At 54.4% G+C, this 115,343-nt stretch carries 107 protein-coding genes (2 of these 107 only partly in view); 72 read left to right on the top strand and 35 right to left on the bottom strand.

The genetic code is table 11. The annotated features are described in order from the left end of the window. From R2K28_RS20015 to R2K28_RS19985, 7 genes are all read left to right on the top strand, one after another. Nucleotides 1-298, top strand: partial view of a CobW family GTP-binding protein gene (locus tag R2K28_RS20015; RefSeq protein WP_316367249.1) — the final stretch only. It extends 1,094 nt beyond the left edge of the window; 298 of the gene's 1,392 nt are visible here — the last part of the coding sequence; the start codon falls outside the window, past its left edge; the stop codon is at nucleotides 296-298. Beyond that, the gene (locus tag R2K28_RS20010; protein ID WP_316367248.1) at nucleotides 286-1,326 is read left to right on the top strand and encodes a WD40 repeat domain-containing protein; all 1,041 of its coding nucleotides are present in this window, start codon (nucleotides 286-288) and stop codon (nucleotides 1,324-1,326) included. Before R2K28_RS20015 ends, R2K28_RS20010 begins: the two co-directional genes overlap by 13 nt. Nucleotides 1,327-1,366: 40 nt before the next feature. Next, nucleotides 1,367-1,807 (top strand): cyanase, encoded by a 441-nt coding sequence (gene cynS, locus R2K28_RS20005; RefSeq protein ID WP_116447357.1) that lies wholly within the window; start codon nucleotides 1,367-1,369, stop codon nucleotides 1,805-1,807. Between the two features lie 71 nt (nucleotides 1,808-1,878). After that, the gene (locus tag R2K28_RS20000) at nucleotides 1,879-2,553 is read left to right on the top strand and encodes an energy-coupling factor ABC transporter permease (protein ID WP_316367246.1); all 675 of its coding nucleotides are present in this window, start codon (nucleotides 1,879-1,881) and stop codon (nucleotides 2,551-2,553) included. Nucleotides 2,554-2,758: 205 nt separating this feature from the next. Next, nucleotides 2,759-3,781, top strand: coding sequence for a glycosyltransferase family 2 protein (locus tag R2K28_RS19995; RefSeq protein WP_316367244.1), 1,023 nt, complete (start codon nucleotides 2,759-2,761; stop codon nucleotides 3,779-3,781). 18 nt (nucleotides 3,782-3,799) lie between these two features. Then, the gene (locus tag R2K28_RS19990; protein ID WP_316367242.1) at nucleotides 3,800-4,168 is read left to right on the top strand and encodes a GtrA family protein; all 369 of its coding nucleotides are present in this window, start codon (nucleotides 3,800-3,802) and stop codon (nucleotides 4,166-4,168) included. Nucleotides 4,169-4,229: 61 nt separating this feature from the next. Next, the gene (locus tag R2K28_RS19985) at nucleotides 4,230-6,116 is read left to right on the top strand and encodes a hypothetical protein (protein ID WP_316367241.1); all 1,887 of its coding nucleotides are present in this window, start codon (nucleotides 4,230-4,232) and stop codon (nucleotides 6,114-6,116) included. A 33-nt stretch (nucleotides 6,117-6,149) separates the two neighbouring features. Here the strand turns inward: R2K28_RS19985 and R2K28_RS19980 are convergent, their stop codons facing one another. The 6 genes from R2K28_RS19980 to R2K28_RS19955 form a co-directional block, all read right to left on the bottom strand. Next, the gene (locus tag R2K28_RS19980; RefSeq protein WP_316367239.1) at nucleotides 6,150-6,983 is read right to left on the bottom strand and encodes an OmpA family protein; all 834 of its coding nucleotides are present in this window, start codon (nucleotides 6,981-6,983) and stop codon (nucleotides 6,150-6,152) included. A gap of 36 nt (nucleotides 6,984-7,019) precedes the next feature. Beyond that, nucleotides 7,020-7,415, bottom strand: coding sequence for a DUF4398 domain-containing protein (locus R2K28_RS19975; RefSeq protein WP_116447429.1), 396 nt, complete (start codon nucleotides 7,413-7,415; stop codon nucleotides 7,020-7,022). 370 nt (nucleotides 7,416-7,785) lie between these two features. Further along, nucleotides 7,786-8,370 (bottom strand): DUF3501 family protein, encoded by a 585-nt coding sequence (locus R2K28_RS19970; protein WP_316367237.1) that lies wholly within the window; start codon nucleotides 8,368-8,370, stop codon nucleotides 7,786-7,788. A gap of 78 nt (nucleotides 8,371-8,448) precedes the next feature. Continuing rightward, a complete protein-coding gene (locus tag R2K28_RS19965) occupies nucleotides 8,449-8,736 on the bottom strand; it encodes an encapsulin-associated ferritin-like protein (RefSeq protein ID WP_116447427.1) in 288 nt (95 codons plus the stop codon). A gap of 20 nt (nucleotides 8,737-8,756) precedes the next feature. Then, nucleotides 8,757-10,100, bottom strand: a complete 1,344-nt coding sequence (locus R2K28_RS19960; protein ID WP_316367235.1) for a heterodisulfide reductase-related iron-sulfur binding cluster — start codon at nucleotides 10,098-10,100, stop codon at nucleotides 8,757-8,759. Between the two features lie 87 nt (nucleotides 10,101-10,187). Continuing rightward, nucleotides 10,188-10,604: a rubrerythrin family protein gene (locus R2K28_RS19955; protein ID WP_316367233.1), complete on the bottom strand. Its 417-nt coding sequence runs from the start codon at nucleotides 10,602-10,604 to the stop codon at nucleotides 10,188-10,190. A 311-nt stretch (nucleotides 10,605-10,915) separates the two neighbouring features. Between R2K28_RS19955 and R2K28_RS19950 the strand changes: the two genes are divergently transcribed. Both R2K28_RS19950 and R2K28_RS19945 read left to right on the top strand, forming a co-directional pair. After that, entirely contained in the window at nucleotides 10,916-11,353 is a 438-nt protein-coding gene (locus R2K28_RS19950; protein WP_316367231.1) for a Fur family transcriptional regulator, read from the top strand. A gap of 353 nt (nucleotides 11,354-11,706) precedes the next feature. Next, nucleotides 11,707-12,696, top strand: a complete 990-nt coding sequence (locus R2K28_RS19945; protein ID WP_316367230.1) for a cytochrome-c peroxidase — start codon at nucleotides 11,707-11,709, stop codon at nucleotides 12,694-12,696. A 156-nt stretch (nucleotides 12,697-12,852) separates the two neighbouring features. Here R2K28_RS19945 and glk read toward each other — a convergent pair whose 3' ends face one another. Continuing rightward, nucleotides 12,853-13,836 carry a glucokinase gene (glk, locus tag R2K28_RS19940; protein ID WP_316367228.1) on the bottom strand — a complete coding sequence of 328 codons (984 nt, stop codon included), beginning with the start codon at nucleotides 13,834-13,836 and terminating at the stop codon, nucleotides 12,853-12,855. Nucleotides 13,837-14,058: 222 nt separating this feature from the next. Between glk and R2K28_RS19935 the strand changes: the two genes are divergently transcribed. The 6 genes from R2K28_RS19935 (at nucleotide 14,059) to R2K28_RS19910 (ending at nucleotide 24,706) form a co-directional block, all read left to right on the top strand. Beyond that, nucleotides 14,059-16,299, top strand: a complete 2,241-nt coding sequence (locus R2K28_RS19935; protein ID WP_316367226.1) for a patatin-like phospholipase family protein — start codon at nucleotides 14,059-14,061, stop codon at nucleotides 16,297-16,299. A 128-nt stretch (nucleotides 16,300-16,427) separates the two neighbouring features. Further along, nucleotides 16,428-16,736 carry an antibiotic biosynthesis monooxygenase family protein gene (locus R2K28_RS19930; protein ID WP_116447420.1) on the top strand — a complete coding sequence of 103 codons (309 nt, stop codon included), beginning with the start codon at nucleotides 16,428-16,430 and terminating at the stop codon, nucleotides 16,734-16,736. 149 nt (nucleotides 16,737-16,885) lie between these two features. Beyond that, entirely contained in the window at nucleotides 16,886-19,048 is a 2,163-nt protein-coding gene (gene uvrD, locus R2K28_RS19925) for a DNA helicase II (RefSeq protein ID WP_316369788.1), read from the top strand. A gap of 350 nt (nucleotides 19,049-19,398) precedes the next feature. Further along, nucleotides 19,399-20,484: a TRAP transporter substrate-binding protein gene (locus R2K28_RS19920; RefSeq protein WP_316367223.1), complete on the top strand. Its 1,086-nt coding sequence runs from the start codon at nucleotides 19,399-19,401 to the stop codon at nucleotides 20,482-20,484. Between the two features lie 104 nt (nucleotides 20,485-20,588). Next, nucleotides 20,589-21,785 carry a radical SAM family heme chaperone HemW gene (gene hemW, locus R2K28_RS19915; RefSeq protein WP_316367222.1) on the top strand — a complete coding sequence of 399 codons (1,197 nt, stop codon included), beginning with the start codon at nucleotides 20,589-20,591 and terminating at the stop codon, nucleotides 21,783-21,785. 248 nt (nucleotides 21,786-22,033) lie between these two features. Further along, complete coding sequence (locus R2K28_RS19910; RefSeq protein ID WP_316367220.1) at nucleotides 22,034-24,706, top strand: EAL domain-containing protein; 2,673 nt, start codon at nucleotides 22,034-22,036, stop codon at nucleotides 24,704-24,706. 237 nt (nucleotides 24,707-24,943) lie between these two features. Here the strand turns inward: R2K28_RS19910 and R2K28_RS19905 are convergent, their stop codons facing one another. Then, entirely contained in the window at nucleotides 24,944-25,396 is a 453-nt protein-coding gene (locus tag R2K28_RS19905; protein ID WP_316367219.1) for a hypothetical protein, read from the bottom strand. A 113-nt stretch (nucleotides 25,397-25,509) separates the two neighbouring features. Between R2K28_RS19905 and R2K28_RS19900 the strand changes: the two genes are divergently transcribed. From R2K28_RS19900 to R2K28_RS19880, 5 genes are all read left to right on the top strand, one after another. Beyond that, nucleotides 25,510-25,776 carry a WYL domain-containing protein gene (locus tag R2K28_RS19900; protein WP_316367218.1) on the top strand — a complete coding sequence of 89 codons (267 nt, stop codon included), beginning with the start codon at nucleotides 25,510-25,512 and terminating at the stop codon, nucleotides 25,774-25,776. 171 nt (nucleotides 25,777-25,947) lie between these two features. Then, entirely contained in the window at nucleotides 25,948-26,298 is a 351-nt protein-coding gene (locus R2K28_RS19895; protein WP_316367216.1) for a DUF3135 domain-containing protein, read from the top strand. Nucleotides 26,299-26,396: 98 nt separating this feature from the next. Next, complete coding sequence (rpmE, locus tag R2K28_RS19890) at nucleotides 26,397-26,600, top strand: 50S ribosomal protein L31 (protein ID WP_316369787.1); 204 nt, start codon at nucleotides 26,397-26,399, stop codon at nucleotides 26,598-26,600. A gap of 26 nt (nucleotides 26,601-26,626) precedes the next feature. Next, a complete protein-coding gene (locus tag R2K28_RS19885; protein WP_316367215.1) occupies nucleotides 26,627-27,412 on the top strand; it encodes a thermonuclease family protein in 786 nt (261 codons plus the stop codon). A gap of 148 nt (nucleotides 27,413-27,560) precedes the next feature. Then, a complete protein-coding gene (locus tag R2K28_RS19880; protein ID WP_316367213.1) occupies nucleotides 27,561-28,685 on the top strand; it encodes a 6-phosphofructokinase in 1,125 nt (374 codons plus the stop codon). Between the two features lie 66 nt (nucleotides 28,686-28,751). Here the strand turns inward: R2K28_RS19880 and R2K28_RS19875 are convergent, their stop codons facing one another. The 3 genes from R2K28_RS19875 to R2K28_RS19865 all read right to left on the bottom strand — a co-directional run bounded on the left by R2K28_RS19875 (nucleotide 28,752) and on the right by R2K28_RS19865 (nucleotide 30,752). After that, nucleotides 28,752-29,546 carry a hypothetical protein gene (locus R2K28_RS19875; protein WP_316367211.1) on the bottom strand — a complete coding sequence of 265 codons (795 nt, stop codon included), beginning with the start codon at nucleotides 29,544-29,546 and terminating at the stop codon, nucleotides 28,752-28,754. A 92-nt stretch (nucleotides 29,547-29,638) separates the two neighbouring features. Beyond that, complete coding sequence (locus tag R2K28_RS19870; RefSeq protein WP_316367208.1) at nucleotides 29,639-30,013, bottom strand: TlpA family protein disulfide reductase; 375 nt, start codon at nucleotides 30,011-30,013, stop codon at nucleotides 29,639-29,641. After that, complete coding sequence (locus tag R2K28_RS19865; RefSeq protein WP_316367206.1) at nucleotides 29,994-30,752, bottom strand: hypothetical protein; 759 nt, start codon at nucleotides 30,750-30,752, stop codon at nucleotides 29,994-29,996. The genes R2K28_RS19870 and R2K28_RS19865 overlap by 20 nt, the downstream gene beginning before the upstream one ends. Before the next feature lie 89 nt (nucleotides 30,753-30,841). On the opposite strand from R2K28_RS19865, the gene R2K28_RS19860 reads away from it, so the two are divergent. Beyond that, entirely contained in the window at nucleotides 30,842-31,630 is a 789-nt protein-coding gene (locus R2K28_RS19860) for a dienelactone hydrolase family protein (protein ID WP_316367205.1), read from the top strand. 11 nt (nucleotides 31,631-31,641) lie between these two features. Here R2K28_RS19860 and R2K28_RS19855 read toward each other — a convergent pair whose 3' ends face one another. The 4 genes from R2K28_RS19855 to sucC are packed head-to-tail and all read right to left on the bottom strand — an operon-like array spanning nucleotide 31,642 to nucleotide 35,378. Then, nucleotides 31,642-32,421: a hypothetical protein gene (locus tag R2K28_RS19855; protein ID WP_316367203.1), complete on the bottom strand. Its 780-nt coding sequence runs from the start codon at nucleotides 32,419-32,421 to the stop codon at nucleotides 31,642-31,644. Between the two features lie 9 nt (nucleotides 32,422-32,430). After that, a complete protein-coding gene (locus R2K28_RS19850) occupies nucleotides 32,431-33,303 on the bottom strand; it encodes a PPK2 family polyphosphate kinase (RefSeq protein WP_316367201.1) in 873 nt (290 codons plus the stop codon). 22 nt (nucleotides 33,304-33,325) lie between these two features. Then, a complete protein-coding gene (sucD, locus tag R2K28_RS19845) occupies nucleotides 33,326-34,195 on the bottom strand; it encodes a succinate--CoA ligase subunit alpha (RefSeq protein WP_316367200.1) in 870 nt (289 codons plus the stop codon). Nucleotides 34,196-34,217: 22 nt separating this feature from the next. Further along, a complete protein-coding gene (gene sucC, locus R2K28_RS19840; RefSeq protein WP_316367198.1) occupies nucleotides 34,218-35,378 on the bottom strand; it encodes an ADP-forming succinate--CoA ligase subunit beta in 1,161 nt (386 codons plus the stop codon). 487 nt (nucleotides 35,379-35,865) lie between these two features. On the opposite strand from sucC, the gene R2K28_RS19835 reads away from it, so the two are divergent. Both R2K28_RS19835 and R2K28_RS19830 read left to right on the top strand, forming a co-directional pair. Next, a complete protein-coding gene (locus R2K28_RS19835) occupies nucleotides 35,866-37,215 on the top strand; it encodes a KamA family radical SAM protein (protein ID WP_316367197.1) in 1,350 nt (449 codons plus the stop codon). A 261-nt stretch (nucleotides 37,216-37,476) separates the two neighbouring features. Further along, nucleotides 37,477-38,781, top strand: coding sequence for a citrate synthase (locus tag R2K28_RS19830; RefSeq protein ID WP_316367195.1), 1,305 nt, complete (start codon nucleotides 37,477-37,479; stop codon nucleotides 38,779-38,781). A gap of 268 nt (nucleotides 38,782-39,049) precedes the next feature. Here the strand turns inward: R2K28_RS19830 and R2K28_RS19825 are convergent, their stop codons facing one another. Together R2K28_RS19825 and R2K28_RS19820 are read right to left on the bottom strand one after the other, a co-directional pair. Next, nucleotides 39,050-39,661, bottom strand: a complete 612-nt coding sequence (locus R2K28_RS19825; RefSeq protein WP_316367194.1) for a hypothetical protein — start codon at nucleotides 39,659-39,661, stop codon at nucleotides 39,050-39,052. A gap of 7 nt (nucleotides 39,662-39,668) precedes the next feature. Continuing rightward, the gene (locus tag R2K28_RS19820; RefSeq protein ID WP_316367192.1) at nucleotides 39,669-42,140 is read right to left on the bottom strand and encodes a penicillin-binding protein 1A; all 2,472 of its coding nucleotides are present in this window, start codon (nucleotides 42,138-42,140) and stop codon (nucleotides 39,669-39,671) included. A gap of 207 nt (nucleotides 42,141-42,347) precedes the next feature. Between R2K28_RS19820 and R2K28_RS19815 the strand changes: the two genes are divergently transcribed. The 16 genes from R2K28_RS19815 to R2K28_RS19740 all read left to right on the top strand — a co-directional run bounded on the left by R2K28_RS19815 (nucleotide 42,348) and on the right by R2K28_RS19740 (nucleotide 64,533). Continuing rightward, nucleotides 42,348-43,421, top strand: coding sequence for a pilus assembly protein PilM (locus R2K28_RS19815; RefSeq protein ID WP_116447244.1), 1,074 nt, complete (start codon nucleotides 42,348-42,350; stop codon nucleotides 43,419-43,421). After that, nucleotides 43,421-43,981: a PilN domain-containing protein gene (locus R2K28_RS19810; RefSeq protein WP_116447245.1), complete on the top strand. Its 561-nt coding sequence runs from the start codon at nucleotides 43,421-43,423 to the stop codon at nucleotides 43,979-43,981. Before R2K28_RS19815 ends, R2K28_RS19810 begins: the two co-directional genes overlap by 1 nt. Further along, nucleotides 43,978-44,580 (top strand): type 4a pilus biogenesis protein PilO, encoded by a 603-nt coding sequence (locus R2K28_RS19805; RefSeq protein ID WP_316367190.1) that lies wholly within the window; start codon nucleotides 43,978-43,980, stop codon nucleotides 44,578-44,580. Before R2K28_RS19810 ends, R2K28_RS19805 begins: the two co-directional genes overlap by 4 nt. Beyond that, nucleotides 44,577-45,116, top strand: a complete 540-nt coding sequence (locus tag R2K28_RS19800) for a pilus assembly protein PilP (protein WP_116447247.1) — start codon at nucleotides 44,577-44,579, stop codon at nucleotides 45,114-45,116. Before R2K28_RS19805 ends, R2K28_RS19800 begins: the two co-directional genes overlap by 4 nt. A gap of 85 nt (nucleotides 45,117-45,201) precedes the next feature. Then, nucleotides 45,202-47,310, top strand: coding sequence for a type IV pilus secretin PilQ (pilQ, locus tag R2K28_RS19795; protein ID WP_316367187.1), 2,109 nt, complete (start codon nucleotides 45,202-45,204; stop codon nucleotides 47,308-47,310). A gap of 164 nt (nucleotides 47,311-47,474) precedes the next feature. Then, entirely contained in the window at nucleotides 47,475-47,996 is a 522-nt protein-coding gene (gene aroK, locus R2K28_RS19790) for a shikimate kinase AroK (RefSeq protein WP_316367186.1), read from the top strand. A gap of 22 nt (nucleotides 47,997-48,018) precedes the next feature. Further along, nucleotides 48,019-49,110, top strand: coding sequence for a 3-dehydroquinate synthase (gene aroB, locus R2K28_RS19785; RefSeq protein WP_316367185.1), 1,092 nt, complete (start codon nucleotides 48,019-48,021; stop codon nucleotides 49,108-49,110). Between the two features lie 26 nt (nucleotides 49,111-49,136). After that, a complete protein-coding gene (locus tag R2K28_RS19780) occupies nucleotides 49,137-50,822 on the top strand; it encodes an AAA family ATPase (RefSeq protein WP_316367184.1) in 1,686 nt (561 codons plus the stop codon). A 426-nt stretch (nucleotides 50,823-51,248) separates the two neighbouring features. Continuing rightward, nucleotides 51,249-55,886 carry a glutamate synthase large subunit gene (gltB, locus tag R2K28_RS19775; RefSeq protein ID WP_316367183.1) on the top strand — a complete coding sequence of 1,546 codons (4,638 nt, stop codon included), beginning with the start codon at nucleotides 51,249-51,251 and terminating at the stop codon, nucleotides 55,884-55,886. 3 nt (nucleotides 55,887-55,889) lie between these two features. Continuing rightward, nucleotides 55,890-57,341 (top strand): glutamate synthase subunit beta, encoded by a 1,452-nt coding sequence (locus R2K28_RS19770; protein ID WP_316367181.1) that lies wholly within the window; start codon nucleotides 55,890-55,892, stop codon nucleotides 57,339-57,341. 96 nt (nucleotides 57,342-57,437) lie between these two features. Then, on the top strand, nucleotides 57,438-59,918 hold the full coding sequence (locus R2K28_RS19765) for a glycogen/starch/alpha-glucan phosphorylase (RefSeq protein WP_316369785.1): 2,481 nt from the start codon (nucleotides 57,438-57,440) through the stop codon (nucleotides 59,916-59,918). Next, nucleotides 59,915-60,187 (top strand): YcgL domain-containing protein, encoded by a 273-nt coding sequence (locus tag R2K28_RS19760; RefSeq protein ID WP_316367179.1) that lies wholly within the window; start codon nucleotides 59,915-59,917, stop codon nucleotides 60,185-60,187. The genes R2K28_RS19765 and R2K28_RS19760 overlap by 4 nt, the downstream gene beginning before the upstream one ends. A 114-nt stretch (nucleotides 60,188-60,301) precedes the next feature. Beyond that, nucleotides 60,302-61,030 carry a helix-turn-helix transcriptional regulator gene (locus tag R2K28_RS19755; protein WP_316367178.1) on the top strand — a complete coding sequence of 243 codons (729 nt, stop codon included), beginning with the start codon at nucleotides 60,302-60,304 and terminating at the stop codon, nucleotides 61,028-61,030. A gap of 99 nt (nucleotides 61,031-61,129) precedes the next feature. Continuing rightward, on the top strand, nucleotides 61,130-62,041 hold the full coding sequence (locus R2K28_RS19750; protein ID WP_316367176.1) for a hypothetical protein: 912 nt from the start codon (nucleotides 61,130-61,132) through the stop codon (nucleotides 62,039-62,041). A gap of 168 nt (nucleotides 62,042-62,209) precedes the next feature. After that, nucleotides 62,210-63,202, top strand: a complete 993-nt coding sequence (locus tag R2K28_RS19745; RefSeq protein ID WP_316367174.1) for a thioredoxin fold domain-containing protein — start codon at nucleotides 62,210-62,212, stop codon at nucleotides 63,200-63,202. A 209-nt stretch (nucleotides 63,203-63,411) separates the two neighbouring features. Then, nucleotides 63,412-64,533 (top strand): beta-ketoacyl-ACP synthase III, encoded by a 1,122-nt coding sequence (locus R2K28_RS19740; protein WP_316367172.1) that lies wholly within the window; start codon nucleotides 63,412-63,414, stop codon nucleotides 64,531-64,533. A gap of 39 nt (nucleotides 64,534-64,572) precedes the next feature. Here R2K28_RS19740 and R2K28_RS19735 read toward each other — a convergent pair whose 3' ends face one another. The 6 genes from R2K28_RS19735 to R2K28_RS19710 all read right to left on the bottom strand — a co-directional run bounded on the left by R2K28_RS19735 (nucleotide 64,573) and on the right by R2K28_RS19710 (nucleotide 70,437). Then, nucleotides 64,573-66,045, bottom strand: coding sequence for a phospholipase D family protein (locus R2K28_RS19735; RefSeq protein WP_316367171.1), 1,473 nt, complete (start codon nucleotides 66,043-66,045; stop codon nucleotides 64,573-64,575). Between the two features lie 110 nt (nucleotides 66,046-66,155). After that, nucleotides 66,156-66,359, bottom strand: a complete 204-nt coding sequence (locus tag R2K28_RS19730; RefSeq protein WP_316367170.1) for a SlyX family protein — start codon at nucleotides 66,357-66,359, stop codon at nucleotides 66,156-66,158. 18 nt (nucleotides 66,360-66,377) lie between these two features. Further along, entirely contained in the window at nucleotides 66,378-66,713 is a 336-nt protein-coding gene (locus R2K28_RS19725; RefSeq protein ID WP_116448733.1) for an ArsR/SmtB family transcription factor, read from the bottom strand. 4 nt (nucleotides 66,714-66,717) lie between these two features. Further along, the gene (locus tag R2K28_RS19720) at nucleotides 66,718-67,584 is read right to left on the bottom strand and encodes a response regulator (RefSeq protein ID WP_316367168.1); all 867 of its coding nucleotides are present in this window, start codon (nucleotides 67,582-67,584) and stop codon (nucleotides 66,718-66,720) included. Next, a complete protein-coding gene (locus tag R2K28_RS19715) occupies nucleotides 67,581-69,941 on the bottom strand; it encodes an ATP-binding protein (protein WP_316367167.1) in 2,361 nt (786 codons plus the stop codon). Before R2K28_RS19715 ends, R2K28_RS19720 begins: the two co-directional genes overlap by 4 nt. Nucleotides 69,942-69,969: 28 nt before the next feature. Beyond that, nucleotides 69,970-70,437: a peroxiredoxin gene (locus R2K28_RS19710; protein WP_316367165.1), complete on the bottom strand. Its 468-nt coding sequence runs from the start codon at nucleotides 70,435-70,437 to the stop codon at nucleotides 69,970-69,972. Nucleotides 70,438-70,932: 495 nt separating this feature from the next. On the opposite strand from R2K28_RS19710, the gene R2K28_RS19705 reads away from it, so the two are divergent. Beyond that, nucleotides 70,933-72,021: an XrtA/PEP-CTERM system-associated ATPase gene (locus R2K28_RS19705; RefSeq protein WP_316367164.1), complete on the top strand. Its 1,089-nt coding sequence runs from the start codon at nucleotides 70,933-70,935 to the stop codon at nucleotides 72,019-72,021. A 36-nt stretch (nucleotides 72,022-72,057) separates the two neighbouring features. Here the strand turns inward: R2K28_RS19705 and R2K28_RS19700 are convergent, their stop codons facing one another. The 4 genes from R2K28_RS19700 to R2K28_RS19685 form a co-directional block, all read right to left on the bottom strand. Beyond that, complete coding sequence (locus tag R2K28_RS19700) at nucleotides 72,058-72,282, bottom strand: hypothetical protein (RefSeq protein ID WP_116447469.1); 225 nt, start codon at nucleotides 72,280-72,282, stop codon at nucleotides 72,058-72,060. Nucleotides 72,283-72,532: 250 nt separating this feature from the next. Next, a complete protein-coding gene (locus R2K28_RS19695) occupies nucleotides 72,533-73,810 on the bottom strand; it encodes a hypothetical protein (RefSeq protein WP_316367162.1) in 1,278 nt (425 codons plus the stop codon). Beyond that, nucleotides 73,807-74,691, bottom strand: coding sequence for an AEC family transporter (locus tag R2K28_RS19690; RefSeq protein WP_116447471.1), 885 nt, complete (start codon nucleotides 74,689-74,691; stop codon nucleotides 73,807-73,809). The genes R2K28_RS19695 and R2K28_RS19690 overlap by 4 nt, the downstream gene beginning before the upstream one ends. 66 nt (nucleotides 74,692-74,757) lie before the next feature. Beyond that, nucleotides 74,758-76,422: a sigma 54-interacting transcriptional regulator gene (locus tag R2K28_RS19685; RefSeq protein WP_316367160.1), complete on the bottom strand. Its 1,665-nt coding sequence runs from the start codon at nucleotides 76,420-76,422 to the stop codon at nucleotides 74,758-74,760. 446 nt (nucleotides 76,423-76,868) lie between these two features. Between R2K28_RS19685 and R2K28_RS19680 the strand changes: the two genes are divergently transcribed. The 6 genes from R2K28_RS19680 to R2K28_RS19655 all read left to right on the top strand — a co-directional run bounded on the left by R2K28_RS19680 (nucleotide 76,869) and on the right by R2K28_RS19655 (nucleotide 81,484). Continuing rightward, entirely contained in the window at nucleotides 76,869-77,132 is a 264-nt protein-coding gene (locus R2K28_RS19680) for a phenol hydroxylase subunit (protein ID WP_316367159.1), read from the top strand. A gap of 22 nt (nucleotides 77,133-77,154) precedes the next feature. Then, complete coding sequence (locus R2K28_RS19675) at nucleotides 77,155-78,153, top strand: aromatic/alkene monooxygenase hydroxylase subunit beta (RefSeq protein WP_316367158.1); 999 nt, start codon at nucleotides 77,155-77,157, stop codon at nucleotides 78,151-78,153. A gap of 12 nt (nucleotides 78,154-78,165) precedes the next feature. Continuing rightward, the gene (locus R2K28_RS19670; RefSeq protein WP_116444500.1) at nucleotides 78,166-78,438 is read left to right on the top strand and encodes an MmoB/DmpM family protein; all 273 of its coding nucleotides are present in this window, start codon (nucleotides 78,166-78,168) and stop codon (nucleotides 78,436-78,438) included. A gap of 20 nt (nucleotides 78,439-78,458) precedes the next feature. Next, nucleotides 78,459-79,982: an aromatic/alkene/methane monooxygenase hydroxylase/oxygenase subunit alpha gene (locus tag R2K28_RS19665; protein WP_316367155.1), complete on the top strand. Its 1,524-nt coding sequence runs from the start codon at nucleotides 78,459-78,461 to the stop codon at nucleotides 79,980-79,982. A 126-nt stretch (nucleotides 79,983-80,108) separates the two neighbouring features. Next, complete coding sequence (locus R2K28_RS19660) at nucleotides 80,109-80,477, top strand: phenol hydroxylase subunit P4 (protein WP_316367154.1); 369 nt, start codon at nucleotides 80,109-80,111, stop codon at nucleotides 80,475-80,477. 86 nt (nucleotides 80,478-80,563) lie between these two features. Then, nucleotides 80,564-81,484, top strand: coding sequence for a catechol 2,3-dioxygenase (locus R2K28_RS19655; RefSeq protein WP_316367153.1), 921 nt, complete (start codon nucleotides 80,564-80,566; stop codon nucleotides 81,482-81,484). A gap of 103 nt (nucleotides 81,485-81,587) precedes the next feature. Here R2K28_RS19655 and R2K28_RS19650 read toward each other — a convergent pair whose 3' ends face one another. Together R2K28_RS19650 and R2K28_RS19645 are read right to left on the bottom strand one after the other, a co-directional pair. Further along, complete coding sequence (locus tag R2K28_RS19650) at nucleotides 81,588-83,897, bottom strand: efflux RND transporter permease subunit (RefSeq protein ID WP_316367152.1); 2,310 nt, start codon at nucleotides 83,895-83,897, stop codon at nucleotides 81,588-81,590. Nucleotides 83,898-84,015: 118 nt separating this feature from the next. After that, nucleotides 84,016-84,723, bottom strand: coding sequence for an FCD domain-containing protein (locus R2K28_RS19645; RefSeq protein WP_316367151.1), 708 nt, complete (start codon nucleotides 84,721-84,723; stop codon nucleotides 84,016-84,018). A gap of 190 nt (nucleotides 84,724-84,913) precedes the next feature. On the opposite strand from R2K28_RS19645, the gene R2K28_RS19640 reads away from it, so the two are divergent. From R2K28_RS19640 to R2K28_RS19565, 16 genes are all read left to right on the top strand, one after another. Continuing rightward, nucleotides 84,914-85,978: an NADH:ubiquinone reductase (Na(+)-transporting) subunit F gene (locus tag R2K28_RS19640; protein WP_316367149.1), complete on the top strand. Its 1,065-nt coding sequence runs from the start codon at nucleotides 84,914-84,916 to the stop codon at nucleotides 85,976-85,978. 2 nt (nucleotides 85,979-85,980) lie between these two features. Further along, complete coding sequence (locus R2K28_RS19635) at nucleotides 85,981-86,295, top strand: 2Fe-2S iron-sulfur cluster binding domain-containing protein (RefSeq protein ID WP_316367147.1); 315 nt, start codon at nucleotides 85,981-85,983, stop codon at nucleotides 86,293-86,295. Between the two features lie 68 nt (nucleotides 86,296-86,363). Continuing rightward, nucleotides 86,364-86,564, top strand: a complete 201-nt coding sequence (locus R2K28_RS19630) for a hypothetical protein (protein WP_316367145.1) — start codon at nucleotides 86,364-86,366, stop codon at nucleotides 86,562-86,564. A 100-nt stretch (nucleotides 86,565-86,664) separates the two neighbouring features. After that, nucleotides 86,665-88,125, top strand: a complete 1,461-nt coding sequence (locus R2K28_RS19625) for a 2-hydroxymuconic semialdehyde dehydrogenase (RefSeq protein WP_316367143.1) — start codon at nucleotides 86,665-86,667, stop codon at nucleotides 88,123-88,125. Between the two features lie 10 nt (nucleotides 88,126-88,135). Continuing rightward, nucleotides 88,136-88,924: a 2-oxopent-4-enoate hydratase gene (gene dmpE, locus R2K28_RS19620; RefSeq protein ID WP_442871410.1), complete on the top strand. Its 789-nt coding sequence runs from the start codon at nucleotides 88,136-88,138 to the stop codon at nucleotides 88,922-88,924. Between the two features lie 17 nt (nucleotides 88,925-88,941). Further along, nucleotides 88,942-89,535, top strand: coding sequence for a carboxymuconolactone decarboxylase family protein (locus tag R2K28_RS19615; RefSeq protein ID WP_316367142.1), 594 nt, complete (start codon nucleotides 88,942-88,944; stop codon nucleotides 89,533-89,535). 39 nt (nucleotides 89,536-89,574) lie between these two features. Beyond that, entirely contained in the window at nucleotides 89,575-90,492 is a 918-nt protein-coding gene (locus tag R2K28_RS19610) for an acetaldehyde dehydrogenase (acetylating) (protein WP_316367140.1), read from the top strand. 11 nt (nucleotides 90,493-90,503) lie between these two features. Further along, entirely contained in the window at nucleotides 90,504-91,544 is a 1,041-nt protein-coding gene (gene dmpG / locus R2K28_RS19605) for a 4-hydroxy-2-oxovalerate aldolase (RefSeq protein ID WP_316367138.1), read from the top strand. Beyond that, entirely contained in the window at nucleotides 91,544-92,335 is a 792-nt protein-coding gene (gene dmpH / locus R2K28_RS19600; protein WP_316367137.1) for a 2-oxo-3-hexenedioate decarboxylase, read from the top strand. Before dmpG ends, dmpH begins: the two co-directional genes overlap by 1 nt. A 144-nt stretch (nucleotides 92,336-92,479) precedes the next feature. Beyond that, nucleotides 92,480-93,466, top strand: a complete 987-nt coding sequence (locus tag R2K28_RS19595) for a sialidase family protein (RefSeq protein ID WP_316367135.1) — start codon at nucleotides 92,480-92,482, stop codon at nucleotides 93,464-93,466. After that, complete coding sequence (locus R2K28_RS19590) at nucleotides 93,463-95,856, top strand: efflux RND transporter permease subunit (RefSeq protein WP_316367133.1); 2,394 nt, start codon at nucleotides 93,463-93,465, stop codon at nucleotides 95,854-95,856. Before R2K28_RS19595 ends, R2K28_RS19590 begins: the two co-directional genes overlap by 4 nt. Before the next feature lie 320 nt (nucleotides 95,857-96,176). Next, nucleotides 96,177-98,105 (top strand): DUF1302 family protein, encoded by a 1,929-nt coding sequence (locus R2K28_RS19585; protein ID WP_316367131.1) that lies wholly within the window; start codon nucleotides 96,177-96,179, stop codon nucleotides 98,103-98,105. Between the two features lie 23 nt (nucleotides 98,106-98,128). Continuing rightward, nucleotides 98,129-99,439, top strand: coding sequence for a DUF1329 domain-containing protein (locus tag R2K28_RS19580; protein ID WP_316367128.1), 1,311 nt, complete (start codon nucleotides 98,129-98,131; stop codon nucleotides 99,437-99,439). Between the two features lie 64 nt (nucleotides 99,440-99,503). Then, nucleotides 99,504-100,100, top strand: a complete 597-nt coding sequence (locus R2K28_RS19575) for a 2-hydroxychromene-2-carboxylate isomerase (RefSeq protein WP_316367125.1) — start codon at nucleotides 99,504-99,506, stop codon at nucleotides 100,098-100,100. Then, a complete protein-coding gene (locus tag R2K28_RS19570; RefSeq protein ID WP_316367123.1) occupies nucleotides 100,097-100,741 on the top strand; it encodes a glutathione S-transferase family protein in 645 nt (214 codons plus the stop codon). Before R2K28_RS19575 ends, R2K28_RS19570 begins: the two co-directional genes overlap by 4 nt. A 12-nt stretch (nucleotides 100,742-100,753) precedes the next feature. Next, nucleotides 100,754-101,314 carry an antibiotic biosynthesis monooxygenase gene (locus R2K28_RS19565; RefSeq protein ID WP_316367121.1) on the top strand — a complete coding sequence of 187 codons (561 nt, stop codon included), beginning with the start codon at nucleotides 100,754-100,756 and terminating at the stop codon, nucleotides 101,312-101,314. On the opposite strand, the gene R2K28_RS19560 is transcribed toward R2K28_RS19565, so the two are convergent. The 4 genes from R2K28_RS19560 to R2K28_RS19545 all read right to left on the bottom strand — a co-directional run bounded on the left by R2K28_RS19560 (nucleotide 101,305) and on the right by R2K28_RS19545 (nucleotide 104,466). Then, a complete protein-coding gene (locus tag R2K28_RS19560; protein ID WP_116446337.1) occupies nucleotides 101,305-102,414 on the bottom strand; it encodes a PilT/PilU family type 4a pilus ATPase in 1,110 nt (369 codons plus the stop codon). The two genes, R2K28_RS19565 and R2K28_RS19560, sit on opposite strands and share 10 nt — an antisense overlap. A 412-nt stretch (nucleotides 102,415-102,826) precedes the next feature. Further along, nucleotides 102,827-102,997 (bottom strand): rubredoxin, encoded by a 171-nt coding sequence (locus tag R2K28_RS19555; protein ID WP_316367118.1) that lies wholly within the window; start codon nucleotides 102,995-102,997, stop codon nucleotides 102,827-102,829. 120 nt (nucleotides 102,998-103,117) lie between these two features. After that, on the bottom strand, nucleotides 103,118-103,477 hold the full coding sequence (locus tag R2K28_RS19550; RefSeq protein WP_116446335.1) for a nucleotide pyrophosphohydrolase: 360 nt from the start codon (nucleotides 103,475-103,477) through the stop codon (nucleotides 103,118-103,120). A 35-nt stretch (nucleotides 103,478-103,512) separates the two neighbouring features. Beyond that, entirely contained in the window at nucleotides 103,513-104,466 is a 954-nt protein-coding gene (locus R2K28_RS19545) for a zinc metalloprotease HtpX (protein ID WP_316367116.1), read from the bottom strand. A gap of 159 nt (nucleotides 104,467-104,625) precedes the next feature. On the opposite strand from R2K28_RS19545, the gene R2K28_RS19540 reads away from it, so the two are divergent. Continuing rightward, entirely contained in the window at nucleotides 104,626-104,961 is a 336-nt protein-coding gene (locus R2K28_RS19540; protein ID WP_316367114.1) for a hypothetical protein, read from the top strand. A gap of 47 nt (nucleotides 104,962-105,008) precedes the next feature. Here R2K28_RS19540 and R2K28_RS19535 read toward each other — a convergent pair whose 3' ends face one another. Beyond that, nucleotides 105,009-105,374: a VOC family protein gene (locus tag R2K28_RS19535; RefSeq protein WP_116446332.1), complete on the bottom strand. Its 366-nt coding sequence runs from the start codon at nucleotides 105,372-105,374 to the stop codon at nucleotides 105,009-105,011. 7 nt (nucleotides 105,375-105,381) lie between these two features. After that, nucleotides 105,382-106,776: an argininosuccinate lyase gene (argH, locus tag R2K28_RS19530; protein WP_316367111.1), complete on the bottom strand. Its 1,395-nt coding sequence runs from the start codon at nucleotides 106,774-106,776 to the stop codon at nucleotides 105,382-105,384. A gap of 244 nt (nucleotides 106,777-107,020) precedes the next feature. On the opposite strand from argH, the gene R2K28_RS19525 reads away from it, so the two are divergent. The 9 genes from R2K28_RS19525 to R2K28_RS19485 all read left to right on the top strand — a co-directional run. After that, a complete protein-coding gene (locus tag R2K28_RS19525; RefSeq protein WP_316367109.1) occupies nucleotides 107,021-108,409 on the top strand; it encodes an AAA family ATPase in 1,389 nt (462 codons plus the stop codon). Nucleotides 108,410-108,415: 6 nt separating this feature from the next. Continuing rightward, the gene (locus R2K28_RS19520) at nucleotides 108,416-109,246 is read left to right on the top strand and encodes a hypothetical protein (RefSeq protein WP_316367107.1); all 831 of its coding nucleotides are present in this window, start codon (nucleotides 108,416-108,418) and stop codon (nucleotides 109,244-109,246) included. Between the two features lie 205 nt (nucleotides 109,247-109,451). Further along, a complete protein-coding gene (locus R2K28_RS19515; protein ID WP_316367105.1) occupies nucleotides 109,452-110,531 on the top strand; it encodes a sensor histidine kinase in 1,080 nt (359 codons plus the stop codon). A 33-nt stretch (nucleotides 110,532-110,564) separates the two neighbouring features. Beyond that, nucleotides 110,565-111,296: a LytR/AlgR family response regulator transcription factor gene (locus R2K28_RS19510; protein ID WP_316367104.1), complete on the top strand. Its 732-nt coding sequence runs from the start codon at nucleotides 110,565-110,567 to the stop codon at nucleotides 111,294-111,296. A 92-nt stretch (nucleotides 111,297-111,388) separates the two neighbouring features. Further along, nucleotides 111,389-111,946, top strand: a complete 558-nt coding sequence (locus R2K28_RS19505) for a c-type cytochrome (protein WP_316367102.1) — start codon at nucleotides 111,389-111,391, stop codon at nucleotides 111,944-111,946. Between the two features lie 156 nt (nucleotides 111,947-112,102). Next, complete coding sequence (hemC, locus tag R2K28_RS19500) at nucleotides 112,103-113,032, top strand: hydroxymethylbilane synthase (RefSeq protein WP_316367100.1); 930 nt, start codon at nucleotides 112,103-112,105, stop codon at nucleotides 113,030-113,032. Between the two features lie 38 nt (nucleotides 113,033-113,070). After that, nucleotides 113,071-113,832 carry a uroporphyrinogen-III synthase gene (locus tag R2K28_RS19495; RefSeq protein WP_316367098.1) on the top strand — a complete coding sequence of 254 codons (762 nt, stop codon included), beginning with the start codon at nucleotides 113,071-113,073 and terminating at the stop codon, nucleotides 113,830-113,832. A gap of 75 nt (nucleotides 113,833-113,907) precedes the next feature. Beyond that, the gene (locus R2K28_RS19490) at nucleotides 113,908-115,077 is read left to right on the top strand and encodes a uroporphyrinogen-III C-methyltransferase (RefSeq protein ID WP_316367095.1); all 1,170 of its coding nucleotides are present in this window, start codon (nucleotides 113,908-113,910) and stop codon (nucleotides 115,075-115,077) included. Continuing rightward, nucleotides 115,074-115,343, top strand: partial view of a heme biosynthesis HemY N-terminal domain-containing protein gene (locus R2K28_RS19485; protein WP_316367093.1) — the start only. It continues 1,014 nt past the right edge of the window; 270 of the gene's 1,284 nt are visible here — the first part of the coding sequence; the start codon lies at nucleotides 115,074-115,076; its stop codon lies beyond the right edge, outside the window. The genes R2K28_RS19490 and R2K28_RS19485 overlap by 4 nt, the downstream gene beginning before the upstream one ends.

The raw sequence follows: 115,343 nt of genomic DNA, 5'->3' as shown, positions 1-115,343 counted from the left end.
CGATGAAACAGTGGGTTCCGTGGGTCTGCACCTGGCAGGGGATCTGGATCAGGAGAAGTTCGAGAGTTGGGTGGTCTCCCTGCTGCGAACCAAGGGCCCCGACATCTTTCGCTTCAAAGGGATTCTGGCCCTGGCGGGCAAGAGCGAACGTTTCGTTTTTCAGGGGGTTCACATGCTGTTCGACGGGAAATTCGGGCGTGCCTGGAGCGGCGAGGTACGACACAACCAGTTGGTTTTCATCGGACGGGCGCTGGATCGCGCGGAACTTGAGCGTGGATTGGCCTCATGCAGGGCTTGAGCATGGCAGCCCCTGTGGCGAATAGCGCGGAGCTTGCCTGGGCGACGGCCCTGGGAGAGAGCATTGCCACTATCGCCTGGTTGCCCTCCGGTGACCTGTTGCTTAGCGGTACCGCGGATGGTGAATTGTGCGCCTACCAGACAGATGCAGAGTGGAAATACCGTATCCAGGCCCACCAACGGGGCATCACCCGGGTCTCTCCCGATCCCACCGGCAAGTGTGTCGCTACCTCTGGGGAGGATGGGGGTCTTATGTTGTGGCAGGCGGATACGGGTGAACCCCAGGAGACCCTTGCACGGGATCACGATTGGGCCGAACACCTGGCCTGGTCCAGTGACGGCAAGATGCTGGCCGGTGCCGCCGGGTCCCGGCTCTATCTTCGCGATAGGCAAGGCCATACCAGTGAATGGAATGGACACCCGGGCAGTGTGGCCGCCCTGGCCTGGGCGCCCAAGGGGCGACAGCTTGCCAGCGCCACCAACAAGGGGGTCTATCTGTGGAATGTGGGCAGCTGGCAACCGACTCAGGTATTGAGTTTCCCCGGTGCCGCTGTCTCCCTTGCCTGGAGCCACAATGGACGCGCCCTGGCGGCGGGCACCCAGGATGGCTTTCTCTACATCCGTCTGCAACTGCCCGGGTCCTCACCCCGCCAACTCAGCATGAGTGGTTATCCAGGCAAGGTGACAGCGCTGAGCTGGCATCCCAAGCGACTGCGTATCGCCACCTGTGGTGGCAGTGATGTGGTGCTCTGGGACCTGGATGCCAAGAAGGGCAATCGACACGCCACCCCCTTGCGGCGTCACAGCCATACTATAACGACGCTTGCCTACAATCAGGATGGTCAGTTGCTGGCAAGCGCGGATCGTCACGGCAGGCTCTGCATATGGGATAAGGATGGCATGGTGGCCTTCGAGATGGAGCTGGGTCATGAGATCACGGCACTGGCTTGGCAGCCAGGCGCTCAATGTTTGGCTGTAGGCAGCATCGACGGCATGTTGCGCCTGTTTATTCTGGGGGAGAAGAGCTGAGCCCCCTCCCTATTAACTAATCTAACGAAGAGGCAAGACCATGAAAAAGATTGAGATGACGGAAGCTATCATGACCGCCAAGAGCGAGGCGGGACTTGGTTGGGAGGCGATTGCGGAGAAGGTGGGTCTGGACCCTGTGTTCGTCACCTCCGCCTGCCTGGGTATGAACACGCTGGAGGCGCCCTATGCCGAGAAGCTCTGTACTGCCCTGGGGCTTTCGGATGAGGTCTCCGCCACTCTGCAACAGTTTCCTACCAAGATTTGGGATCAGACAGTGCCGACCGATCCGGTCATCTACCGCTGGTACGAGATCGTCGGTGTCTATGGCGAGACCATCAAAGAGATCATCAATGAGAAGTTTGGCGACGGCATCATGTCCGCCATCGACTTCTCCATGAGTATCGACAAGGAGGAGAATCCGGCGGGGGACCGCGTGCTGGTCAGCATGAGCGGTAAGTTCCTGCCCTACAAGAGTTGGTGAGGATTGAATTTAGAAACGTCGCCGAACTTTGTTGGGTGACCCCTGTGAGACATGACTAAGAGGTAATAGATATGCACATAGAACCAGGCGTCGTAGCCGGCGCAAAAATGGCACTTGGCTATGCGACGGCCGCAGGGGTTTTCCTGTATGCGGCAAAGCTTTCCCTGAAAACGATGAACAAGGATGGTCTCACGGCACTTGGGGTCAGGACCCTCCTGACAACATTGCTGGTGTTCAGCTTTTTTCAAATACTGCCACACTATCCGGTAGGCGTCTCCGAGGTGCATTTCATCCTTGGTTCGACCCTGTTCCTGATGTTTGGCGCCGCCCCGGCCGCCATCGGACTGGCCATGGGTCTGCTGGCCCAGGGGATCCTGTTCGCCCCTGCCGACCTGCCCCAGTACGCCATGAATGTCACCACCCTGCTGGTACCCCTGTTCATGATCGATGCACTGGCGCGGCGCATCATTCCGGCTGATACCGCCTATAAAGATGTGACCTATACACAGGCGCTCAAATTGTCGACGGCATTTCAGGCCGGCGTGGTGGCCTGGGTGGGTTTCTGGGCGACTTATGGTCAAGGGTTCGGCGCCGAGAGCCTGGCCTCGGTTGCGACCTTTAGTGCTGCCTATATGCTGGTGATTGTGGTCGAGCCGTTGGTCGACCTGGCTGTCCTTGCCGCAGCTAAATCCCTGCATAGACTCGAAGACAGCGCCATCTTCCACTCGCGCCTCTATCAGGCGTAAGCGGAGAAACCCAGTATCTTGGTCTCTATACACTGCACCGGCGGCGGTTAACTCCCAACCACTGCCGGTGCAGTTTTGGGTACGAATAAAGAGTTGGCCGGGACGGAGGCCCACGGCCCTGCAAGCTGCATTTATCACCGACTTGAGGTATCGTTAGCGGACGAAGAGCAGTTATTGCACAGATAATGAAATGGATGAAAGGTAAATGGAATCACCAGCAAGGGATTCAGTTCTATCACCCGGAGCATACTACTACCGACAAACTGCTGATGCCGATCTCAGTCCGACTGATCTTCGGCTGGCGGTAATTCTCCCCTGTTACAATGAGGAAGCTGCGATCGCGACAGTCGTTGGCGATTTTCGCCTCTCCCTGCCGGCGGCCGTGGTCTATGTCTTCGACAACAGTTCGACGGATAGGACGGCTGAAGTGGCTGAGGCAGCTGGAGCGGTGGTTCGGCGGGTTGATCTGCCGGGCAAGGGCAATGTGGCAAGGCGCATGTTCGCCGATATAGATGCCGATATCTATGTGATGGCGGACGGTGATGCGACCTATCATGCACCGAGCGCACCGCTGATGATAAGAAAACTGTTGCGGGACAACCTCGATATGGTGGTCGGTATTCGCAATCACCATCAGAGCGAGGCCTATAGAAGAGGTCACCGCTCCGGCAATCGCCTGCTTACCCGCACCATGACCAGCATCTTCGGCAGCGGCTTTACCGACATGTTGTCTGGATACCGGATCTTTAGCCGCCGTTTCGTCAAGTCGTTTCCCGCGATGTCAAAGGGTTTTGAGATAGAGACAGAGCTCACCATCCATGCCCTCGAGTTGCGTATGCCTTGCGGTGAATTGAGTACCCCCTATGGTATCAGGCCGCTAGAGTCGGAAAGCAAGCTTCGCACCTATGCCGATGGTTTTCGTATTCTTAAAACCATTGTCAAGCTGTTCGCTGTAGAGCGTCCGTTTAGGTTTTACGGCCTGGCTGCGTTGATGTTTATTTTGACCTCAGTTGCCCTCGCCGTGCCGTTAGCGATCACTTATGCCGACTCCGGCTTGGTGCCTAGGTTTCCGACGGCCATTCTGAGTACCGGCCTGTCGGTAACAGGCGTGATCTGTTTGATTACCGGGATCATCCTGGAAACGGTCACCATAGGCAGGCGGGAGATAAAGCAGCTGCACTATCTCTCCATACCCTCTGTTTCCAGGTCGAAGCGAGATGAAAACTAGGCGATGAAGCAGATTGGCATGTTCGCAGTAGCCGGAAGCGTGGGCTATCTGGTCGATGTCGTCGTTCTGTTGCTGTCCAACCTTTTAGTGGGTCCCCATCTGGGGCGCCTCTTCTCCTTCAGTGCGGCGGTGGTCGCGACCTGGCTCATAAACAGGAAACACACCTTTACCAATTATAGGGAATTATCATTGATAACTGAGTTTTCACGCTACTTTACAACCGCCCTGGGTGGCGGGGTTGTCAATCTTTTGATCTACTTCACGCTGGTAAATCTACTCGACCTCACAACTTTGTGGCTGCCTGTCGCGGTGGCGGCCGGTGCCCTCGCAGGCATGCTTGTCAATTTCATGCTGGCGAAGCATTTCGTCTTTACCTACCCGAAATAGTGCTTGCATGCAAAGCCTGGCAAAAGTCGATTTCGGTAAAATAGATTCGGCAACAATCAAAATGATCACAATTGTTGTGGTTCTGTCTGCCGTAATGTTTGTCCTCTACGCCAGTTACCCAGGCTATTTGAATCCAGATTCCATCAATCAACTCACGCAAATTCATACAGGTAAATTCAGCGACTGGCATGCGCCTTTCTCCACTTTGGTGTGGTCATTGATTCATGCCCTGATTCCCGGTCCGTTCGGCTTTGTCATCTTGGTCAATGTGTTGATATGGGGGAGTATTGCTGTACTGACGACTCTCTACGCTCGGCGCATCGGTATTTTCTCGCTCGCTATCCTGGTTGTCCCGTTGCTGCCGGGCGCATTCAATATGCTGGGCAATGTGCACAAGGATGTACTGCTGGTAGGATGGCTGCTGGCGGCGGGGGTGTTCGGTTTTCTTGCAAACCGGGATAGCGTGACCCGCGGTAAAAAGATTATCTTTCTTGTTGTCTCCAATCTGTTGGTGCTGGCCGCCTTTCTGACCCGGTTAAATGCCGTTTTCGCCATCATACCCTTGCTGCTCTATATCAATCATGGATTGGGATGGCGGCGTAACATACTTGCCGGTGTAGTGGTGCTTCTGTTGATGCCAACGCTCAATTCCACGCTCTTGACATTGACCCGGGCCGATAGATTGCATCCAGGCGACAGTATCAAAACATATCAGTTGCTCGGTCTCTCCTATGTGGTGGGCAGAAATCTTCTTCCTGGCGAGTGGAGCGACGATCAGGCGAGAAGAATAGTCGAGTCGTGCTATACGCCGATACAGTGGGATACGGCCGCGCTTTGGGGTAAGTGCGGTTTTATACACAATGAGCTTTTGCGCCAGAAAATCTGGGGTTCAGCCAGCTTGACCAAGGTATGGATAAGCGAGGTGCTGGAAAACCCGCTCGCCCTGTTTTCTGTGGTCTCAGCCAGCTTCCACAAAAGTATCAGCGATCCAAACTCCCGCGCCATGTTCTATAAACCGGGAGAGAGCAAGCTGTTCCATTGGGAAGTCGAAACCGATCCTTCCAGGTTGGCAACGGTCATTGTGCAGAGTTATGTAACCTCAAAGATCAATGACCTGCTTGGCAGACCGCTGCTATTCGCGGTTATAGCTATATCTGGTCTTTCACTGTTGATATTCAGGCGCACGACAATAGACGGCAGCGGCCTCTTTGCAATGGCGCTATTGTGTTCCGGCCTGGTCAACATTCTAAGCTACTTCTTGGTGACGGTTTCTGCTGAGTATCGCTATTTCTACTGGTCAGGTTTCTCGATATACCTCGGTATGGTGATAGCTGTTTTTACTTTGGTTGTTGCAAATAGGGAAGGCCGTATCATCTCTATTGGCAACTGGACAACTAAAGCTGTAATTGCGTTGCTTGGTATAAGCGTCGGCCTGCTGGCGGCATCCAGCTCCTTGCCGCCGATCGATCGTCAACTGAGCTTGACTCCAATGGATGAAAAAATGGTCACAGTAAAGGGCCTGCAAAGCGCTTCGAAACCCCGCTGGATGGGAATCAATCTGGATGGCGAACTGTCGCCCCATGGTTGGCAAACGGACGGAGAGGGACGGCTCAAAGGGAATAGCAGTCATGGTGTGCTGATAGCTAGCGTGCCGACCCATGGTTTGGCGCTAGAGGTCGTGCTTGTCACGGGCGAAGATAAGGGCAGGGTGTTGATCGAGTCAGAGGGGTTCAGAGAGGTTGTGGATCTCTCATCAACCAGGGTGAAGGATAGCGTGGTGACAATCCGGCCAACCCAGGCTTATCGCTTAAAAAACAACCACTCCCTATGGTTCGCGCCGTTGATGGCGCTCTTCTATTGCCTTTTAACAATGGCGTTTCTGTTCTGGTTGGATTCCCGATACAGGCAAGATCCAAGGAGGACGGGTGCGGTTAAACCGCACCCGTAAATTGGATCACTGGCTGTGACAGGGTCGCTTCGCTCAATCGCGTATCACAATCTCCACCCGGCGATTCTTCAGTCGCCCCGCACTGGTACTGTTGTCGGTGATGGGATGGGTCTCGCCAAGCCCCATGGTATCGATGCGTGATCCGTCGACCCCGGCCTGCATCAAGGCGTTCTTCACCGAGAGTGCGCGCCGCTCGGACAGGTTCTGGTTATACTCATCCGTGCCCACATTGTCGGTGTGTCCCTCCACCAGCAGGGTCTTGTCCGGATATTCGGCAAGAAAAGAGGCGAGTTTGTCGATGGTGGTCATAGCCCCCGGCAGGAGTTCGGTCTTGCCGGTGGAGAAGAGCACGTCGCCCAGGGTCAGGACGATTCCGCGCTCGGTCTTCATCGCCTGCAGATCTTCGAGCTCCTTGCGCAGCGCTTCCGCTTTGGCCAGGGCGTTCTCCCGCTCCATGAGGGCGGCCTCCTTCTCCCGCAGCGCCTCGGTCTTTGCCTGCTGCTCGAGTTGAATCTCGATCTCCCTTGCCCGCAGCCGCTCCTTGTCTTTGATTTCACCCAGCTCGGTGAGTCTTGCGGAAGCGGCCTTGCGCGCGGCAACCGATTTGGCGATGTCGATGCGGGTCTTGCCCACGTAGGCCAGCGAGGTCATATCCTCTTCATTTTCCGCTGCCGCCGCCCGGGTAAGGGCCAGATTGGCCCGATCCAATTCTGCGGGTGCGTAGCGCAGCAGATGCTCCTTCTGCTTGGCGTCTGCATAGCTCTGCTCGGCATCGAGCAGGGCCTGGTTTTTCGGCAGGGTGCCGCAGGCGGTAAAGAGTAGTGCCAGAGATGTGGCGGTGAACAAGTTGATCATTGTTCGAGACATTGTAGATCTCCCCTAATCATTGGGTTTGCTTATGGTTTACCGGCTCCTGGCCCGCATGATCTCTTCACGCAACACCTGAATGCTGTTTTCCAGCTCTTTGACGGCCTTTTCCGCCTCACTCTTTGCCGCGACTGCCTGGGCCAGCTCTGCGTCGGCCTGGGCCTCCTCAGCCAGTCGTTTTGCCTCTTCGTACTCCTCCTTGGCAATCGCGGTTTCGGCACGCTTCAGCTTCTGTTTGGCCCGATCGATAGCAACCGGGGCGTGCCTCGTGGTCTCTTCATTTTCTGCCGCCACCAGGGATGTCTTGGCGGCCGCCATCTCCGCAACCGGCTCGGGGGTTGAACTGCAGCCAATGAGCGCGGTGAAGATGAGTGCGCTGAAAATGGGTAGTGTGGGTGTACGCCAAAGTCGGGAGGTGTGATCGATCATCATGACAATGTTCCTTTATTGGTATATGTGGCAGTCCAGCGTGCGAATATACATGTTGGATAGGGATGATTATTAAAGTGAATGACCGCTTCGTCAACCTATGTTGTGCGTGGCAGTGAGGGATGTGATGCTGTACTGCACACGATTCGGCAAGGTATGTGTCTTGGATCGATATCAGTCGTCTGCTATGGCCATAGGGGCTGACGGTGTAATAAGTCAGCGGAATAGTGGTTTTTTGGCTCTCTCGCCGAGATGCCGGTTGGCCTTTTTGGTTTAAAGATTTAACGAATATTAACGATGCGCTGGTGGAATAACCACGATGTCAGGGCGCCTATCAGGGGCCCTGACACGGGGTATGTACAATTCTAACCTGTCACTGAAGATCGTTTATCAACGACTCCCGGATACTGGCTTCAATGGTGTCGACCGAATAGTTGTAGTTGGGATGATCTATACCTGCGGCTAGGGCTGAACCACTCTTCAGGGCATTGATCATAGGCTGGGTCAGTTCAAAGCGGAGAAAATGCACTGCTGATGTTTTGTCTTCAGTGCTGCGTTCCAGGTCCTCGTTGGCGATGGGCCTGACCTTGCCAAAATCGGCGACCTGCACCCAGATGGCCTGCTCGATACCGATCAGCTTGGCCAGTGCCTCCTTGCGTTCGTCCACATCGTGATACTCCATCATGAAAGTCGCTTTCCAGTTCATACCGTCCGGAATCAGTGGGTTGTAGACGTCGAGCTCATCCTGGATGCCTTGCTGTTCAAATATCCGCTCGATCCGCAGCATCTCCTGAATCTGATACTGCATGGTCAGTTCATCCTCGAAATAGAGGGCGGCGTTCGGACCGATGGCAAGGCGTCGATTCTTCTTATGGTCTATCACCTTGGCCCTGAATTCCTGGCGAATCCGTGCGTACTCCTCGAGACTGTAGAGGTCGCTGTGTGAAAGGTGGGTCATTGATCTCTCCTAATATAATTCTCAATATCGCAACTGGCCATATTTCCAACGCTGGCGGGCTTTGATCGGTCTTTTCCCTTATTCGTGAGCAATGGGCTTGTCAGTGAAGAGGTAGTCTTTCAACTCTTTGTCGAAGCTGGGGTCTTTGCGTCTGATCCACTCCAGTACCATGGCAGCGTGCTCTTTCTCCTCATCTCTGTTATGGGCGAGGATGGCCCGAAGATTTGCATCGCTACAGGCATCCACCCGTTGGTTATACCAGTCGACCGCCTCGAGTTCCTCCATCAGTGAAACAATCGCCCGATGCATATCACGGGTATCGTCGCTCAGTTGTTCAATGGGTTCATGGTAGCCTTCGTTCGACATGTTCTGCTCCTTCTAAGCTTTTAAAGACCGTATGCGAGGCGTAACAGACTGATCGGATGTTCCGGAACACTACCGTCACGCAGGCCGTTTTCGATATGGTGGCCCGCCATCGGGCAGTCACTGCCGTAGTGGTCGGCCTCTGCCTGTTTGACCCGGTTGACCACCGGTTTGCCGATCTTCATCGCATGTTGATGAAACTCGCTCTTGACCGCATAGGTACCGTCGTGGCCTGAACAGCGCTCGATGGCGCTGACCTGCGTATCCGGGATCAGGCTGAGCAGTTCCTTGGTTTTTGCGCCGATATTCTGTACCCGCTGATGGCAGGCGGCATGATAGGCGACCTTGCCCAGCCCCTGACTGAAGTCGGTCTTCAGGAGGCCGTTTTTATGCCGGATCATCAGGTATTCGAAGATATCGAAGATGGCATCCGCCACCTTTTTCACCGCCGGATCATCCGGGAACAGCAATGGCAGCTCCTGTTTGAACATCAATGCGCATGAGGGGACGGGCGCCACGATATCCCATCCGGCATCGACCAGTTTGGCCAGGACCGGGATATTGGCGTCTTTGGCTGCCTCCACGGCATCGAGATTACCCAGCTCCAGCTTTGGCATGCCACAGCACTGCTCCTTTTCGGCAATGGTGACGGGGATGTCGTTGTGTTCGAAGACGGCTACCAGGTCCTCACCGACGTGGGGCTCGTTATAGTTGCCGTAGCAGGTGCTGAACAGGGCTACCTTGCCTTTGGTGGCGCCGGCAGGTGTTCCCTCGGCAGCGCTGTTGATTCTCTCGGCCAGACGCTTGCGTAGCGGCTTGGCATGAAATTCGGGTAATTTCGCTTCGGGATGAACACCCAGTGAGTGATCGAGTATCTCGCGAAAATTCTTTGCCTGGTTAAAACGGTTCACCACCCCGGCAACCACAGGGATGCCTGCCAGTTTACCCAGGTTGTCGGTGCTGGTGAGGAGCCGGTCGCGAAGCTTCACATCACCCTTCTTATACTTGACGGCCTTGCCGCGCAGCATCAGGTGAGGAAAGTCGATGTTCCAGTCATGGGGCGGCACGTAGGGGCACTTGGTCATGTAGCAGAGGTCGCAGAGATAGCAGTGATCGACTACCTGCCAATAGTCGTTTTTATCGACCCCATCGACCTCCATGGTCTCCGACTCGTCCACCAGGTCGAACAGGGTTGGAAAGCTTTGGCAGAGACTGACGCAGCGTCTACACCCATGGCACAGATCAAACACTCGCTCTAGCTCTGCCATGAGCATCTCTTCGTTGTAATAGTCTGGGTTCTTCCAGTCGATTGGATGCCGTGTCGGGGCTTCCAGATTACCTTCTCTCTGGTTGCTGGGTGCTGCCATTAGATTCACTCCTGATGGTGGCGTTGGGCGGCCCAGAGGCCGCCCATGGGTCTTCCTGAACCCTGGGCTCAGGTCTCTGGCTGGACATCAATCCATTTCGTCTAATGCCTTTTGGTAACGGTTTGCGTGGGAGCGTTCCGCCTTTGCCAGGGTCTCGAACCAGTCAGCAACCTCGTCGAATCCCTCGTCGCGGGCGGTCTTGGCCATACCGGGATACATATCGGTGTACTCATGGGTCTCCCCGGCGACGGCTGCCTTCAGGTTGTCTCCGGTTGGGCCGATGGGCATGCCAGTGGCAGGATCGCCACACTGCTCCAGATATTCCAGATGACCATGAGCGTGGCCGGTTTCACCTTCCGCGGTGGAGCGGAACAGGGCAGCGACGTCGTTGTAACCCTCTATGTCGGCCTTGGAGGCGAAGTAGAGATAGCGGCGATTAGCTTGGGATTCTCCGGCGAAAGCGTCTTTTAAATTTTGCTCAGTCTGACTACCTTTGAGTTCCATATCTGGTTCTCCAAAATGATGGTTTATTGTGGAAAGAAACGTCGAGCCGCGGGGCCCTTCGCAGATGTTTAGAATAGTTATAAAATTGATTGGAATCGAGCGGTCTTTTCAATGATGTTGATAGGCAATGCCTAAGAATCACAGAGTTGGTATCCAAGTGTGATTCTACTAGCCTCAAAATTGATTCGCCAGCCATTAGCCCCCTTTGTATGCAAGACGAGCGGGCCTATCAGTCAGTAAAGCACCTGTTTAACTGACTTTTTTTGGTTTTGGGCTTGGCAAGATAGTGGGTGTGTACATATACTTTGCTGATGAGCGCTAACATCACCAGCCCGTCTACGAACCGAGACCCTATTAAACAGCGTCTCATCGATAGCGGCATCAATCTGACCAAACAGCGGGGAATCATCGCCAACACCCTGTTTGCACGCAATCAACATGTGACGGCCGAGCAGTTGTACGAAATGCTGAATCAGACTGGTGCCAGGGTTTCCAAGGCCACGGTCTACAATACCCTGGGGCTGTTTGTCAGGAAAGGGCTGGTGCGCGAGATCTTCATCGATGCGAGCCGCACCTTCTACGACTCCAATAACAGCCATCACCACCATTTCTACAATGTGGACACCGGGGATCTTATCGATGTCAAAGATCGTCTGGCACACCACTTCGTCGATCAGGAACTCCCCGAGGGTACGGCCATGGATGTGGTCGATCTGGTTATTCGGGTAAAGAACAACACCTCTGCTTAGGTCCTTAACCGGATACTTCACTATTATTCCGCCCTATCCCGGGCTACCAGCCCGCACCCGCTAAACCGACTCACCGGGATTTAAGCTGACAGACCGGCTGCAACAATTTTTCTTTTCTCCATTGACTGAATGTTGATCCATGTCAATGTTTTAGAATTATTCTAAATCTAATATAAACCCGGTTCGAATCAGGGTATTTGGTCTGGCCCGGGGTATCTGGGTGCAGAGTGAGAGTTGATACAACCGAATCGATGCCCTATCGAGTGGTCTCATCCTCGCACATACAACAGGCGTGGGGTGTCGCCACGTAAGAGGATGGCTTTACCAGTACTTCAACTATTGGGTAACAGGACATGATACGTAAACAAATTGCTACATTTTCACTCTTGCTGGGACTATCAACCGCGCTTTTCGCTATGGATGAGCCCATAAAGCCGATCAAGCCGGTACAGAATATCAACCTGGGTCAGGTCGAACTGGGCAAGAAGCTCTACTTCGATCCCCGTCTGTCCAAGTCTGGATTCATCTCCTGCAACTCCTGCCACAATCTCAGCATGGGCGGTACCGACAACCTGAAAACCTCTATCGGCCACAACTGGCAGCAGGGTCCAATCAATGCGCCGACGGTGCTCAATTCCAGTCTCAATGTCGCCCAGTTTTGGGATGGCAGGGCGGCCGATCTCAAGGCGCAGGCGGGTGGGCCCATTGCCAATCCTGGTGAGATGGCATTTACCCATACCCTGGCTATCGATGTGCTGACCTCGATACCTGAGTATGTAATGGAGTTCAAGCAGGTCTTCGGTACCGATAAGATCGCCATTGACGAGGTCACCCAGGCCATCGCCGAGTTTGAGAAGACCCTGGTAACGCCAAACTCCCGCTTTGATCAATGGCTGCTAGGGGATAAACAGGCCCTCTCACAGGATGAGATGGCCGGTTACAAGCTGTTCAAAGAGAGCGGCTGTGTGAGCTGTCACAATGGTGAGGCGGTTGGCGGTAACTCGTTCCAGAAGATGGGTGTAGTGGAACCCTACAAGGCAAAGAGTCCGGCAGAGGGTTTGAGCGCCGTAACCGGTAAGGATGCGGATCGCTTCAAGTTCAAGGTGCCAACCCTGCGCAACGTGGAGATGACCTATCCCTACTTCCACGACGGCGAGGCGGAAACATTGACCGAGGCAGTGGATGTCATGGGCAGGTTGCAGCTGGGTAAGAAGTTCTCTGAGCAGGAGAATGCCCAGATCGTCGCCTTCCTGAAGAGCCTGACCGGTGATCAGCCAGCGTTCCTGATGCCGATCCTGCCGCCCTCCACCGACAAGACACCGGAACCCAAACCCTTCGATTGATCAGACAGATCTCGCCATGGTAGTGAGCATGGTTTTGAGAGATGACTGTTTCACCTGCCACCCCCCCTTCTTGGGGGGGTGAACTGGTTTCTGCGCACTATCCCATTCAATGTGCCTGCATAGGCGTACCCAGTCTCTATCCCAGCCCGATATGGACTACCCCAGCATGGCGTAGTTCGCTGCTCCATAGAGGGCGGCTTTATCATTGAGGATGACCTGGATCGGCATGCTCAGCATGATTTTCCGCATCGGCCCCTTGGCGAGGAAAGCCTCCATGAAGATGCCCTCTTGCAGAATAGGCAGGATTTGCGGGGCGATACCACCACCCAGATAGACACCGCCCGTGGCCATGATCTTCAGGGCATGGTTTCCCGCTTCCCTGGCGTAGAGCCGGGTGAACAGCTCGAGGGACTCCCGGCACAGGGGGTCCCTCGATTCAAGGCCTGCGCTGGAGATGGCCTGGGCCTTCCCCAGTTTGTCCATCTGCCCTTGCAGCCAGGCGGGTGTCAGTCTTTCCCGGTAGTTGCTCAGGTAGTCATAGATGGCCTCGAGACCTGGACCGGAGACCAGGTTTTCCCAGCTGACGTGCCCATGTTGATTCTGCAAGGTCTGAAAGAGTCCGAATTCCAGGTCAGTGGCTGGACTGAAGTCACTATGCCCCCCTTCCGAGGGAAAGGGGTGGTATCTCTCTCCGTCCCAGTAGAGACCCGCCTCTCCCAGGCCGGTGCCGGCCGCAATGATAGAGCGATTTCCCTGGGCCCGCTCGGCACCGGGGCTGAGGGTGAAAATGTCCTTATCCTCAAGTAGCGGTATACCCCAGGCATTCGCTTCCAGGTCGTTGATCAGCCGGGTCTGCTGGAATCCGAACTGCTCACTGATCCGTCTTGCTGATACGCGCCAGGGTAGATTGGTGGTTTCGCAGACCTGATCGATAACCGGCCCGGCTATGCCGAAGCAGACACGCTCGATCACCCGGGTGGAGGGGTGGGTCAAAAAACGTTGCAACACCGCCTCGATAGAGTCGTAGGATTGACTGGGATAGGTCTCAGTCAGGAGCAGTTCGAGCTGTGACTCAGCGTTCGCTTGATAGAGTGCGAGTCGGGTGTTGGTGCCGCCGATATCACCGGCCAGTATCTGCATCTACTACCTCTTGATTGATTGGATGGTGACTGAAAATCCCCTAATCCTGCATCAATTCTATATAAATTGGTAACAAATCGCCCCTGGTCGGTTGCCTGTTTCATGGATCTGTATATGAAGGGGGTTTATTCTTGTTGTTGACAAGCTGGATCAATAATACTCGACCGGTTGTATCAGATGGCATGGATCTGGTGCATGAGGTGATCTCATGAAGAGTAAGGAATGAGGATAAGACAGCTGGCGTTCTGTCTCTTCTGCCCGGCGCTGATGCTGAGTGCTTTTCTCGGTGTTGCGCTGGCAGCCGACAGTGGCGTTGCTGAATGGGCGTCAGAAAAGCCCCGCCCAACTATCGGCCTGGTACTTAGCGGTGGCGGGGCGCGAGGTGCCGCTCATGTGGGTGTTCTCAAGGTGCTCGAAGAGTTGCGGATACCGATCGATTACATTGCTGGCACAAGCATGGGGGCGATCGTTGGGGGCCTGTATGCATCAGGTATGACCGCCGAAGCATTGGAACGGGTTGTTGGCCTGGCCGACTGGGGGAGGCTGCTTAGCGATCGACCCCCACGCTCCCAGCGATCTTTTCGCCGCAAGAGCGACGATGTAGGCTTTCTGGTCGATTTCGATGTGGGTTTAGACGAGTCTGGCTTGATCTTTCCCGGAGGGCTTGTGCAAGGACAAAACCTCGAAATGGAGATGAAACGCCTGACGCTCCCGGTGATAAAAATTGAAGATTTCGACAAATTACCAATCCCGTTTCGTGCCATAGCCACAGACCTAGTCAGTGGTGAGGAGGTGGTCCTCGATTCCGGTGACCTGGCAACGGCAATGCGCGCCAGCATGTCGGCGCCGGGTATATTCAAACCGGTTAGAAGCCAGGATCGAATATTGGTGGATGGTGGCATAGTCAACAATGTACCGATCGATGTGGTACGTGAAATGGGAGCCGATATTCTGATCGTCGTAGATGTGGGCTTCCCGCTGCTGGCGGAAACGCAACTCAATTCCGCCCTGGGTATCACAAAACAGATGTTGACGATTCTTATCAATGCCCGGGCGAAGGATCAAATCGCCCTGTTAACAACGGATGATCTCCTGATCTCACCCGAGCTTGGTGATTTGGGATCGGAGGAGTTTCAGCGGATGAAGGAGGCGCAACAACTGGGCAAGGAGAAGGCAATGGAGTTGGCGCGAACCCTGGCGCAGCATTCTATCTCGAAGCAATCCTATTTGGCTTACAGAAGAGGTATCCAGGGTGTGCGGCAGGGTCTGCCACGGGTCGACAACGTCATTGTTGAAAATGAATCAAAACTCTCCCCCAAGGTTATCGCTGAGCGTTTGGCTGAGCAACAAGATGGTGCCCTGAATGTGGATCAGCTGGAATCGGATATTGCCGATATCTACGGCCTGGATACCTTCGAGACGGTTACCTATGACATTATGGATGAAGGCGGAGAAACCAACCTGGCCGTACGTGCCAGGGAAAAGAGTTGGGGGCCTAACTACTTGCGATTCGGCATCAACTTGGAAGACGATTTCGAAGGTGAGAGCAACTACAATTTTGCCGTACGATTCACGCGTACGGAAATCAATGAAAAGGGCGGGGAGTTTCGTGCAGAGCTCCAGATAGGAGAATCGCCGCGCCTGTTTGCGGAGCTCTATCAGCCACTTGACTACGCATCACGCTGGTTCATAAATCCTTATTTCGTCTATCAGAGAGAGAACTCTACCCTGTTCCAGGATGGATTGCGGATCGCCCAATTTCTTTCAACTTCAACCACCTTCTCATTTGACGGAGGTCGCCAACTCGGTAATTGGGGAGAGATCCGGATCGGGTTAAGTCGCTCCCGCGTCGATGATGCATTGCGGGTGGGTCAGCCCGCTTTGCAAAATGGATCGACTGATATCTATGGCATATCCACGGGATTTTCATATGACACCATCGATAGAGTGGCGATACCCAGGTCGGGTTTGAACCTTTCCCTCGGCTGGTCGAGCATTCGTCAGAACTTCGGTTCGGATATCGCCTTTGAGGTTGCGGGACTGTTTTTTTTAAAACCCCAGACCTGGGGTGATCACACGCTTCTGCACTGGTGGGATATTAGCGGCACCACAAGAGATGAAACAGCCGGGGTGAAACCACTTTCTCTTGGCGGCCTGTTTAACTTGTCGGGATATGCAGCGGGCGAGCTGGTGGGGAAACATTCCGCAATAGGACGCCTGCTCTATTATCATCGGCTTGGAAAGCAGGCCATGCCTGTTTTCAGTACACCGGTCTATCTGGGAGGTTCCATTGAGGCAGGTAACGTATGGCAATCCAGGGATGAAATCTCTGCCGATAATACCCTGCTTGCCGGTAGTATCTTTATTGTGTTCGATACCTTGCTGGGTCCCATATACGTGGCATATGCAAGGGCAGAGGATAACCACCAATCGGCCTATCTTTTTCTTGGTCAGACATTTTAGCGCCAACTGCAACACCTGTGAGGGTGCTGAGATAGACCATGGATGCTTTGGTATGACCTCCCATATCATGGGTATATATCGGTTCGCAGACCCTTTACCCTTAGGCCATTCACACAGGAGTTGAAGCCATGTTCATTGTCGCCAATCGCGTCCCTGTTGCCGCAGGCTACCAGGAGATGTTCGAGGCGCGTTTTCGCAAGCGCGCGGGCCAGATCGAGAAACAGCCAGGTTTTGTACGCATGCAGGTTCTGCAGCCGGCAAAGCCGGTGCTGCCCTATGTCGTTCTCACCACTTGGCAAGACAAGGCCTCATTCGAAGGTTGGGTGGGCAGCGAGGACTTTCGTAACGCCCATGCCAATCCGATGCCGAAGGAGGCCTTCGATGGTGAAGGTGCCATCGAGATGCACGAAGTGATCATCAGCGCCGAGGCTGGCTGATCAGAGGCCGGGCCGCCCTTGCCATGGATTTCAATCCCCCCCATCGTCGCTGACTTGACAGGCAACCGGGTCCATATGCTGAACGGAGTGGTTGGAAAACCTCTGCAAATGGTGGCTTTTGTCACCGTCGGATGAGTAAACTAGCCACTATGGATGTTTCTCCCATACTCGATCCTCTGAACGACGCGCAGCGTGAGGCGGTAACCGCACCCATCGGCAATCTGTTGGTGCTGGCAGGGGCAGGCAGTGGCAAGACCCGGGTCCTGGTGCACCGCATCGCCTGGCTGTTGGCGGCAGAGGCCGTATCGCCCTGGTCGATTCTGGCGGTCACCTTCACCAACAAGGCGGCGAAGGAGATGCGTTACCGCATCGAGGATCTGCTTGGTCAGCCGCTGGGGGGGATGTGGGTCGGTACCTTTCATGGATTGGCCCACCGCCTGTTGCGGGCCCATTGGAAAGAGGCGGGTCTGCCTCAGAGCTTTCAGATACTCGATTCCGACGATCAGTTTCGACTCATCAAGCGGCTGTTGAAAAACCTGGATCTGGATGAGGCTCGATGGCCGCCACGACAGATCCAATGGTTCATCAATGGGCGCAAGGATGAGGGGCTGCGCGCGCAGCATCTGGATGATGGGGGTGATCCCTATCAACAGCAGATGATCCGTCTCTACAGTGAGTATCAGGGTGCCTGTGAGCGGGGCGGCCAGGTCGATTTTGCGGAGCTGTTGCTGCGCGCCCATGAGCTATGGCGGGACAGGCCGGATATCCTGCAGCACTATCAGCAGCGCTTTCAACATGTACTGGTGGATGAGTTTCAGGATACCAACTCGATCCAGTACGCCTGGCTCAGGATGCTTGCCGGTCCACGTAACAATCTCTTCGTGGTGGGTGATGACGATCAGTCCATCTATGGCTGGCGCGGCGCCCGGGTGGAGAATATCCAGAGCTTCCAGTCCCACTATGAATCAGCAACCCTGGTGCGCCTGGAGCAGAACTACCGTTCCAGCGGGAATATCCTGAATGCCGCCAATGCCCTGATCAACAACAATCCTTCGCGTCTGGGCAAGCAGTTATGGACCCAGGACAGTGAGGGTGAGCCGATCAAGCTCTATGCCGCCTTCAACGAAATCGATGAGGCGCGTTTTGTGGTGGAGAGAATCAGGCAGTTTGTGGATGAGGGCAACAGCCGCTCGGAGGCGGCCATACTCTACCGCACCACCGCCCAGTCACGTCTCTTCGAGGAGGCGCTGCTGCAGGCCGCCATCCCCTATCGTGTCTACGGCGGCCTGCGTTTCTTCGAGCGGGCGGAGATCAAGGATGCCCTCGCCTACCTGAGACTGATCAATACGTCTCAGGATGACGGGGCCTTCGAGCGGGCGGTCAATATGCCCCCGAGAGGGATCGGTCCCAAGACCATGGATGCGGTGCGCGCCCATGCCAGGGATTTCGACTGCTCCCTGTGGCAGGCGGCTTGCGATTTATTGCAAGGTGGGGCGATGGCAAAGCGGGCGGCAACGGCATTGCAGGGTTTTCTCGACCTGATGGATGAGCTTCGCTTGAATTGTGCAAACCTTTCCCTGCCTGAAAAGGTCGAGCAGGCGCTGCAAGCCAGTGGACTACCCGACCACTTTGACAAGAGCCGTGATGGCAAGGGTATCGACCGTAAGGAGAATCTGGAGGAGCTGGTCAACGCCACCCGTCAGTTTGGCTATGAGGCCAATGCAGAGGAAGAGTTGGATGAGCTCTCCACCTTTCTCTCCCACGCCGCGCTGGAGGCGGGTGAAGCACAGGGGGATCCCGCGGAGCCCTGTGTCCAGTTAATGACCCTGCACTCCGCCAAAGGACTTGAGTTTCCCCTGGTTTTCCTGGTCGGTATGGAAGAGGGACTGTTTCCCCACAGCATGTCGGCGGATGATCCGGCGCGTTTGGAGGAGGAGCGGCGGCTCTGCTATGTGGGGGTAACCCGCGCCATGCGTGAACTCTATCTCTGTCATGCCGAGAGCCGGCGACTGCACGGTAGTGACAGCTATCCTCTCCCGTCCCGTTTTATTCGGGAAATGCCGGCTGAATTGATGTCGGAGGTGCGGGCCGGTCCCGCCACCAGCCATCCCATATATGGCAGTCCGCCCCACCTGGAGGTGGCTGAGCTGAGTGGATTCAGTCTTGGCCAGCGGGTGCGTCATAGCAAGTTTGGTGAGGGTGTTGTGTTGAATGCGGAAGGCCAGGGCCGCAGCGCCCGGGTGCAGGTGAATTTCGAAGAGGTCGGGAGCAAATGGCTGGTGGTGGCCTATGCCAATCTTTCTCCCTGTTGAATGCTTTTTTTGTTATAGGAATTGAACGGGAGTTAGCTTAAAAAACTTAGAGATTTTTATGCCCCCCGGCGCCTGACGGTTGTCTTTCTCCGACGCCCCGACAGCACATCCCTGCGCCCAAAGGAAGTGCCCTTGGGGTGTGCTGACAGGGCTTACGCGGCATCCCTGCCGCTACTGCGAAAGACAACCGTCAGGCACCTAGCAGGGTCCATTGAATTTATGATGGATACTAATCTAGGTTTTTGTAGAGTTGATGTAGTGTGGATTATTCCAGGATTTCAGCGGAACATAGGATGTCATTCACTATGTTCGATGTTCGAGTAGCAACATAAACAGAACAGGAGAGAGGCATGAAACGTCGTGATTTTATGAAACGTGCTGGTGGTGGGACCCTGGCTGTGGGTGCCGGTATGGCAGGTCTGCGGGTTGCCGAGGCGAAGCCGCAGATCAAGTGGAAGATGGTTACCACCTGGCCGAAGAACTTTCCGGGACTGGGTACCGGCGCCAACAAGCTGGCCGAGGTGATCAATGAGATGAGTGGCGGGCGGATGCATGTCAAGGTGTATGGCGCGAAAGAGCTGGTGCCCGCCTTTGAGGTGTTCGATGCGGTTTCAAGGGGTACCGCTGAACTGGGACATGGTGCCGCCTATTACTGGAAGGGGAAAAGCGAGACCGCCCAGTTTTTCTCCACGGTGCCGTTTGGCATGACGGCACAGGAGATGAACGGCTGGCTCTACTTTGGTGGTGGCCAGGAGTTATGGCAGGAACTGTATAAACCCTTCGGCCTGATACCCGCGCCGGGGGGTAATACCGGGATGCAGATGGGGGGCTGGTTCAATAAGGAGATCAAAAGTGTCGGTGACCTGAAAGGGCTGAAGATGCGCATCCCCGGACTCGGTGGTGAGGTACTCAAGCGCGCCGGCGGCACACCGGTCAACCTGCCGGGCGGGGAGCTCTTTACCTCGCTGCAGTCGGGTGCCATCGATGCCACGGAGTGGGTCAATCCCTACAATGATCTGGCCTTCGGTCTGTTCAAGGCGGCAAAATACTACTATTACCCCGGCTTTCATGAGCCGGGCACCACTCTCGAGGCGATCATCAACCAGAAGGCCTATGATGCATTGCCGAAAGACCTGCAGTCGATCGTCATCAATGCCTGCAAGATAGCCAATCAGGAGATGTTGGCCGAGTATACGGCGCGCAACCCGGCGGCCTTGAAGACCCTGGTCGAGAAACACAAGGTGGACATCCGCGTCTATCCCGGTGATGTGCTGGAGACCTTGCGTAAATATTCAAACCAGGTGGTGGAGGAGCTTGCCGCCAAGGATGCCTTTGCAAAGAAGGTGTACGATTCCTATATGGGTTTTCTCAAAGGCTCACGTGAGTGGGGGGCGATTTCCGATTTTGCCTATCTGCAGTCCCGTGACAAGGCGTAGTGTCATCGTCGGTGTTTGATCGACGCCGCATACTGAACCCGACGGCGAGACCCGCCGTCGGGTTTGATGGAATCGGATCGGTAGAAAATGGTCTGGTCTGATGCATGGGGTCAGGTTCTCCGGCGATTGCCGCTAACGGTGTGTTAAAGCCCCCTCCACTCTCTCTCTATATCCATATCCCCTGGTGCGCCCGGAAGTGCCCCTATTGTGATTTCAACTCGCATACCCGACATGGGCCCATCCAGGAGCTGGCCTATGTGGATGCCCTGCTGCAAGACCTGCGTGGGGAGCAGAAATTGGTGGCAGGGCGGCCGCTGCAGACAATATTCATAGGCGGCGGAACACCAAGCCTGTTTTCAGCACAGAGTATCGAGGGATTGCTGTCCGGGGTGGCAGAAGTGATGGCCTTGGATGAGGCGCTGGAGATAACCCTGGAAGCCAATCCGGGGGCCTTGGAGTCTGAGCGTCTTCCCGGTTACCGGGAAGCGGGCATCAATCGTCTCTCCCTCGGGATACAGAGCCTGAATCCCGATTCCTTGCAGGCCCTGGGGCGTATCCATGGCCCCGATGAAGCTGTCATGGCGGTGGAGCGGGCAAAGCAGGCGGGTTTCGAGCGCATCAATCTTGACCTGATGTTCGGGTTGCCGGCACAGACCCTGGAAATGGCTCAGGGGGATCTGCAGGCAGCCATAGGATTGGGTCCGAGCCATCTCTCCTACTATCAGCTGACCCTTGAGCCCAATACCCCTTTTTATCAATCACCCCCGGATCTGCCGGATGAGGAGAGGCTTTGGCAGATACAGCAGCAGGGCCATGAGATGTTGCTGAGGGCGGGATTCCAACAGTATGAAATTTCCGCATTCTCCCACCCGCAAGAACAATGCAGACACAATCTCAACTATTGGCGCTTCGGTGACTATATCGGCATAGGCGCCGGTGCACATGGCAAGCTCTCCACACAGGATGGTGTGATAAGGCGGCGCTGGAAAAGACGTCATCCCAACGATTACCTTGCCGCTGCAAAGGGGGGCGTGCCGTTTCTGCAGGGTGAGCGTGTATTACAAGCCGAAGACCTGGTAATCGAATTCATGATGAATGCGCTTCGTTTGTGCGATGGCGTGGAGGCGGAACTCTTTAGCGCGACCACTGGCCTGGATCTGGAGTACATGGGGGAGCCATTGAATGGGGCGATAAAAAAGGGGCTGTTGTATCCTGTGGACGGAAGGCTCTGCCCCACCCCTTTGGGATTAAGATTCCTCAATGATCTGATCGCAATGTTTGAAGTTAACAGAACTACTTAAATAATTCTTTACATACTGGGTGTAAGGTATTAATTTAAGTGGACATCATAAAAATAAGATATGCTTTGTTCAGGAGCTTCAACAGCCCATCGTCTAATCTGGATACGCGAGCTGTCACGCAGGGAGCGAACCGGACCCATGGTTTCCGATCCTATCGCCAAGGTGATGAACCGGAGTGAGCGGTCTATAGATTCCAGTCCAACTTGAGCCTGTGGGGGATCTGGCACTTGTAGTGCCATGATGACGATATGCAACTGAATAGCAAAGTTGCCGCGGTTATGGCGGTGCTATTCCTATGCCTTTTCACAGTGGATGTGTATCTCGATTATCGCCAGATGAGCGGCAGCAGCAGTGCCGTTGCAGAATCGGTGACGCTCGCTCCTGCCCGTGTTGATGGCCAGACTGTAGGCCAAATCTATCAGCAGTTGGCAGTTATCATAAAACAACGTGCCATCTTCTATGCCATGGGCTTTTTGCTCAGCCTGCTCCTGCTCGCTTGGGTGTTGAACAAGGCATTGCTGTTTCCGGTATCACGTCTGAAGCGGGTTGCCCTGGAGCTTGCACGCGGTAACTATCTGGCGGCGATGAATCTACCGGAACATGATGAATTAACCCAGGTGTCTCAAGCCTTCAAGCATATGGCCGGGGAGATTGCAAAACGGGAAGAGGTCGTGAATAGGCAGAAGGGACTCTATTCCGCGCTTTCCCAAACCAGTAAGACGATACTGCGCAATCGATCGCCGCAGGTGCTTTTTGAGCGGGTGTGTGACATTGCGGTGACCTTTGGCGGTTTCAACGCGGCATGGATCGGCGAGGTCAATGAGATGGGTAAAAATATTCTGCCCATTGCCAGCGCCGGGATCAATCTTGAGAGTCTCAAGGCCTGCACATTCGAGCTCGACCTCACAAACCCACAGGCAGACAGTCCGCTGGCCATATCGGTATATGGAAAATGTCCGTCGGTAATTGATGAAGTTGATGTGGATCCTGGGAAAACGCCCTGGCATCGCCTGGCGAAGCTCAGCGGGAGTCGCTCGGCGGCGGTGTTTCCCATCGTCACCCATCAACAGGTGGTTGCGACACTTACTGTGTATGCCCAGGAGCGCAGCTATTTTACCCTCACGATTCATGACCTGTTGCATGAAATGGTCAGCGATCTCGCCTTTGCCATAGAAAACTACGAACGTACTCAAGCGCACCAGTTGGCACATCACTCCCTTGAAAGATCCTCCGGTGAGCTAGAGGCGGTAAACAAAAAGATGTCGCTGATACTGGAGTCTACTGGGGAAGGCATATTTGGTATCGATGAGCGTGGCGCCTGTAGCTTCATTAACAAGGCGGCGGCAGAGATGCTCGGCTATACCCAGGAAGAATTGCTCAATCAACAGATACACACCCGGGTGCGCATGTTCGATGAGGCGGGGAAATCCTTCAACAGTGCAGTGCTCAAGCGAGGGGAATCGGTTCGGGTCAAGGATGAGTCTTTCTTGCGCAAAAACGAAACACTTTTTCCGGTTGAGTACTCAACCTATCCGATTAAAGAGAGTGGCAAGTTCAAGGGGTCGGTTACGGTGTTCAGGGATGTCACATCTACCCGTTCCATGATGCGGGAAATGCGTTTTCTTGCGACTCACGACTCCCTGACCCACCTGCTGAATCGTCATGCCTTCGATCAACGGCTGCGAGAGACCTTCGCCAATAGTAAAGATCATGGCGTACAACATGTATTGCTGTATATGGACCTCGATCAGTTCAAGCTGGTCAACGATACCTGTGGTCATGTTGCTGGGGATATGATGTTACGCCAGCTATCTCATCGGCTACAGCGCACCATCGGGGGTGACGATGTGCTGGCCCGTCTTGGTGGGGATGAGTTTGGTTTGTTGATGGAGAACTGCCAACTTGAACGGGCGCAACGCCTTGCCAGCAAGATCTGCAGTGTGATCAAGGATTTTCGATTCTCGTGGGAAGGGAGAGCCTTCTCCACCGGGGTGAGCATTGGCATCGTCGCGATAGGTCCGAATACGGAAAGTCCTCACAGTGCGCTCAGTTCCGCCGATGCGGCCTGCTATGTGGCCAAGGACATGGGAAGAAACAGGATCCATGTGTTTCAGCCATACGACGAGGAGATTAAACGGCAGCAGGGTGAGATGCGCTGGGTCGGAAGGATCGAAAGCGCCATGGATCAACAACGCTTTTCTCTGCTGCAACAGCCGATTATGTCGCTGCGTAGTACGGCCATCGGTGACGAACATATTGAAGTGCTGTTGCGTATGCAGGATGAGCGAGGCAAACAGATCATGCCCGGGGCCTTTATTCCTGCTGCGGAACGTTACAACATCATGGGCACGCTCGATCGCTGGGTCATCAGTCATGCCTTCAGATGGTTATCGGAAAATCCGCAGCGAATGGAAGAGTTGGGGCTGTGTGCCATAAACCTCTCCGGCCAATCCCTGGGGGATGGCACACTACACGAACATATCTTGGAACAGCTGCGCAAATTTGACCTTCCCGCAGACAAGATCTCGTTTGAAATTACCGAAACCGCGGTAGTCAGCCGGCTGGATCAGGCGGCTCGCTTCATCAGTCTGTTGAAGCGCCGTGGATTTCGTTTTGCATTAGATGATTTCGGTACCGGCATGTCATCTTTCTCCTATTTGAAGCGCCTGCCGGTGGACTACCTGAAGATCGATGGCAGCTTTGTTTCAAACATGGTGAATGACCCGGTGGATAAGGCCATGGTGGAATCGATCAATGAAATCGGTCATTTGATGGGCCTGCAGACCATTGCCGAGTACGTGGAGGATGATCAGACCCTGGAGCAGCTGATCGACATTGGCGTGGACTATGCCCAGGGATTTGGGGTTGTGCGGCCAATGCCATTGGATATGGCTGATCCCGGCCCGCTTAACGCGGCCTAGGGCCTGTTAACACTAATCCAAAGCACTCTGCTGGGCGCAAAAACAGCCCCAGCCCTTCGGGTTACGCCTGAAAAAGCGCCACTCAGCGTTGCTCGTCGTTCATTTGGAGTGACCAAACTTCTCTCCTCGCGCCTTGATTGGCGCTTTTTCAGGCACAACAGAGTGCTTTGGGTTAGTGTTAACAGGCCCTAGACCGATCAAACAAGCGACCCGTTAGATTATTAGAGCTGGCGGACGTTAATCGAGACGGCACTGGTTCATGAAGGCTTCCAATCCTACCTCTTCAGCATAACCCTTAAGGAGTTTTGGTCTAGGGCCTTTCTCCTTGACCTCGAAGACCTGATCTGGGTTGTTGGGTAGGTTGCCATACTTCCCTGCCGGTATCTTTATGCTGGCTACTGTTTTACTGCTGCGCTGGCCCTTGCGCGCGAGCTTCTTCTTTGTCGAGGGTTTTGTTTTGGCCTTTGTCTTGTCGGCTTGGCCCGTAATCTTTTGGATTATGCGGTTGACCCTTTTATAGTTGTGTCGGATGTAGGTTTCGAAATTAATTCCATTATCTTTCAAAATCTTATCGATTTGACTGCTGGCGTTACTGAGCGCTTTATTTACCACCTCGGCCTTTTTTTGCTCGGCTTCCAGTCGTGCTATCTTTGCTCTAAGGCTCTCGATCTCTTTCTTAATGTTCGACATACATCCAAGCCCTTTAGTGTTTATCTTTAAAAACGCGATCCAAGGTCAAGTTAATATAACGATTTTAAGTTGGCTTTGGCACCAATAGCAAATGCAGCAATGGTATTAGAGACATGAATGATGACTATCGACCCGTGGCATGTTCCCAGCATGAGACATATGAGTATGCTGTCTTGAGACGGTCGATGCTGGATATTAATTGGCATGACGAAGGGGGAAATAGGTGTCGGGCCAGGGTCGTGCCGATCGATGTTGTAACCCGTGATAGGGCCGAGTATCTGGTTGTAAAACAGGAAGATAAAGTGATTCGATCGATAAGGTTGGACCGTATTATTGAGGCCAGGGAGGTCGCTGGTGGTGAGGGCCAGCTGGATCGATGATTGTAGTCAAAATATTGTCGTTTCCATGGTAATTGGCATAACCCTCTGTTTTTATGGGCAAAGTAGGTGCTCGTAGGTGCGCCATTATGACATTTCAGGAATTTTCATCGGGGACATATTCGAGTTGCTGTGATAATTTTCTTTATATAGTGGGAGTACGAGGCTTGATCGATGACGCAGCTAAGCAACCGAAACCTGGATTTCGATCATCTCCTCCAATTGGCGGAGAGGGACCCGATGCGTTTCGAGGATATGCGTCAGGCAGCCATTGATGACTTCATCGCCGCACTCCCGCAGGAGAGGCAGCAACGGATGCGACAGCTGCAATGGCGTATCGATCAGGAGCGTAGAAATCGTTCGCCGATCAGTGCCTGTGTGAAGATTTCCAGCATGATGTGGGACCACATGGTGGGACCCCAGGGCCTGTTGGGCTACCTGCAGGGTGATATCAGAAGTCGTTCCGAGGCAGATCACAGGGCCTGCAAGGTGCTGGATTTCCCCATCAGGCCCTCTCGACAGTAGAGGGGCTTGCCTTGACGGACGTCTTGGCATATTATTCCGCTCTTTCCCTGCCCTTGGGGCAGATCGTCAACGATGTCATTCTCATAAGAGAGTCAATCATGAAGCCGGATATTCATCCTCGTTATGAGGAGATCAAAGTCGTATGTAGCTGTGGTAATGAGATCCTCACGCGTTCCACGCTGGGCCAGGAGGAGATACATGTGGAGGTATGCTCTTCATGTCATCCCTTCTATACAGGCAAACAAAAGATCGTCGACACCGCTGGACGTGTGGACAAGTTCCGCAGGAAGTACAGCCGTTAATCCAGTACTCGCCGCTGTGTAGTTGCATGGCGTCACTGGTCGAGATGTTAAAAAGGGCTCCGCTTTGCGGGGCCTTTTTGTTGTTCTCCCACCTCCTCCCCTCCCTCTCTCAAGCCGCAAGCTGCTCACCCTGCAGTGCCGACCTGCTTCCAGTCGCCTCCATCCATGATGGTGATACCTTGCGCCTTAGGGACGGGCGCAGGCTGAGACTGATTGGCGTGAATACACCGGAACTTGGTCAGGGGTCGGCAAACGAGCCGCATGCGCTGCAGGCCAAGCACCAGCTCGAGGGGTTGGTGAAGCGTAGTGGCGGTTTGGTCAGCATATGTATGGGTAGCGAGGAACAGGACAGGTACGGTCGCTTTTTGGCCCACCTATATGATCGTCATGGGGAAAGCATTAATCGTCAGTTGTTGATGCAAGGGGCGGGATATCTCATTGCTGTGCCACCCAATCTGAGAAACCATGGCTGCTACGAGGATGCGGAAAGGGAGGCGCGCAAGGAAAACAAAGGGGTTTGGCGTCTCCCCATGAAAGATGCCTCGGGCTTAAGCGGCATTGAGACAGGTTTTCATATTCTTACCGGTTACATCGTCCGGGTAGGCCAAAGCCGGAGTGGCGTATGGCTGAACCTTGATGGTGGCCTGGCACTACGCATTACTTGGGACGATTGGCGAAGGTTCAATATCGATGATCCGGACTCACTCCTGGATACTGAGCTCGAGGTGCGCGGCTGGATCTATCATCGAGACGGTAAGCAGCGGATGCGGATTCGACATACATCCTCCATTCGCTGGCTAGGGGGCGAATGAGCCACTGGCTATCATTCAAGGCTGGCCGGCGCTGGAATCTGCCGAGGAGCTCTGCAGCCAATGCATTGTTGTAGTGTATCATTGCCTGACTGGGAGAGGTCGTCACTCTTTCATGCAGACTTAGTGGGAAATCGATATAGGAGCCTCAATGACCATTCATATCGGAATATTGACCTCAGGCGGCGACAGCCCTGGCCTTAATGCAGCAATTCGGGGTGTTGGCAAGGCGGCTGCCAATTTCTACGATATGCAGGTAATAGGAATACGTGATGGTTTTCGTGGCCTGGTTGAAAACCGCATCATGCAACTGGATAGCACCACACTTTCGGGGATTCTCACCCGGGGTGGCACCATTCTGGGCACCAGCAGGGAAAAACCCCACCGCATGAACTTCAACGGCAAACGCCAGGATATGACCGATGTCATCGTTGAGAATTATCAGGCCCACCACCTGGATGCCCTGGTCTGTATCGGTGGCGGCGGGACGCAGAAAAATGCCTTGCAGTTGGTGGAAAAGGGGCTCAACGTTATTACCCTGCCCAAGACCATCGATAATGATGTGGCGCACACGGATACAACTTTCGGTTTCGATACGGCATTGGGTATAGCCACGGACGCCATCGATCGCCTGCACAGCACGGCTCACAGCCATCATCGGATCATCGTGGTTGAAATCATGGGGCATCGTGCCGGTTGGCTGGCCCTGGGGTCAGGCTTGGCGGGCGGCGCAGATGTCATACTATTGCCCGAGATCGGCTACGACATCGAAAACGTTGCGGAGGCCATCAGGGCTCGCGCTGTAGGCGGTAAACACTTCAGTATCGTTGCGGTGGCGGAAGGTGCGCTACCAAAAGGCGAATCTGAGCAGTATCAGATGCTCAGGGAAAGAAAGGATGAGGCCGGCAACAAGAAGGATCGCAAGCAGGCAAAAGCGGAACTGGCCGCATTCGAGGCCGCCCATGCAAACCATACGGTTACCCTCTCCCGCCAGCTTGAGGAGTTGACCGGGCTCGAATCGAGGGTGACCATCCTCGGTTATCTGCAACGGGGCGGTACACCCTCCGCCGCGGACAGGCTGCTCGCTACCCGCCTGGGAACCGCCTGTACCGACCTGATATCGAAAGGTGTGTTCGGTGTCATGGTGGCGGCAAAGGGTGAACTCGCCGTACCCGTGCCCCTTACGGAGGTGGCGGGCAACAAAAAACTGGTCCCCACCGACCACCCCTGGGTGGTCAGTGCGAAACGGATTGGAATCAGTTTTGGGGATAGTTAGTGTCTGTCCGGAAAGACAACCGTCAGGCGCCGAGGGGTTAAAGATACCCTTTGTCTCTGGACAGGATTAAAAAAGCGGTACGAATTTTCGCATCCCGTTCATCACCGGGCTCACGGTGTGTGACATTGCCCCCACGTCGTTGGTCATCACGCCCACATTCCGGGTGAGGTGGTTCATATTGCCGTTCATGCCCTTTACCTGGGAGGTGATGGCCTTCATGTTCTTGTTTGTCTGCGCCATATGTTGATTCATCTGGGTTACGCCGCCTGACATGGTGTGGGTATCGCTCCCGATGGATGCGATATGGTGCCTAATCTGATTCATGTCGGTGGACATGCTGGTCATGGAGCGTTCCATGATGTGTACCACGTAGAACAGATAGATCAGGGCGGCCACCGCGATCAGCGTCCCCGGCAGGGAAAAGAGCTTGATTCGCTGGATCCGGTACGACTGCTCCTTCTCAATCGCTTCCAATCTATCCAGGAGCAGCTTCTCTTTCTCTTCCGTTTCGGAATGGCTCTGTTCGAAGGCCTGGGTCAAGCGATCGCTGAACTCCTCGATGATCTTTTCCTGGTGGTCCTCACGCTCACGGCTGTCTTTGTGGATCTTATCGAAGACCGATTGCAGTCCCTGCATCAGTCCAGGCAGGATGCGGCTTTCATTCGCTGGCTTTGTAGTCTCTGTGGTCTGCTTGGCTTTTGTTTTTGAAGCAGATTTTGGAGGCTGCTTTTTTGCAGTCTGTTTTTTGCGGGTTGTCGCAGCCGGCTTTGTTACGCTCTGCTTCTTACGGGTGGTTGTACCACTGGCGGCGCGCTGTTTTTTTGCCGGCGCGGCCTTCTTTTTACTGGTTTGACTGGCCATGAGACTCTTCCATATTGGTTGGGCGAGTCGATTAGTTTATAATAAATATCTAATTTAGTCTCTGATTCAGGTCACGCTTTTTTGCCCTTCCCTCACGGCTCGGCCAGTAACCGGTCGATAACCTCAATCACCTCTTTGCTGTCCCAGTTGAGGGCCCTGTTTGCGCTGTAGCGTATCCGGCCCTGCCGATCGACGATGAAAGAGCTGGGGAAGCTGAACACCCGCCAGGCCAGGGAAGTGAGTCCATCCCTGTCCATCAGGACCGGAAAATCGACGGGTATCTGCTCGAGAAACGCCTCAATCTCCTTTGGTGACTCGCGATAATCGACCGAGACAATCCTGACCTGCTGATTCGGATAGTTCTCCTGCAGGCGGTTCAGTGAGGGGATCTCCTCTACACAGGGCGGACACCAGGTGGCCCAGAAATTGACCAGTACAACCTGGTCTTTAAGTGATCGAAGATCCATGTGGCGTTGGTGGCTGTCTGTCAAACTCAACGGTGGGGCTGGGATTGGCCGCTGCAGGGTTGTCAGTGTAGTTAGATTTGTGGCAGGTATAGGTGCTGCAGTTGCTGCAAGGTTGGTCGTGGTAGACATAGGTGGGTGAACCAGCCTGCCACAGGGTTGTGACGACCTGGTCCAAGCGCCAGCGTTGACTGCCGAGTTCAGGTTGATAGATTATCAAGGGTAGGTTGGTGGCATTTAGAATTGGATCGATTGCCGGTGGTTCGCCCGCTATCGGGGCAGGCCCGAACAGGTTTGGATAGAAGAGGATTGCGCCTAGCAAACGTGACTCTTGCTGGGTAGCCTGCCAGCGGTTAACCCCCCTTAACAGGGGCAAGGGCATACGGTCGTAGCTGGCGAGGAGTATCTGTTTGTCACTCCTTTTATGGGCGGCCCTAATGACTGCGGCGACACCTTCACCATCGAGGGTGCGTACGTTTTCACTGGAGCGGGGAAGGTAATAGGCTTGCAGCAGATCGACACGCCAAATCTCTATCCCGGATTCAGAGAGCTGCTGCAACAGGGCGTCAAAAAGGCGGCGAGGTTCGGCATGATCCACCAACCAGATCATGACCAGCTCCCCCGCTGCTTGCCTGATATCGATGCTGATATCATTGCCGTCACTATCAGTTACGGAGTGCTCGATGGCTGTTAAGGCCGGGCTGCTTGATAGTAGAAGAAAAAATAATATCAGGACTCGCATTATGGTGATGTTACCCACGGAACTGTGTTATGTGTAGGGGGAACAAATAAAATGGTGTGTGTGACAAATTCTTGAGGAGGAGTATAGCGATGAACAGGTTTGTATTGACATGGGTGATGTGCTGTTTTCCATTGACTGCCCTGAGCGCAGTCGTCGGTGAGGAGGTTGTGTATCAGCAGGGTGATACGCGGATGAAGGGCTACCTTGCCTATGATGATGCGATCCAGGAGAAGCGTCCCGGTATCCTGGTGGTGCACGAGTGGTGGGGACACAATGCCTATGCCCGCAGCCGCAGCAAGCAGCTGGCCGCCATGGGCTACACGGCGTTGGCTGTTGATATGTATGGGGACGGCAAACAGGCGGATCATCCAAAGGATGCTGGGCGGTTCGCCGGCGAAGTAAAAAAGAACATGGAAACGGCAAGTGCCCGCTTCCAGGCTGCAATGGATCTGTTGTCGGTACACCAGACAGTTGCCGCAAGCGACATTTCCGCGATCGGTTACTGTTTTGGTGGCGGTATGGTATTGGAGATGGCGAGACGCGGCCTTGATCTTGATCTGGTGAGTAGTTTTCACGGCAGTCTGCCCACCTCCACGCCGGCGGCAAAAGGGGTGGTAAAGGCGGAGGTTCTGGTATTCAACGGCGCAGATGACCCGTTTGTAAAGCCCGAGCATATCGAGGCGTTCAAGGCCGAAATGGACCAGGCCGGCGTGAAATACAGCTTTACCAACTACCCAGGCGCCAAGCACTCATTCACCAATCCTGAAGCCGACAAGTTCGGTAACAAATTCGATCTGCTGCTGCAGTACGACCCGTCAGCGGACAAACAATCCTGGCAGGCCCTGACGCAGGCGCTGGATGGGATCTATGGGAAGTGATGCCCGCCGGCTCAGTCTCTTAGGCACCCTACCCGGCGGCAGATGCTTTCAGCCCGGTTGCTGGCATGGCTTTCCATGAACATGGCAAAGTGGATCTTTTCCGTGTCGAGGGGATCACCACGCTCGAGGGCGGCGAGGGTCTCATCAGGCAAGTGGCGTAGCCAGGTCTGGATAAATCTGTCGCGCCCACCCGTTATTTCGCAGCGTTCAGCGTGGGCTAGCTGGTGCAATAGCTTAAGCGACAGGATGGGTGTCTGGGGATTGGTCCAGGCGTCGACCTGATCCTTGTCGGCACAAAAAATCTGGCGACAATCGGTGAAACAACCATTCATGAGTGCCTTACTATGGGCCAATTCGATGCTGTTGAGATCGATCCCGGAGAAGAATATCGCCAGCTTATCCCGAGACGCCTTGGGCAGGCGCGATGCGGCACCGGTGCGGCGTTTTTCGACTATACTGATGAGCCGGTTGAACTGCTCCACCAGTTGTTGATTCTTAGCGCTGAAAAGGTTGTTGTTTGACCTGCCGAGCCTGGCGGGTCGTTCATGCCGCTTGTCGCGGCAGGCTGAAAAGCTTGGGCCTGTGCTGTCGGAGAATCGCTCAATAACCTCGAATCCCCTGGGACACTCCTTGCGCGAAACAAAACAGGGTAAACGGTTTGTTTCCCGATAATCGCTGCACACAGTAACGGCCAGCTGGCGGTTACTTCGATGCTCCGGGTTGATCTCCGCCTGGCTGTTGCTTAGGCAGATTAGAGCCAGGCAGATTGTTGTGATATGCCAGAGGCGCATGGTTGGAATTCATGCCTCTTTGTTAAGTACTTTACGCATTTCGTCAAAGCGTTCGGTTTCGTTCTTGTCAGCCTGGGGATAGTGTGGATCCATGCCTTCCAGGGTTTTGCGGATAATGCGGGCAACCTGCCAGCGCATATAGGGTTTATCATCCGCGGGTATGGCATACCAGGGTGCCCATGGCCGGGAGCTCGCCGCCAGGGTCTGGTGATAGGCGTGCATATAACTATCCCAGTGTTGTCGTTCCTCCACATCCTTGATTGAGAATTTCCAGTTTTTTCGCGTTTCATCCAGGCGAGAGATAAAACGTCTGCGCTGTTCATCCCTGCTCACATTGAGCCAGAACTTGAGGATCACCGTGCCGTTCTCCGCTAAGTGCCTTTCGTACTGGCGAATGGATTCAAAACGCTGTTGCCATAGTTGTTCCAGGTCATCAGGAATATGGATGCGCTGGGTATCCAGATACTCGGGATGGATACGCACCACCAGGGTTTCCTCGTAGTAGCTGCGATTGAAGATACCGATGCGCCCGCGCTCCGGGAGTGCGCGGGTGGTACGCCACAGAAAGTCGTGATCCAGCTCCTCCTTGGAGGGTTGTTTAAAAGAAAAAACCTGACAGCCGGCGGGGTCGATGCCGGTCATTACTGCGCGTATGGTGCTGTCCTTGCCGGCGGCGTCCATGGCCTGGAAGATAATCAGAAGGGAACGGCGGTCCTCTGCATAGAGCCTGCGCTGGAGTTCATCCAGCCGGTCGATCTCCTTGGCCAGGGCCTTCTTGCAGCCTTTCTTTCCCGGCGCCTCCTCCGGGGGTAGGGTAGTCAATGCCGGCTTCTTCAATCGACCATCGAATGTGACGAGATATGGACTTGTGGGTGGTTTCATTGTCTCATCTGCCCTCCAGCCATTAAGCGAGCAGTCCGGCCATACGGCTGCCCATTTCCGCGGGTGATCTTACCACCTGAGCCCCGGCGTTTTCCAAGGCCTCGAATTTGGCTTCGGCAGTGCCCTTGCCGCCGCTGATGATTGCCCCCGCGTGGCCCATTCTTTTCCCCGGTGGTGCGGTAACGCCTGCTATGTAGGCTACCACTGGCTTGCTGATATGGGATTGAATGTAATCTGCGGCCTCTTCCTCTGCGGAACCACCGATTTCACCTACCATGATTATGCCTTCAGTCTGTTCATCATCCTGGAACAGCTTCAGGCAATCGATAAAACTTGTGCCGTTTATGGGGTCGCCGCCAAGACCGACACAGGTGCTCTGACCCAGGCCGGCAAGGGTGGTCTGATGCACGGCTTCATAAGTCAGTGTGCCGGAGCGGGACATGACACCTACCCTGCCAGGTTGGTGGATGGATCCAGGCATGATGCCTATCTTGCAGGCACCCGGGGTGATTATTCCAGGGCAGTTAGGGCCGATCAGGCGGGCATTGTAGGATCCGAGGGCCTCCTTGACTTTCAGCATATCCAGGATGGGTATGCCTTCGGTGATACAGGCTATGACACGGATACCGGCATCCGCAGCTTCGATGATCGCATCGGCGGCGAAGGGGGGTGGTACGTAGATCATGCTGGCATCTGCGCCGGTGCTGGCGACAGCGTCATGAACCGTGTCAAAGACCGGTCTGTCGAGGTGGGTTTGTCCCCCCTTTCCGGGGGTCACGCCACCCACCAGCTGGGTACCGTAGGCAATTGCCTGTTCTGAGTGAAAGGTGCCCTGTTTGCCGGTGAAGCCCTGACAGATGACCCGGGTGTTATTGTCGACGAGAATACTCATTGGTTTGTATTACCTATTTTAATCAGGCTGCGGCGGAAACGGCTTTTTTTGCGGCTTCGGTAAAATCATTGGCGGTGAGGAAATCCAGTCCGCTGGATTCAAGCATCTCGAGTCCCTGTTGCGCATTGGTCCCTTCGAGCCGCACCACCACCGGCACCGTGACGCCGATGCTTCGAGCGGCAGTGATGATGCCTTCCGCGATCAGGTCGCAGCGAACGATACCACCGAAGATATTGACCAGTACCGTTTTGACCTTGGCGTCGGAAAGGATGAGCTTGAATGCCTCTGTCACCCGTTCCGCGGTTGTTCCGCCTCCCACGTCGAGGAAATTGGCGGGTTCGCCGCCATGCAGCTTGACCATGTCCATGGTCGCCATCGCCAGACCGGCGCCGTTCACCATGCAGCCGATACTGCCGTCCAGGGTGATGTAGTTGAGATCGTGCTTTGCTGCAGCGGCCTCTTTCGCGTCCTCCTGGGTGATATCCCGTAACGCGGCCAGGTCCTGATGGCGATAGAGGGCATTGCTGTCCAGGTTGATCTTTGCATCCAAGGCCACAAGATTGCCTGCTGCGGTGACAATCAGCGGATTTATCTCGATCAGGCTGATGTCCTTGTCCATATAGAGTTGATAGAGGGCCATCATGATCTTGGAAAATTGTTTGATCTGGTCACCTGTCAGGCCGAGCCCAAATGCGAGTTTGCGGCATTGGTATGGCAACATCCCGGTCGCTGGGTTGACGATGGTGGTGAGAATTTTCTCGGGAGTCTCCGCGGCGACCTCCTCGATGTTCATGCCACCGGCGGCCGAGGCCATGAAGGTGATGCGCGAGCGTGATCGGTCAAGCAGGGCGCCAAGATAGAGTTCCCTGGCAATATCGCTCCCCTCTTCCACCAATACAGTATTTACCGGCAGACCCTGTGGGCCGGTCTGCTTGGTGACCAGGGTCATGCCAAGGATCTCCCGGGCCGCCTCTTCCGCCTCATCCAGAGAGCGAACCAGTTTGACCCCTCCCGCCTTGCCGCGTCCACCCGTATGGGCTTGTGCTTTTACCACCCAGATGCTGCCGCCTAGTCCCTGCGCCGCGGTTCGGGCGTCGCTTGGGCTTGAAACGGACTGGCCCTGTGGTACAGGTATGCCATAACTGGCGAAAAGTGATTTAGCTTGGAATTCGTGTAGGTTCATGATGTCGCCTTTGGTGTTTTTATGTGCCTTCTTGTTAATTTATGGGCATATAAAACTTATTATGAAGGGTGAGGCCGATTTTTTATAGTGCTTTGCACAAAAAGTTCTGAAGCAGCTCTGATTCAGGCTGATATTACTGTTGATCAGGGTATAACTGTTACACAAAATAGAGGTTTGTCAATCAAGGTGAGAAGAAGTATTGCATTTCCAAATGAATGCTAAATACGCTTCTATATGCGCTTATTGTTCAGTAATTGTTAACAAATAACTCGATTGTCCTTAAAAAAGCATAATGCCGGCTTAAGCTTTTTTTGCTGAAACTGCCATTGTTTGTTAGGGTACGCCTCCTTATGCCCGATTCTCTGGTTGTTTGTGAGGTGCCTGATTTGCAATTGAGTCACTGTCGAATGCCGGTGGTTATGGGCTGCATTTTGCATCCATATAAGGGATCTTGGATTGTGATAGTAGATCCCTTGAGGAGATGACTATGCTGCTTAATTCCCATTCATCCAGATCGTTGTTACACGCGGTCGATTTTGAGTATTCACCACAGCGTTTTACTGTCTATACTGCCCGTGACCTGGATCGAATTAGCCAGTTGGAACGGCTTCCCGATGAGTTGCGCTTCGAGATGAAGGTTGTCTCTGCCATATTGCCTTTCCGAGTCAATGAGTATGTGTTGAATGAGCTTATCGATTGGGAACAGGCACCCGAAGATCCAATCTTTCAGATGACCTTTCCCCAGCGTCGCATGTTGTCGGATGTGCATTTCAACCGCATGGCGATGGCGATTCGTTCTGGTATGGACAAGAAGGCCCTGCAGGCGGTGGCCAATGAGATTCGGGCAGACCTCAACCCCCATCCGGCAGGGCAGTTGGAGCACAATCTACCGCTTGATGAAAACGGTGAGCCTATAAATGGCCTGCAGCATAAATATAAGGAAACAGTACTGTTTTTCCCCAGTCAGGGGCAAACCTGCCACACTTACTGTACCTTTTGTTTCCGATGGGCGCAGTTCATCGGTGACAAGTCTTTGCGCATGGCGACGACTGAGGCGGATAGGCTCTATACCTATCTGCGTCTCCACCCGGAGGTGACTGACCTGCTTGTGACCGGTGGCGATCCTATGGTGATGAAGAGCAGGCAGTTAAAGGCCTATCTGGAACCGCTGCTCCATCCTGAGTTCAACCATATTCAAACCATTCGTATTGGCACCAAGGCATTGACTTTCTGGCCGCATCGATTTATTTCTGACAAGGACGCTGATGAACTGATTGAATTAATTCATCATCTGGTGTTGGCTGGTAAACATGTTGCCATCATGGCCCATTACAATCACTGGCGAGAGCTGGATACCGACGTTGCCCGTGCTGCCATTCGCCGGGTGCGTGCGACTGGTGCAGAAATTCGCAGTCAGGGTCCTTTATTGGCCCATGTCAACGATAAGCCGGAGGTATGGGCGAAACTATGGAGTGAACAGGTAAAACTGGGCGTAATCCCTTATTACATGTTCGTGGAGCGAGACACCGGTGCTCATCGATATTTCGAGGTCCCCCTATACAGGGCATGGCAGATCTATCGTGATGCGATGAAGCAGGTTTCCGGGTTGGGTCGTACGGCACGTGGACCCAGTATGAGCACCGGTCCTGGTAAAGTCGAGATACAAGGTGTCAGCGAGATCAATGGTGAGAGGGTGTTTGTGCTGCGCTTTATTCAGGCACGGGATAACGATCTCGTGCAGCGGCCCTATTTTGCTCAGTATGATGAACAGGCCACCTGGTTTGATCAGCTGCAGCCGGTCCAGGGGCAGGCTTTGCCCTTTATGGAAGATAAATAAGTCAGCATAATCACTTCCCCATGATTGCCGTCATTCACTATCGGAAAGGCTAGTGGGGATGAGTTTGGCAAAAAACAATAGTTATCATTTACATAAACTGGTTGATGAACCTGGTCCTCTCCAGGCTATAATTTTGCCTCCTATAAAAAATAGTAATGTTTAATTGATGTCGTTTTTACCATACGCGATCTAGGGTATTGTCAGTCGCAGACGCAATGCACTGATCGGACGTAAGCCTTGAAGTAACTCACGGAGCTCAACATGGCGGATAACCTAAAGACCTATACCTTGACGAATGACGAGACTGGGGTGTCGATAAAATTGCCTGTAAGGGAATCGACGCAAGGTCCCCCCGCAATAGATGTCTCGGCACTCTACAAAGAGGCCGGAGTCTTCACCTATGATCCAGGGTTTATGTCCACGGCAAGTTGTAAAAGTAAGATAACCTTCATCCAGGGCGAGGTGGGTATTCTGGAGTATCGTGGCTATCCCATTGAACAGCTGGCAGAGAATGGCGACTTTTTAGAGACTGCCTATCTGCTCTTGAATGGAGAATTGCCAACAGATGGGCAGCTGCAGGATTTCGACCAGCTGATCAACCGCCACACAATGTTGAACGAGACCCTGACCCATTTTTTTGATGGTTTTCATTATGATGCGCACCCTATGGCCATCATGGTGGGGGTGGTTGGTTCACTCTCCGCTTTTTATCACGACTCACTGGATATCAATGATTCGGAGTTGCGCAGAGTCGCGGCGCACAGGTTGATTGCGAAAATGCCGACGATTGCCGCAGCCAGTTACAAACACAGTGTGGGCGAGCCGTTCATGTATCCACGCAACGAGCTCTCCTACTGCGCAAACCTGTTGCACATGATGTTCGCCACCCCCTGCGAAGAGTATGTAGTGGATCCGGTTGCAGAAAAGGCGCTGAATCTGCTTTTTATCCTGCATGCGGATCATGAGCAGAATGCCAGTACCTCCACTGTGCGGCTCGCGGGCAGTTCGCTGGCCAATCCCTTCGCCTGTATCGCTGCAGGTATAGCGTCGTTGTGGGGGCCCGCACATGGCGGCGCCAACGAGGCGGTCCTGGATATGCTCAGTGAGATTGGTGATGTATCTCAAATTGATAAATATATCGCCAAGGCCAAGGATAAGGACGACGGTTTTCGTTTGATGGGATTCGGGCATCGTGTCTACAAGAAGTACGATCCGCGTGCCGGTATCATTCGCGAGGTTTGTCATGAGGTATTGGCAAAACAGACGGACACCAAGAACAATCCAATGTTTGAGTTGGCTCAGCGGCTGGAAGAGATTGCACTGAATGATGAGTATTTTATCGAACGCAAGCTCTATCCGAATGTGGATTTCTACTCCGGTATCATCTACCGGGCGCTGGGTATACCCAACAACATGTTCACGGTAATGTTCGCTATTGCCCGGACTGTGGGGTGGGTGGCCCATTGGTTGGAAATGATGGATGACCCGAGGCAGAAAATCGGTCGCCCGCGTCAGATCTATAAGGGCTATGCCAGACGCGATTATGTGCCTTCAAGCGAGCGATGATCTAGGGCCTGTTAACACTAATCCAATGCACACTGTTGTGCCTGAAAAAGCGCCAATCAAGGCGCGAGGAGAGAAGTTTGGTCACTCCAAATGAACGACGAGCAACGCTGAGTGGCGCTTTTTCAGGCGCAACCCGAAGGGCTGGGGCTGTTTTTGCGCCCAGCGGCGTTATCATTCGCTCATGTAGCCGGGCTACACCACGCTCATTCTGCCTTGCTGGGCGCAAAAACAGTCCCAGCAGAGTGCATTGGTTTAGTGTTAACAGGCCCTAACTGCTTTCATCGACTGTTTCGATGAGTTGTTGCAGCTGTTTGATGGTCGCACCCTGGATGGGCTGATTGTCCAGCGGATCTAATGGACGGTTACGCGGGTTATGCGCTGGAAGTACGCTCAGTTCGAAACCGACACCGTCAGCAGTGAATAGAAAGCATGGTACCGACTCTGTGTTGCCATCGCTGAAGTGCATCCGGCGCTGCTTTTCCTGCCAGGGGATCTGCAGATCGGTCAAAGTGAAGAGTAGATCTTCGGGGGTATCGGCAAACAGGTGCAATCGCACCTTGCTGTTACTATCGGCAGTGCCATCCAGGACGGCACCCACAAGCCTGGGTTGAAACTGTCTTAAAGCCTGCATGGCATTGAGCGCGCTGAGACGCAGGGCATGCATGCTATCGGACTGACTCGACCCCCGCAGCAAGCGTTGTTGCTCCCTCAGTGCGTTTTCCACTTCGTCCCGGGAGGGTAGAAGCTGGCGTTTTGTGACACCATATTTCGCTGCTGCTTTCTGACAGGCATAACTGATGTTGTCACTACGCAGTTCGGTCAGAATGCGCGCTGCCTCATAGGCGATTAGTCGCTGTAATTCACGTTTTCCTGTCTGCATGGCCGGTTTAAAAGGGATCTTCTATGGGTGTTATGTTTGTCTGAGAGCTACTCCCTCCGATTTGCCCGGAACGGCCTTTTTGCGGAATTTTAGGTGCTTTGTCGACCTCGAATACCTCGAAGATCGCATTCGTGCTGCCGACACCCACCGGTTGGCCGGAATCGACATCAATCCGCATAGTGACCATTTTGGGTGGCATGTCAGGTATGACCTCTTCGACGCCGTTCAGTGCCACCTGCATATAGTCTATCCAGGCGGGAAGTGCGGCACGGCCGCCAACTTCCCCCCGACCCAATGGCTCCACATCATCAAAGCCGAGCCAGGTGGTTGTGACCAGATAGTGGTTGAAGCCGTTGAACCAGGCATCTCGTTGATCATTTGTGGTACCTGTCTTGCCCGCAATATCCTTTCTGCCAAGAGAGCGGGCCTTGCGGGCGGTGCCTTGCTGAATGACATCGCGCAGCATTGAATGCATCAGGTAGTGGTTCTGCTCGGTAATGGCGCGTTTTGCACAGCGTGGAATCAAGTTTTCCGTCTCACCCTCTACGTCCTCTGGTTCGGGTGGTGTCGCTTCAAGGGAGGATTGGGCGGCCTCTTCGGCCAGTTGTTGCATGGATTTGTCGCAGACCTGAATCGGGTTTGCCTGATAAATGGCATTATCTTGATCGTCACGGATCAATTCTATGATGTGGGGTGGTACATAGAAGCCGCCGTTCGCCAGGGTGCTATAGCCGCCGGCCATGGCGAGGGGCGTGACCGAGCCACTGCCTAATGCCAGGGAGAGGTCGTGGGGCAGGTCATTTTTATCGAAGCCGAAGCGGGTAGCGTAGTTGATGGCGTGCCTTATACCCATCTTGCGCAGTAATCTGATGGAAACCAGGTTGCGGGAGTGAGTCAATGCAAAACGGAGTCGTGTGGGACCAAAAAACTTGCCGCTATAGTTTTCAGGTCGCCAAACTGCCTCAAGGGCGTCATCTTCAAATACCACCGGGGCATCGTTTATCAGGGTGGCGGGGGTAAAACCGGCTTCCAGGGCGGCAGAGTAGATGAAGGGTTTGAAGCCCGAACCGGGTTGACGCTTGGCTTGTGTCACCCGATTGAACTTGCTGAGATAAAAATCGTAACCACCGACCAGCGCCTTAATTGAGCCATTGTCCGGTGATATCGAAATCAGCGCACCAGAGGCGGCAGGGATCTGCGCCAGCCGCCAATAGGGATCACCCTCTTCAGGGATCTCCCAGTAGAGGTAGATTTGGTCGCCGACGGAGAGAATCTCTTGAGTCGTCTTGGGCGCCTCTTTTTTGATGTCATGGTTGACGTAGGCGCTTGCCCATGACAGGGCCTGCCACTCGAGTTTCAACCTCTCACCCTGGGCTGTAAGGACCTCTGCATGCTGCTCGCCAATGGCTGTGACAATGGCCTTTTTCATGCTTGTGACATCCTGCTGTTCGTCAAGCAGGGCTATCAGTTCAGACTCATCCGTAATGTCGGTGATATCATGCTGTCCCGCTACACCACGATAACCGTGCCGTTTGTCATAGGCCTGGATTGCTTGACGTAGCGCATGATTTGCAGCAGATTGCAGGTGGCTGTCGATGGTTGTGGTGATACTATAGCCACTGGTGTATGCGTCCTGACCAAAGCGATTGACCGCCTCTGCCCGGGCCATTTCGGCAACGTAGGGGGCTTCGACTTCGCTTGGGGCGGTGTGGAGTTTGGCGGTTATCGGTGCAGCTTTTGCTGTGTCGTACTCTAAATGGCTGATATAGTTGAGCTCCCGCATACGACCCAAAACGTAATTTCGGCGCAGTAATGCCCGTGATGGATCAGATATGGGGTTATAGCGGGATGGGGCTTTGGGGAGCCCTGCAATCATGGCAATTTCAGAAAGCTCAAGTTTTTCTACAGGTCGGCCGTAATAGACTAAGGCAGCCGCACCGACACCGTATGAGCGGTGGCCGAGGTAGATCTTGTTGAGATAGAGTTCGAGAATCTCCTCTTTGGAGAGCATCCGTTCGATCTTCAACGCGAGAAATATCTCATTGAGTTTTCGGGTGTAGGTTTTTTTGCGGCTGAGGAAGAAGTTCCTGGCGACCTGCATGGTGATGGTACTGCCGCCCTGTCTTCGCTCACCGGTGAGCAGGAGCTGCATGGCGGCACGTAGTATGCCTTGATAGTCTACGCCGGGATGTTGGAAAAAGCGGTCGTCCTCAGCGGCGAGGAAGGCATTGATCATGATTGGCGGGATTTGTTCGAAATCGAGTGGTTCTCGACGTTTCTCGCCAAACTCAGCAATGAGCAGGTGATCGTAACTGTAGATTCGAAGGGGGACCTGTAGTCGCACATCCTTGAGTGTTTCGATGGATGGCAACTTGGGTTCAAGGTAGAGATAGGCGCCAAAAAGGGTAACGGCACCTATCAATGACAGGCCGAATAAGAAGTAAACGAGGTATCTTGTGAGTCTGTAAAACGACTTCATGCGCTGGTTCACAGAATTAGTTTATCAGGGCAGACCAGAATGGTCCGTATGAAGGTCGATAGTCTAGCAAATAAAATGTGAGCATTATTAGCTCTTTTGTGAAAAAATGTCTTCACAAAAAAATCATTTGCTGCTATATAGTTACTTACTCTATTTAAAGAGAATCCTAGTTAAGTTCTGCGGCATAAGGATTGTTTAGGTAACCGCATGTCACTATTCGGAAGAAAAAAACCGCCTTTGATAGGCATAGATATCAGCTCAACAGCCATCAAATTGCTGGAGCTGTCCAGGGCTACCGGACGTAATGGCGCAAGCTACCGTGTGGAAGCCTATGGGGTAGAGCCCCTGTCGGGCAATGCAGTCGTCGAGAAGAATATCGCGGAAGTCGATGCTGTCGGTGAGGCGATACGCGCAGCGGTCAGACGCTCCGGGTCGAGGGCCAAACATGCTGCGGTAGCGGTATCCGGCTCAGCTGTGATCACCAAGGTCATATCGATGCCGGCTGCCCTTTCTGATCAGGAGCTGGAGAGTCAGATTCAGCTTGAAGCGGATCAGTATATTCCCTACCCACTGGAAGAGGTCAACCTGGACTTTGAGGTCATCGGCCCAACAGAAAAAAATGCCGAGTTGGTGGATGTGCTGTTGGCCGCCTCCCGCAGCGAGAATGTTGACGATCGTGTCGCGGCACTGGAGTTGGCCGGCCTCTCCGCTCACATTGTGGATGTAGAGGCCTACGCCATGGAGAACGCCTGCTCCCAATTGATGGATCAGCTCCCCGAGCATGGCGAGGATCAAACCATCGCTATTGCGGACATTGGCGCCACCACCACCACACTGAATGTCCTGCACAACAACAAGATCATCTATACACGAGAACAAAATTTCGGCGGCAGGCAGCTGACGGAAGAGATACAGCGCCGCTACGGCCTCTCTATCGAGGAGGCCGGTATGGCTAAGCGGCAGGGAGGTCTACCGGATAACTATGTACCAGAGGTACTGGATCCCTTTAAGGAGGCCATGGCGCAACAGGTCAGCCGGTCATTGCAGTTCTTTTTCTCCTCCAGCTCCTATAATAGCGTCGATCATATCATTTTGGCCGGAGGCAGCTCATCCATCCCCGGCATAGACGATCTGATTGAGGAGAAATTGGGAACCCCGGCATCGGTAGCGAATCCGTTTGCCAACATGTCGGTTTCATCCAGGGTAAAACCCCAGGCGCTGAGTGCCGATGCACCGGCACTGATGATTGCCTGTGGTCTGGCATTGAGGAGTTTTGACTGATGGCGCGCATAAATCTACTCCCATGGCGTGAAGCGGAGCGCAAAGAGCGCCAGAAGGAATTCGGGCTGATGGTGTTGGCAGGTGCGTTGGCAGCTGCATTTATCGTATTTGGCATACACCAGCTGATCCTGAGCCAGATCGGGGCGCAGAATACACGCAACCAATATCTGGAGAAAGAGATAGCCGCTGTTGAAAAAGAGATCCGTGAAATACAGGATCTTGACAAAACCAAGCAAAATCTCCTGGCCAGAATGAATATTATCCAAGAGCTGCAGAGTAGCAGGCCGCAAATAGTGCACCTGTTCGACGAGGTGGTGACCTCGCTGCCAGACGGTGTTTTCCTCGATCAAATTGAACAGGTGGGCAACAAGGTTACATTTACCGGACAGGCCCAGTCGAATGCGCGAGTATCCTCCATGATGCGTAACATCGACGATTCTGAATGGCTGGAAAAGCCCTCCTTGGTGTTTATCGAGAGTAAGGAAAAGACCGGTACCGGATACAGCCAGTTTGAGCTTATGGTGAAACAAACCTCCCAGAATGCGGAGGCTGAGCAATGAGTATTATCGACGATCTCAATGAACTCGATTTCAATAATGTGGGCATCTGGCCGATGCCGATTAAAATCGTTGTGGTTGTACTGGCAGCCATCGCGGTTTTGGTTGCCGGCTATTATCTGGTTGTAGAGGAAGACATAGCCAATCTGGAAAAGGTGCAGAAAGAGGAGCAAACACTGCGTGCTGACTTTGCGAAAAAACAGAGAAAAGCAGCCAATCTTGACGCCTACAGAAAGCAGTTGGAAGAGATGAAACAGTCTTTCGGAACCATGTTGCGACAGCTACCGGATAAGACGGAGGTGGCTGAGTTACTTGTTGATGTATCCCAAACAGGCCTGGCAGCCGGACTGGAATTTGAGTTATTCAAGCCGTTGGATGAGGTGCCAAGAGAGTTTTACGCTGAGCTCCCGATACAGGTTAAAGTGACTGGCCAATATCATGAGTTTGGTCATTTTATCAGCGGGTTGGCTGCATTACCGCGAATCGTGACAATTCACAATATCAAGATAAGCAGAACATCGAAAGATGATGCAAATGCTGATCTGCTCCTTGAAGCGACAGCAAAGACTTATCGCTATCTTGATGAAGAGGAAGGTGAATGAGTATGCGTATTCTCAACCACAGGGTCCTGTTGCTTATTTCCCTTGTTTCTCTGGCTCTTCTGTCGGGTTGTGCCAATCCAAACCTGGAAGAGCTGAGTGGTTTTATCGCAGAGCAAAAATCAAGACCGCCGGAACGTATAGAGCCTCTACCCGAGATCAGACAGATCGAGACCTTCATTTACGCCGATACAGGGCGTAGAAATCCGTTTCTTGACATCAATGGTGAACAGACTGAAACGGCAAGTGTTGCGGGGAGTGGTATCAGGCCAGATTTCAACCGGCGTAAAGAGGAGCTTGAAAGCTTTCCATTAGACTCTATTCGGATGGTTGGCACACTAGAGCAAATCGGGGCCACATGGGGATTGGTGAAGACCAAGGAAGGGACTGTACACAAAGTTAAAAGCGGTAACTATATGGGCCAAAATCATGGCCGTATCTTACTGATTTCTGAAGACAGAATCGAATTGACTGAGATAGTACAGGATGGTTCTGGTGGATATATTGAGCGCCAGGCTGCGCTGGCGCTGGCGGAATAGTCAAGAGGAATTCGAGATGAGGGGTTTGCCAATGGCACTCAGACACAATTGGAAAAGTCATTCAGAAATGCGAGCAGCCAGGAGCATGAGGTTCAACGCCGTGATTCTGCTCTTGATCCTTTGGAGCACACCACTGATTGTGTTTGCTGAGGCATCTCTCAAGTCCATAAAATTCTCTGCCCTACCTGGAGACAGGGTGCAAATTTCCTTGGGGTTGACCGAGCCGGTGGCAGATCCAGTCAGTTTCACCACTGAAAATCCAGCAAGAATCTCCCTGGATTTTGCCGGTGTCAGTAACGTCCTTGGATACAAAACCAAGGTCATCGGTGTAGGGCCTGCTCACAGCATCACCGCACTCCAGGCGGGTAACCGAACCAGGGTCGTTATCAATCTAACGTCGCTGGTAGGTTATACAACAGAGGTGAAAGGCTCGGATGTGCTGGTAACCCTGGATGTGAGCAACAAAGGTATCGGATCGAGTACCGTTACCAAGGCCGCAGTCCCATCAGCGATGCCTGCCAGTAGTGATGGATCGGAGATTCGTGCAGAAAGCTACGGTATCGCCAATGTTGATTTTAGGCGTGGCGAAGCGGGCGAAGGCCGGGTGCTGCTCACGCTGACCAATGCCTCTACACCGGTAGATGTCAGGGAAGAGGGGGGTAAGATCGTTGTTGAGGCCTTCAAGACCAATATAGACTCCTCCCTGGTGCAATCCCTGGACGTTATGGATTTCGCCACACCTATCACCAAGATAGATACCAAGCCGGTAGGTGAAAACGTTAGAATCGAGATTTCACCCACCGGTGAGTATGACTACCTGGCATACCAGGCCAATGAAATCTTTACTGTGGAAGTCAGATCGCTGACCAGTCAGGAAAAAGAGGCGCTGCAAAAAGAGCGCCTGATATTCACCGGTGAAAGGCTTTCTCTCAATTTCCAGGATATCGAGGTAAGAGCTGTCCTGCAGTTGCTGGCTGACTTCACAGGTTTGAATCTCGTAACCAGCGACACCGTCGGAGGTCGTATAACCCTGCGCCTGAAGAACGTACCATGGGATCAGGCACTCGATATCATCCTGAAGTCTAAGGGTCTGTCCAAGCGTCAGATCGACAATGTTATCATGGTGGCGCCGACCGAAGAGGTGGCAGCGAGGGAACAGCTGGAACTCGAGTCCCAGCAGAAAATTGAGGAGTTGGCCCCCCTGCGTTCAGACTTCATTCAGGTCAATTACGCCAAGGCTGAAGATCTCGCATTGTTGCTAAAATCAGAGGAAAACCGCCTGTTGTCTGAGCGAGGCAATGTTACTGTTGACGTCCGTACCAATACCCTGTTGATCCAGGATACGGCAGCCAAGCTGGAAGATATTCGGCGTCTGCTGAAGCGACTCGATATTCCAGTCAGGCAGGTCCTGATTGAGTCGAGGATAGTGATTGCCAACAACGATTTTGCAAAGGACCTGGGGGTGCGGTTTGGCGCCAACTTCGATGGCTCGTTCGGTGATAACTTCTCCCTCACGGCCGGCGCTTTGCCAGGCTATATCGATAACACCTTTGGTATTGCTCCAGGCATTGAAATTAACAACGAAGATGGAGAAAACCAAGAGGGGTTGATGGTTAATCTGCCGGTTACCGCGCCGTCCGGCGGTTTGAACTTCCTGGTCGGGAAGGTTGGTTCATACCTGCTGCAACTCGAACTGACCGCGATGCAGACCGAGGGTCGGGGTGAACTGGTCTCGAGTCCACGGGTTATCACATCGGATCAAACCCAGGCCACCATCAAACAGGGTGTCGAAATCCCTTATCAGGAAGCGACATCCAGCGGTGCCACCAAGGTCTCTTTTAAAGAGGCGTTGCTCAAGCTGGATGTAACACCCCATATCACGCCGGATGACAGGGTTCGCATGGACCTGGTCATCAATAAGGACAACCCGGATTTTTCCAGGGCTGTGCTAGGTGTGCCCCCCATCGATACCAGGGAGATAGAGACAACTGTACTGGTGGATAATGGTGAAACTGTTGTCCTGGGTGGTGTATTTGAAAGAACCAAGCAGAAAAATACAGAGAAGGTGCCGTTTTTCGGGGATATTCCTTATGCGGGGGTCCTTTTCAGGCGCAATGAAAACATCGACAATAACAATGAGCTGCTGATATTCGTGACACCGAAGATTCTCAAGGAGACATTGACTGTTCGTTAACTGTCTTTAATATCCATTCAATAAGGCGCACCATCAGGTGCGCCTTTTTTGTTTGGCCTGAATCTATCTGTTTGAGATACTCCGCAATATAATGAAATATGACAAAAATTTTTAAAGGTATAGCCATTTCGGTACTTAACAGTGAAGTCCATGCCGAGTAATCAATGCGTACACAGAATCTCTTTTTGATTGGCCCGATGGGTGCGGGCAAGACTACAGTAGGCAAGCAGCTTGCTGAGTATTTTCATATGGAATTCATCGATTCCGATCATGAGATTCAGCGAAGAACCGGTGTCGATATCCCGACTATTTTTGAATTTGAAGGGGAGAGTGGTTTTCGTCAACGTGAAGGTGCTGTAATCGAGGAACTGACTGCCAGGGAAGGGATCGTGTTAGCTACCGGTGGCGGTGTTATCATGGGGGATGAGAATCGCAGGCTTCTCTCGGCTCGAGGCGTGGTTATCTATCTGTACTGCTCGGTTCGCCAGCAATATGAGCGTACCCACAGAGATAAAAACAGGCCCTTGCTGAACACGCCTGATCCTATGGCCAGGTTGAATGAACTGATGTTGGTGCGGGATCCCCTCTACCGACAGGCGGCAGATATGGTAGTGAGCACTGAAGGGCGAAATACGCATTCGGTAGTGCAGGATATTCGCAAGTCGCTTGATAAGTTGAGGCAATAATATCTTGAGTAGGATCAAAGAATTGAGTACATGTGAAAATAAATTGGATGTGGATTTGGGGGAAAGGAGCTATCCGATTTATATCGGAGCGGGGATCCATGCCGATGCAAGTTTTTATAGGGAATTTATTAGTGGCAACCAGGTTATGGTGGTCACCAATGAGACAATTGCGCCACTCTATTTGGATAAGACGACTGAAGCCCTCTCAGACTACGATGTGAAGACCTGCATTCTGCCTGATGGAGAGGAGTATAAAACACTCGAGGTTCTCAACCGGGTTTACACGGCTTTGCTGAAAGGGCGTTTTACCAGAAAAGCTACTTTGATTGCCCTCGGAGGCGGTGTAATTGGCGATATGACCGGCTTCGCGGCGGCGACTTATCAGCGGGGTGTGGATTTTATCCAGGTTCCCACTACACTGCTATCACAGGTCGATTCATCCGTCGGTGGCAAGACGGGTGTTAACCACCTTCTGGGTAAGAATATGATCGGTGCGTTCTATCAGCCACGCCTGGTGCTTGCCGACACCTCAACCCTGAACACTTTAGATGACAGGCAGCTATCCTCAGGTCTTGCCGAAGTGATCAAATATGGATTGATCGTTGACGCCGGGTTTTTTGCCTGGCTCGAGGAGAATATGGATGCATTGCTTGCCCGGGATCCGATCGCCCTTGCCTATGCAATTCAACGATCTTGCCGGTGTAAGGCCGATGTGGTTGAGGCCGATGAGAAGGAGGCGGGGCAACGCGCACTTTTGAATTTAGGTCACACTTTTGGCCATGCCATTGAAACGGGTATGGGATATGGTGAGTGGCTGCATGGAGAGGCGGTCGCTACCGGTATGTGCATGGCAGCAGATATGTCGAGGCGGCAGGGGTGGTTGTCGGAACAATCCTGTGAACGCATCTATCGGTTGATGGCGCGAGCGAAACTGCCAATAGAGCCGCCCGCCGAGCTCTCGAATGAGCGATTTCTTGACCTGATGGCGGTGGACAAAAAGGTACTGGACGGCCGTCTGCGACTCGTGCTCCTGAGAGATATCGGCAGTTCTTTGGTAACGGATGACTTTAGGATGCATAATCTGAATGAAACCTTGTCGCATTACAGTCATTGATAGCCTCTTCAAGGGGGAGTGCATGCATGTCTGACGCCAACGATTTTTTTTCCACATCGGAGGTAAGCGCGCGTCTTGACCTGGTGCGTCATTTGATAGAGAACAGTGAGCTGGTTCCGCTGGTCAGAGGCCCATCAGGCATTGGCAAGACACTACTTGCGACGAGACTCCAGCAGCTGGCGCCGGAGAACTGGTCAGTTTGCCATTTTGATGCCGATCCCACCATGCAGCCAGAACGCTTGCTGGCAACCATCGCTCGTTGTTGTGGATTGCCGGATATCGCCGGCGAACTGCTGCAGCGTTTAGTGGATAGATTCGAAGTATTACGTAAACGGGGTCGAATACCGGTAATGCTTGTTGATGATGCACAGATGCTACCACCCACGAGCCTTATCACACTGCTGCGACTTTTCGAAAGGCAACTGGATGGCGTGCGCCTGGTCAGTATTGTGTTATTTGCTGACGAACAGATCGATCTGCTGCTCTCGACCCCCCAACTCCAGGTAATGTCGCCCCAGGCGATACAGGTTATCGACCTGCCTCTGATGACACGCCAAGAGGCGGCAGCCTATATGCTGTTCCTGCTTAAGAGTGAAGGATTATCTGAGAATCTCGCCTTGGATGAGGTCAAGCTGAGCCGAATCTACCGGGAGACGAAAGGTAATCCTGGCCTGTTGGCATCGGCAATCCTCAATGCGGTGGGTGAGAATGGCAATGACATGAATCAGAGCTCATTTCTGAGCGGCTATAGAAAGCAGTTGCTTATCGGTGGCCTGCCCCTATTGGTAGTTGTGTTGCTGTTGATGTGGTTGATCTCCTCACTGTTTGAGCCCGAGCCGGTCACAATGCCTGACAGGCAGGTCGAAAGCACCATCGATCCACTGCCGGCTCCCGCATCCCATACTCAATCTGAGGCGCCAATCACGGGTACGCCTCAGGTAGGCGCGACGCCTCCACTGCTGGCGGAGAGTGGTGTCGAGGCGGGTTTGGTGGCAAAGCCTGAGATACCCGAAAAACCAGCCGATTCAATTCAGGAATCGACTCAGACCGCCGAGCTTGATGTTGTTACCCATGTGCAAGATGAGGTCGAGGCCTCACCTGCCTCTGCGCAGGTGCCGGAGGATAGCGCCGCATTGGGAAGCAGGGATGGGGGGGATAAGGCGCAACAATCAGTAGAAACCTCCGCTGTAGCTGAGCTGGCAACCGATGTGGATCAGGCTGACGTTGCTGATGCGGGCCTGGTGAAACAGCCTGAATTGGTGAACAGTCAGCCTGCAGATGAAGCAGAAACCGGATCGGTTTCCGAGAATTCCATGGCAGACCGCGTCGATGCAGCCCAAGCGGAACAAGAAATTCCGCAACCCGCTTCGGTTGTCGAGACTGCAGACCGAGCAACTCCGGTGAAGCCGGCTATCGAGGATGCTGCAACAGCCTGGGTAAAGTCGCGCTCACCAAGTGGTTATACCCTGCAGTTAATAGCGGTTGAAAACCTGGATTCATTGAAACGTTATATCGAGAAGAACGGTCTTGCTGCTGAAACCCATACCCTGAAAACGACCAGGAAGGGCAAGCCCTGGTATGCACTATTGTGGGGCGATTTCCCTGATCGAGAGAGTGCGCTGCAAGCCGCATCGGCCCTCCCGGCAAAGGTGCAGAAGACAGGCGTATGGGCGCGTACCTTCTCCTCACTTCAGCAGTCAATAGCCCAGTGATTATATGAATTTAAGTCATATTTTTCGGGATTGAGCTGTTTCAGTCGTATCTGATGTGACGCCAAGGGATATGCCAAGCCCTTATGGTTGTGCGATAAGTAATTGATATTAATTGTAATATCCTTCGGGTCTTGGAGGTTGCTCAGGTAGGCGCAAAGTCCCCTGCCGGGATCCACTTCCATGTTGCTGTTATCCGTTTCAAAACTAGCTTGAGAGGTGATTCTCAAGTATCCTACGATGTTCTGTGTCTTCGAGCGCTTCTGCCGCGATTACTCCACGCACATTGTGGTGGGGGTCCATGACCGGCAGGCCGCTTGATGTAAGCCAGTGACCTGACGGGTCGCTGTGTACTCCTTGTATCAGGTTATTGCATAACCCTCGGTGCGGTATTGACCAAACTGGGGCGTGCAAAATGAGGTTTGCGTAATGAGCCAAGGTGCTTTACCACCGAAACAGGGTCTTTATGATCCCGCTAATGAACATGATGCCTGTGGTGTTGGTTTTGTTGCCAATATCAAAGGTGTGAAGAGCCACGATACAGTACGCCAGGGTCTGGAAATACTGGATCGCCTGACTCACCGTGGGGCGGTTGGTGCCGATCCAAAGGCCGGTGACGGGGCAGGTATCTTGCTGCAGATTCCGGATGCCTTTTTTCGGGGTGTGGTCGATTTCGAATTGCCGGCGGAGGGTGACTATGCCATTGGCATGGTTTTTCTGCCGCAAAACTCAGCAAGCCGTGCCGAGTGTGAAGAGACGATTGAGTCTCTTATCGCTGGCGAGGCGCAAAAGCTGATTGGCTGGCGCGATGTCCCGGTGATAAACAGCGGGTTGGGCGAAAGTGTCATTCCCACTGAACCCCAGGTGCGCCAGGTGTTTGTCGCCCGAGGTGATAACTGCAAGGATCAGGACGCCTTCGAACGCAAACTGTTTGTAATCCGTAAACAGATCGAGAATCGTATCAGCAAGGCTGAACTGGAGGGGGGGAGTGATTTCTACTTTACCTCATTTTCATCCAGGACCCTGGTCTATAAAGGGATGCTGCTGGCGAATCAGGTAGGTGAGTACTACCTGGATCTGCAGGATGAACGCATGCAATCGGCCCTGGCCCTTGTGCATCAGCGTTTTTCCACCAACACCTTTCCGACCTGGGACCTTGCCCACCCATTCCGCATGATCGCCCACAATGGGGAGATCAACACCCTGCGCGGCAATGTCAACTGGATGCGCGCGCGCAAGAACTCCATGGCTTCCGAGGTTTTGGGTGAGGATCTGGAGAAGATCTGGCCGTTGATTCCCGAAGGTCAATCAGACTCGGCCTGTTTTGACAATGCGCTGGAGTTACTGGTTGCCGGTGGTTACTCCCTGGCCCATGCGATGATGATGCTGATCCCCGAGGCCTGGGGTGGCAACAAGTTGATGGATGACCAGCGGCGTGCCTTTTATGAGTTCCATGCCGCGCTGATGGAGCCCTGGGATGGCCCGGCCGCGGTTGCATTTACCGATGGTCGCCAGATCGGTGCGACCCTGGATCGCAATGGTCTGCGTCCCGCCCGTTACCTTATTACCGATGACGACCTGGTGGTGATGGCCTCCGAGATGGGTGTGCTGGACATACCCGAAGAGAAGATCGTAAAAAAATGGCGTCTGCAGCCCGGCAAGATGTTTCTCATCGACCTGGATCAGGGGCGTATCATCGATGATGCCGAAATCAAGGCCGAGCTCGCTGTCGCGAAGCCCTATCAGGATTGGCTGGATCAGACCCAGATCCATCTCGATTCACTGCCTTCGGATGTGGCCCCGATGGCGCCGGATGATGATAATCTGCTGGATGCGCAACAGGCCTTCGGTTACAGCCAGGAGGATATTAAGTTCCTGCTGACACCGATGGTGCTGACGGGGCAGGAGGCTACCGGTTCCATGGGTGCGGACAATCCACCCTCTGTACTCTCCCTGCGGGCCAAGCACCTGTCTACCTACTTCAAACAGAATTTTGCCCAGGTGACCAATCCACCTATCGACCCGATTCGGGAAGAGCTGGTTATGTCTCTGGTCAGTCTGATAGGTCCCAGGCCAAATCTGCTGAATATGGCGGATGCCGGGGATCATATGCGCCTGGAGGTCTCACAGCCGGTACTGACGAATGAGGATCTGGAGCGTATTCGCCATATTGAAGACAACACCGGGGGTGCGTTCAGAACCAAGACCCTGGCTATGGTCTATCCCTCCATGAGCGGTGCCGAAGGGATGCAAGCCGCTCTCACCAAGCTGTGTGAGCAGGCCGAGCAGAGGGTGCGCGAGGGTTTCAATATCCTGATTCTCTCCGATCGTCGGGTGGATGCGGATAATATCGCCATCCCCGCTTTACTCGCCACTTCGGCGGTACATCATCACTTGATACGCAAGGGTCTGCGTACCGAATCGGGACTGGTGCTTGAGACAGGTTCGGCCTTGGAAGTGCACCACTTCGCTACCCTTGCAGGTTATGGCGCAGAGGCGGTCAACCCCTATCTGGCCTTCGATACCATTCAGGCGTTGCTGCCCTCTCTGAGCGAGCCGCTGGCATTTGCCGAGGCCCAGAGACGCTATATCAAGGCGGTGGGTAAGGGCCTGAAAAAGGTCATGTCCAAGATGGGCATTTCCACTTATCAATCCTATTGCGGTGCCCAGATATTCGATGCGGTGGGTCTCTCCAGCGGCTTTATCGATGCCTTCTTTACCGGTACCACCACCACCATCGAGGGTGCGGGTCTGAATGAGATCGCCGCCGAGGCGGTTAAATGGCATGACAAGGCCTATGGTGATCAGCAGATCTATAAAAAGCATCTCGACGTGGGTGGCGACTATGCCTACAGACTGCGTGGCGAAGATCATAACTGGACCCCGGAGACCATCGCCAGGATGCAGCATGCCGTGCGCAGTAACGACTGGGACACCTATCAGTCCTTCGCCGATGCCATCAATTCCCAAAACGAGATTCTATTGACCTTGCGAGGACTGTTCGAGTTCAAGCGTGCCGAGCAGCCCTTGCCACTGGAGGAGGTGGAGCCGGCCAGTGAGATCGTCAAGCGATTCGCCACCGGTGCCATGTCATTCGGTTCAATATCCTATGAGGCCCATTCGACCCTGGCCAAGGCGATGAACGCCATCGGGGGTAAATCCAATACCGGTGAGGGAGGCGAGGAGCCGGAACGCTTCAATCCCCTCGAGGACGGAAGCAGGAATCCGGAGCGGTCAGCTATCAAACAGGTCGCTTCCGGGCGTTTCGGCGTTACCACCGAGTATCTGGTCAACGCGGATGATATCCAGATCAAGATGGCCCAGGGCGCCAAGCCCGGTGAGGGTGGCCAGTTGCCAGGCCACAAGGTCAATCAGCAGATTGCCCGGGTGCGCCACTCCACCCCTGGGGTGGGTCTGATCTCACCGCCACCACACCATGATATCTACTCGATTGAGGACCTGGCGCAGCTGATCCACGATCTGAAAAACGTCAATCCCAATGCCCGCATCTCGGTGAAGCTGGTGTCGGAGGTGGGTGTCGGAACCGTCGCCGCAGGCGTATCCAAGGCCCATGCGGATCATGTGACGATTTCGGGTTATGACGGCGGCACCGGTGCCAGCCCCCTGACCTCTATCAAGCATGCCGGTTCACCCTGGGAGATTGGCTTGGCGGAGACCCATCAGACCCTGGTGCTGAACAAGTTGCGCGGGCGTATCGCGGTCCAGGCGGATGGGGGTATGAGAACCGGACGGGATGTGGTTGTGGCTGCCCTGCTCGGGGCCGATGAGATCGGTTTCGCCACCGCGCCATTGATTGCCGAGGGGTGTCTGATGATGCGCAAGTGCCATCTCAATACCTGCCCGGTGGGCATTGCCACCCAGGATGCGGAGTTGCGCAAACGCTTCACCGGGGAGCCTGAACACGTCATCAACTACTTCTTCTTCGTCGCCGAAGAGGCACGCAGGTTGATGGCGGAGCTCGGTTTCAGGACCTGGAATGAAATGGTTGGTCAAAGCGACCGACTCGATATGCGTCAAGCGATCAAGCACTGGAAGGCGAAGGGGCTCGACTACAGCCGTCTGTTGAGCAAGCCGGAGGCAGCGCCGGATGTGGCCCTCTACAACCGCGAAACCCAGGATCACGGACTCGATAGGGCGATGGATCTGGAGCTGATCAAGCGTGCCCAACCCGCCCTCGAAAAGGGCGAGGCGGTGAAGATCGCTATCGATATCCACAACTACAATCGTACCTTCGGCACCATGTTGTCTGGGCGAGTGGCAGAGAAGTATGGCTATGCGGGATTGCCGGACGATACGATCTACATCAAAGTCAGCGGCACCGCTGGACAATCCTTTGGCGCCTGGGTGGCCAAGGGTGTGACCATTGAGCTGGCCGGTGAAGGCAACGACTATGTAGGCAAGGGCCTCTCGGGTGGGCGCCTGGTGATCTATCCGCCGGAAAATGCCGGCATCGGCAAGGCGGAAGAGAACATCATTGTCGGTAATACGGTGCTGTATGGTGCCATCAGTGGTGAATGTTATTTCCGAGGTGTCGGCGGGGAGCGTTTCTGTGTGCGCAACTCGGGTGTCACCGCGGTCGTTGAAGGGGTCGGTGATCACGGTTGTGAATATATGACCGGTGGGGTAGTGGTCTGTCTCGGTCCTACCGGACGTAACTTCGCCGCGGGAATGTCCGGCGGTATCGCCTATGTTTTGGACGAGGCCGGTGACTTCAGCGAACGCTGCAACCTGGCACAGGTTGAGTTGGAGCCGATCGAGGAGGAGGACGATGCCCTCGAAGCCCTGGATCATCAAGGTGGAGATCTCGAGAGCCACGGTCTGGTGGATCTTAGCCGCGATATGACGCGTTTCGATGCCCTGCGTTTGAAACAGCTGATAGAGCGTCATCTACACTACACCAATTCGGAGGTCGCAAAGCGGATTCTCAATAACTGGGAGAGTACGCTGCCAAAGTTTGTCAAGGTTATGCCGGTTGAGTATCGACGTGCGTTGAAAGAGATGCAGGCGCAACGCGCTGATTCGGCAGCCAGTCAGGGGAGCTACTAAAAGATGGGTAAGCCAACAGGATTTAAAGAGATTGCTCGGCAGGACAGGACCTATGCGCCTGTGGCGGATCGTATCATCCACTACAACGAATTCGTGATACCCATGAGCGAGGAGAATGTCAGTCAGCAGGGCGCACGTTGCATGGACTGTGGCATTCCCTTCTGTCACAACGGATGTCCGGTAAATAATATTATTCCGGATTGGAACGACCTGGTTTACCGGGGTGATTGGCGTGCGGCGATCGATGTGCTGCACAGTACCAATAACTTTCCTGAATTCACCGGACGCATCTGTCCTGCACCCTGCGAGGCGGCCTGCACCCTGAATCTGGATGATGAGCCGGTTACCATCAAGACCATAGAGTACAGTATTATCGAAAAGGCCTGGAGCGAGGGTTGGGTGAAACCCCAGATTGCCGATCATAAGAGTGGTAAACGGATCGCGGTTGTAGGTTCAGGACCGGCGGGCATGGCAGCCGCGCAACAACTCGCCAGGGCGGGGCACGCAGTGGTGTTGTATGAAAAGCAGAACCGTATCGGCGGTCTGTTGCGCTATGGCATCCCCGACTTCAAACTGGATAAGAAAGTGATCGATCGTCGCATGGCCCAGATGCGCACCGAGGGGGTCGAGTTCAAGACAAGTATCCATATCGGTGTCGATATACCCGGTAAACAGTTGATGGATGATTTTGATGCGATCCTATTGACCGGTGGCTCGGAAAAACCCCGTGACCTGCCGATCCCCGGGCGTGAGTTGAACGGTGTCCATTTCGCCATGGACTTCCTGCGCAGCAACAGCCACCGGGTTCAGGGCGACAAGGTGGACAACTTTATCTCTGCTGAAGGCAAGCATGTGGTTGTCATCGGTGGTGGTGACACGGGATCTGACTGTATCGGTACCTCGAACCGACATGGGGCGGCCTCCGTCACCCAGTTGGAGATCCTGCCGAAACCCCCTGAAAAGGAGCATAAGGGTACCACCTGGCCGGATTGGCCAAACAAGATGCGTACCTCAAGCTCTCAGGAGGAGGGGTGCGAGCGCATGTGGCAGATCGCTACCAAGGCCTTCCTGGATGACGGTGAAGGCAACCTTGCGGGTGTGCGATGTATCAAGGTCGAGTGGGAGAAGGATGAGAGCGGCGCCTGGAAAATGAGCGAAGTCGCCGATTCTGAATTCGAGATCAAGGCAGACCTGGTGACCCTCGCAATGGGCTTTGTCCACCCGGTTCATGAAGGCATGCTCGAAGAACTGGGTGTAGAACTCGATGGTCGCGGTAACGTCAAGGCATCGACCGACGGAGGAAGCGCCTATAAAACCTCCATCGACGGTGTGTATGCCGCTGGCGACATGCGGCGTGGTCAATCCCTGGTGGTTTGGGCAATCCGCGAAGGACGCCAGGCTGCGCGCGCGGTGGATGAATATCTCATGGGAACGACCGATCTGCCTCGCTGGTAACTGTCAACCTGAGACCCGGTGGGTATGGATCCCAGCGGCTTTTGTGTCAATGTGGAGAGTACGATGCCAAATAGAGAGACCCCCGTTGCCAAGCCGATGAAGCAGGCATGCAACCCTTTGGCCCCGCTGCCTCCACTGGGCATGGATGCGGAGGCCATCGGATTCGATTTTCGCCGCTATTTCGCCCATACCCTGGGTCGGGACGATCACTGTACTTCCAGTCACTATCCCTATAAGGCTCTCGCCTTAGCGGTCCGGGACCGCTTGATCGAGCGCTGGAAAAACACCCGTTCCACCTACGAGGAAGAGGATTGCAAGCGGACATTCTACCTTTCGCTGGAATTTCTCATGGGGCGTACCCTGAGCAACGCCATCCTCAATCTTGATGTGAGTGAACAGGTCAGCCAGGCCTTTATCGAGTTGGGTATCAATCTGGATGACATTCGTGAAAGCGAGCCCGACGCCGGGCTTGGCAATGGTGGCCTGGGACGTCTGGCAGCCTGTTTTCTCGATAGTTGCGCTACCCTGGAACTCCCGGTCAGGGGTTATGGATTGCGTTATGAATATGGCATGTTCCGTCAGCATATCGCCAACGGTTTTCAGATCGAGGATCCCGACCATTGGTTACGGGACGGCAATCCCTGGGAACTTGAGCGTCCTGAGTATACCCAACGCATCAAGTTCTGCGGTCACACCGAGCATATCAATGGTTCTGTACGCTGGGTCGATACCCAGGACGTACTGGCTGTGCCCTACGATCTGCCGGTGCCGGGTTACCGCAACGGTACGGTTAACACCCTGCGCTTGTGGAAGTCGGCGGCGACAGACGAATTCAATCTGGAAGAGTTCAACGCCGGCAGTTATACCGAGTCGGTTGAGGCGAAGAACAATGCAGAGCATATCACCATGGTGCTCTACCCGAACGACGCCAGTGAAAATGGCAAGGAGTTGAGGCTACGCCAGCAGTACTTTCTTGCCTCCGCAAGTCTCAAGGATGTGATCAGGGAGTGGACTGAGAACCATAGTAGCTTCCATGACTTCGCTGACAAGAACTGCTTTCAGCTAAACGATACCCATCCCAGCATCTCAGTGGCGGAACTGATGCGTCAATTGATGGATGAGCATGGACTGAGTTGGGACCAGGCCTGGGATATTACCGGCAAGACCATGGCCTATACCAATCATACGCTACTGCCCGAGGCACTTGAACGCTGGCCGGTAACACTGTTTGAGTGCCTGTTGCCGAGGCTGTTGGAGATCATCTACGAGATCAATGCGCGCTTCCTCAGTCAGGTTGCATTGCGATGGCCTGGGGATACCGACCGTTTGCGGCGGATGTCGATTATCGAAGAGGGTGAATCTCCGATGGTGCGAATGGCCTATCTGGCCATCGTTGGCAGTTTCTCTGTCAATGGGGTTGCAGCCCTGCATACCAAGTTACTGAAACAAGGGCTGTTCCAGGATTTCAACGACTTCTGGCCACAGCGTTTCAACAATAAAACCAATGGTGTCACGCCGAGGCGCTGGCTCGCCGCATGCAACCCGGGACTGCGCAGACTGCTTGATGAGACTGTGGGGAATGGTTGGATATCCGATCTTCCGGCACTGGAGAAGTTGCACGCCTATGCTGAGGACGCCTCATTCCAAGGCAAATGGCAGCAGGTCAAACGGGACAACAAACAGCGCCTGGCGGACTTGGTCAAGGTTGATTGCAATGTGGGGTTCGACACCGATGCCATGTTCGATGTGCAGGTGAAACGGATCCATGAGTATAAACGTCAATTGTTGAATATCCTCCATGTCATCCACCTCTACAATCGCATCAAGGCCGGAGACACAAAGAACTGGACTAAGCGATGTGTGCTGATTGGTGGCAAGGCAGCACCTGGCTATCAAATGGCCAAGCTCACTATCAAACTGGTTAACAGTGTTGCCAGGGTGGTGAACAATGATACTCAGGTGGGTGATCTGCTGAAGGTCGCTTTTATACCCAACTACCGGGTATCGGCGATGGAGGTGATTGCCCCGGGAACCGACTTGTCGGAGCAGGTCTCCACCGCGGGCAAGGAGGCATCTGGCACCGGGAATATGAAATTCATGATGAACGGTGCGGTCACCATCGGTACCCTGGATGGCGCCAATATAGAGATCCTGGAGGAGGTCGGTGAATCCAACTTCTTTCTGTTCGGTCTTGCCAGCAAAGAGGTGGAGGAGTTGCGCCACCACTATATGCCCAACCGGATTATCGATCAGGACAAGGATCTAAAACGGGTCATGCAGTTGCTGGAGAGTGGTTACTTCAACCAGTTCGAACCCGGTATTTTCGATCCCGTTATCGAGTCGATCCGCAATCCATACGACGCCTGGATGACGGCCGCCGATTTCCGGAGTTACATCGACGCCCAGGAACAGGCGGCAAAGGCCTATCAGGATCAGAAGCAGTGGACCCGTATGAGTATCCTGAACAGTGCCAAGAGCGGTCGTTTCTCCACTGACCGCACAATTGAGGAGTACAATCGGGATATCTGGCGTCTGAAACAGATGCCAATCCTATCGGTTACCGAAGCTGTAAAGTGAGCGTTTCGGAGCTGCCCTGCTGGATCTACCGCAGTCCACGCAAGGATGAGATGTACCTCTACACAGCTAAGGAAGATGACTTTTCATGTGTGCCGGAAGCGTTACTGAAGCGCTTCGGCACACCGATACAGGTCATGGAGATAGCCTTGACTGAGCAGCGAAAGCTCGCCCGTGAGGATGTTGTCGTGGTAATTGAAAATCTACGTTCCCAAGGCTTCCATCTGCAGATGCCACCGAAAATGGATGTGGATCTCTATCACGGCGATTGAATCCAAGCCACTTGCTGTAGATCAATAGGGATTTGATAATGCTGGCGCTATAGTCTAGGTTGCGCTGAAGCATCGCCATTAGTGGCTATCCGAATCGACAGGGGGTTGTGAAGGATGAAGATAGAGGATGTGATCGACGACATGCAAAACGCCGCTGGAGTAGGGCGGCTCTTCGATGCCTATTCCCGGGCGGTAGAATCATACGGTTATGATCGAGTGCTGCTGGCACTGTTATCGGATCACCCGAGACTTCATCAATCAGCCCAGCATGGGGTACTAAGCAGCTATCCTGAAGATTGGGTTGAGTACTACCTGTCACAGGGTTATGACGAGGATGACCCGGTAAGAATGGAGGCCAAGAGAGGGCTCTATCCCTTCAGTTGGAAGCAACTGCTGGCCAGGCAGGTGTTGAGCAAGCGGCAACAGGTGCTATTTGAAGAGGCCGCCGATGCCCATCTCCATGATGGCTTGGGTATACCCCTGCATGGGCCTGGTGGCACTACCGCCGGCATTGGTGTTGCCAGTTCTTGCAAAGGAGTCCCCTTTGATACCCAGGCCCTTTGGGCTATCCACAACCTTTCCATCCAGTTTTATGCCTGTTATTGGAGCCTTAACGAAAAAACTTCAAGTCGGACACGCCGTATCAAGCTGACGCCCAGAGAGGCGGAGATTCTAAGATGGCTGGCATCCGGACTGACCAAGTCGGAAGTGGCCGACAGGCTGATAATCTCCTACCACACAGTCGATTTTCATACCCGCAGTATTTTGCAGAAATTCAAAACCGGAAGTATTACCGCTGCGGTCCATTTTGCCACCGCCCAGGGATACATCGCATTGGATTAAGTTCACGTTAACGGTGAGGGCTACGTATATACGTAGGTTACGAACCCTTATTTGCAAAATATTATTCAAACTTGGATTTAATTGAATAGGGGTAGGGAGATGAGACAGGAGAATTATACAGCACGCGGACTTGGAGTAGTGGCCCTGTTATTGATCAACGGTTGCGGCGGGGGATCGGGCGGCTCATCGGATGGGGAGGTCTTGACCGGACGGTTTCTCGATAGCGCCTGTGCTGGTTTGACCTACTACACCCAATCGAGAAGCGGTGTTACCAATGCCAATGGTGAGTTTAGCTACCTGGCGGGTGAGACGGTGGTATTCGGCCTCGGCGACCTGGAGTTTCCCGCGGTTACTGCCGCTCACATTCTGACCCCGTTGGAACTTGCAGGCGTGGAAGATATCAACGACATGGGCGTGGTCAACATGGCGAGGCTTCTGCAATCCTTGGACCAGGACTGTGATCCGGACAACGGTATTACCATCAGTGGTGAAGCACTGCTTGCGGCGACCGGAATGGAGATCGATTTTGAAGATCCAGACTTTGATTCAAAGGTTGCAAACCTGGTTGCCAATGGGGGTCAGCAAAATTCAACCTGTACAACTCTCATCGATGCGGATCAGGCTATTGCGCATCTGCAAAGTACGTTGAATGCGCTGAACGACCAGACCGAACCGCCGATAGGAGACGGTTTGGCGGGCAAGGTCGGGCTCTGGGAAGGCGAGGGACAACAGCCCGGGATTTCATGGACCATAAGCATCGATCTCCAGCTCGATCAGCAGCTTATTGAGTATCCGTCATTGAACTGTGGCGGATATCTCACTCTGATGGAGGAGAGTGATGCACAATTACAGTTCAGGGAGACGATAACTTTCGGCACCAATGTCTGTTGTGACCAGGGCATAGTTGAGTTGACAGACCAATCAGAAAACGAGTTGGTCTACAGGTGGTTTACCGATGGGCTTAGCGATCCATGTGATATTGCGGTCGGAAGCCTGACAAAGGTCGAATGACCTCACCCATTGCAGGGGCCTCTGGTTAATTCAGAGGCTCCAGCATGGGAATGCATATCTCAGTCAGAGCTGTATTTATGGTTATTGGTTTCGATATTGCCATGTCCCGTCTCCAAGCCTGATAAATTGAATAGGCTGCTTTTGAAAATTGAGGGAGGAGTACCTGTAATGAGGGACATCGCAGCTGTAGTTGCAATAACACTCTTACTATCGATCGCTACACCACTCTATGCACTCACTGAAAGTGAGTACAAGAGCCAAACCGATGCTATCCCATCTGATGAAATGATTGTTTACGATTCGATCGCTAAGCAGCGTCATATCACCGTGTTTACTGACATCGATTGTGGGTATTGTAGAAAGCTGCACGCGGAAGTGCCGGTATTGAATGCCTCTGGCGTGGATGTGCGTTATGTGGCATTTCCCCGTGCCGGAATAGGCTCGGACAGCTATAAAAAATATGTCTCGGTCTACTGCGCGGACGATCCGAAGAGCGCGTTGACAGATGCTAAGATGGGGATGGTGTTGAAGCCGGTAGACTGCTCCAATCCGGTTAAGAAAAACTTCGATTTAGGTAAGCAGTTGGAGGTTAAGGGCACACCCATGATAGTGGTGGACGACGGCTCGGTCATCAGTGGTTATATGAAGGCGCGCAAACTGCTGCGTCGTATGAAGCTTGCCTATGTCAAACCGCCCAAAGAAAGCGAGATGTTTCCTAAGGTTGCAGCAAGTCGCATTACGCCGCAGCAGTATTTAGTCATTAACAAGACTCATCTCTACACTCGCCCGGACATGCGCATGCAATCCATGGGTACAATGGATCCCGATGTCGTGCAGAAGTTCAGCCTGGAAATTGAGGTGGAGGGTGAACGCTGGTTGGGCTTCAAGCAGAAAGGAACTCAATATTACACACAGGCAAATAATCTGAAGCTGATCCCGGCTGTAAAAACCACAAAGATAAAATCTTCAAAATATTTGGCGGTCAGAACAACAGCGATCTATATTTCACCTGATAAATCGGCTAAAAAGATGGCCGATATGCCAGCTCAGAGTTATTACAACTTTAATTTTGAAGTTACAAATGAGAATGGGCGTTGGTTGGGTTTCAGGCAGAACGGGATGAAATTTTATGTCCCTGCTGCTGATCTGGAGGAGATATAATCGGTTAAGAGCGTTAAATTCTGCGCATCCTGGCTAATCACGCTGCAAAGTATGCTTCCGATAATCCATTCTATGACCGTTTATGAGTGTATAGGCTTCAACAAGAGAATGATGGTGTAATATACGCTATAGGAATACTCGTTTTTAAATTATTTCCAGGAGGAAATGGTCGTCGTTAGCTGTGATGTGAAGAATATTGAGGAACAGAAGTGACTGATATCCTAATAAGCGGTAGTGGACTCTACACTCCGCCGCATAGCATAAGTAATGAAGAGTTAGTACAGACATTCAACCAGTATGTGGATCTATACAACTCCCAGCATAGCGACGAAATAGCCTCCGGAACACTGGCGGCGTTGGAATATTCTAGCAACGAGTTTATCGTCAAGGCCTCCGGTATCAAGAGCCGCTTTGTTGTTGATAAAGAGGGTATTCTCGATCCACAGCGGATGCGTCCGAATATCCCTGAGAGGGCGGATGAGGAGCTCTGCCTGCTCGGCGAGATCGGTGTGGCGGCGGCAGAGCAGGCCCTTGAACGCGCCCGTCGCAAGGCGCAAGAGATCGATCTTGTGATCGTGGCCTGTTCCAATCTGCAGCGCGCTTACCCGGCAATCGCCATCGAGATCCAGCATCACCTGGGTTGCTCAGGCTATGGCTATGATATGAATGTGGCCTGCTCATCGGCCACTTTCGGCATAGGTGCCGCCGCGGATGCAATACGCTCGGGTACGGCCCGTTGCGCGTTGGTGATCAATCCGGAGATTACCTCGGCCCATCTCAATTTTCGTGATCGTGACAGCCACTTCATCTTTGGCGATGTGGCCACCGCGGTGGTGGTCGAGGCCGAAGCGGGCTGCCGTTCGGACAGCGCCTTCCGTATACTGGGCACACAATTCAAAACCGAGTTCTCCAACAACATTCGTAATAATTTTGGTTTTTTGAACAACTGCCATGCGGAGACCCGGGACAGCAACGACAAGCTATTCAGACAGAATGGCCGCAAGGTATTCAAGGAGTTGCTGCCTCTGGTCAGCAGCGTGATTCATGATCATCTGCAGCAGATGCAACTGGAGGCGTCGGATATAAAGCGTTATTGGCTGCACCAGGCTAACCTGACCATGAACCTTTTTGCAGCTAAAAAATTACTCGGTCGTGATCCCGATGACCAGGAGCTGCCCATCGTTCTCGATCGCTTTGCCAACACCAGTTCTGCTGGATCGATTATCGCTTTTCATCTCTATAGCGACGACTTGTCATCTGGCGACAAGGGGCTGCTGAGTTCCTTTGGCGCCGGTTACTCGGTGGGCAGTGTGATACTCGAGAAGTGTTGAGCGAATCCAGCAAGGATAGCGGTTAAAACAGGGCATGTGTCAGAGGATGGGCTCGAGGGGCAGCAAGCCCCAGAGATTCACTTTTAACTTTTTACTCAAGCCGACTTCCTGGTGCTGATCAGAGACACTTGCCTGCCAGCTGTTTTCCGGCGCCATATCCTGGCGAATCGCCTGGGCCACCTGTTGTGCAATCCTCTCGTCACGTATCACCAACCCGACTTCCGTATTGAGGTTCGCGGACCTGGGATCGAAATTGAACGTGCCGATGTAGGTAACTTGGTCATCGATAACCAATGACTTGGCATGCAGGGCGAATATCGGTACCTCCTTCCCCAACGATTCATGACGATCGATGAGATGGCGATAGATGCCTGGCCTGGGCTTGAATTCAAAGATCTTGATGCCGAGATCCAGGAGTCGCTGTTTCTGTTTCTCATAGCCCGAATAGGCCTGCAGATTATCAGTGGATGCGAGGGAGTTGGTAACTATGGCGATATCGATGCCTTTTGCCACTAATGCGGAAAAAAATTCAAAACCCCCCTCCGGCATGATCAGGTAGGGGCTTTCAATAAGAATCTGATGTTGCGCCTCCAATAACAGATTAATCAATGAAGTGGTTGTTTGTCCGCCGCCATCAAGCCCATCGGTACTGCTGTTCTTGCCGGGGATATCACGAAGATATTCCACGCTGGTCCAGTGCATCATGGTAATAATATTGTCGAAACGCCTGCCCATGTCAGTGATGGCGTCACGCACTTCAGGGGCAAAATTCCCTGGATTTTGGGCATATTGATGGAGCCAGTCGGTGAAGCGGTGGACTTGGTCTTGCGTCAGCCTTTGCTTCTCATCCGCCAACAGGTTGTCGAGGGGAACCGAGAGCGGGCTTTGCCAAAAGGCATCGAAGCTCTGTTGTATCTCGGGTAACACGGCGCCGGCTACCATCACATCCCGGTCGCGAAAGTTATAGGTATGATCATAGTCGTAATACTCATCCGCCATATTGCGCCCGCCGGTGATGGCGAGGGTTTGGTCATAGATCACCACTTTGTCATGCATGCGTTGATTTGAACCGCGAAAGTCGGTGATCAGTTGCCAGAGCTGGGAGAGAAACCCCCGACCCACGGAGTGTAGCGGATTGTAGATCTTGATCTGGATATTGGGATGGGCATTCAGCGAAAGCAAGGTCTCCGGCTCGGCGTCGATCAGCAGGTCATCCACGATCACCCGTACCCTGACACCCCGTTCGGCGGCACTGAGCAGGCTTTCGCTGGCCAAGGTGCCGATAATGTCGGTACTCCAGATAAAATACTGCACATCGATGGCTTGCGCTGCTGTTTGGGTCAGCCAGGCCCGTGTCAAAAGTGACTCTTCCCCTTTCTCCAGGACATAGACTGCGCTTTTTCCGGGGTGCACACGGCCCGATTCAGCCAATCTATCCATCGTCCCTGCATTGATGTAAGAGGCGTGCAACAGCAGCAATAACAGGGTATGTAATAGTGCGCTGTGTTTCATGTGTATTTATGTGTGATGTATAGGGTCGTCCCTGCTGCAAAAGCCGTATCGAATCAGCCTGCAACCAGATCGTTAGCAAAGTAGATGAGAGTCCATGGGGCGTTGCATGTTTAGTAATGAGGTGGGGGCGGTTCCGTTTCACCGGACTGCAGCGGAGACGGCTCCAATGCCTGCAGTTTCTGACGCAGGGTATCCACGCTCCTGCTCAGTGAGTCGATCGTTTGTTGCTGTTCCACCAGGGTCTCGCTGAGGGTATGTATGGCCTCTTCCTGAAAAGCCAAGCGGCTCTCAAGATCGATAATACGGTCGTCCATCGTTGTCAGTATCTTTGCCTATCTTGGATAACGGTCATCGAGATTGGCGGGGCAGAGTACATTCCGCATGATGCCGATCAGATCCAGCAGTTGGTGGTTGCGGATCCGGTAGTAGATGCGGTTTGCCTCTTTGCGTGATACCACGATGTTTTTATTTCGCAGCTGCTCGAGGTGTTGTGAGATATTGCTCTGGGAGGTACCGGTTCGTTCTACGATTTCGCCAACTGAGAGTTCACTCTCCCCCAGTGAGCAGAGAATCTTCCAACGCAACGGATGGGCCATGGCCTTGAGGGCATTGGCGGTGAGCGAGGTATCTTCTTCTTCAGTCAGGCGCGGATCGATTGGCTCGTTCATTGTTTCAAGCTCCTTCGGATGCGTTTTGCACCGCATCCATTTCGCGGATATAACCTGTCATATCCTTTGCGATACATATAATATGGCTGATATTTCCCGCGTTGTCTTTAACTGCGGTGCGGGAGAAAAGGATGGGTACGCGACGTCCATCTTTGGCGATAAAGCTGGCCTCGATTCGGCTCAAGGCCCCGGTGCGTATCAACGCCTCCAGCCAGGTGCCGAAAAAGGCCCCGGCCTGCTCCTCGGCCTCCTCTTCGAAAACATCCCCGATGGACATCTTCAGCAGGTCGGCTTCACTGTAGTCGAGCATCTTACAGGCAGCGGGGTTGACCGATTCGATCTCCCCCTCGGGATTGAGCACCAGTAATGCCTCGCCCATATAGGTAATGATGTTCTCCAGGTGCTGGTGCGCGGCGGCCAGCTCGGCGGTTCTTTCCGCCACTTTTTGTTCCAGGATCTTGTTGAGTTCACGCTCTTTTTCGATAAGCCTGAAATAGGTGCTGATCTTGTTCAGCAGCTGGTTGTCATCGATGGGTTTGAGCAGGTAGTCGACGCCACCGACCTCATAGCCCTTGAGTTGGAACTCTTCTGTTTTGAACGCCGCAGTGAGGAAGATAATCGGGATATCTTTGGTCTTTTTGCGGATTTTCAGCATCGATGCGGTCTGAAATCCGTCCATCTCCGGCATCTGCACATCCAGAATGATAAGATCGATACCTGGCTCCTTGACCGCGGTGTCTAGGGCCTGCTGACCCGAGGTGGCCTCCAGAATCTCCACATCCATGTAACGCTCGACCAGTGTGCGCAGGGTAAACAGGTTGTGTGCGTGGTCATCCACGATCAGGAGTTTGAAACCGGCGTATCTCTTCATTCTGACTCTAAATATACCCTTAAAAGAGCCTGAAGTTTCTCCGGGGTGACCGGTTTGGTCAAGACTTCGTCTGCTCCCGCCTCCAGGCACTGTTTGCGGTCTTCGGCCGCATTCTTGGCGCTCAGGACTATCACTTTGAGTGTGTCGAGCTGCATTTTGCTGCGTATGTGTCTGATCGTATCATAGCCATCCAGCTCCGGCATCATGATGTCCATCAATACTATGTTGAAGTCCGGGTCATCTTTCAGTGTATCAAGCGCTTCCTGGCCGTCACCTGCTGCGGTTACCTCAAACCCCCAGCCCTCCAGTAAAGGGGTGAGTGCCAGCAGGCTCTGCAGATCATCATCCACCACCAAAATGCGGTTGCCGGCAAAGGGTGTCATCAGGGGCTCTGGCTGCGAGGTGAGGGTCAAAGTTGGGATCCCCTCCTGTATCAGTAGCGGTTCCTGGTCTGTCTGTAGCTCCACTTGATGGGATGAGAGGGTGCTGTGGTCGAGTTCCAGGGGCAGGCACAGGGTGAATCTGGCGCCGGCCCCCTCCTCACTATCAAGGCTGACCTCGCCGCCTAGCAGGTGGGCCAGTTCGCGGCTGATGCTCAGCCCAAGGCCGGTGCCACCGAAACGCCGGCTGGTGGAGCCATCCGCCTGTTTGAATGCCTCGAAGATCAGGTCATGCTTACTCTTGGGAATCCCCACGCCGCTGTCCTCGACAGCGAAGCAGAGCGGATGCCCCTCCTCCTCGGGATGCATAAAGATGCGCAGCTTGGCGCCCCCTTGATGGGTGAATTTGAGGGCATTGGAGAGGAAATTTTTCAGAATCTGACGAACCTTGTACTGATCCGACAGAATGGTTTCCGGCAGAGAATCCCCATATTCATGGGTCAGCTGCAGGCCCTTGGCATCGAACTGGGGTTTGACCATTTCAATGAGATCCGCAACCAGCGGTTTGACCGGGATCTGCTGCAGACTGATGCTGGCTTTTCCCGCCTCGATGCGCGACAGATCGAGAATGTTATCGATCAGGGCGCGTAGATCCCGGCCAGCCTCGTGAATCACCTGCAACTGCCCCCGCTGTTCGGTGGTGAGATTCTCAGGTGCCTCATTGAGCATCTTGGAGAGCAATAGGATGGAGTTGAGAGGGGTCCGCAGCTCATGGCTGACATTGGCCAGGAACTGGGATTTGTAGCGATTGGACTCCTCCAGCTGGCGTGCATGTTGGCGTTGTGCCTCGGCCTGCTTTGCATGATGCCCCGCCAGTTCTGTGAGCTGCTGCCCCAGCTGATGTAGCTCCTGCGACCCACGCCAGTTGAATGCCACAGGTTCGTCTTCACGCAGCACCCGTCCGACTCCATCCCGCAGCTTTTTTCCGAACTGTTCTGCCCGCAAGGCGATAATGCGGGCGACGATGAACAGGATAACCAAGGCGATGATTACAATGGTCATGACCCGGCTGATCAGGACATTGCGAAATTTATGCAGGGGTGAGGGATCGACTGGTCGTCCGACCCATAAGGGTCCTGAGCCCTCGGTGCTGAAGAGCGGAACCCAGATTACCTGTCTCCCTTGTCCTCCTTCCCAGAGTGCCAGGCTCTTTTTCTCGAAGATTGCCTGTAGGCCGGTGAACTCTTCGAAGGCGCGTGGCTTCGCACTCCCCTTGAGGCGCTCATCCAGGTATGTCCCATCGTTGGTAACCCAGAGTGTATTGCGGTAGGCGCGAGCCATACCCCCAACATCGATATTGATCACTACCGCACCCAATGGAGCCACCCGCTCCTGACGATCCGGGCCAATGATAGGGCTAATCATGCGCAGGGTCATGAAGCGGCGGGGATCGAGTTGGGAAGCATTTGGATTAAGACTGATCTTGCTGACTGCGACCCGGCCATACTCCTGGTGGATGTTATGTTGAAAAAAATCCCTGGAAGGCATGTCCGGTTTTTTAATCGTCGGTTCCCACTGTTGAGTGCGGCTATTCAACTCCAACCAGAATCGGGGATTGCCTTCAAGGTCAAGGAATAGGATCTGGAAAATATCCAGATGGTCTCGAAGAATCTGGTTGATCCACTTTGTGTAGCGTACCCTGGATTGGTCAATCTGCTCCCGCCCCTCTTCCAGTTCACGTTGTCCCAGGATAAGACCCGGTTCAGGGAGTTTTGCAAGCAGCCGCAACATCTCGTGACGACTTGCCAGATGTTCATCAAGATCGCGGAAATCAGCACGCAGGTTCTGCAGATAGGCCTTGTGATAGAAAAATTCGAGACGTTCCAGAACAAATGGCAGATTCGTCAGTACCATCGCTGTCAAAGGCGCGAAACCGAAGAGAAACAGCAGAATCAGTATCTGAGTACGAATTTTCACGGGTACATCATGGTTGCTTAGTCACTAATCATGTGAGCTTTTTAACCATCTCCAGAACCTGGGCAGCATGCCCTTTTGGTTTTACATCATACAACGTCTCTCTTATGATACCTGTTTTGTCGATGATGAACGTCGAGCGAAGAATGCCCATTCTTTTTTCGCCATTTTTCTCCTTTTCCCGCCAAACATCATAATCGTTGCACGCCTCTCCATCGGTGTCTGCCAGCAACTGTACAGTTAAGCCATGTTTGTCGCGGAATGCGGCGTGGCTGACACAGTTGTCCCGGCTGATACCTATTACCTGGGTCTCCATGGCTGAAAACTCATCCATCAGGTCAGAGAGTTCCAGTGCCTCAATGGTGCAGCCGGTGGTATCGTCTTTCGGATAGAAATAGATCACCAGGTTCTGGTTACCGAGAAACTGACTGGACTTGATGATGTGCATATCAGCGTCTGGCAATTCAAAGGATGGTGCTTTATCTCCAGGGTTGAGCATCTATTTTTCCTCGATATTGTTATGTCGGTCGTTTATCTATGTAGTGGCATCTTAGCCGATCTGGCCAAGGTGAAGGCTGGATGGGCATAGTGGCAAGATAGTAGACTCCCTGGATCTGGGTCAACTGCTGTTTGTGCAATTATTCGTTCAGCTGTGAGGGTGTTCCATCTTGCATGTCGGATAGTCACTGTCCATGGAAGGCCGTAATCGCCACAAGCCTGCTGATAGCGCCACTTCAGCATTGCGATGCCGGTGCAATTTCGCCGGTATCCTAGGCTTGAAATGGTGTGATTCTGCAATGTAATTGTCATATAGCGATTTTGGCCGGTGGTAGGCAAAACAGGTGATTCATAGCATAATGTCTGGATAAGGGATGGCCCTTGACTCCTTGAGCTATTCAAATGACCACGATTTGTATGGTCTTTTGTTTCGTAAGTGTTTGGTTGGTTGCCGGCACATGCAAGGAAGCACAGATATCAGATAAGGCAAATCCACATGTATGATGATTTTTACAAGCTTGACGGAAAACCATTCCAGCTGACGCCGGATCATAAGTTCTTCTTCAATAGTAAAGGCCATAATCGGGCCATGGCCTATTTGCGATATGGTCTTGAGCAGGGAGAGGGTTTTATCGTCATTACTGGTGGTATTGGTACCGGTAAGACCACCCTGGTGCGCAATCTGTTCGATGAACTGAGTAGTATGAATGTCATGGCGGCTCAGTTGGTTACAACCCAGGTTGATCCGGACGATATGTTGCGTATGGTATGCGCCTCTTTCGGTCTGGCCCACGAGGGGCTAAACAAGGCAACCCTATTGCATAACCTGGAGGCCATAGCGCGTGCCCGGCATGCGGAGGGAAAACAGATGTTGCTGGTGGTGGATGAGGCGCAGAATCTACCACCCCGGTCGGTCGAAGAGTTGCGCATGTTGTCCAACTTCCAGGTCAACAACAAGGCCCTGGTTCAGACCTTTCTCCTCGGTCAGGAGGAGTTCAAACGGACCCTGCAGAGCCCGGGAATGGAGCAGGTGCGGCAACGCATCATCGCCTCCTACCACCTGGATCCGTTAAGCATTGAGGAGACGGAAAAGTACATCTTGCATCGACTGCAGCTGGTAGGCTGGAAAGAGGATCCCACTTTTGCGGATGGGGTCTTTCCCATGATCTATGAGTTCACTGGTGGTGTGCCACGCCGGATCAATGCGATGTGCGACAGAATGATGCTGTATGGATGTCTGGAAGAGCTCCACACCCTGGAGAAGGATGCAGTACTCTCGGTGATGCAGGAGCTGGAGCAAGAGGTCAGCTTTGATCCGCCCACCACTCAAGGCGAGGAGCAATCACCTCAGCTCGCTTCCGTCTCCCCGCTTCACCCAAGTGCGGCGGGTGTCAATGGCAATCAGGCAACGGCAACCCAGCCCTCCCCGCAGACCGTGGCACATGCCGATGAGCTGGTGTATCGGATACAGGACCTGGAAAAGGAGATCAGCAGTCTGAAAAAGACCCTGAGAAACGAGCAGAAGCTGTTACGCAAGGCCATTCTGCTGCAGATGGATCTGGATGAATACGAAGACCTTGACTGAGTAGTTATTGAGAGGCCTGTTTGAACAGGCCTGGTATCAGTCCAGAGCGGGTCCGATCATTGCCTCAACAGGCTCGAAACCACGTGCCTCGAGGGCCTCCGCGATGTCCTCCCAACGGTAGTCACTGTTTGTCTCTTCTGCTTGAGCAATGATTCCGGTTGCGAAACGGTATGCCTCGTTGGTATCGAGATCCTTGGGGACCTTGACTAGCCGAATGTCATCAAAACGTGAGCTGGGTAGAACCATATACTTTTCTTTCATATCTGTTCCATGCCGTATGGTTACAGCGAACAATGTGCCACATAAATCCCTCACATACTAGGGCCTGTTAACACTAATCCGATAGGCTCTGCTGGGGCTGTTTTTTCGTCCAGCAAGGCAGAATGAGCGTGGTGTAGCAGCGCTACATGAGCGAATGATAACGCCGCTGGGTGGAAAAACAGCCCCAGCAGAGCCTATCGGATTAGTGTTAACAGGCCCTAGCTGAAAACGCAGTTCATATCCGTTTTGTCTAGAGTCCGAGTTTGGCATAGAGATTGAGTGCTGCCAGGGAGCACAAAAACATCAATAAGCTGTATTTGCCGTGCCATTTCAGGCTTGCCAGGCCGGGTTGACCGTAGCGACCCTGCATAGAAAGATTGATACCGGAAAACGGACTGCATGCAACGCCAACCGCCCAGGCTGAAAGGAAGGTCATTGCCAGTAGTGTACCGTCGGGGTGTAGCGGTGACAGCAGGGTACCGAGTGCGGCGATATTGATGACCGGATGGACACCTGCAATCGACGTGACCAGCATAAACACCAGTGTCATGCTGGCCTCCAGACCACCGAAATGGCTAAATGGCAGCCACCCGCCCAGTGCCTGAAAAAGCGTATTCAGGCCAGCCGCCATGACATTGGCGGCGAGAAACAGGCTGAGTTCATTGTGCATGGTGGGCATGTCCTGGCTGATGTGCCGCTGTAGCCGGCGCCGTGGCTGTTGACGGCGTGCACTGATAACGATGAGTGCAAGTGTTGGACTCAGCAGGCAAATGATACCCAGGATATGCCAATCGGGACGCACTTGATGTAACACCAGCACAGCCAATGCCAACACAGCAGGAAGCGCCAGTGCCGAGGGGTGCATGGGGTAACCGACAAACGCCTTGGGATTGCGCGTGCCTTTGCCGGTAATCAAAAGCGCTATTAATGCGAGCGGCATCCCCATCAACCAGATACGTTCCAGCCGGGCACCCGGGGCGTAGGTCATGGCGGCTGCCATTGCGGCAAAGAAGGGTGACCAGAATGCGGCGGCGGAGAAACCGCGGGTCAGTACAATGCTCTGTTCGCGATCCAGTCCTGCCTTGCGACGCAGGCGGTCCCCCATGATGAAGACCGAAGAGAGATTGATCACGGCGCCAAACAGATGGACCCCAAACAGGGTTGACCAGACCGCCCGCCTGCCTTGTGGCAGCACCCTGTCCATGCTGTCATCAGGGCGGGCGACCAGACGTAGAAAACTGACGGCGGCCAACATCGATAACAGTTGGGCGTTACCGGAGAGCATCATCAGCCAGTCGGGTGTGAAATGCTGTGACATACCCCAGAGAATACCTAATGAACCGATACCAATGAGGATTATCACCTGGCGTCGGGTGTGGGTGGGTAATGCTGGCCAGAGGAGAATGCCTGCGCACCAGGTGAAGAGACCGGCCCAGCTGTTGGAGAGTTGGGGCCAGAGGGTGTTGACGGCGGTGCAGACAACAGCTGCGCAGAGTAGCCAACCTGCGGTTGCGCGCTGCCTGTTCACAAAATAAAGGCGAGGGCAATGGGTATCACAATCAAACTTGCGAGATTACCGAAGGCGACCATTGCCGCGACCTCATGGGGTGACTGCTGGTAGCTCTCGGCAAGCAGATAGTTCATCACCGCGGGGGGGAGAATACTGAACAGCAGCAGGATATCCCGCATCTGCTCATTCGGTTGCAGCCAGCTGATGGCCAGCCACGCACCAATCAATCCGCTCAATGGGCAAAGCAGGGCGCCGGCCAGCCCCGCCTTCCAGTAGCGCAGCTCGATATGGATCAGGCGGACACCGAGGGAGACCAGCATCAATGGAATCGCCACCTCGGAAAGCATAACCAGGCCTGGCATTAGAATCTTCGGTGTATGCCAGTCGAAAGCGTAGGCGACCACGCCCGCCAGGGTGGCCAGGAAGACCGGATTGCGTAGCAGTTCTGTGGGGTGGAGCCTGCCGCTGACTAGCCAGATTCCGAGGCTGAAATGGAGACTTGTGGAGACCACAAAGGCGACGACTGCCAGGGGCAGCAGCGCATCGCCGAAAGCCAGCGCCGCCAAGGGGAGGCCAAGATTACCGGCGTTGTTGAACATCATGGAGGGCAGCAGCACCCTTGGCCGTATCCCCAGGAGGCGGATTGCGGGTAGGGAAACGATACCCGAAATGATGATGATCAGCAGGGCGCCCCAGGCGATGGTCCTCCACTCCTGGCTGTCGGGAATCTTCTCTGATAGGACATAAAACAGCAGCGCAGGTACGAACAACTGCATATTGATACGGTTCACCGAGAGGATATCGGAGCCGCAAAGGCGGCCGTATAGATAGCCAAGCAGCGCGATGCCGAATACCGGCAGAGTCACCTGTAGGATCTGTAGAAATAGCGCTGAATGCATGGGTATCAGTTATGGTCTGGCCTGCGGGCAGTAATGGACGCTATGCAGAGAGGTGGAATCCTTTGCCTATTCCTGTTCGCGCTTTTTCAAGCGATAGGCCAATTGGGGACGGGTGATGCCCAGTAAACGTGCTGCCTGGCTCAGATTGCCACTGGCCTTTTTGACCGCTGTCTCCAACAACAGTGTCTCCATCTCTTCGAGACTGGTGGATTGGTCTATCACCTGACTGGCGAGGGATTCCACGTCACCACCTCCCGCTTCGTTTAAGCTGCTGAGCAATGGGACTTCCTGGCTCATGTTGAGGCAGGGAAACAGGTCCTTGAGATCGATGGCGTCTCCCGAGGTGACAATGATAACGCCTCGCTCGATCATGTTTTCCAACTCCCGGATATTGCCCGGCCAGTTGTGATCCATCAGTGCTTGCAGCGCCTCCTCCGTGATGCCGTTGACGCGCTTGCCATGCCTGGCTGTGTACTTCTCAAGAAATCGGCTTACCAGCAGTTGGATATCCTCCTTGCGTTCACGCAAGGGCGGGATGATTACCGGATAGATATTCAATCGATAGTAGAGATCGGAGCGAAATCTTCCTGCAGACACCGCCTCCTGCAGATCGACATTTGTCGCTGCGACAACCCGTACATCGACCTTTCGGGTACGGGTATCACCGACTCGCTCGATCTCTCCCTCCTGCAACACCCGCAGCAGCTTGGCCTGTGCATTCATTGAAAGCTCACCCACTTCGTCGAGGAAGAGGGTGCCGCCATGGGCCCGCTCGAAACGCCCGGGACGTGACTGCTGTGCGCCGGTGTAGGCGCCCTTTTCCACACCGAACAGCTCTGCCTCGATCAACTCGTCCGGGATGGTCGCGCAGTTGATGGCAATGAATTGATTATTTGCCAATGGACTGATGCTGTGCAGTGCGCGGGCGAACATCTCTTTACCGACACCGGTTTCACCGAGTAATAACACAGTGACATGGCTGTCAGCTACCTTGCGTAACATATCGCAGGCCTGAATAAAGGATTGAGATGCCCCCACCATGTCACCGATACCGGTATCCTCCTGAAGCGAATCACGCAGGTGATTGACCTCGTCCTGCAGCGCCAGCAGTTGTTCCGCCATAGGATCTGGACGGTAGTAGTGACGCTCCTCTTCGGCGTTGTCCCACTCCTCGATGGGCCTGCCGACGATACGACAGTGTCGATCCCCTTTGGCACGGCAGTCCACTTCGCGATAGGCAATGAAGCGGCCCATGACCTCGCTGGTATATCCGGAGGCGTAACCGATCTGGGTCCAGCAGACAGGATCGGGATGGATGCCGAAAAGTTTCAGGTGCTCTTCCGCTTCATGGGAGTTCTCCCACAGAAATTCACCATAGAAATGGCGTTGTCGGATATCGATGTCAATCTTGATGGGCTTGACATGGACCACCCCCTCCAGGGTGTGCAGGCGTGGTCCCATCATCAATAGTTCCTCATCCGTGGATTCGGGCAGCAGCTTGCGGGCAAGCTCCGCATCCTTGGCGCCGGAAGCATATCCCAGGCGGGTTAGGACGCCCCTGGCCCGTTCGATGCCCAGGGTATCCATCAGCTCTTTGCGCAATGCCCCCATGGCGTGGGTATGCATCAGCACCATGCGCTGATCGTTTAGCAGAATTGTGCCTGCATCGAATGTCAGATGCAGATTTCGGTCCTCCGAGGGTAAGCCGGCGATGCTGATCTGGGATGACATATCTCCTCCCGCCGGTCGCAAGCTACCTACCGGTTTCTGTTTTTGGTTGAGGCCATCCTCCCTAATGGCTGTGTGTGGCTTGTGCCGAGAAAATGCGTTCGGGTTCTCTGATTCTTATAGTTTGTATCGTGATTTTTATCAAATCATAAAATAAATAGGGGGTAAATAAAATCATCAAACACGAGTAGCCGGGTTCTGGGTAAAAAATTGTGCACGCGCAGCATTTTCCAAGATGCTAATTGTTTATTTGGTTAAATGATCAACTTGATGAACTGTTTTTTATCTGTTGGTGAAACGGCGAATCTGGAAATGACCTCCATGTAAATTAAAAATACTGTTTATTCAAAGCTTTAGTGTTATTGGCACAGATTCTGCCCTCTATTCATGACCAGCAGTCAGGCGAATTACGCATTCAATGTGATTTAGCTGAAATTGAGGAGCAAGTGATGGGAGAGTATGTGCCGGACATCGGCAAGGCCTATATCCGAGTGACCGGTGAACGGTTGCGCAGGTTCGTTGAATTTGAATTTTCCATCAACGACGAAGACCTGACGGTTGAATTGATCCTCCCCTACCAAGAGTTCACGGCTTTCTGCGAGAAGCATCAAGCCACTTTAATACAACGTCCTGATGAGATCGGCAGTGTGGAGGGGGGTGACAGTCGTCCCGGCCTCTATCGAGATCCATCCCATCCTGATCTGAATCGATGACTTACTGGAGGAGCGTTCGACGATGAGTATCGATATTAAAACCATGAATGTGGAGCCGAGGCGACAGACCTTTGCCCATGTTGCCCGCCGCTTGGGTTCCGATGTGCCGGCATCCCGTTATGAAGAGGGCATGTATGATGTCCAGGCAACGACGCACTTCCACTATCGTCCCCTGTGGGGTCCGGAGTATTGGACCTTCGATGAGGGGCGTACCGCAATCAAGATGCAGGACTGGTATCTGTTCAAGGATCCCCGCCAGTTCTACTACGGCACCTACACTATTGCCCGCGCCAACATGCACCAGACTACGGAGCGTAACTTCGCCTTCGAAGAGAAGCGCAACATGTTGGCCAATATCGATCCCGCCTGGCGGGAGATGATCGTCAACTATCTGATCCCCCTGCGTCACTATGAGTGGGGTGCGAATATGAATGCCTGCTCTATCTCCGATGCCGGCTATGGTACCGCCATCACCTCAGCGGCGATCTTCACCGCGGGTGACCGTCTGGGTATGGCGCAGATTCTCTCCCGTATCGGCATGGTGCTCGGCAATGGTGATGCTGAACTGCTCGATGAGGCCAAAAGGCAGTGGATGGAGGCCGATGCCTGGCAGGGTGTCCGCAAGGCGGTTGAGGATAGCCTGGTGTTGAAGGATTGGTTTGAAGCCCTGCTGGCCCAGTTTCTGGTGATGGACGGTTTGATCTACCCGTTGGTCTACAACCACTTCGATACCGAGGGTCAGAAACACAACGCAGCGCCACTCTCCATGTTATGTGAGTTCATGGTCGACTGGAGTAGCGAGCATAACCGCTGGGTGGATGCCGTCATCAAGATCGCTGCCAAGGAGTCGGCGGAGAATCAGGTGTTGCTATCACAGTGGTACAGCGAGTGGCGAGACACCATGATCGATGCCCTGAAGCCTTTGGCACAAATGGTCTTGGATAGTGGTGCCGAAGCCGCTATCGACGACATTCGCGAACAACTGGATGCACGCGCCGGCAAGCTCGGCCTGAGTCTTTAAGAGGAGGTTGAGATGGCTGGAATCGTATCCATTACCCTGCAAAACAATGACGAGGCTCGTCCAGTGATCGAGTCAATTCTGCATGACAATCCCAGTGCCAATGCTAACTACATGCCCGGTGCGGTGAAGATCGACTGTCCGGAGCGGTTGGTGGTGAAGGCGGGTTCGGTTTCCGAACGCATCGGCCGTGACTGGGATCCCCAGGAGATCCATCTCACCATCATCTCCATGGGCGGCAGCCTGGATGAGGATGATGAGGAGTTGGTCCTCTCCTGGGGCGTGTAACACTGGAGGAGTAAAAAGTTATGACACCGCAACGCAAAAAGAAGCTGAATCTGAAGCAGCGCTACGCGCTGATGACCCGAGGCCTGGACTGGGAGACCAGTTATCAGAAGATGGATGACGTCTTCCCTTACGATACCTTCGAGGGGATCAAGATCACCGATTGGTCGAAGTGGGAGGATCCCTTTCGCCTGACCATGGATGCCTATTGGAAGTACCAGGGCGAGAAGGAGCGCAAACTCTATGCCGTGCTCGACTCTTTCGCCCAGAACAACGGTCAGCTCGGTATCTCCGATGCCCGCTATGTGAATGCCATCAAGCTGTTTCTCACCGGTGTCACGCCGCTGGAATACCAGGCGCATCGTCACTTTGCCCACCTTGGTCGGCACATACGAGGTGTGGGCCCGAGAGTGGCGGCACAGATGCAGTCACTGGATGAGCTGCGACATGCACAGACCCAGATCCATACCATCAGCCACTACAACAAGTACTTTGATGGATTTGCCGAGTTTCCCCATATGCATGACCGGGTTTGGTATCTATCGGTGCCCAAGTCGTTCTTCGACGATGCCTGCAGCGCCGGCCCATTCGAATTCTTCACGGCGATCTCCTTCGCCTTCGAGTATGTGTTGACCAACCTGCTGTTTGTCCCCTTCATGTCCGGGGCCGCTTATAACGGCGATCTGGCCACGGTGACCTTTGGCTTTTCCGCCCAGTCGGACGAGGCGCGTCACATGACCCTGGGTATCGAGGTGATCAAGTTCATGCTGGAACAGCATCCCGATAATCTGCCGATTGTGCAGAAATGGGTCGATAAGTGGTTCTGGCGTGGTCACAAGATGCTGGGGCTGGTGGCGATGATGATGGATTACATGCTGCCCAAGCGCATCATGTCCTGGAAAGAGGCCTGGGAGATCTACTTCACCGAGGCCGGTGGCGCTCTCTTCGAGGATCTCTCCCGCTATGGATTACGGGTGCCGAAGTATGCCGATATCGCCACCGAAGAGGCGGAACACATCTCGCATCAGAATTGGTCCATCTTCTATCAATATACCCAGGCGGCCGGTTTCCATACCTGGTTGCCAAGCGACGAGGAGATGGACTGGCTGTCGGAGAAGTATCCCAACACCTTCGACAAGTACTACCGTCCCCGTTTCGAGATGTGGCGCGAGATGGAGGCTAAAGGCGAGCGTTTCTATAACAACGCTTTACCGCAACTCTGCCAGACCTGCCAGATACCCATGGGCTACACAGAGCCGGGAGATCCGACCAAGATCGGTTTTCGCAACAGCGTCTACAAAGGCGAGCGCTACCATTTCTGTTCCGATGGCTGCAAGGACATCTTCGACGATGAGCCAGAGAAGTTCGCCCAGGCCTGGCTGCCAGTGCACCAGATCTTCCAGGGCAACTGCGGCGGCGCCGATCTGAGCGACGTACTCAAGTGGTACCACATGGATAACGGCGTCGACAACATGGACTACACCGGCTCGCCCGATCAGGAGCAGTGGGATGCCTGGCAGGCGGCGCGTAAGAAGGTGGCGAACTGACAGCTGAAACTAAATCACGGTGCGGCAAGCCGCACCCTACACACGATCAATAGGTAGGGTGCGGCTTGCCGCACCGAATAACGAGACGACAACGATGAAAACCGAACTTATAACGAGGAGCAGCAGATGGCAGTAGTCTCACTCAAACCAGGCTATGCGGAGGCTGTGGAGTTCCGCGATCGCAAGGAAAATTTTCACGGCAACCAGGTGGTCTACCTGCATTGGGAAGAGCATCTCAGCTTCTGTTCAGCTACTGCGTTTCCGTTGCCGCCTGATATGCCTTTCGGGGCGCTTGTAGAACAACTGATTACCCAATATTACGGCATGCACCCAGACTTCGGACTGATCGATTGGGATCGGGTGGAGTGGAAGATCAACGGTGAGCCGGCAACGCCGGATATGGCCAAGAGCCTGACGGATAACGGTGTCGATCATAAAACCCTGATCTGCTTCCACACACCTGGTCTGAATGGCTACAAGGGGTCCTGTTCGTAACCAAGCAAAGATCCGCCGAGATTGAAGCGGAGCGTAACTATTTTTTATACCGTTGTAGAGAACGGTGACCAGAGGAGGCTAGACTAATGGCAATAAACGGTGTTTTACGTCCAGGGCATGTCTCATTGCGTGTGCTGGACCTGGATGAGGCCCTGGTTCACTACAAGGAGCGAATGGGGTTGATCGAAACCGACCGGGATGACCAGGGGCGGGTCTACTTGAAGGGCTGGGATGAACAGGACTGGTTCTCGGTGGTACTGCGTGAAACGGATACCAGCGGCATGGATTTCATGGGTTTCAAGGTTGACAGTGTCGATACCATGAATAGTCTTGAGGAAAAGCTGCGGGCATTCGGCTGCAACGTGGAAAGAATTGCGGCCAATGAGTTGAATCATTGTGGTGAGCGGGTACGCTTCGATTCTCCAACCGGCCATATGTTCGAGCTGTATGCGGAAAAGGATGTGAAGGGCACCGATATGGGCAGGGTGAATCCGGAGCCCTGGCCCGATAACCTCACAGGTATGCAGGTGCAGCGCTTTGACCACTGCCTGCTGTATGGTGATGATCTGGATGGCAGCGTCCGGATGTTCACTGAGGTGCTGGGTTTTGGTGAATCGGAGAAGGTGATGGATGGTGATCTGCAACTGGCCTCCTTTCTAACCTGTGGTATGAAGGCTCATGACCTGGCGATCATCCGCCACGAGGAGAAAGGTAAGCTGCATCATGCGTCTTTTCTGCTTGGCTCCTGGGAAGAGGTGTTGCGTGCCGCCGACATCATAGGTAAGCATAAGATTTCAATCGATATCGGTCCGACCCGACACGGCATTACCCGAGGCAGAACTATCTATTTCTTCGATCCCTCGGGGAATCGGAATGAAGTCTTTCACGGTTCATATGACTGGTATCCTGATCATGAGCCTATCACCTGGACAGCGGATGAGCTGGGTGGCGCCATCTTCTATCACGATCAGAAACTCAATGAGCGTTTCCTCAGCGTAGTCACCTGATCGGGGGACACTCACATCTACTGACAAGCCCCGCATCAGGCCCTAAGGGGATGTCATATGGGCTCAGACCTATTAGGGCCTATCGGATTAGTGTTAACAGGCCCTAGTCCGCTTTTGCAAAATGCCGTTGTTTGATTATGTCGCTGAGGAACGGTCTGGATTCCCTGTTGGCAGTCAATCGCAGTAACAATGGAGTGACAAAGAAAATACCGATCAATGCCAATAGCATCACCATTGCACTCAACAACCCAAACTGGGCCACCGGTGGAAATGTGGAAAATGCCAATGTGGCGAATCCCAGTGTGAGCGCCATGGCTGTAGTGAAAATGGGTAAAGACTCCTGGTGCATGGTTTGTAGCTGTGCTTCCTGCTGGTGCTTGCCCTGCTTGATTATGCGCTGATAACGCACCATGAAGTGCATGCTATGGTCGACACAGATGCCTAACGCAATGGCGGCGACCATCACGCTGCTGGTATCCATGGTGATGTTGAAATAGCCCATAACCCCGAACAGAACGATGATCGGGAAGAGGTTGGATAATACGGCTACAAATCCCAGCTTGGCATTTGCCAGGATCAGTGTAATGAGAATAAAGATAATCCCCAGCATCATGATCAGTGACCGGGTCTGGCCATCCGCCAGGGAGTCAACGGCCTGGCTGTTCAAATAGCTGCTTCCGGTCACCTTGACCTTGAGAGTCGGGTGCATGGTTTGATGGGCAAAATTCAAGATGTTCTGCACTGCCTGGTTGAGTTGTTTGGAGGAATCCACGGAGTGTCTGACCATAATCCTGGCTTGGTTGTAGTCTGCGGAGACGAATGGCCTGGCGGCTGAATGGCCGAGTAACGACATGTATCCGCTGATCAGTTCATCACTTTCCGGTAGATAGATCCTGTCAGCCATCTCGCCATCGATACCGCTGTGCACGACAGCGATAAAGTCGGCAAAGGAGAAGCTTTTCTCGAACTCTACTGTCTGTTCCAGGTAGCCTTGCAACTTCTGCAGTTGCTGAAGATTGGCGGTTTTAAGAAAGGCCTCATCACTGCCGTTGATCAGAATGGTGAGGGATTGTATGCCGGATAGCCTGTCATCAATCAAGGCGGCCTGTCCGGGCAGCGATGAGGAGGCTGGGAAGTAGGCCATGATACTGTTGTTGATCTCCAGGCGGGATGCCCAGTAACCACTCAACAACACGAGTGATATCAAGCCTAGAAGTAGTTGGCGTGGGTAACGGGACAGCAATATGAATATCCTTTCCACTAGGCTGGTAAAGCCGATCTCTTGCGTGCGTACTCCACTGTAACCATGTCTGGATATGCACTGTAGGCAGGCCGGTACCATTGTCGTGGTTATGATGAAGTTCAACATTAAGCCGATCGCGGTTATGAGGCCGAACTGTTGCAGCAGATCTATCCGGTTGAGGGATATGGAGAGAAATCCGAGACAGGTGGTGAAGGCAGTAAGCAGGATGGCAGTACCCATATGATTGGCCATGAGCTGAGTGGCATCATTTCTATTCAGTCCACGCTGAATCCCCGCCTGATACTCAGAGATGAGGTGGATATCTTCCGTGGAACCGATAATGATCAACAGGGCAGGGATGATGGATGTCATTACATTGATCGGTATCCCAACAACCGCCATTACACCAAGTGTCCATACAACGCTCAAGGCTGCAGTCAGAATTGGTATCATCGCGGTGCAGGAGCGTTTGAAAATCAACCACAAAGTCAGGGTGAGAACGAGGAGTGCCAATGGGAGTATTAACTTTAAATCATTGCGTATCTGTTCGCTGATGTCTGAGCGGATTGAGGGATCACCAAGGTGAAAAACGGTACGCAATTGGTTTTGTAACGGTGCAATGGCTTCATCAAGGGCTGCGGAGACCTCTTCATCGAAGCCGCGCTGATAGGCTGACATGTCCAGGTAGAGGTTGATCGCCATTACAGTGCCATCATGGGATAGCAGGTTGCGCTCTATCAACGGGTTCAGCAGTGCGGCATTAGCGAGTTTTTGAATCTGTGCATGGGACTTCGGAATAGGATCAAGGTAGGGGCTGGTGTGGACAAAGCCGCTTTCGGTGCGCAGATATCTCATGGAAAAAAGGCTTGTCGTGCGAGAGACCTGGGGGATTGCCTCGATTCTGCGTAGTGCTTGCCGTATCGCACTCAGTTTGTCCGGGTGTAACAGGTTTGGGTCTTCGAGATAGACTACTGTAATAACATCACTGCCGAATGTGCGCAGGCTCTCTTCATAGTCAGCCACTGCCTGCGGATTGTCCACCATCATTCCCTCGGCGGTGATTTCTATCTGCAGTGCAGGTAGCTGGTAGACTGCGACTAGGGAGATGAGAGCAACGGCTGCGAAAATCAGCCAGGGATGGTTAGCCGCAATGGTGATGAGCCGTTTCATAGGTATAACCCTGAATCTGTCGGTTTCCAGACTTCACTGATTCAGTGTTTCACCGGCAGAAGTTATTTCCTATGAGATGCTCTACTCCTGATTTGTGACATATTCACAGGTTATAATTTCAGGCGATCTCCTGTTCGTCCTTGCGCGCCTCATTCTGCAGTACTCGCTGGGTGATTTCAGCCGTCCTCAGGATATGTTGCTCAATGGCCTTGCAGGCCCGCTTTGTGTCCCTTGCCAGAGCGGCATTGCGCAGCTCTTCATGTTCCTGGTGCAGATCACGGGGAATCTCTGTGCTCAGGGCAATGTTTCTGTAGCGCTTGTGCTGATCATAGAGAATGCCGTAGAAGCGGCGCAGCCATTTTGAGTTGCAGGCGGCGGTCAGCGCTTCGTGAAAATCGTGATTGCGGAGCTCCCATTCGGCAGGGTCCCTCTCTTCCGATTCCTCAATCTTCTCCAGTTGATAGAAGGTGGCAACGATGCGAGATTCCCAGGCATCGTCACCCTGTTCAATGCTCTGAGAGAGGGCCTGTTTTTCAAGCAGGATCCGCAGTCGTGTAATGTCAGCAAGGTCCTCCTCGGACATTGGGGCAACGCGAAAACCGCGCTGACCTTCCGCGGTAACGAAGCCATCCGCAGTGAGGCGGCTCAATGCTTCACGGAGTGGGCTTGCGCCGACACCGTATACGGTACGCAGGTGTTCTATGCGGAGTTTCTCATCCGGTTGTAGATCACCATGAATGATATCTGAGCGGAGTCGCAGATAGGCCTGGTCGGACAGGGTCTTGGACCCGTTAGCTTCAGTTTGTTCGATGTAAGTTCTTGCCATATCGATGTTTTTCCATTCGGTGAACTGAATGATATCTGATATCTACCCTACCCGCTATGGGTGTCCGTGACACTAACGATTATCAATATTTTAGTCGAACATCATCAATATGCAAAAATATCGATAAAATTCTTGCAAATCGATAAAAAATCGCTATTCTTGTGTTTATCGATATTTTGGAGCGATCTATATGGCATACCAACTTACTATCGAGCCGACCGGCGACGAGGTGGTTGTAGAAGAGGATCAAAACATCCTCGATGCATGTTTGCGCGCGGGAATTTGGATGCCCCATGCCTGTTGTCATGGCTTGTGTGGTAGCTGCAAGGTCGAGGTGCTCGAAGGGGATGTGGATCTGGGAGACGCCTCCAACTTTGCCCTGATGGATATGGAGCGGGAAGAGGGAAAGGTCTTGGCCTGTTGCGCCACCCTTGAATCGGATACGGTGATCGAGGCTGACATCGATGAAGATCCCGATGCGAGGGTCATCCCCGTGAAGGACTTTGGGGCTGAGATCGTCAGGCTGGAAAACCTCACCCATGATGTAAAAGGGGTCTGGCTGCAACTGGATGGCGAAGGTATCGACTTTCAGGCGGGACAATATATCAACTTGTATGTCCCCGGGGTTGAGATACCACGCGCCTTCTCACTGGCAAGCAAGCCTTCTGACCGAAATATAATCGAACTCCATATCCGTTTGGTCGCTGATGGTGAAGCGACTCCCATCATCCATAGCCAGCTTAAGCTCGGAGACAGGCTGAAGATTACGGGTCCCTATGGCCGGTTTTTCGTGCGCAAATCCCGTTCCGAGCCAATGATTTTTATCGCCGGAGGTACAGGGCTTTCCAGTCCAAAGTCGATGATTCTCGATCTGTTGGAAGCGGATCCGGCTTGCACGATGCCGATTACCCTGCTGCATGGGGTTCGGGCCAAACGCGACCTGTACGACGAAGCGCTCTTCCGCTCGCTGGCTGATCAGCATTCCAATTTCAACTATATCCCGGTGCTTTCGCAAATGGAGGAGGGTGATGACTGGGATGGTGAAACCGGCTTTGTACATGAGGCTGCGCAGCGCCAATTCAACAATACATTTTCTGGCAACACCGCCTATCTGTGTGGGCCACCGGTAATGATTGAAGCTTCGATTCGTGCCCTGATGCAGGGCCGGCTGTTCGAAAACGATATCTTCACCGAGCGCTTTCTCACCAAAGGGGAAGAGAACAACAAGCGCAGCCCTGTATTCAAGAGACTCTGATCATGTCCGCACGATTCGAAATCACCGTGGAAGACAAGGATGCACAGTTTCAATGCAGGGAAGAGCAGCGCCTACTGCATGCCATGCAGGCCCAGGGATTGGCGCCAATTCCGGTTGGTTGCAAGGGCGGCGGTTGTGGTATCTGCCGTGTACAGATCATCCAGGGAGAGTATGAGATCCGCAAGATGAACCGTGACCACGTGACAGAAGAGGATGAGCGCAAGGGCATAGTGCTCTCGTGTCGCGTTATCCCCAAGAGCAATCTTTCCCTGAGGTTGGCACCAAAACCGAAGGCGAGTAACGAGAGCGCAGCATAGCGTTCCATATCTACAAAAAACAGGCACAACATCAACTAACACGGGAAGGGTCCCGGCAGGAGGAATTCATGGCGGTAACGATTGACGATCATGGGGTCAGGTTTATCCGTATCACCCTGGGTGAAGTAGGCATCTCAAGAGACAGGTTGTGCATAGACGGCTTTACAGAAACAGGACATGCCGATGATTCCCGGCATTTCATGAAGAGCTGGAGTGAATTCGATAAATGCAGTGGTAATCGGCAGGCCTACGACAAGAAAGCCAGTTGAGTATGTGGATCATGGCCGTCTGCGTGACCAGTCGATCAAGACATATCGCCAATTAGATTAACAGGTAATTATCAGTTTTGACGTAATGACGGTGAATAGAATGAAAGAGGTCAAACACTTCATCAATGGAGAATTTGTCGGCTCTGCATCAGGCAAGATGTTCGACAATATCAATCCGGCGACTGGACAGAAGATCGGCATAGTGCATGAGGCTGGCGCGCCCGAGGTGGATGCGGCGGTCAACTCGGCGCGGAATGCACTAGGTGGTGAGTGGGGCCGAATGCCGCTGGCGGAACGAACCGATCTGCTGCACAAACTGGCGGATGGTATCAGCGCTCGCTTCGATGAATTTCTCGAAGCGGAGTGTATGGATACCGGCAAGCCGCAGAAGCTCGCTTGTCATATCGATATTCCCCGCGGTGCTGCCAACTTCAAGGTGTTTGCCGATGTGGTGAAGAATGTGCCCACAGAGAGCTTCATGCTCGACACCCCGGATGGGAAAGGGGCACTGAATTACTCGTTACGTAAACCGAAGGGGGTGATCGCCGTGATCAGTCCCTGGAACCTGCCTTTGCTGTTGATGACCTGGAAGGTTGGTCCCGCACTGGCATGCGGTAACACGGTGGTGGTCAAGCCGTCGGAAGAGACACCGTTCACCACCGCCCTGCTGGGGGAGGTGATGAACCAGGTTGGAATACCCAAGGGAGTCTACAACGTGGTGCACGGCTTCGGCCCGAATTCGGCGGGGGAGTTTCTCACCCGGCACAAAGGGGTGGATGGGATCACCTTCACCGGTGAGACAGGTACCGGTGCTGCGATCATGAAAGCGGCCGCAGACGATATCACCGATATCTCCTTCGAACTTGGAGGCAAGAACCCGGCCCTGGTGTTTGCCGACTGCGATCTGGAGAAGGCCATCGAAGGGACCCTGCGCTCAGCATTCGCCAATTGTGGTCAGGTGTGCCTTGGTACTGAGCGGGTCTATGTGGAACGTCCAATCTATGAGGAATTCGTCAATCGCCTCAAGGCTGGTGCCGAGTCTTTGAAATTGGGTAGATGGGATGATCCTGAGACAGACATGGGGCCGCTGATCAGTCAGGAGCATCGGGACAAGGTTCTCTCCTACTACCGTAAAGCGGAGCAGGAGGGCGCTACTGTCATCACCGGTGGCAGCACACCCAATATGCCGGACAGCCTGTCCGGCGGCTGCTGGGTGCAACCCACTATCTGGACCGATCTGCCCGACGATGCCAGCTGTGTTCGAGAAGAGATATTCGGCCCCTGCTGTCACATCCGTCCCTTCGACAGCGAGGAGGAGGTGATCGACCTGGCCAACGATACCGAGTATGGGTTGGCGACGGCGATCTGGACCGAGAACAGTTCGCGGGCACACCGGGTTGCAGCCCAGACGGATGCGGGTATCGCCTGGGTCAACTCCTGGTTCCTGCGTGACCTGCGCACCCCCTTTGGAGGCGCCAAGCAGTCGGGTATCGGTCGCGAGGGTGGTGTCCACTCCCTCGAGTTCTATACCGAACTCAAGAACGTTTGTATCAAGCTTTGAGGAGTCATCGATGCTGAACGAACAACGCATCCACGCACTGGGGGACGAACTCTTCGATGCCCTCAGCCAACGCCGCATGGTCGAACCGCTGACAGAACGGGAACCTGGGATCACCATCGAAGACGCCTACCACATCTCCCTGCGCATGGTGAACCGCCGGGTCGAGGCGGGGGAGAGCATCATCGGCAAGAAGATCGGTGTCACCTCCAAGGCGGTGCAGAACATGCTCAACGTGCACCAGCCCGATTTCGGTTATCTGACCGACAGCATGGTCTTCGGTAACGGCGACGAGATGTCGGTAAGCGAGCTGCTGATCCAGCCCCGGGCGGAGGGGGAGATCGCCTTCATGCTGAAACGCGACCTGTTCGGTCCCGGTGTCAGCAACGCGGATGTATTGCGCGCCACCGAGGCGGTGATTCCCTGCTTCGAGATCGTCGACTCCCGCATTCGCGACTGGAAGATCAAGATCCAGGACACGGTGGCGGACAACGCCTCCTGCGGCCTCTTCGTGCTGGGTGACAACGCGGTGGATCCGCGCAAGGTCGACCTGGCCACCGCCGGCATGGTGGTGGAGAAGAACGGCGAGCTGCTCTCCACCGGCGCCGGTGCCGCCGCCCTGGGATCGCCGGTCAACTGCGTGGCCTGGCTGGCCAACACCCTGGGCCGTTTCGGTATTCCTTTGAAGGCCGGTGAGGTGATCCTCTCCGGTTCCCTGGTACCCCTGGAGCCGATCCAGGCGGGGGACAGCATGCGTGTGGACATCGGCGGTATCGGTTCCGCTTCGGTTCGCTTCACCTGATTCCCGGGAGACCTGTCATGAGTCGACTCGATCCACTGCCCATCGATCTGCATGCCGCATTGTCGGAGCGATTCGCGTTCTTTGAAAAGACCCTGGGCTTCGTGCCCAACAGCCTGCTCACCATGCAGCGCAAGCCGAAGCTGGTGGACGCCTTCATCCAGTTCAGCGCCGCGGTCTACGACCCGGATGGAGAGGTGGACCTGGGTTTCAAGCGGCTGGTGGCCCATGTCGCCAGCAGCGCCGCCGGCTGTCAGTACTGCAAGGCCCACACCGCGGTCAGCGCCAAGCGCCACGGCATCCCGGTGGAGAAGCTGGAGGATGTCTGGAACTACCGCAGCAGCGAGCACTACAGCGAGGCGGAGCGGGTGGCCCTCGATTTCGCCCTCGCCGCCGCCTCCCAGCCCAACGATGTAACTGACGAGCTGTTCCAGTCCCTGAAGGCCCACTGGAGCGAGGAGGCCATCGTCGAGATGCTGGCGGTGATCGGACTGTTTGGATTCTTCAACCGCTGGAACGACAGCCTGGCCACGCCGCTGGAGGCGGAGCCCCTGGAGACGGCAGAGGAACATCTGTCCAAGAGCGGCTGGCAGGCCGGTAAACATTTGAGTTAGGTCGATCTATTCGCCCTGAAAGTAACGAGGACTGAAGCTATGAGCAAAATCAACGCAGCCCTGATCGGTTCCGGCAACATCGGTACCGATCTGCTCTACAAGGCGTTGCGCAGCGACTGGATCAACCCGGTCTGGATGGTCGGTATCGACCCCGACTCCGAGGGGCTTGAACGGGCCCGCAAGCTGGGCCTGAAGACCACCCACGAGGGTGTCGACGGCCTGGTGCCCCATATGCGCGAAGACAATGTGCAGATCTGTTTCGACGCCACCTCGGCCTACGTGCACGGAGAGAACGACCGCAAGGTGCAGGAGCAGGGTTCGATCATGATCGACCTCACCCCCGCCGCCATCGGTCCCTTCTGCGTACCGCCGGTGAATCTGAAAGATCACGTGGGCAAGCGCGAGCTGAACGTCAACATGGTCACCTGCGGCGGCCAGGCCACCATCCCCATGGTGGCGGCGGTGAGTCGGGTGCAGCCTGTGGCCTACGGCGAGATCGTCGCCACCGTCTCCTCCCGGTCCGCCGGTCCCGGCACCCGCAAGAACATCGATGAGTTTACCCAGACCACCGCCGGCGCGGTGGAGAAGGTGGGCGGCGCCAGGAAGGGCAAGGCGATCATCATCCTCAACCCGGCGGAACCGCCGCTGATGATGCGCGACACCGTTCACTGCATCACCGAGGACGAGCCGGATCAGGCCGCCATCACCCAGTCGATCCACGACATGATCGCCGAGGTGCAGAAATACGTGCCCGGCTACCGGCTGAAGAACGGCCCGGTGTTCGACGGCAACCGGGTCTCGGTCTTCATGGAGGTGGAGGGCCTGGGCGACTACCTGCCCAAGTACGCCGGTAACCTGGACATCATGACCGCCGCCGGTCTGCGTACCGCGGAGATGTTCGCGGAAGAGATTCTTAACGGCAGCCTGGTATTGGCGCCTGAAAAGGCCACCGCCTGAGGTAACAAGCGATGAACCTGAACGGAAAGAAAATCACCATCCACGACATGAGCCTGCGTGACGGCATGCATGCCAAGCGCCACCAGATAACCCTGGATCAGATGGTCGCCGTCGCCTCCGCCCTGGATGATGCCGGGGTGCCGATGATCGAAGTGACCCACGGCGACGGCCTGGCCGGCGCCTCGGTCAACTACGGCTTCCCCGCCCACACCGACGAGGAGTATCTGCGCGCGGTACGGCCCCATGTAAAGAAGGCCAAGATCTCCGCCCTGCTGCTGCCGGGTATCGGCACCGTGCCGGAGCTGGAGATGGCCGCCGACTGCGGTGTGGATACCATCCGTGTCGCCACCCACTGTACCGAGGCGGATGTCTCGGAGCAGCACATCAAGAAGTCCTGTGAGCTGGGGCTGGATACGGTCGGCTTTCTCATGATGTCCCACATGGTGGGGCCCGAGAAGCTGATCGAACAGGCCAGGCTGATGCAGGGCTACGGCGCCAACTGCATCTATGTCACCGACTCCGCCGGCTACATGCTGCCGGAGGATGTCACCAGTCGACTCAGCGCGGTGCGCGAGGCCCTGGACCCGGCCACCGAGCTGGGCTTCCACGGTCACCACAACCTCTCCCTCGGCGTTATCAATTCTCTCGCCGCTGTCGAAGCAGGGGCCAACCGCATCGACGGCTCCGCCGCCGGTATGGGCGCCGGTGCCGGCAACACCCCGCTGGAGGTTTTTGTCGCCGTGGCCGAGCGCATGGGCGTGGAGACCGGGGCCGACCTGTTCAAGCTGATGGACGTGGCCGAGGACCTGATCGTGCCCATGCTCGACCAGCCCATTCGCGTCGATCGCGACGCCCTCACCCTTGGCTACGCCGGGGTCTACTCCTCCTTCCTGCTCTTTGCCAAGCGGGCCCAGCAGCGCTACGGCGTCTCCTCCCGGGACGTGCTGGTGGAGCTGGGCAAGCGCGGCATGATCGGCGGCCAGGAGGACATGATCGAAGACGTGGCCATGGAGATGGCCAAGGCCCAGAACAAGCTGGGGGAGACTGCCTGATGAGTACCCTGAGCAACGAGATCATCGAAGAGCTGGCCGAGTATCTCGAAGACTGCGAGCTGCAGGCGAAGGAGGCGACCAAGATCACCGATCGCTTCCCCGATATGGACTTCGACGACGCCTACGACATCCAGTTCGCGATTCGTCGTCGCAAGCTGGAGCGGGGCAATCTGATCAGCGGCCTCAAGGTGGGACTCACCTCCCGGGCGAAGATGAAGCAGATGGGAGTGGAGACGCCCATCTACGGCTTTCTCGCCGACTACTTCGACCGCCCGGACGGCGGCGAGATCGAGACCGATCAGCTGATCCATCCCAAGGTGGAGGCGGAGCTCGCCTTCGTCACCAAGGCCCCCCTGAAGGGCCCTGGCTGTCACATCGGCAATGTGCTGGCGGCGACTGACTTCGTTATCCCGGCGGTGGAGATCATCGATTCCCGCTACGAGAACTTTCGTTTCGATCTGGCCAGCGTCATCGCCGACAACGCCTCTTCCTCCCGCTATGTGCTGGGTGGCCAGATGGCCGCGCCCGCTGACGTCGACATGCGCACCCTCGGCGTGGTGATGGAGAAGAACGGTCAGGTGGTGGAGCTGGGAGCCGGCGCCGCGGTGCTGGGCCATCCGGCTGCCAGCGTGGCCCTGCTGGCCAACATGCTGGGCGAGCGGGACGAGGAGATTCCCGCCGGCACCCTGATCCTCACCGGCGGCATCACTGCCGCGGTGGCCATGGAGAAGGGTGATTGCCTCAACGTGCGCTACCAGGGACTGGGCAGCGTGGGGATGCGCTTTGTTTGAGGAGGGAGAGGGGGGAAAAGACATAACCCCTGGACTAGCTGAAGACCTGTCCGGGAGAAAACGAAAAGACGCCAGAGGCGTCTATGAACCACTGACCGTACCTGGGGCCAGCCTGGCCCTTTGATCGGTGGGAGGATGAGGAAGATGAGAAAAGATTGTCGATTGAGGCTGGGCAGGAGACTCGGTGTCGCTGTCTGGCTCGTGATTGGCGGCATTCTGGCCGGCTGCGAGGCGCCACTCGACCTGAGCCTGGTGGAGCGGGAGATCGAAAAACCGATCTACCGCTTCGACCAGTTGAAAGCGGCGGCATCGAATCACCGGCGCATAATAGCGGTGGGGGATTACGGTACCGTGCTCACCAGTCTGGACAAGGGAGAGACCTGGCAGCGTACCCAACTCCCCAGCCAATCCTCGTTGATCGCTGTGGCCAGTTGCGAAGATGGCAGTTTCGCCGCCATCGATACGCTACGCAAGGTGTGGCTCTCCGATGCCCAGGGCGACGACTGGCGGGCGGTGCAACTGGAGACCATGGAGAGTCCCATGGCGATCAGTTGCGATCCCCGGGGAAGGTTCTGGATTGCCGCCAGTTTCAGTACCCTGATCCACAGTGACGAAACCCAGGGTAACTGGCAGGAGATATCACAGCAGGAGGATATGCAGTTCACCTCTATCCAGTGGGTCGATAGGGAGCGCGCCGTGGTCACCGGTGAATTCGGATCACTCTTCTTCACCGAGGATGGGGGAGAGAGTTGGCAGCGTGGCAACGATATCCCCAACGAGTTCTATCCCATGGCGGCCTGGTTCCCCAGCCTCGACCAGGGATGGGTCGCGGGACTCAGCGGCACCATCCTGCATACCCGGGACCGGGGCGAGACCTGGCAGCGTCAGGCATCGGTCAGCACTGCCCCAATCTATAACCTGATTCCCCAGGGTGACCGGCTCTACGCCACCGGCGACAACGGTACCCTGCTGCAGCTGGCGGGTGACCGCTGGGTGCGGGTACCCGAGGCGCCGCGCCTCTTCTCCTACCTCATCACCGCCATACCCCAGGGCGATGAACGGCTGCTGGTGATGGGGGGACGCGGAACCATCAGTCCCATAGAAACAGCATCTGCGGGAGATACCCAATGACCATCCACGCCTTCTCCCACTGGCTGAAAAACATCGACGATCTGGTGTTCCGCTATCCCAAGGTCTTTCTTGTGCTTATCGCGGCGTTGACCCTGTTTTTCGCCTTCCAGGTACCCAAGGTACAGATGTACTCGGATTTTTCTGATCTGTTGCCCCAGGAGCATGAGTACATCAAGCTGCACAACTCCATTCGCGACACCTTTGGTGGCGCCAACAACGTGGTGATGGCGATCGTGGTGGAAAAGGGCGACATCTTCACCCAGGAGACCCTGGCCCGTATCCACCGTATCACCCAGGCGGTGGATAATGTGAGTGGCATCAATCACAACCTGCTGGCGAGTCTGACCCATCGCACCTCGCGCAAGGTCTGGCTCACCGATACCGGCGACGTCAACTCCCAGCCCTACTACGATCCACTCAAGACCGACTGGACGAGTGAGGAGCTGAACAAGCTGCGCGACGACGTGATGAGCAACCCCAGGGTCTTCGGCCTGCTGGTCTCTCCCGATCTCAAGGCGGCGCTGATCAAGGCCCAGTTCAACGAGGGGCAGCTGAACTATGCTGAAATCTTTGGTCAGCTGCAACAGATTCGGGCGACTGAAGGGGCCGAGGACGTGGCGATCTATGCCACCGGACAACCCATGCTCTGGGGCTGGGTCTACAGTTACCTGGATCAGCTGTTCCTGATCTTCACCACCACGGTGGGGATCATGCTGTTCCTGTTGATCATCTATTTCCGTCGGGCCTACGGCATTCTCCTGCCCATGTTCGGTATCACCATCTCGGCAATCTGGGGCCTAGGTATCCTGTCACTGCTCGATTACAACCTGGACCCCCTGACCCTGGTGATCCCGTTTCTCATCTCGGCGCGGGCCATGTCCCATGCCATTCAGTTGGTGCAGCGCTTTTATGGCGAGTTGGAAGAGGTGGATGACTCCCGGGAAGCGGCCCACCGTACCTTCGATTCACTCTTCCGGCCTGGCAGTCTGGGGATCGTGTCGGACGCCATAGGATTGCTGCTGATTGCCCTCGGATCGGTACCGATCAATGTGAAACTGGGTATCTATGCATCCCTGTGGGCGGTCTGCGTGGTGTTCACTGTTCTGATAGCCGTGCCGTTGATACTCTCCCTGCTGCCAAAGCCAAAAAAGGCCGCCAAGCGGCCAGCGGCGGAGGACGCCCTGTTTGGCAAGGTAGCGGCCCTGGTCGCCAACCGCCAGGGGGGTATTATCGTGCTGGGCATTGCCGGTCTGATCCTGCTGGTAGGGGCTCAGCTCAGCAGCCGGGTGCAGATCGGCGAGTCGGAGCCCGGTTCGCCAATTCTCTATCTGGATCACGACTACAATCTGTCGTCGAAGGCGATCAACGAGCGTTTTCCAGGATCAGAAGAGCTCTACATCGTCGCCAGAACGGATAACAACGGCGGGATGAAACGTCCTGATGTGCTGCAGGCCATCGAGGCCTTTCAAAACCATATGTTGCTCGATCCGGAACTCGGGGGCGCCAAGGCGGTACCCGATCTGGTCAAGCAGGTGAACCGGATTTTTCACTCCGACGATCCCCGCTGGGCGATTATTCCTGACACCGAGGCCTATGTGGGTGGTCTGATGTTCGCCTACATGGCGTCCAGCCCGGTACCCGGTGCACTCAAGGAGTTTGTCGATACCGACGACCGGGTGGCGAACATAGTCTTCTTCTACAAGGACCATCAGGCGAAGACCATTCGGCGTGCGATCCATCGTGCCAAGGAGTGGATCAACGACCCGGCCAATCAGGTGGAGGGACTGCATATCGAGCTGGCCGGCGGTCTGGTCGGCGTCACCGCCGCCATGAACGAGTCGGCATACGAAAGCAATATGCTGATCATTCCCCTGGTGCTTGCCCTGATCTTCATCTTCGTAACCTGGTTCTATATGTCACTGCATGCCGGGTTCATCATGTTCCTGGCGATGGTGTTCTGCACCGTTTCGACCTATGCCTATATGGGACTCGCGGCAATCGGTATCAATGTGAATACGGTGCCGATTATCGCTGTGGGCATAGGTGTCGGCATCGATTACTCCATCTACATCATGGACCGGATCAGGGAGGAGACCGCCAAGGCCTCCGGCGATCTGCAGCATGCCGTGTTACGCGCCATCGCCACCACCGGCAAGGCAATCGGTTTTACCGCCGCCTGCCTGATCGGCGGTGTGATCATGTGGGTCTTCCTGTCGGATCTGCGTTTTCAGGCGGATGCAGCCCTGTTGCTGGTGGTGATGTTGATCCTCAACGCCCTGGCGGCAACCTTTATCGTGCCCTCCTGGGTGATGATCTTTCGCCCCAGCTTCATCGGCAGCGCCCACTACGATGAGGACGGTGTGCTGTATGCGGAGAAAGCAACAGCATGAAATGCGGTTTTGAGTTTTGAGCTATGCGGGTATCAGTGGTCATGAACATTCGGATTCAAAACTGATAAATCAGAACTCAGCTGCCTGGAATCTTGGTAATTGGCCGGAACTCATTTCCGGCCTTTTTTTTGGTCTTGAATAATTATCGAAATAATCACCAATCATCATATGATAAAAGAAAATATCGATATTTTTACTATATCGGTAACCCGCCTCTTAAGTGGTTTATAAATATCAATATATTCAATGACTTAAAACTTGGCATGCCAGCTGCATAGTTAGTTCTGCATACATTAATTACGTTGTGGGAGGAGGCTAGGATGTTCCTAGATAGCAAGAAACAACAACCGGGAAGGAAGCATCCGGTCATTCAAGCAGCCCTGTTGCCTGCCGTCATTGCCGCCTGTTTCAGTGGTGGTCAGGCGCTGGCCTACACCTCTGAGGACGGCACGCTGCAGATCAACGGATTTGTTGAAAACGCTACTTATACGCGCCGCCATGTGGGTTTGAGCAAGATGCGCAATACGGTTCAGATCGAGGGTTCCAAGGATTACGGCGCCAAAGGCCCATTTTCCAACCTCAGTTTCGTCGGTACCTTTCGTGCGAGCTACGATGCGGTCTACGATCTCAATGACGATCAGTTCGGCAGCGAGGCTGGCGGCGAGATCGGAATGGAATCGATCGGTGGTTCAGGTACCAGTGCATGGGGCGCTTCTGATGTCTCAACGGGGGTATTGGGCTTCGGCTTCGACACCACCGAGAATCCCAATCAGGGTTTGGACAATCTTGGCAGTGCGATACACGATACAGAGGGTGGCGTCGGCATGGGTGTCCCGGTACGGCCCTGTGACGTGGATTCCCGAGGCTGTATCGATGACTATCTCGACTACGATGAGAGCGATCTGAAGTATCCGGAATTCAATGATCGACTCGACTTCCTGCGGGAGGCCTACATCGATGCCACCATGCCGACCGATAGTGGCGCCACCTGGAACTTCCGTTTTGGCCGGCAGCAGGTGGTCTGGGGACGTACCGATCTGTTTCGCGTGCTGGATGTGATCAATCCTGTCGATTATTCACGCCACAACATCTACGACGAGCTGGAGGATATCCGCATACCCATGTGGATGGCCACCGGTGAGTATCGGATGGGTGCCACCGAAACTTTTGATGACCTGAACATGCAGTTTGTCTGGAACTTAGAAAAGTTCCGTCCCAACAATCTGGGTCAGGGCGGCACACCCTATGCGATTCTCGATGCGGGTAGTTTCTTCCGCGCCATGAAGAACTGCTGGGATAACGGCTGCTCGGTGGCGAATTTTGCCGGCGGCGCCCTCTCCACCGATTTTCCCGAGCACGTCATCGGTATCCGCGATGTGCACCTGCCCGACTGGTCCATAAGCAATTCCCAGTTCGGCGTCAAACTGGAGGGTGACTATCAGGGTTTGGGCTTCTCGCTGAACGCCCTCACCTACCGTTCCCAACTACCCTCCCTGCGTGGGGTGGTGGACACGGCGGATAATCCTTTCACTACCGATATCGAGTCCCAGAGCTACGATTATCTGATCGCTTTCGATATGCACTTCCCCCGGGTCAATCTTCTCGGCGGATCGCTTGATTTCTATGTGGATGACATCAAGTCCGTGTTTCGTGTCGAGGCGGCCTATACCGAGGGTGAGGAGTTTGCCAATACCCTGCGTCCGGAGCTCTATTCAGATTCTGACGTATTCCGGTATGTGATCGGTTGGGACCGTCCGACCTTCATTCCCTTTCTTAACGAGCGACGTGCCTTCCTGCTCTCCGCCCAGCTGTTTGGTGAATACCTGGTCGATCATGAGCGAGATACGGTCAACGGTATCGAAGTGGGTATCCCCAATTGGGAGATCAACCATGTTGGCACCTTCCTGATAAAGGGCTGGTTCAAGAACGACCGGGTGAGTCCGCAGGTGATTATGGCGCATGATTTCAAGGCCCACGCCAGCGTAATCGCGCCCTCTGTCGACTGGTTGATCAGTGACAATCTGCGTCTCACTGTCGGTGCCAATGTCAAGGTGGGTGATGGTGCCCAGGAGTTCGACGATTGTCGCGCCTGTAACCCCTTTCCCCCGTTTACCGGAACCGGCAGTCCGGGTGATCTGAGTCTGCGCAACCTGGCCGGATACGAGCCCCTAGGTCGTTTTCGATCCGGGCCTATCGGAATGGCCCAGGCAGAGGATGAGTTTCAAGTCACCCTGCGTTACCGCTTCTAAGTATTGTTATGGAGGTTATAAACATGCGTTTGCTTAAATCAACGCTGACGGCGGGACTGGTATTAGCCGCCACGCTGCCTGTGCAGGCCGCGACCAATGAAGATGTGGAGATGAGTTTCTACCCCTACAAGGGTGGTGTACCGACCCATGATGGGTTGAAAGCGGGTCTGGTTATCGATCAGTCGAATGTGGAGCAGTTCAAGGCTGTCATCGATCCAGCCATGTTCGAGTTCGTCACTCAGGGATGGACAAAGATAACAGTGGGTGAGACCACTTCGTTCGATCTGCATCCCAACTATGTACAGGCCACCAGAGACGGCCTGGGAAAGGTGAAGCTGGGTGAGAAATCAGGTGAGATCGAGGGCTTCATTGCCGGACGCCCGTTTCCCGAAGAACCCTCGCTGGACGACCCGCGGGCGGGAGAGAAGCTCGCCTGGAACTACAAGTACGGCTACAACTGGGGCGATAATGCCGCGATCTATCCGTTTTACTGGAAATACAAGGATATGAACTCCGGCAAGTTGGAGAGAACCATCAAGTTCAATTTCCATTTCCTTAACTATATGCATCGTGTCAATCAGGAGCCGTTACCGGAGATCTCACCCAATCCTTCAAAGCTGTTCCGCGCCATTTATGTGCAGGCGCTGGAACCGTTTGACGTCAAGGATACCCAGTTGTTGATCCATCGCTATGAGGATGATCTCAAGCGTGACAACGCCTGGCTCTATCTCGGCTTTCAACGGCGGGTACGCCGTCTCGCATCGGGGCAGGTGACAGATGCGTTTCTCGGATCCGATGTGATGATCGAGGACTTCGAGGGGTACAACGGCCGTATCAACGATATGGAGTGGAACTTCAAGGGGGCTAAAAACATCCTGGTTCCCTTTTACAATCACAACAGCCTGAAGCTTTCCGAGGAGCACAAGGAGTCAGACGGCTATCAGTTTGTCGAGATGGGTGACAAGGGTAACTGTTTTCCGCAGATTACCTGGCAGTTGCGCAAGGTCTATGAACTGGAGAACAAGCCGCGGGATCCCAATCACCCGATCAGCAAGCGAGTGCATTATATCGATGCACAGACCTTCACCATCCCGCGTACCCTGACCTATGACCGCAAGGGTGATCTGTGGAAGAGCTGGCAGATCGGGCAGGCGCATCCGGATCACCACCTGCCGAAAAACAAGGGAACCGGTGTGGCTATCGATGACTCCTTCACCATGATCGATGTGCAGGCCATGCACTGCACGACAGGTCAGTTCAAGGGTCAAGTCGATCCTGCATTGAATCCGGCGAATAAATTTACCGTACAGAATCTCAGAGCTTCCGGTCGTTGATACCGTGCCCTTGCCCGGCGCATCAGCGCCGGGCATTTTTTATCTCAGACACATAGCGTGAAGCATGATCACCGAACCAGCCGACGTCTATCTCTATTTCAACTTCCGCAGTCCCTACTGCTATCTGGCAAGTAAAACCATCTGGCGTATCTTTGATGGCTATCGTACCAATCTGATATGGCGTCCATTGGGTGGCTGGGATGGGCGTTCGCCACCGGAGGTGGCGGTTAAGCGGCTCCCGATCGCGCGCCAGGATATGGCGCGCTTCGCCAGGCGCCTGGGTATCCCCGTCAATCCCCCGCCGAAAACCACTGATCCAACTCTGGCCGGAGCGGGCTCTCTGTTGGCGGAGGAGAAGGGATTGCTGCGCCCGTACATTGTCGAGGTGATGCGCAAGGAGTGGGCCGAGGGTAAGGATATCGGTGAGCTCGAAGTGTTACTCGATGTGGGCAGCGAGATCGGATTGGATCGGGATGAGTTGGCCGATGCGGCCCAGGACCCTGTGCGTCAAGCCACATTGGCGCAAAACTGGAGCGAGGCCGAGGAGAAGGGGGCGGTTGGAGTGCCCACCTTCATTTGCGAAGATCAGATCTTCTGGGGGCAGGATCGTATCGAGTTTGTCATGGAATACCTGCAGGAGAGGAGATTGTCCCGAATATGAACGGGGAAGTCAGGCTCTACGACAAACCTGAATGCCCCTTCTGCTGGCGGGTACGCATGGCGTTGCAACGTTGTGGTGTGGAGTATCAACCTTACCCATATGACGATCCGGCGCATCTGCAGAGTTGGCGGAAATTTGCCCCCGCTAACACTGTGCCTGTGCTCATGATCGATGAAATCGTCATCACCGAGTCAGGGGTAATGCTTGAATACCTGAACGATAGTTATGGCGATCTGTTACCCGCCTCGGCAAGGGAACGCGCCCTGGCCCGGGGAGTTGCTCACTATGCAGACACACAGGTTGGCGGGGCAGTGCGCAAGCTGGTTTTTGAACGCCGGCAGCGTCAACCGAGAGAGTGGGATCAGGAGATCATAGCCGAGGCCATGCAGGAGTGGCATCTGGCCTTGCCAAGGCTGGAGAAGGCCTTGTTGGAGTCAGATTATTTTGTAGCGCATGCCGGTATCCCCGATTATGTCCTGGCCAGCCGATTCGGTCTGGCCATGGCCTATGGTATGCCTCCACCGCAAACACCCTTGCTCGCCGATTGGTTCGATCGGATGGCCAAGCGGAGTGAATTCCTGGATACTTCGCCGGGCGTGGTGAGTGAAGCGCTGCGCCGAGGTTGGCAGATCTTTGCTTGAGGAGTCGCTCTGATGGAAAAAACCCCAGATCCACCCGTGACGGTGCTCGTTACCCGTCGGCCAAAACCGGGTAAGGAGCAGGCATTCGAGGACTATCTCACTGGTATAACCCAGGCTGCCTTGCAGCATCAAGGGCACATGGGGGCAAATATCTTTCGCCCATCAAGGCCAGGTGGAGAGTATCGGATAGTCTTTAAATTCGATCGACGCAGCAATCTTGAACGCTGGGAAAATTCCACTGAGCGCGAAGAGTGGCGCGCCATAGCCGAAGAGGTCAGCGAGCCCAGGCAGGTAGAGACCATTTCCGGACTCGAGGCCTGGTTCACCCTGCCGACCTGCGCCATGAATGTACATCCGCCGAAATATAAAATGGCCCTGTTGGTCTGGTTGGGTGTGTTCTGCCTGGTGACATTGCTGAGCGGCCTGCTCGGACCGCTGATATCCGAGTTCCCCAGGCTGCTGCAGACATTCATCCTGACAGCACTGGTGGTGGTCTGTCTGACCTATGCTGTGATGCCGCTCTTGACCCGGCTATTCTCTGGCTGGCTCTACCCAAACAAGGATCAGAATTGATCCTCGGCCACACCAAGGCTGCCCGGGGCTTCGACACCTTCGGTGTCGGAGAGGCGTATCTTGAGTGACAGGTTATTGCGCGAGTCAGCATGGGAGAGCGCCTCTTCCATGGAGATCTTACCCTCTTTGTAGAGTTTGTAGAGGGATTGATCGAAGGTCTGCATACCCCGTTCGGTACCCTGTTCCATGACCTCTTTTATGGTGTGAATATCCCCTTTCTGAATCAGTTCTGAGATGTAGGTCGACAGCAGCATGATCTCGACCGCGGGGATGCGCTGGCCGTTGATACCCTTTACCAGACGTTGCGATATGACTGCACGGAGGTTGAGGGAAAGATCCATGTAGAGCTGATGATGGGCTGTGTCGGGAAAGAAGTTGATGATGCGGTCAAGGGCCTGGTTTGAGTTGTTGGCATGCAGGGTCGATAGGCACAGATGGCCGGTTTCCGCGTAGGCGATCGCGTGCTGCATGGTGTGCATTTCACGGATTTCGCCGATCTGTATCACATCCGGCGCCTCGCGCATGGCATTCTTCAGGGCATTTTCATAGGAGAGTGTGTCGAGTCCCACCTCGCGTTGATCGACCACGGATTTTTTATGCGTGTAGAGATATTCGATGGGATCCTCGATGGTTAATATATGCCCGGCAACATTTTGATTGCGGTGCTCGATCATCGCTGCCAGGGTAGTCGATTTACCTGAACCGGTTGCCCCAACCACCAGGATCAATCCGCGGGGTTCCATGATCAGGTCCTTGAGGATAATCGGCAGATTGAGCTTCTCTACGGGGGGGATCACGCCCTTGATATAGCGAATCACCATCGCCGCATCACCCCGCTGTTTATAGACATTGACGCGGAAGCGGCCCAGCTGGTTGACCGAGATAGCCAGATTACACTCGTAAGTGGCTTCGTACTCCTTGATCTGATCGTCGTTCATGATGCCGTAAGCGAGCTTTCTGACCTGTCCGCTTTGCATCGGGGAGGACCCTATCGGGCGGGTTTCACCCTCGGTTTTCAAATGGGGGGCGGCACCGGTGCTGAAAAAGAGATCTGAGCCATTTTTCTGCACCATAAGCTTCAGATAGGGCACGATATCCATTATTTACATTTCCTCGGTTTTTACTTGAATCGCTATCCGATAGCGGGCGATTGTTATCTCTATTCAGCCCTATCTATCGGCAGGTGACCTCAAGAATGTAGTCCGGTAAGAAAAAATACAGGAAAAAAATCTTTATCGTGACTTTCAATACTAGGTGAGATTCGTATTACAGTTATCTATGTCTGAACTGCTAAGCCCATAATCTTTTTGAGGTTGTAGCTATCAGGATTAAATAATCCTGGCTTGTCCAGGTACCGGCTCCGAGCCTGTTGATTTGATTCAGCTCCAGGTAGAAAAAGATACCAGCCAGACAGCCTCCTCCTATCCGGTTTACGTCTAGTGGTTTGAGTCGGTTTTTAGAGATGCCCTACCCGTTATTAGAGGGATAGGGTCGGTGGGAATACTCCCAGGGTCAGGCGACCATCTCCACCATTTCAAAATCGGACTTACTCACCCCGCATTCAGGACACTCCCAATCCTCCGGGATGTCGCCCCATCGGGTGCCGGCGGCAACGCCCTCCTCAGGCATGCCCTCGCTCTCGTCGTAGACAAATCCGCAAACGATACATTGATACTTCTTCATCTCATCTCCCAATCCATAACTGAGTTGTGTAAATGGTTTTCTCAAAGATAGCGTCAGTAACAGCCTGACTCCACCCTTTAAAGATTGGGGAAAGGAGATATGAGGGGTGAAGCATGCCCCCTAATCGTCATATTCAGAGGCGCGTCGGGCGTCGCCAAACACCTTGTCCACGGGATAACGTGCCTCGTTGATGGCTATTTTTCGCTCAACCGCATCGATCAGGTCAATATCCAGGCGTTCTGCGCATCGGATCAGGTAGATCAGGATATCCGCCATTTCCAGGGCAACCTCGTCCTGCTTCTCCTGGGGGAGATTCATACTCTGTTCCGGGGTCAGCCACTGGAAATGTTCGACCAACTCCGCACACTCGGCAATCATCGCCATGGTGAGATTTTTCGGATTATGGAATTGCTCCCAATTGCGGGTTTGGGCGAAGGCCTTTAAGCGGCTGTTCAGGTCATCCAGGCTGTCTTTGGGCATGCTGTTTATTTCGCTGAGGTTAGGGTATGCAACATTTAATACCACATGCCGTTGCGGTGCCAGCGTGGGCGGTAGGGATTGAGTGCAAGCAGAGCGCGTATATCCTGAGTTGTTATCACCCTGTCCGATATGGCGACATCCCTATGGGTTAGCGCCATCAGGCGCGCCACGCGCTCATCGGTAGGTGGGTGGGTACGCAACAGAGAGGGATCGGGGATACGCGGACCGGGGTGGAGCAGCCGCTCGAGTAAACGATGCCGCGGGGGTTCGAGTCTATTCAGGGCGGAGGCCAATCCCATTGGGTCGCCTGTCAGTTTGGCCGCGCCCAGGTCCGCCTCGTATTCCCTACTCCGTGACAGGGCGAGTTGTGCCAATGCACTCAAGGTGGGTGCAACCAGCAACACTAGAATTGGCATCCAAGGCAGGGTCGTCTGGCCGAAGAGCATCAGTGGCAGGTTGATCAGCAACAGCAACTGTCCGATCAAGGAGAGAAGACCGGTGATGCGGCTGGTGAGATCGGCGAATGCCATCAGCCTGGTATCCTGGTTGACCACATGCATCAACTCATGGGCCAGGACACCGGCCAGTTCCCGCCACTGCATGCGACGCAGCAGCCCATCTGAAACGGCAATTGCGGCATTGTTGCGATCGCCTGTGGTAAATGCGTTCATGACATCGGACGGCAGATAATAGATTGCCGGTACCTGTTCCAGGCCGGCACGCTGGGTCAGCTGTGACATGAGTCGGTAGAGGTCAGGGGCTTGACTGGGAGCGAGTCTGCGAGCGCGAAAAAGGCGCATTGCCCATTCCGGCGATGCGACCGGATTGATCTGATATGAAATCACTATCACCAGCGCCATTGCAACAGCCATCGGCAGGCCGCCGAGAAACCAGGCCAGCCAGGCACAAAGGCCTCCCAGACAGATGATCAACAGCAATGATTGCAGGCTGTTTTTTACCTTGTGTTGTTGATAGATGGCCCGTTGCATGGTTGAGATTGCTGGATGTGGCTCCAAAACTGGATCAAAAGGTATGCTGGATCAATGGGTATAGGTTATCACTCAACCTGCGCTGTCGGGAGTTAAACAATTGAGCGGTCTGGTTTGCCAATCTGTGCGACAATCAATGGTTCTGGTTTATCGTTTTAAATGAAGCTGTTGCTCGGGTGGAGTGTGATGCTGGGAATTCATGGATTGCTCACTTGGTTAAGCCATCATGAATACATGATGATGTTGGTGATACTCGTGGTGAGTGTGGCCGGTACACTGGTGTTCGTCGGTAATCTGTTCGCCATCATGTACGCCTTCGGGCAGAACGTCTGGTGGGGGATAGCTGTGTTGTTGATCCCTCTTTTCAGTGTCATCTACTGCGCCCGCAATTGGGACCGGGCAGGATACGCCGGAAAGATGCTCTATGCCGGGCTCGCGGGTGTTGGCCTGACCTATTTCGCGCTACTGGTGATGGTGAAAACCAATCCAATATGACCTATGAGAATCCGTGGCCACAGGGTATTGGCCAGCCTTCCCACTGACTAGCTTGCGGCGATCAACTCAATGGTGTTTTGATCCGGGTCGCGGCAAAACAGCGCCTGTCGCCCGGAACGGCTCAAGGTGTAGTCAATACTCGCCTGATCGAGCTTACTGCGTATGCCATCGAGGTCATCCACCATAAATGCGGTATGGCGGTCACGTCCGCCATGTTCCGGACGCTCGGCGAGGGAATCGGGATTGTTGAGTTCCAGCAGATGGATCTGCAGATCGCCCACCTTCAACCAGGCACCGGGGAAACCCAGATCAGGACGCTTGGGATCGATCTCCAATCCCAATAAATCACGGTAGAATGCCAGTGAACGCCGGGTGTCGGCGACCAGCAGGCTGACATGGTGGAGCTGGATCATCCCGATCTCAGACCCCGAGCCGTGTGCGGGCGCGGGCAATGGCGTTTCGTACCTGGTTGGGGGCGGTGCCTCCGATATGGTCTCGCGCGGCGAGTGAGCCTTCGAGGGTAAGGATGTCGAATACATCCTCCTCGATCTTAGTGGAGAAATCCTGCAGCTCCTGCAGCTTCATTTGCGAGAGATCGCGACCCTCCGCAACACCGAAGGCGACTGCCTTGCCCACCACTTCATGGGCGTCGCGAAAGGGAATCCCCTTGCGCACGAGGTAGTCGGCCAGATCCGTGGCGGTGGCGAATCCCTGCATGGTGGCCTGGCGCATAGCCTGCTTGCGACAGTCGATGGCGGGCACCATATCGGCAAACACCTTCAATGACCCTTTCAGATTGTCGACGCTGTCGAAGAGCGGCTCCTTGTCCTCCTGATTGTCCTTGTTGTAGGCCAGGGGCTGGCTCTTCATCAGGGTCAGCAGTCCTATGAGGTGGCCGAAGATACGCCCGGTCTTGCCCCTGATCAGCTCCGGGACATCCGGGTTCTTCTTCTGCGGCATGATTGAGGAACCGGTGCAGAAGCTGTCGGAGAGTTCGATGAATCCAAACTGGGCGGAAGACCAGATGATCAGCTCCTCGGAGAATCGAGAGAGGTGCATCATCAGGATACTGGCGGCGGCACTGAATTCGATGGCGAAATCCCGGTCCGAGACGGCGTCGAGGGAGTTCTCCGAGGGCCGTGAGAAACCCAGCAGTTCGGCGGTAAGCTGGCGGTCGATGGGGTAGGTGGTGCCGGCCAGTGCCGCAGCGCCCAGGGGCATGACATTGAGCCGCTTGTTGCAGTCGGCCAGGCGCTCCCGGTCACGCTCCAGCATCTCGAACCAGGCCATCATGTGGTGACCGAAGGAGACCGGCTGTGCCGTCTGCAGATGGGTAAACCCGGGTAGTATGGTCTCCACCTCCAGTTCGGCCTTGTCGAGCAAGGCTGTCTGCAAACCCAGGATGGCGTCGCGTATCTGTTCGATCTCATCACGTAGCCAGAGCCGGATGTCAGTGGCAACCTGATCATTGCGGGAGCGGCCGGTATGAAGTTTTTTACCCGCCTCCCCGATAGCCTCGGTGAGGGCGGATTCGATATTCATATGCACATCTTCCAGGGAGACCGACCATGAGAAATCGCCCTGTTCAATGCGGGTGCGGATCTGTTCCAGGCCGTCCACGATGGTGTCACACTCGGCATCGCTCAGGATGCCCTGTCGGGCCAGCATGGTGGCGTGGGCGATGGAGCCTTGAATGTCATATTTGTAGAGTCGCTGGTCAAAGCCCACAGATGCAGTGAATGCCTCCACAAAGGCATCGGTGGGTTCATTGAATCGGCCTGACCAGGGTTTCGTGGTCCCGTGACTGTCGCTCATGTAAGGCTATCCTGAATTTGTAAGCAGGCCGGATTATAACAGGCGCTGGATGAATACAGCAGAGTGAAACACAACCCTATGCAAAACAGCTGACCCCATCACCATGAACCTTTGTTGCCGGGGCGCCACTGGACCTGGGTTGGATGCATGTTTATTCTTAAATGATATCGGTGTCAGCCAATGGTGTTCTGGATTGGATCACGGGTATAGCCAAAATGTATGGATTACAACAGGTTGAAATAGCATGTTTCTGAAATCCGTAGAAATTCGACATATCCGCTCAATCGAGCACATCGTATTGGATTTTCGGGATTCTGCATCCAGGCAAGGCAACCGCAAGTGGACCATCTTCCTGGGTGAAAACGGGACCGGAAAGAGTACGGTCCTGCGCTCGATTGGCTTGGTTCTGGCGGGCAGTGATGCCTTGCCATTCCTGCTCGGTGAACCCGATTCATGGATACGCAACGGCAGTGATCAGGCCTCAATCGCGGCAACCCTGCAGACGGCGCGCAACGAGGAGAGGTGCCTCGAGATACAGTTCAAGCAGGGGATGGATCGTTCCGGGTTTATTGAACACAATCGCAAAGGTCTCGATCAGCTCGATTCGGCGCTTGCCCATACCCAGCGCAGCTACTTTGTGGTTGGCTACGGCGCGCTACGTCGCCTGGCAATGCATGATATGAATATCAGCCGACGAGGCAATGATCCGGAACGGGCACAATCCCTGGCCACCCTGTTCGATCTGGACGCTACCCTGAACCCCTTGCAGTCCTGGGCGATGGGGCTGGAATACCGGGACGGTAAGCGTGGTACACGGATTATCGAGAATGCGATGAACGGCCTGCTGCCGGATGTGAGCTTTAGCCGTATCGATCGCCACAATGGAGATCTGCTGTTCACTACCCCGGATGGTGATGTTCCACTCAGTATGCTGAGTGACGGATACCAGAATGTAGCGGCCTGGATTGGCGATTTGCTGTATCGCATCACTGAATCTTTTGACGATTACAAAAATCCGCTGAAGACCCGTGGGTTGTTGCTGATCGATGAAATCGACGCCCATCTGCATCCGAAGTGGCAACGGCAGTTACGTAAATATATCGAAACTAAATTGCCTGAGTTCCAGATCATTGGAACCACTCATTCAGTACTGACGGCACAGCAGCTCGAAGCAGACGAATGTGTCATTTTAAACCGCAACGAGAAGAGCAATGCGGTCTCCGCGAGAACCTTCCCAGGTGTGCCAGCGGAACTGCAGGCCCATGAATTGCTTGAAATCGGATTCAATGTGGAAACGCTCGACTCAGTGAGACTGAGTAACGACAAGCACAAATATCGATCGTTGTACCGTAAGAAGTCAAAGACGACACGGGACAGGCAGGAACTGCAACGTCTTGCCGAGCAGTTCAGCGTTCTACCGGAGCGGGACCTGTCATTCAGAAATGAAGCCATCATCGAGTCGCAGCAGAAACAGCGGAAGACGATCGAGGATCTTCTTGCTCAGATAGAGGGTATGAAGTCCGGTAAATTGATGCTCAAAAAAAAGACAAAGAAGCGAGTGGTTAAGAAAAAGGCGGTCAAGAAATCGCCGACCAAGAAGAAATCCAGGGCGGTACGCAAGAAAACCCAATAGCACAGCATGATACAACTTAAACGGGATCGCTCATCAAACACAGTCAAGGCCAAGTACCGGAATCCGGCTCGGATCGACAACGGCGTCGATCTTATCAAGGGGTTTCTATCCGGGGAAAACAAGTTTTACAAAGACGGGTTCTGGAAGCTCGCCAAAGATCACCTGAAGAGTGAATCCCACGGAAAGTGTGCATTTTGCGAAACCCCGACAACAGCCGTCTACTTTGGCGACGTAGAACATTTTCGGCCGAAACAGCGTCAGATGTACTGGTGGTTGGCCTACTGCTACGACAACTACCTTTTCTCCTGTCGCATCTGCAACGGTTTCAAGAGCGATCAGTTCCCGCTGCTGGGCAATCAGCTGTCGGCACCGAACATACCGAACAACCCGACAGACACAGAGCTGCGCACGATCAGTCAAGGCATGACCCCCAATCCTTTGGATGATGCGGAGTTGGCGCAGTTTGACCAGGCATGCCTGGACGAGCAGGCGGTATTGCCCAATCCCTACCAGGAGGATCCGTGGGAGCTGTTCAAGTGGGAAGCGATCGAGGGACTTGAGGAAGTGAATATCACCCATCGAACCAATGCGGATAAGCCATTTGTCGAGCCAACCATAGAGATACTCCGACTCAACAGGGATGCACTGCGTGCACAACGCTATCAGACATATGTCCTGCTCAAGGCCTTCAAGGAACTGTTTGAAATCACCACGGGTGACGCCCAGGGAATCGCGGAGAACAGTCTCAAGGAGATGATGGCTGCGGATCGGGAGTATTGCGGCATGGCGCGCTACTTCATTTCCGAGGAGTGGCAACTTGACATTCCGCTTCCCTAACGCTGATTGGATCAGTACTGACCATGCTTGGAAAATCGAGTGGCGCTGCGCAATCGCATATACTACGCGCCATACCTTCGGCGCTGTTGAACAAGCGTGAAGTTTTTTACCCATACAGCCGATAGCTTCATTGGGCCTGGCAGTTTCGCATGTGGGGTTTTTCCTGAATTTATGAGCGGGCCGGATTTCAGCGAGCGGTGGATGAATGCAGCAGAGTGACAGACAACCTGAACGGAAACGACCAGCCGATTCTGATGGAAAGGTGATTTTCATCCCCAATCTCTGTGCCATGCGGCCTGTGTTCGCCGTGGTTGTGATTTGCGAACTGCTCGCCATCCTCCTCTCTTTGGCCATGACAGAAAGGCTGAGCAACTTTTTACCGGTCTTGAGCCTGACCTCGCTGATGGTGCAATGGATTGGGCTGGCCACCGCAGTGCTGACCTGTATGTTGCGTCCGCAACTCATCAGACTGGGTAATTGGCGGGCCGGTTTTAGCGTATTTTTTCTGTTGCTGGGAGTGGCCTGGCTGGTGACCCAAATGGTGATATGGATGAATGACAGCATGGATCTGGGGATGCTTCAGGGGATTCAAACAGACCTGATATGGCGGGTTATGGGTATCAGCGCCATCATCGCTATCCTGGTGCTTCACTACCTCTATCTGCAATACCTGTGGCGGCGCCAGGAGGAGGCTGAGAACAGTGCGCGACTGCAGGCCCTCTACTCCCGCATTCGTCCCCATTTCCTCTTCAACAGCATGAACACCATCGCCAGCCTCACCCGCAGTGATCCGGCGATGGCCGAAGAGGTGGTGGAGGACCTGGCGGACCTGTTCCGGGTCTCCCTTGGCGATGCCAGCCAGCTCTCAAACCTGGGTAAGGAGCTGGATCTGGCGCGCCAGTATCTGAGTATCGAACACTATCGCTTAGGCGAGCGGTTGAATCTGGTATGGGATCTCGATGACCTGCCGGAACAGGCCAGGATCCCGCCCATGATCATACAACCGTTACTGGAGAATGCGGTCTACCATGGTATTGAACCCGCCGCCCAGGGAGGTACGATCACGATTACAGGCCGTTATCGGCGCAATCGGATAAATTTGAGTATTCGTAACACCCTGCCGGAAGCGGATCAGCGAAGCCATCGTGAGGGCAATCAATTGGCGATGGAGAATATTCGTGCACGCCTCGCCGGGGTGTACGATGTGGAGGCGAGTCTGACCGAATCGAACATCGATGGAGATCATCAGGTGAGACTGGCGATTCCACATCCTTGGTGGGATTAGCGTGATCAGGCCAGGGCCTAGGAGGATGGACGTGTGAGAATATTGGTGGTGGATGACGAAGCCCTTGCCCGGCAGCGTCTGGCTGCGTTGATCAAAGAGCTTGGTACTCCCTATCAATTGGTCGGTGAGGCCGCCAATGGGGATGAGGCTCTGCAACTCTACGACGAAACGGGTGCCGACCTGGTGTTGATGGACATACGCATGCCGGGTATGGATGGACTGGAGGCCGCACGACGTCTGGCTGAGAGCGATGAGCCACCGGCGGTGGTCTTTACCACGGCTTATGAGGAGCATGCGCTACAGGCATTTGAATCCTCTGCTCAGGACTATCTGTTGAAGCCGGTACGCCGCGAGAGGTTGCTCACGGCGCTGCAACGTAGCCAGCGACTAACCCGAAGTCAGCTTATTTCCACACCCCCGGATGAACGAGAGGTACCCCAGCTGCATGCCAGCTATCGGGGTGGATTGAGGACTGTACCCCTGGACCAGGTGATCTATCTGCGCGCCGACTCTAAATATGTCATGGCCCGGCATGAGGAGGGTGAGCTGTTGCTCGAGGAGAGCCTGAAAGGCCTGCTCGAGCGCTATGGGGACTGGCTGTTGCGCATCCACCGTAACGCCTTGGTGGTACGTCGTCACCTGTCCGGGCTGGAGAAAGGAGCTGACGGTATCTCAAGGGTGATCCTACGTGGTTGTGAGGAGACACTGGAAGTCAGCCGCCGCCATCTCCCTGAAGTGAGGCGCGTATTGCGGGGAGAGGAGTGACAGAGAGCCGCTCTCAGCGAACTGATATATCCTGGAAGTGGCTAGCCTGGCTGCTAACCTGGATTTGGCTGCAGCAATTCTGCACGGTGTGTTTGGCTGATGATGCCGCTGTCGACCAACCAGAGCAGCCGCAAATCACGCCACTGACAGTGCAGTCCTGTTTTCCCTGCCACGGTCCCCAGGGCCAGAGTGGCTCCCCTGCGATTCCTTCTCTGGCAGGATTACCGCGGGACTATCTGCTCAAGATGATGCGGGCTTTCCGCCATGGAGGCCGTTTCGGCACAGTGATGGGACGCCTGATCCAGGCCTATGATGAAGATGATTTGAACACCATGGCTGACTACTTCAGTCAGCGGCCCTTTACCATTCTTAGGCAGACCACAGACTGGCGCCTCGTTGATCTTGGCAGACGCCTGCATCGTTACTACTGTCGAGATTGTCACGGTGACCCTGAGATGCCGGCTGAAACAGGGGTGCCGCGGCTGCATGGGCGCTGGATGGAGTATCTGCGCTGGACCCTCAGGGACTACCTGGTAGGGATCAATCAGGGGGATGAGGAGATGGCGGATCAGCTATCCCATCTGATGCGTAGGCATGGCGCTAAGGGTGTGGAGGCGCTGTTGCATTATTATGGGAAGGGGAAGTTGTGATTTTTTTCAGCAGCCAGCAGAAAGTTGGTGTATGGCTGGTCGCGGATAATTGCGTGTCTGCCTCGCAGGCTTTAGCATAGGCCCCGATCCATGAGAACCAGAATCAGCCCACAAGCGCTGCGTTGTACCCTATCCGAATTTTGAGGCCCCCCATTCATGTCCCAGACGATAACCATCGCCACCCGAAAATCACCCCTGGCAATGTGGCAGGCCGAGCATGTCGCCGCTGAATTGAAAAAGGCCCATCCGGATCTCCGGGTGGAGTTGATGGGGATGACCACCCAGGGAGACAGGATCCTCGATACCCCGCTGGCGAAGATCGGTGGCAAGGGGTTGTTTATCAAGGAGCTGGAGCAGGGTTTGATCAGTGGCGAGGCGGATATCGCGGTGCACTCCATGAAGGATGTCCCGGTAGAGTTGCCTCAGGGGTTGCACCTGCCGGTGATTATGCAGCGTGAGGACCCGCGGGACGCCTTTGTCTCCAGGGATTTTCAAAACATCGACGCATTACCCCAAGGGGCCTGCGTAGGGACCTCCAGTCTGCGCCGGCAGTGTCAGTTGGCTGAAAAGCGCCCTGACCTGGTGATCAAATCCCTGCGCGGCAATGTGAACACCCGTCTGCGTAAACTCGATGAGGGTGAGTACGATGCCATTATCCTGGCCGCTGCCGGTTTGAAGCGGCTTGGGTTCGAGGATCGGATAACCGCCTTAATAGGCCCCGAACAGAGCCTGCCCGCCATTGGACAGGGCGCGGTGGGTATTGAATGCCGCGTGGATGATCCACGAGTCAACGAACTGATTGCACCCCTGCACGATCCTCAAACCGCCTTATGCGTGGGTGCTGAGCGGGCCATGAACCAGCGTCTGAATGGTGGCTGCCAGGTCCCCATCGCCGGCTATGCCATGCTGGAATCGGGTAATCTCTGGTTGCGGGGCCTGGTGGGTGAGCCCGATGGTAGCCGTATCATCCGCGGCGAAGTCGAGGGTACCACCCAGGAGGCGCAAGCCATGGGAGAGGGTTTGGCGGATCGGCTGTTGGAGTGGGGGGCGGATGCTATCCTGAAGGCGCTCTATGACGCTCACTGAGGGATAGTGATCATCCCAGGCTTCCCCATAGGAGGACCATGTCGGATTTTGATTTTAAAGGCAAGGGTATCCTGGTTACACGGGCCGCTCATCAGGCCATAGGTCTGGCACAGCGGATTCGGGAGAGTCAGGGCAGAGCCATAGGTTTTCCAGCGTTGGAAATCCTTCCCAGCCAACATCCCGACCAGGCACGCAACCTGCTGCGGCAGCCCTGGGATGTGATCATTTTCGTCAGCCCCAATGCGGTCACCCATGCAATGCAACTGTTATCGGACCATAGGCTGGTCGCTACCCTGGGGGCGGTGGGGCAGGCGACTGCAGCAGCGTTGCGTCAGTGCGGGTATAGTATTGATCTGATTCCTGCGGATCGATATGACAGCGAGGGTTTGCTCAAGTTGGCCCCGTTGCAGAGAATGGCCGCTAAAAGGGTATTGATCGTTCGCGGGGAAGGGGGGCGCACCCTGTTGGGGGAGAGCCTCCAGGCGAGAGGTGCTGAAGTAGGTTATGCTGAGGTCTATCGGCGGATCAAGCCCTCAGTCGATCCTACCCCATTGCTGGCGCAATGGCAGGAGCAGGTCGATCTGGTGACTGTCACCAGTGTCGAGGTGATGCATAATCTGAAAACAATGTTGGGAGAACAAGGCTGGCCAATGTTACGCCATACCCCGCTCCTGGTGATTAGCGAACGGATGCATCTTGAGGCGAAGAAAGAGGGGTTCGAGACGATTCTGCTTGCCACAGGTGCCGATGATGATGCGATCTTGGCGGCGATTCAGGACTGGATAGGATGCCCCACCTGATATGCCCGATCGAGTCGAAGGTGGTAGGGTCGTCGTTTCGGGACGAATGTTGGAGTAGTTGAGAGCTAACAGTATATGAGTGAGACAAGCAACGAATCTGGCAATAGCCGGACAGAGGCCGAGGCGGACTTCACAGAGGCCATCGAAGGCGAGGTAGAGCGCATCGATGATGAAGGGGGGAAATCCGCACTTTCCCGTCTACCCATGGTCATCGCCCTGGTGGCACTGCTGGCGGTGGCCGCCGGTCTGGTGCTTGGCTATCGCTATTGGCTCGATATGAAGCAGACCCTGGTATCGCTCAATAGTGTCCTGGACAAGGCCAATCAGGAGCAGTCGCAATTTGCGCAACAGCTGCAGCAGACCCGGCAGCAATTCGAGCAACAGCAACAGGCGATAGCGGCACAAAAGGCAGCCTTGGAGGAACAGGCCGAGAACATCCGCCGCTCACGTGAGACAGCCAAACAGCAGGGTGATCAACTCTACAACTCATTGGCCGAGATACAGACCCGCATGGGGGGCAAGGAGGGGCAGTGGCGGGTGGCCGAGGCCGAATATCTGCTGCGTGTCGCCAACCACCGTTTGAACCTCATGGGTGATCCGGACACTGCCCTGGAGGCGTTAAAATCCGCAGATGAGCGTCTCACTGCAAGTGGTGATCCGGGCTGGTCGGGAGTACGCGAGATGATCGCTGCAGAGATAACTGGATTGACCGCCCTGCCGAAGCTGGACAGTGCGGGGATCAGCGCCGAGTTGACCGCCCTGGCAGCGCGGGTGGAGGCGCTACCCTTGATGGATTCAGGGATGGTCCAGGCGCCCCGATCGGCGCAGCCAGAAACATCCCGGGAGGTTGCCGACAGTGGAGGATTGCAACTGGATAAACTGCTAGACGATTTTTGGCAGGGTTTTAAGTCGATGATGGTGATCCGTCATCACGAGCGTCCTGTAAGCGCCATGCTGCCACCCGAGCAACGCTATTTTCTTATCCAGAATCTACGCCTCAAAATGGAGAATGCAAAGGCGGCGATGGTGGGACGAAACCAGGCCCTGTATGCGGACAACCTGACCAGTGCCCTTGATTGGGTAGATCACTATTTCCAAACCTCGGCCCCTGAGGTGATCGGTTTCAAGTCACAATTGGAGGGGTTGGCGGCAAGGATCATCGCACCTGAGTTGCCCGACATCTCAGGTTCCCTGCGTGCCCTGCAGGAGAGACGTAAAACATTGAACCGGGAGGGACTCCGGTGAGAACCCTGATCGCAGCATTCATTGCGCTGTTGACGGCGGTCGCGATCACCCTCCTGGTGAAACAGGATAACGGCTATATCCTGATCGGTTATGGCAACTGGACCCTGGAAGGCAGCCTGGCCCTGTTTTGCCTAGCCATCTTGCTGCTGTTTCTGCTTGCCTATGTGGCAATCAGGACCCTTTCACGCCTCTGGCAGATGCCGGAACGGGTGGCCGAGTGGCGACGAAAACGCCGTAACCTCAAGGCCAGGCAGGCCCTGACCCGC

This window comes from Candidatus Thiodiazotropha sp. CDECU1, from assembly GCF_963455295.1.
Classification (GTDB): domain Bacteria; phylum Pseudomonadota; class Gammaproteobacteria; order Chromatiales; family Chromatiaceae; genus Thiodiazotropha.
This window is presented reverse-complemented; position numbering and strand designations above follow the sequence as displayed.

Excerpts from the sequence above, each read along its gene's own strand:
- R2K28_RS19955 (WP_316367233.1), bottom strand. The coding sequence starts at position 10,604 with ATGGAACTCAAAGGTAGTCAGACTGAGCAAAATTTAAAAGACGCTTTC.
- R2K28_RS19595 (WP_316367135.1), top strand. The coding sequence starts at position 92,480 with ATGAGAAAAGATTGTCGATTGAGGCTGGGCAGGAGACTCGGTGTCGCT.
- R2K28_RS19995 (WP_316367244.1), top strand. The coding sequence starts at position 2,759 with ATGGAATCACCAGCAAGGGATTCAGTTCTATCACCCGGAGCATACTAC.
- R2K28_RS19780 (WP_316367184.1), top strand. The coding sequence starts at position 49,137 with ATGTCTGACGCCAACGATTTTTTTTCCACATCGGAGGTAAGCGCGCGT.
- R2K28_RS19990 (WP_316367242.1), top strand. The coding sequence starts at position 3,800 with ATGTTCGCAGTAGCCGGAAGCGTGGGCTATCTGGTCGATGTCGTCGTT.
- R2K28_RS19745 (WP_316367174.1), top strand. The coding sequence starts at position 62,210 with ATGAGGGACATCGCAGCTGTAGTTGCAATAACACTCTTACTATCGATC.
- R2K28_RS19625 (WP_316367143.1), top strand. The coding sequence starts at position 86,665 with ATGAAAGAGGTCAAACACTTCATCAATGGAGAATTTGTCGGCTCTGCA.
- R2K28_RS19585 (WP_316367131.1), top strand. The coding sequence starts at position 96,177 with ATGTTCCTAGATAGCAAGAAACAACAACCGGGAAGGAAGCATCCGGTC.
- R2K28_RS19875 (WP_316367211.1), bottom strand. The coding sequence starts at position 29,546 with ATGGCCAGTCAAACCAGTAAAAAGAAGGCCGCGCCGGCAAAAAAACAG.
- sucC (WP_316367198.1), bottom strand. The coding sequence starts at position 35,378 with ATGAACCTACACGAATTCCAAGCTAAATCACTTTTCGCCAGTTATGGC.
- R2K28_RS19985 (WP_316367241.1), top strand. The coding sequence starts at position 4,230 with ATGATCACAATTGTTGTGGTTCTGTCTGCCGTAATGTTTGTCCTCTAC.
- R2K28_RS19610 (WP_316367140.1), top strand. The coding sequence starts at position 89,575 with ATGAGCAAAATCAACGCAGCCCTGATCGGTTCCGGCAACATCGGTACC.
- dmpE (WP_442871410.1), top strand. The coding sequence starts at position 88,136 with ATGCTGAACGAACAACGCATCCACGCACTGGGGGACGAACTCTTCGAT.
- R2K28_RS19885 (WP_316367215.1), top strand. The coding sequence starts at position 26,627 with ATGGCGTCACTGGTCGAGATGTTAAAAAGGGCTCCGCTTTGCGGGGCC.
- R2K28_RS19920 (WP_316367223.1), top strand. The coding sequence starts at position 19,399 with ATGAAACGTCGTGATTTTATGAAACGTGCTGGTGGTGGGACCCTGGCT.
- R2K28_RS19750 (WP_316367176.1), top strand. The coding sequence starts at position 61,130 with ATGAGACAGGAGAATTATACAGCACGCGGACTTGGAGTAGTGGCCCTG.
- R2K28_RS19975 (WP_116447429.1), bottom strand. The coding sequence starts at position 7,415 with ATGATGATCGATCACACCTCCCGACTTTGGCGTACACCCACACTACCC.
- R2K28_RS19770 (WP_316367181.1), top strand. The coding sequence starts at position 55,890 with ATGGGTAAGCCAACAGGATTTAAAGAGATTGCTCGGCAGGACAGGACC.
- R2K28_RS19870 (WP_316367208.1), bottom strand. The coding sequence starts at position 30,013 with ATGGATCTTCGATCACTTAAAGACCAGGTTGTACTGGTCAATTTCTGG.
- R2K28_RS19830 (WP_316367195.1), top strand. The coding sequence starts at position 37,477 with ATGGCGGATAACCTAAAGACCTATACCTTGACGAATGACGAGACTGGG.
- R2K28_RS19905 (WP_316367219.1), bottom strand. The coding sequence starts at position 25,396 with ATGTCGAACATTAAGAAAGAGATCGAGAGCCTTAGAGCAAAGATAGCA.
- R2K28_RS19820 (WP_316367192.1), bottom strand. The coding sequence starts at position 42,140 with ATGAAGTCGTTTTACAGACTCACAAGATACCTCGTTTACTTCTTATTC.
- R2K28_RS19880 (WP_316367213.1), top strand. The coding sequence starts at position 27,561 with ATGACCATTCATATCGGAATATTGACCTCAGGCGGCGACAGCCCTGGC.
- R2K28_RS19615 (WP_316367142.1), top strand. The coding sequence starts at position 88,942 with ATGAGTCGACTCGATCCACTGCCCATCGATCTGCATGCCGCATTGTCG.
- R2K28_RS19650 (WP_316367152.1), bottom strand. The coding sequence starts at position 83,897 with ATGAAACGGCTCATCACCATTGCGGCTAACCATCCCTGGCTGATTTTC.
- R2K28_RS19630 (WP_316367145.1), top strand. The coding sequence starts at position 86,364 with ATGGCGGTAACGATTGACGATCATGGGGTCAGGTTTATCCGTATCACC.
- R2K28_RS19865 (WP_316367206.1), bottom strand. The coding sequence starts at position 30,752 with ATGCGAGTCCTGATATTATTTTTTCTTCTACTATCAAGCAGCCCGGCC.
- R2K28_RS19555 (WP_316367118.1), bottom strand. The coding sequence starts at position 102,997 with ATGAAGAAGTATCAATGTATCGTTTGCGGATTTGTCTACGACGAGAGC.
- R2K28_RS19815 (WP_116447244.1), top strand. The coding sequence starts at position 42,348 with ATGTCACTATTCGGAAGAAAAAAACCGCCTTTGATAGGCATAGATATC.
- R2K28_RS19725 (WP_116448733.1), bottom strand. The coding sequence starts at position 66,713 with ATGAACGAGCCAATCGATCCGCGCCTGACTGAAGAAGAAGATACCTCG.
- R2K28_RS19800 (WP_116447247.1), top strand. The coding sequence starts at position 44,577 with ATGAGTATGCGTATTCTCAACCACAGGGTCCTGTTGCTTATTTCCCTT.
- R2K28_RS19910 (WP_316367220.1), top strand. The coding sequence starts at position 22,034 with ATGCAACTGAATAGCAAAGTTGCCGCGGTTATGGCGGTGCTATTCCTA.
- R2K28_RS19965 (WP_116447427.1), bottom strand. The coding sequence starts at position 8,736 with ATGTCGAACGAAGGCTACCATGAACCCATTGAACAACTGAGCGACGAT.
- R2K28_RS19710 (WP_316367165.1), bottom strand. The coding sequence starts at position 70,437 with ATGCTCAACCCTGGAGATAAAGCACCATCCTTTGAATTGCCAGACGCT.
- R2K28_RS19495 (WP_316367098.1), top strand. The coding sequence starts at position 113,071 with ATGTCGGATTTTGATTTTAAAGGCAAGGGTATCCTGGTTACACGGGCC.
- cynS (WP_116447357.1), top strand. The coding sequence starts at position 1,367 with ATGAAAAAGATTGAGATGACGGAAGCTATCATGACCGCCAAGAGCGAG.
- gltB (WP_316367183.1), top strand. The coding sequence starts at position 51,249 with ATGAGCCAAGGTGCTTTACCACCGAAACAGGGTCTTTATGATCCCGCT.
- R2K28_RS19590 (WP_316367133.1), top strand. The coding sequence starts at position 93,463 with ATGACCATCCACGCCTTCTCCCACTGGCTGAAAAACATCGACGATCTG.
- R2K28_RS19720 (WP_316367168.1), bottom strand. The coding sequence starts at position 67,584 with ATGAAGAGATACGCCGGTTTCAAACTCCTGATCGTGGATGACCACGCA.
- R2K28_RS19665 (WP_316367155.1), top strand. The coding sequence starts at position 78,459 with ATGACACCGCAACGCAAAAAGAAGCTGAATCTGAAGCAGCGCTACGCG.
- rpmE (WP_316369787.1), top strand. The coding sequence starts at position 26,397 with ATGAAGCCGGATATTCATCCTCGTTATGAGGAGATCAAAGTCGTATGT.
- R2K28_RS19960 (WP_316367235.1), bottom strand. The coding sequence starts at position 10,100 with ATGGCAGCACCCAGCAACCAGAGAGAAGGTAATCTGGAAGCCCCGACA.
- R2K28_RS19675 (WP_316367158.1), top strand. The coding sequence starts at position 77,155 with ATGAGTATCGATATTAAAACCATGAATGTGGAGCCGAGGCGACAGACC.
- R2K28_RS19515 (WP_316367105.1), top strand. The coding sequence starts at position 109,452 with ATGCAGCAGAGTGACAGACAACCTGAACGGAAACGACCAGCCGATTCT.
- dmpG (WP_316367138.1), top strand. The coding sequence starts at position 90,504 with ATGAACCTGAACGGAAAGAAAATCACCATCCACGACATGAGCCTGCGT.
- R2K28_RS19565 (WP_316367121.1), top strand. The coding sequence starts at position 100,754 with ATGGAAAAAACCCCAGATCCACCCGTGACGGTGCTCGTTACCCGTCGG.
- R2K28_RS19655 (WP_316367153.1), top strand. The coding sequence starts at position 80,564 with ATGGCAATAAACGGTGTTTTACGTCCAGGGCATGTCTCATTGCGTGTG.
- R2K28_RS19550 (WP_116446335.1), bottom strand. The coding sequence starts at position 103,477 with ATGCCCAAAGACAGCCTGGATGACCTGAACAGCCGCTTAAAGGCCTTC.
- R2K28_RS19540 (WP_316367114.1), top strand. The coding sequence starts at position 104,626 with ATGAAGCTGTTGCTCGGGTGGAGTGTGATGCTGGGAATTCATGGATTG.
- R2K28_RS19525 (WP_316367109.1), top strand. The coding sequence starts at position 107,021 with ATGTTTCTGAAATCCGTAGAAATTCGACATATCCGCTCAATCGAGCAC.
- R2K28_RS19670 (WP_116444500.1), top strand. The coding sequence starts at position 78,166 with ATGGCTGGAATCGTATCCATTACCCTGCAAAACAATGACGAGGCTCGT.
- R2K28_RS19935 (WP_316367226.1), top strand. The coding sequence starts at position 14,059 with ATGAGGATAAGACAGCTGGCGTTCTGTCTCTTCTGCCCGGCGCTGATG.
- R2K28_RS19570 (WP_316367123.1), top strand. The coding sequence starts at position 100,097 with ATGAACGGGGAAGTCAGGCTCTACGACAAACCTGAATGCCCCTTCTGC.
- R2K28_RS19685 (WP_316367160.1), bottom strand. The coding sequence starts at position 76,422 with ATGTCATCCCAGATCAGCATCGCCGGCTTACCCTCGGAGGACCGAAAT.
- R2K28_RS20010 (WP_316367248.1), top strand. The coding sequence starts at position 286 with ATGCAGGGCTTGAGCATGGCAGCCCCTGTGGCGAATAGCGCGGAGCTT.
- R2K28_RS19900 (WP_316367218.1), top strand. The coding sequence starts at position 25,510 with ATGAATGATGACTATCGACCCGTGGCATGTTCCCAGCATGAGACATAT.
- R2K28_RS19690 (WP_116447471.1), bottom strand. The coding sequence starts at position 74,691 with ATGCATTCAGCGCTATTTCTACAGATCCTACAGGTGACTCTGCCGGTA.
- sucD (WP_316367200.1), bottom strand. The coding sequence starts at position 34,195 with ATGAGTATTCTCGTCGACAATAACACCCGGGTCATCTGTCAGGGCTTC.
- R2K28_RS19730 (WP_316367170.1), bottom strand. The coding sequence starts at position 66,359 with ATGGACGACCGTATTATCGATCTTGAGAGCCGCTTGGCTTTTCAGGAA.
- R2K28_RS19825 (WP_316367194.1), bottom strand. The coding sequence starts at position 39,661 with ATGCAGACAGGAAAACGTGAATTACAGCGACTAATCGCCTATGAGGCA.
- R2K28_RS19535 (WP_116446332.1), bottom strand. The coding sequence starts at position 105,374 with ATGATCCAGCTCCACCATGTCAGCCTGCTGGTCGCCGACACCCGGCGT.
- R2K28_RS20000 (WP_316367246.1), top strand. The coding sequence starts at position 1,879 with ATGCACATAGAACCAGGCGTCGTAGCCGGCGCAAAAATGGCACTTGGC.
- R2K28_RS19755 (WP_316367178.1), top strand. The coding sequence starts at position 60,302 with ATGAAGATAGAGGATGTGATCGACGACATGCAAAACGCCGCTGGAGTA.
- R2K28_RS19705 (WP_316367164.1), top strand. The coding sequence starts at position 70,933 with ATGTATGATGATTTTTACAAGCTTGACGGAAAACCATTCCAGCTGACG.
- R2K28_RS19765 (WP_316369785.1), top strand. The coding sequence starts at position 57,438 with ATGAAGCAGGCATGCAACCCTTTGGCCCCGCTGCCTCCACTGGGCATG.
- R2K28_RS19980 (WP_316367239.1), bottom strand. The coding sequence starts at position 6,983 with ATGTCTCGAACAATGATCAACTTGTTCACCGCCACATCTCTGGCACTA.
- R2K28_RS19580 (WP_316367128.1), top strand. The coding sequence starts at position 98,129 with ATGCGTTTGCTTAAATCAACGCTGACGGCGGGACTGGTATTAGCCGCC.
- R2K28_RS19855 (WP_316367203.1), bottom strand. The coding sequence starts at position 32,421 with ATGCGCCTCTGGCATATCACAACAATCTGCCTGGCTCTAATCTGCCTA.
- R2K28_RS19835 (WP_316367197.1), top strand. The coding sequence starts at position 35,866 with ATGCTGCTTAATTCCCATTCATCCAGATCGTTGTTACACGCGGTCGAT.
- R2K28_RS19735 (WP_316367171.1), bottom strand. The coding sequence starts at position 66,045 with ATGAAACACAGCGCACTATTACATACCCTGTTATTGCTGCTGTTGCAC.
- R2K28_RS19635 (WP_316367147.1), top strand. The coding sequence starts at position 85,981 with ATGTCCGCACGATTCGAAATCACCGTGGAAGACAAGGATGCACAGTTT.
- R2K28_RS19490 (WP_316367095.1), top strand. The coding sequence starts at position 113,908 with ATGAGTGAGACAAGCAACGAATCTGGCAATAGCCGGACAGAGGCCGAG.
- R2K28_RS19950 (WP_316367231.1), top strand. The coding sequence starts at position 10,916 with ATGAGCGCTAACATCACCAGCCCGTCTACGAACCGAGACCCTATTAAA.
- R2K28_RS19660 (WP_316367154.1), top strand. The coding sequence starts at position 80,109 with ATGGCAGTAGTCTCACTCAAACCAGGCTATGCGGAGGCTGTGGAGTTC.
- R2K28_RS19575 (WP_316367125.1), top strand. The coding sequence starts at position 99,504 with ATGATCACCGAACCAGCCGACGTCTATCTCTATTTCAACTTCCGCAGT.
- glk (WP_316367228.1), bottom strand. The coding sequence starts at position 13,836 with ATGCAGATACTGGCCGGTGATATCGGCGGCACCAACACCCGACTCGCA.
- R2K28_RS19945 (WP_316367230.1), top strand. The coding sequence starts at position 11,707 with ATGATACGTAAACAAATTGCTACATTTTCACTCTTGCTGGGACTATCA.
- R2K28_RS19930 (WP_116447420.1), top strand. The coding sequence starts at position 16,428 with ATGTTCATTGTCGCCAATCGCGTCCCTGTTGCCGCAGGCTACCAGGAG.
- R2K28_RS19520 (WP_316367107.1), top strand. The coding sequence starts at position 108,416 with ATGATACAACTTAAACGGGATCGCTCATCAAACACAGTCAAGGCCAAG.
- R2K28_RS19850 (WP_316367201.1), bottom strand. The coding sequence starts at position 33,303 with ATGAAACCACCCACAAGTCCATATCTCGTCACATTCGATGGTCGATTG.
- R2K28_RS19970 (WP_316367237.1), bottom strand. The coding sequence starts at position 8,370 with ATGACCCACCTTTCACACAGCGACCTCTACAGTCTCGAGGAGTACGCA.
- R2K28_RS19700 (WP_116447469.1), bottom strand. The coding sequence starts at position 72,282 with ATGAAAGAAAAGTATATGGTTCTACCCAGCTCACGTTTTGATGACATT.
- R2K28_RS19810 (WP_116447245.1), top strand. The coding sequence starts at position 43,421 with ATGGCGCGCATAAATCTACTCCCATGGCGTGAAGCGGAGCGCAAAGAG.
- uvrD (WP_316369788.1), top strand. The coding sequence starts at position 16,886 with ATGGATGTTTCTCCCATACTCGATCCTCTGAACGACGCGCAGCGTGAG.
- dmpH (WP_316367137.1), top strand. The coding sequence starts at position 91,544 with ATGAGTACCCTGAGCAACGAGATCATCGAAGAGCTGGCCGAGTATCTC.
- hemW (WP_316367222.1), top strand. The coding sequence starts at position 20,589 with ATGGGGTCAGGTTCTCCGGCGATTGCCGCTAACGGTGTGTTAAAGCCC.
- R2K28_RS19805 (WP_316367190.1), top strand. The coding sequence starts at position 43,978 with ATGAGTATTATCGACGATCTCAATGAACTCGATTTCAATAATGTGGGC.
- argH (WP_316367111.1), bottom strand. The coding sequence starts at position 106,776 with ATGAGCGACAGTCACGGGACCACGAAACCCTGGTCAGGCCGATTCAAT.
- R2K28_RS19860 (WP_316367205.1), top strand. The coding sequence starts at position 30,842 with ATGAACAGGTTTGTATTGACATGGGTGATGTGCTGTTTTCCATTGACT.
- R2K28_RS19560 (WP_116446337.1), bottom strand. The coding sequence starts at position 102,414 with ATGGATATCGTGCCCTATCTGAAGCTTATGGTGCAGAAAAATGGCTCA.
- hemC (WP_316367100.1), top strand. The coding sequence starts at position 112,103 with ATGTCCCAGACGATAACCATCGCCACCCGAAAATCACCCCTGGCAATG.
- aroK (WP_316367186.1), top strand. The coding sequence starts at position 47,475 with ATGCGTACACAGAATCTCTTTTTGATTGGCCCGATGGGTGCGGGCAAG.
- pilQ (WP_316367187.1), top strand. The coding sequence starts at position 45,202 with ATGAGGTTCAACGCCGTGATTCTGCTCTTGATCCTTTGGAGCACACCA.
- R2K28_RS19545 (WP_316367116.1), bottom strand. The coding sequence starts at position 104,466 with ATGCAACGGGCCATCTATCAACAACACAAGGTAAAAAACAGCCTGCAA.
- R2K28_RS19640 (WP_316367149.1), top strand. The coding sequence starts at position 84,914 with ATGGCATACCAACTTACTATCGAGCCGACCGGCGACGAGGTGGTTGTA.
- R2K28_RS19895 (WP_316367216.1), top strand. The coding sequence starts at position 25,948 with ATGACGCAGCTAAGCAACCGAAACCTGGATTTCGATCATCTCCTCCAA.
- R2K28_RS19680 (WP_316367159.1), top strand. The coding sequence starts at position 76,869 with ATGGGAGAGTATGTGCCGGACATCGGCAAGGCCTATATCCGAGTGACC.
- R2K28_RS19645 (WP_316367151.1), bottom strand. The coding sequence starts at position 84,723 with ATGGCAAGAACTTACATCGAACAAACTGAAGCTAACGGGTCCAAGACC.